The sequence below is a fragment of the Flavobacterium sp. TR2 genome, from assembly GCF_025252405.1.
In the GTDB taxonomy this organism is placed as follows: Bacteria; Bacteroidota; Bacteroidia; order Flavobacteriales; family Flavobacteriaceae; genus Flavobacterium.
This window is the reverse complement of the sequence record NZ_CP104307.1, coordinates 633,459-748,801: the sequence shown is the minus strand read 5'-3', so window position 1 is coordinate 748,801 and position 115,343 is coordinate 633,459. Positions and strand designations below refer to the sequence as shown.

108 protein-coding genes and 2 tRNA genes (2 of these 110 cut by a window edge) are annotated in these 115,343 nt (G+C 34.9%); 59 read left to right on the top strand and 51 right to left on the bottom strand.

The window, feature by feature from the left end; translation table 11 throughout:
- From N4T20_RS03705 to N4T20_RS03645, 13 genes are all read right to left on the bottom strand, one after another.
- Positions 1-823 carry the start of a TonB-dependent receptor gene (locus tag N4T20_RS03705; protein WP_260671760.1) on the bottom strand. It extends 2,006 nt beyond the left edge of the window, so 823 of the gene's 2,829 nt are visible here — the first part of the coding sequence; it begins with the start codon at positions 821-823; its stop codon lies off the left edge, out of view.
- A gap of 324 nt (positions 824-1,147) precedes the next feature.
- Positions 1,148-2,803 carry a glucose-6-phosphate isomerase gene (gene pgi, locus N4T20_RS03700; protein ID WP_260671759.1) on the bottom strand — a complete coding sequence of 552 codons (1,656 nt, stop codon included), beginning with the start codon at positions 2,801-2,803 and terminating at the stop codon, positions 1,148-1,150.
- Positions 2,804-2,929: 126 nt separating this feature from the next.
- The gene (locus tag N4T20_RS03695) at positions 2,930-3,682 is read right to left on the bottom strand and encodes a YARHG domain-containing protein (RefSeq protein ID WP_260671758.1); all 753 of its coding nucleotides are present in this window, start codon (positions 3,680-3,682) and stop codon (positions 2,930-2,932) included.
- 61 nt (positions 3,683-3,743) lie between these two features.
- The gene (locus tag N4T20_RS03690) at positions 3,744-4,364 is read right to left on the bottom strand and encodes a hypothetical protein (RefSeq protein WP_260671757.1); all 621 of its coding nucleotides are present in this window, start codon (positions 4,362-4,364) and stop codon (positions 3,744-3,746) included.
- A gap of 9 nt (positions 4,365-4,373) precedes the next feature.
- Positions 4,374-4,988 (bottom strand): hypothetical protein, encoded by a 615-nt coding sequence (locus N4T20_RS03685; RefSeq protein ID WP_260671756.1) that lies wholly within the window; start codon positions 4,986-4,988, stop codon positions 4,374-4,376.
- 55 nt (positions 4,989-5,043) lie between these two features.
- Positions 5,044-6,264, bottom strand: coding sequence for a peptidoglycan DD-metalloendopeptidase family protein (locus tag N4T20_RS03680; protein ID WP_260671755.1), 1,221 nt, complete (start codon positions 6,262-6,264; stop codon positions 5,044-5,046).
- Between the two features lie 25 nt (positions 6,265-6,289).
- Positions 6,290-7,231: a tryptophan 2,3-dioxygenase family protein gene (locus N4T20_RS03675; protein WP_111377527.1), complete on the bottom strand. Its 942-nt coding sequence runs from the start codon at positions 7,229-7,231 to the stop codon at positions 6,290-6,292.
- Complete coding sequence (locus tag N4T20_RS03670; protein WP_260671754.1) at positions 7,231-8,001, bottom strand: DUF3108 domain-containing protein; 771 nt, start codon at positions 7,999-8,001, stop codon at positions 7,231-7,233. The genes N4T20_RS03675 and N4T20_RS03670 overlap by 1 nt, the downstream gene beginning before the upstream one ends.
- A 298-nt stretch (positions 8,002-8,299) precedes the next feature.
- The gene (gene hppD, locus N4T20_RS03665; protein ID WP_260671753.1) at positions 8,300-9,460 is read right to left on the bottom strand and encodes a 4-hydroxyphenylpyruvate dioxygenase; all 1,161 of its coding nucleotides are present in this window, start codon (positions 9,458-9,460) and stop codon (positions 8,300-8,302) included.
- A 219-nt stretch (positions 9,461-9,679) separates the two neighbouring features.
- The gene (locus N4T20_RS03660) at positions 9,680-10,837 is read right to left on the bottom strand and encodes a homogentisate 1,2-dioxygenase (RefSeq protein ID WP_260671752.1); all 1,158 of its coding nucleotides are present in this window, start codon (positions 10,835-10,837) and stop codon (positions 9,680-9,682) included.
- Positions 10,838-11,156: 319 nt separating this feature from the next.
- Positions 11,157-13,514 (bottom strand): patatin-like phospholipase family protein, encoded by a 2,358-nt coding sequence (locus tag N4T20_RS03655; RefSeq protein ID WP_260671751.1) that lies wholly within the window; start codon positions 13,512-13,514, stop codon positions 11,157-11,159.
- Positions 13,515-13,523: 9 nt separating this feature from the next.
- Positions 13,524-15,314, bottom strand: a complete 1,791-nt coding sequence (gene uvrC, locus N4T20_RS03650; RefSeq protein ID WP_260671750.1) for an excinuclease ABC subunit UvrC — start codon at positions 15,312-15,314, stop codon at positions 13,524-13,526.
- Between the two features lie 107 nt (positions 15,315-15,421).
- Entirely contained in the window at positions 15,422-15,949 is a 528-nt protein-coding gene (locus tag N4T20_RS03645; protein ID WP_260671749.1) for a hypothetical protein, read from the bottom strand.
- A 104-nt stretch (positions 15,950-16,053) separates the two neighbouring features.
- On the opposite strand from N4T20_RS03645, the gene N4T20_RS03640 reads away from it, so the two are divergent.
- The 3 genes from N4T20_RS03640 (at position 16,054) to N4T20_RS03630 (ending at position 19,496) form a co-directional block, all read left to right on the top strand.
- Positions 16,054-17,031: a succinylglutamate desuccinylase/aspartoacylase family protein gene (locus N4T20_RS03640; protein ID WP_260671748.1), complete on the top strand. Its 978-nt coding sequence runs from the start codon at positions 16,054-16,056 to the stop codon at positions 17,029-17,031.
- Positions 17,018-17,587, top strand: a complete 570-nt coding sequence (locus tag N4T20_RS03635; protein WP_260671747.1) for a 5-formyltetrahydrofolate cyclo-ligase — start codon at positions 17,018-17,020, stop codon at positions 17,585-17,587. The genes N4T20_RS03640 and N4T20_RS03635 overlap by 14 nt, the downstream gene beginning before the upstream one ends.
- A 358-nt stretch (positions 17,588-17,945) precedes the next feature.
- Positions 17,946-19,496 (top strand): VWA domain-containing protein, encoded by a 1,551-nt coding sequence (locus N4T20_RS03630; RefSeq protein ID WP_313771884.1) that lies wholly within the window; start codon positions 17,946-17,948, stop codon positions 19,494-19,496.
- An 85-nt stretch (positions 19,497-19,581) separates the two neighbouring features.
- On the opposite strand, the gene N4T20_RS03625 is transcribed toward N4T20_RS03630, so the two are convergent.
- The 8 genes from N4T20_RS03625 to N4T20_RS03590 all read right to left on the bottom strand — a co-directional run bounded on the left by N4T20_RS03625 (position 19,582) and on the right by N4T20_RS03590 (position 28,946).
- The gene (locus N4T20_RS03625; protein ID WP_260671746.1) at positions 19,582-20,328 is read right to left on the bottom strand and encodes a tetratricopeptide repeat protein; all 747 of its coding nucleotides are present in this window, start codon (positions 20,326-20,328) and stop codon (positions 19,582-19,584) included.
- 91 nt (positions 20,329-20,419) lie between these two features.
- Complete coding sequence (locus N4T20_RS03620; protein ID WP_260671745.1) at positions 20,420-22,168, bottom strand: BatD family protein; 1,749 nt, start codon at positions 22,166-22,168, stop codon at positions 20,420-20,422.
- A gap of 108 nt (positions 22,169-22,276) precedes the next feature.
- A complete protein-coding gene (locus N4T20_RS03615) occupies positions 22,277-23,047 on the bottom strand; it encodes a tetratricopeptide repeat protein (protein ID WP_260671744.1) in 771 nt (256 codons plus the stop codon).
- A gap of 39 nt (positions 23,048-23,086) precedes the next feature.
- Positions 23,087-24,121, bottom strand: a complete 1,035-nt coding sequence (locus tag N4T20_RS03610; RefSeq protein ID WP_260671743.1) for a VWA domain-containing protein — start codon at positions 24,119-24,121, stop codon at positions 23,087-23,089.
- Positions 24,122-24,283: 162 nt separating this feature from the next.
- A complete protein-coding gene (locus tag N4T20_RS03605) occupies positions 24,284-25,285 on the bottom strand; it encodes a vWA domain-containing protein (protein ID WP_260671742.1) in 1,002 nt (333 codons plus the stop codon).
- The gene (locus N4T20_RS03600) at positions 25,285-26,919 is read right to left on the bottom strand and encodes a hypothetical protein (RefSeq protein WP_260671741.1); all 1,635 of its coding nucleotides are present in this window, start codon (positions 26,917-26,919) and stop codon (positions 25,285-25,287) included. The genes N4T20_RS03605 and N4T20_RS03600 overlap by 1 nt, the downstream gene beginning before the upstream one ends.
- A gap of 64 nt (positions 26,920-26,983) precedes the next feature.
- Positions 26,984-27,847 carry a DUF58 domain-containing protein gene (locus N4T20_RS03595; RefSeq protein ID WP_260671740.1) on the bottom strand — a complete coding sequence of 288 codons (864 nt, stop codon included), beginning with the start codon at positions 27,845-27,847 and terminating at the stop codon, positions 26,984-26,986.
- Positions 27,848-27,941: 94 nt separating this feature from the next.
- Positions 27,942-28,946, bottom strand: coding sequence for an AAA family ATPase (locus N4T20_RS03590; protein ID WP_111425207.1), 1,005 nt, complete (start codon positions 28,944-28,946; stop codon positions 27,942-27,944).
- 212 nt (positions 28,947-29,158) lie between these two features.
- Here N4T20_RS03590 and N4T20_RS03585 point away from each other — a divergent pair, with 212 nt between their 5' ends.
- From N4T20_RS03585 to N4T20_RS03570, 4 genes are all read left to right on the top strand, one after another.
- On the top strand, positions 29,159-30,034 hold the full coding sequence (locus N4T20_RS03585) for an aldo/keto reductase family oxidoreductase (protein WP_260671739.1): 876 nt from the start codon (positions 29,159-29,161) through the stop codon (positions 30,032-30,034).
- 18 nt (positions 30,035-30,052) lie between these two features.
- A complete protein-coding gene (locus N4T20_RS03580) occupies positions 30,053-30,559 on the top strand; it encodes a GNAT family N-acetyltransferase (protein ID WP_260671738.1) in 507 nt (168 codons plus the stop codon).
- An 85-nt stretch (positions 30,560-30,644) separates the two neighbouring features.
- Complete coding sequence (locus tag N4T20_RS03575) at positions 30,645-31,400, top strand: SDR family NAD(P)-dependent oxidoreductase (RefSeq protein ID WP_260671737.1); 756 nt, start codon at positions 30,645-30,647, stop codon at positions 31,398-31,400.
- A 115-nt stretch (positions 31,401-31,515) separates the two neighbouring features.
- A complete protein-coding gene (locus N4T20_RS03570) occupies positions 31,516-32,661 on the top strand; it encodes an ATP-binding protein (RefSeq protein ID WP_260671736.1) in 1,146 nt (381 codons plus the stop codon).
- An 89-nt stretch (positions 32,662-32,750) separates the two neighbouring features.
- On the opposite strand, the gene N4T20_RS03565 is transcribed toward N4T20_RS03570, so the two are convergent.
- Positions 32,751-33,494, bottom strand: a complete 744-nt coding sequence (locus N4T20_RS03565; RefSeq protein ID WP_260671735.1) for a DUF3298 and DUF4163 domain-containing protein — start codon at positions 33,492-33,494, stop codon at positions 32,751-32,753.
- Positions 33,495-33,598: 104 nt separating this feature from the next.
- On the opposite strand from N4T20_RS03565, the gene N4T20_RS03560 reads away from it, so the two are divergent.
- Positions 33,599-34,741, top strand: a complete 1,143-nt coding sequence (locus N4T20_RS03560; protein ID WP_260671734.1) for a cystathionine gamma-synthase — start codon at positions 33,599-33,601, stop codon at positions 34,739-34,741.
- An 82-nt stretch (positions 34,742-34,823) separates the two neighbouring features.
- Here the strand turns inward: N4T20_RS03560 and N4T20_RS03555 are convergent, their stop codons facing one another.
- Positions 34,824-35,615 carry a THC0290_0291 family protein gene (locus tag N4T20_RS03555; protein ID WP_260671733.1) on the bottom strand — a complete coding sequence of 264 codons (792 nt, stop codon included), beginning with the start codon at positions 35,613-35,615 and terminating at the stop codon, positions 34,824-34,826.
- A gap of 327 nt (positions 35,616-35,942) precedes the next feature.
- On the opposite strand from N4T20_RS03555, the gene gdhA reads away from it, so the two are divergent.
- The 5 genes from gdhA to N4T20_RS03530 all read left to right on the top strand — a co-directional run bounded on the left by gdhA (position 35,943) and on the right by N4T20_RS03530 (position 44,746).
- Entirely contained in the window at positions 35,943-37,286 is a 1,344-nt protein-coding gene (gene gdhA, locus N4T20_RS03550) for an NADP-specific glutamate dehydrogenase (protein WP_260671732.1), read from the top strand.
- 128 nt (positions 37,287-37,414) lie between these two features.
- Entirely contained in the window at positions 37,415-39,697 is a 2,283-nt protein-coding gene (locus N4T20_RS03545; RefSeq protein WP_260673093.1) for a T9SS type A sorting domain-containing protein, read from the top strand.
- A 72-nt stretch (positions 39,698-39,769) separates the two neighbouring features.
- Entirely contained in the window at positions 39,770-40,483 is a 714-nt protein-coding gene (gene recO / locus N4T20_RS03540) for a DNA repair protein RecO (protein ID WP_260671731.1), read from the top strand.
- A gap of 472 nt (positions 40,484-40,955) precedes the next feature.
- Positions 40,956-44,357: an isoleucine--tRNA ligase gene (ileS, locus tag N4T20_RS03535; protein WP_260671730.1), complete on the top strand. Its 3,402-nt coding sequence runs from the start codon at positions 40,956-40,958 to the stop codon at positions 44,355-44,357.
- 8 nt (positions 44,358-44,365) lie between these two features.
- Positions 44,366-44,746, top strand: a complete 381-nt coding sequence (locus tag N4T20_RS03530; protein WP_012022792.1) for a TraR/DksA family transcriptional regulator — start codon at positions 44,366-44,368, stop codon at positions 44,744-44,746.
- A gap of 260 nt (positions 44,747-45,006) precedes the next feature.
- Here the strand turns inward: N4T20_RS03530 and N4T20_RS03525 are convergent, their stop codons facing one another.
- Together N4T20_RS03525 and N4T20_RS03520 are read right to left on the bottom strand one after the other, a co-directional pair.
- Complete coding sequence (locus N4T20_RS03525; RefSeq protein WP_111425195.1) at positions 45,007-45,387, bottom strand: hypothetical protein; 381 nt, start codon at positions 45,385-45,387, stop codon at positions 45,007-45,009.
- A 35-nt stretch (positions 45,388-45,422) separates the two neighbouring features.
- Complete coding sequence (locus tag N4T20_RS03520) at positions 45,423-45,779, bottom strand: roadblock/LC7 domain-containing protein (protein ID WP_223710525.1); 357 nt, start codon at positions 45,777-45,779, stop codon at positions 45,423-45,425.
- Positions 45,780-45,960: 181 nt separating this feature from the next.
- On the opposite strand from N4T20_RS03520, the gene N4T20_RS03515 reads away from it, so the two are divergent.
- The 6 genes from N4T20_RS03515 to N4T20_RS03490 all read left to right on the top strand — a co-directional run bounded on the left by N4T20_RS03515 (position 45,961) and on the right by N4T20_RS03490 (position 55,877).
- Complete coding sequence (locus tag N4T20_RS03515; protein ID WP_129746639.1) at positions 45,961-46,176, top strand: hypothetical protein; 216 nt, start codon at positions 45,961-45,963, stop codon at positions 46,174-46,176.
- Between the two features lie 120 nt (positions 46,177-46,296).
- Entirely contained in the window at positions 46,297-46,896 is a 600-nt protein-coding gene (locus N4T20_RS03510; RefSeq protein ID WP_260671729.1) for a lipoprotein signal peptidase, read from the top strand.
- Between the two features lie 140 nt (positions 46,897-47,036).
- Positions 47,037-50,195, top strand: coding sequence for a UvrD-helicase domain-containing protein (locus N4T20_RS03505; protein WP_260671728.1), 3,159 nt, complete (start codon positions 47,037-47,039; stop codon positions 50,193-50,195).
- 82 nt (positions 50,196-50,277) lie between these two features.
- Positions 50,278-51,471, top strand: coding sequence for a glycine C-acetyltransferase (gene kbl / locus N4T20_RS03500; RefSeq protein ID WP_260671727.1), 1,194 nt, complete (start codon positions 50,278-50,280; stop codon positions 51,469-51,471).
- A 113-nt stretch (positions 51,472-51,584) separates the two neighbouring features.
- Positions 51,585-53,048: an OmpA family protein gene (locus N4T20_RS03495; RefSeq protein WP_260671726.1), complete on the top strand. Its 1,464-nt coding sequence runs from the start codon at positions 51,585-51,587 to the stop codon at positions 53,046-53,048.
- A gap of 63 nt (positions 53,049-53,111) precedes the next feature.
- Entirely contained in the window at positions 53,112-55,877 is a 2,766-nt protein-coding gene (locus tag N4T20_RS03490) for a PD-(D/E)XK nuclease family protein (protein ID WP_260671725.1), read from the top strand.
- A gap of 164 nt (positions 55,878-56,041) precedes the next feature.
- Here the strand turns inward: N4T20_RS03490 and N4T20_RS03485 are convergent, their stop codons facing one another.
- On the bottom strand, positions 56,042-56,185 hold the full coding sequence (locus tag N4T20_RS03485) for a hypothetical protein (RefSeq protein ID WP_198855343.1): 144 nt from the start codon (positions 56,183-56,185) through the stop codon (positions 56,042-56,044).
- Between the two features lie 285 nt (positions 56,186-56,470).
- Between N4T20_RS03485 and N4T20_RS03480 the strand changes: the two genes are divergently transcribed.
- Positions 56,471-56,791, top strand: coding sequence for a hypothetical protein (locus tag N4T20_RS03480; RefSeq protein ID WP_260671724.1), 321 nt, complete (start codon positions 56,471-56,473; stop codon positions 56,789-56,791).
- A 25-nt stretch (positions 56,792-56,816) separates the two neighbouring features.
- Positions 56,817-57,191, top strand: coding sequence for a hypothetical protein (locus N4T20_RS03475; protein WP_260671723.1), 375 nt, complete (start codon positions 56,817-56,819; stop codon positions 57,189-57,191).
- Between the two features lie 83 nt (positions 57,192-57,274).
- Here the strand turns inward: N4T20_RS03475 and N4T20_RS03470 are convergent, their stop codons facing one another.
- Positions 57,275-58,051, bottom strand: coding sequence for an alpha/beta fold hydrolase (locus tag N4T20_RS03470; protein WP_260671722.1), 777 nt, complete (start codon positions 58,049-58,051; stop codon positions 57,275-57,277).
- A 164-nt stretch (positions 58,052-58,215) separates the two neighbouring features.
- Positions 58,216-59,019, bottom strand: a complete 804-nt coding sequence (locus N4T20_RS03465) for a TIGR00266 family protein (RefSeq protein WP_260671721.1) — start codon at positions 59,017-59,019, stop codon at positions 58,216-58,218.
- A 178-nt stretch (positions 59,020-59,197) separates the two neighbouring features.
- Here N4T20_RS03465 and N4T20_RS03460 point away from each other — a divergent pair, with 178 nt between their 5' ends.
- Together N4T20_RS03460 and N4T20_RS03455 are read left to right on the top strand one after the other, a co-directional pair.
- Positions 59,198-59,554, top strand: coding sequence for a hypothetical protein (locus N4T20_RS03460; protein WP_008465274.1), 357 nt, complete (start codon positions 59,198-59,200; stop codon positions 59,552-59,554).
- An 89-nt stretch (positions 59,555-59,643) separates the two neighbouring features.
- Entirely contained in the window at positions 59,644-60,162 is a 519-nt protein-coding gene (locus N4T20_RS03455; protein ID WP_260671720.1) for a ferritin, read from the top strand.
- A gap of 55 nt (positions 60,163-60,217) precedes the next feature.
- Here the strand turns inward: N4T20_RS03455 and N4T20_RS03450 are convergent, their stop codons facing one another.
- Together N4T20_RS03450 and N4T20_RS03445 are read right to left on the bottom strand one after the other, a co-directional pair.
- Positions 60,218-61,132: an alpha/beta hydrolase gene (locus N4T20_RS03450; protein WP_260671719.1), complete on the bottom strand. Its 915-nt coding sequence runs from the start codon at positions 61,130-61,132 to the stop codon at positions 60,218-60,220.
- Entirely contained in the window at positions 61,125-62,417 is a 1,293-nt protein-coding gene (locus N4T20_RS03445) for an aminopeptidase P family protein (protein WP_260671718.1), read from the bottom strand. Before N4T20_RS03445 ends, N4T20_RS03450 begins: the two co-directional genes overlap by 8 nt.
- 272 nt (positions 62,418-62,689) lie before the next feature.
- Between N4T20_RS03445 and N4T20_RS03440 the strand changes: the two genes are divergently transcribed.
- The 3 genes from N4T20_RS03440 to N4T20_RS03430 all read left to right on the top strand — a co-directional run bounded on the left by N4T20_RS03440 (position 62,690) and on the right by N4T20_RS03430 (position 64,816).
- Positions 62,690-63,865: a DUF5018 domain-containing protein gene (locus N4T20_RS03440; RefSeq protein ID WP_260671717.1), complete on the top strand. Its 1,176-nt coding sequence runs from the start codon at positions 62,690-62,692 to the stop codon at positions 63,863-63,865.
- Positions 63,866-63,929: 64 nt separating this feature from the next.
- Positions 63,930-64,367: a GNAT family N-acetyltransferase gene (locus N4T20_RS03435; RefSeq protein WP_260671716.1), complete on the top strand. Its 438-nt coding sequence runs from the start codon at positions 63,930-63,932 to the stop codon at positions 64,365-64,367.
- Positions 64,367-64,816: a GNAT family N-acetyltransferase gene (locus N4T20_RS03430; RefSeq protein ID WP_260671715.1), complete on the top strand. Its 450-nt coding sequence runs from the start codon at positions 64,367-64,369 to the stop codon at positions 64,814-64,816. Before N4T20_RS03435 ends, N4T20_RS03430 begins: the two co-directional genes overlap by 1 nt.
- 237 nt (positions 64,817-65,053) lie before the next feature.
- On the opposite strand, the gene N4T20_RS03425 is transcribed toward N4T20_RS03430, so the two are convergent.
- Positions 65,054-66,415 carry a hydroxymethylglutaryl-CoA synthase family protein gene (locus N4T20_RS03425; protein WP_260671714.1) on the bottom strand — a complete coding sequence of 454 codons (1,362 nt, stop codon included), beginning with the start codon at positions 66,413-66,415 and terminating at the stop codon, positions 65,054-65,056.
- Positions 66,416-66,771: 356 nt separating this feature from the next.
- Here N4T20_RS03425 and N4T20_RS03420 point away from each other — a divergent pair, with 356 nt between their 5' ends.
- The 3 genes from N4T20_RS03420 (at position 66,772) to N4T20_RS03410 (ending at position 70,291) form a co-directional block, all read left to right on the top strand.
- Entirely contained in the window at positions 66,772-67,437 is a 666-nt protein-coding gene (locus N4T20_RS03420) for a succinate dehydrogenase cytochrome b subunit (RefSeq protein WP_008465261.1), read from the top strand.
- An 11-nt stretch (positions 67,438-67,448) separates the two neighbouring features.
- On the top strand, positions 67,449-69,449 hold the full coding sequence (locus N4T20_RS03415; RefSeq protein ID WP_260671713.1) for a fumarate reductase/succinate dehydrogenase flavoprotein subunit: 2,001 nt from the start codon (positions 67,449-67,451) through the stop codon (positions 69,447-69,449).
- Between the two features lie 95 nt (positions 69,450-69,544).
- On the top strand, positions 69,545-70,291 hold the full coding sequence (locus N4T20_RS03410) for a succinate dehydrogenase/fumarate reductase iron-sulfur subunit (RefSeq protein WP_260671712.1): 747 nt from the start codon (positions 69,545-69,547) through the stop codon (positions 70,289-70,291).
- 60 nt (positions 70,292-70,351) lie between these two features.
- Here the strand turns inward: N4T20_RS03410 and N4T20_RS03405 are convergent, their stop codons facing one another.
- On the bottom strand, positions 70,352-72,646 hold the full coding sequence (locus N4T20_RS03405) for a family 20 glycosylhydrolase (RefSeq protein ID WP_260671711.1): 2,295 nt from the start codon (positions 72,644-72,646) through the stop codon (positions 70,352-70,354).
- Positions 72,647-72,808: 162 nt separating this feature from the next.
- Here N4T20_RS03405 and N4T20_RS03400 point away from each other — a divergent pair, with 162 nt between their 5' ends.
- Together N4T20_RS03400 and N4T20_RS03395 are read left to right on the top strand one after the other, a co-directional pair.
- Positions 72,809-73,585, top strand: coding sequence for a DeoR/GlpR family DNA-binding transcription regulator (locus N4T20_RS03400; RefSeq protein ID WP_260671710.1), 777 nt, complete (start codon positions 72,809-72,811; stop codon positions 73,583-73,585).
- A gap of 36 nt (positions 73,586-73,621) precedes the next feature.
- Complete coding sequence (locus N4T20_RS03395; protein WP_260671709.1) at positions 73,622-74,389, top strand: nitrilase family protein; 768 nt, start codon at positions 73,622-73,624, stop codon at positions 74,387-74,389.
- Here the strand turns inward: N4T20_RS03395 and N4T20_RS03390 are convergent.
- Positions 74,386-76,074, bottom strand: a complete 1,689-nt coding sequence (locus tag N4T20_RS03390; protein ID WP_260671708.1) for an Ig-like domain-containing protein — start codon at positions 76,072-76,074, stop codon at positions 74,386-74,388. The two genes, N4T20_RS03395 and N4T20_RS03390, sit on opposite strands and share 4 nt — an antisense overlap.
- Before the next feature lie 271 nt (positions 76,075-76,345).
- Here N4T20_RS03390 and N4T20_RS03385 point away from each other — a divergent pair, with 271 nt between their 5' ends.
- The 5 genes from N4T20_RS03385 (at position 76,346) to N4T20_RS03365 (ending at position 80,788) form a co-directional block, all read left to right on the top strand.
- On the top strand, positions 76,346-77,254 hold the full coding sequence (locus tag N4T20_RS03385) for a hypothetical protein (protein ID WP_260671707.1): 909 nt from the start codon (positions 76,346-76,348) through the stop codon (positions 77,252-77,254).
- Positions 77,214-79,574, top strand: coding sequence for a hypothetical protein (locus tag N4T20_RS03380; protein WP_260671706.1), 2,361 nt, complete (start codon positions 77,214-77,216; stop codon positions 79,572-79,574). Before N4T20_RS03385 ends, N4T20_RS03380 begins: the two co-directional genes overlap by 41 nt.
- Before the next feature lie 8 nt (positions 79,575-79,582).
- Positions 79,583-79,987, top strand: coding sequence for a methylmalonyl-CoA epimerase (gene mce, locus N4T20_RS03375; protein ID WP_260671705.1), 405 nt, complete (start codon positions 79,583-79,585; stop codon positions 79,985-79,987).
- Between the two features lie 148 nt (positions 79,988-80,135).
- Positions 80,136-80,209, top strand: a tRNA-Ile gene (locus tag N4T20_RS03370).
- Between the two features lie 159 nt (positions 80,210-80,368).
- Positions 80,369-80,788, top strand: coding sequence for a very short patch repair endonuclease (locus N4T20_RS03365; RefSeq protein ID WP_260671704.1), 420 nt, complete (start codon positions 80,369-80,371; stop codon positions 80,786-80,788).
- On the opposite strand, the gene N4T20_RS03360 is transcribed toward N4T20_RS03365, so the two are convergent.
- Positions 80,785-81,771, bottom strand: coding sequence for a DNA cytosine methyltransferase (locus N4T20_RS03360; protein WP_260671703.1), 987 nt, complete (start codon positions 81,769-81,771; stop codon positions 80,785-80,787). The genes N4T20_RS03365 and N4T20_RS03360 overlap by 4 nt on opposite strands.
- Positions 81,772-82,186: 415 nt before the next feature.
- Here N4T20_RS03360 and N4T20_RS03355 point away from each other — a divergent pair, with 415 nt between their 5' ends.
- Positions 82,187-82,438 carry a hypothetical protein gene (locus tag N4T20_RS03355; protein WP_260671702.1) on the top strand — a complete coding sequence of 84 codons (252 nt, stop codon included), beginning with the start codon at positions 82,187-82,189 and terminating at the stop codon, positions 82,436-82,438.
- Positions 82,439-82,472: 34 nt separating this feature from the next.
- On the opposite strand, the gene N4T20_RS03350 is transcribed toward N4T20_RS03355, so the two are convergent.
- Complete coding sequence (locus tag N4T20_RS03350) at positions 82,473-83,063, bottom strand: riboflavin synthase (protein ID WP_260671701.1); 591 nt, start codon at positions 83,061-83,063, stop codon at positions 82,473-82,475.
- A 57-nt stretch (positions 83,064-83,120) separates the two neighbouring features.
- Between N4T20_RS03350 and pdxA the strand changes: the two genes are divergently transcribed.
- From pdxA to N4T20_RS03290, 12 genes are all read left to right on the top strand, one after another.
- Positions 83,121-84,170, top strand: a complete 1,050-nt coding sequence (gene pdxA / locus N4T20_RS03345; protein WP_260671700.1) for a 4-hydroxythreonine-4-phosphate dehydrogenase PdxA — start codon at positions 83,121-83,123, stop codon at positions 84,168-84,170.
- 105 nt (positions 84,171-84,275) lie between these two features.
- The gene (locus tag N4T20_RS03340) at positions 84,276-84,818 is read left to right on the top strand and encodes a YceD family protein (RefSeq protein WP_260671699.1); all 543 of its coding nucleotides are present in this window, start codon (positions 84,276-84,278) and stop codon (positions 84,816-84,818) included.
- A 9-nt stretch (positions 84,819-84,827) separates the two neighbouring features.
- Complete coding sequence (gene rpmF, locus N4T20_RS03335) at positions 84,828-85,022, top strand: 50S ribosomal protein L32 (RefSeq protein ID WP_260671698.1); 195 nt, start codon at positions 84,828-84,830, stop codon at positions 85,020-85,022.
- Positions 85,023-85,196: 174 nt separating this feature from the next.
- Positions 85,197-86,195 (top strand): beta-ketoacyl-ACP synthase III, encoded by a 999-nt coding sequence (locus N4T20_RS03330; protein WP_260671697.1) that lies wholly within the window; start codon positions 85,197-85,199, stop codon positions 86,193-86,195.
- Positions 86,196-86,217: 22 nt separating this feature from the next.
- A complete protein-coding gene (gene accB, locus N4T20_RS03325) occupies positions 86,218-86,703 on the top strand; it encodes an acetyl-CoA carboxylase biotin carboxyl carrier protein (RefSeq protein ID WP_260671696.1) in 486 nt (161 codons plus the stop codon).
- 109 nt (positions 86,704-86,812) lie between these two features.
- Positions 86,813-88,159 carry an acetyl-CoA carboxylase biotin carboxylase subunit gene (gene accC, locus N4T20_RS03320; protein WP_260671695.1) on the top strand — a complete coding sequence of 449 codons (1,347 nt, stop codon included), beginning with the start codon at positions 86,813-86,815 and terminating at the stop codon, positions 88,157-88,159.
- 341 nt (positions 88,160-88,500) lie between these two features.
- Entirely contained in the window at positions 88,501-88,797 is a 297-nt protein-coding gene (locus tag N4T20_RS03315; RefSeq protein WP_260671694.1) for a hypothetical protein, read from the top strand.
- Between the two features lie 74 nt (positions 88,798-88,871).
- Positions 88,872-89,168, top strand: coding sequence for a hypothetical protein (locus tag N4T20_RS03310; RefSeq protein ID WP_260671693.1), 297 nt, complete (start codon positions 88,872-88,874; stop codon positions 89,166-89,168).
- Positions 89,169-89,194: 26 nt separating this feature from the next.
- Positions 89,195-89,485 (top strand): hypothetical protein, encoded by a 291-nt coding sequence (locus N4T20_RS03305; RefSeq protein ID WP_260671692.1) that lies wholly within the window; start codon positions 89,195-89,197, stop codon positions 89,483-89,485.
- 17 nt (positions 89,486-89,502) lie between these two features.
- Positions 89,503-89,796: a PepSY-like domain-containing protein gene (locus tag N4T20_RS03300; RefSeq protein ID WP_260671691.1), complete on the top strand. Its 294-nt coding sequence runs from the start codon at positions 89,503-89,505 to the stop codon at positions 89,794-89,796.
- Between the two features lie 15 nt (positions 89,797-89,811).
- On the top strand, positions 89,812-90,108 hold the full coding sequence (locus N4T20_RS03295; protein WP_260671690.1) for a PepSY-like domain-containing protein: 297 nt from the start codon (positions 89,812-89,814) through the stop codon (positions 90,106-90,108).
- Positions 90,109-90,244: 136 nt separating this feature from the next.
- Positions 90,245-91,600, top strand: coding sequence for a sigma-54-dependent transcriptional regulator (locus tag N4T20_RS03290; RefSeq protein ID WP_260671689.1), 1,356 nt, complete (start codon positions 90,245-90,247; stop codon positions 91,598-91,600).
- A 286-nt stretch (positions 91,601-91,886) separates the two neighbouring features.
- Here the strand turns inward: N4T20_RS03290 and N4T20_RS03285 are convergent, their stop codons facing one another.
- Together N4T20_RS03285 and N4T20_RS03280 are read right to left on the bottom strand one after the other, a co-directional pair.
- The gene (locus N4T20_RS03285; RefSeq protein WP_260671688.1) at positions 91,887-94,328 is read right to left on the bottom strand and encodes an ATP-binding protein; all 2,442 of its coding nucleotides are present in this window, start codon (positions 94,326-94,328) and stop codon (positions 91,887-91,889) included.
- Between the two features lie 195 nt (positions 94,329-94,523).
- Positions 94,524-96,425, bottom strand: coding sequence for a S9 family peptidase (locus N4T20_RS03280; RefSeq protein ID WP_260671687.1), 1,902 nt, complete (start codon positions 96,423-96,425; stop codon positions 94,524-94,526).
- 715 nt (positions 96,426-97,140) lie between these two features.
- Here N4T20_RS03280 and N4T20_RS03275 point away from each other — a divergent pair.
- From N4T20_RS03275 to N4T20_RS03265, 3 genes are read left to right on the top strand one after another with little or no spacing between them, the layout of a single operon-like run.
- Positions 97,141-98,256 (top strand): NAD(P)/FAD-dependent oxidoreductase, encoded by a 1,116-nt coding sequence (locus N4T20_RS03275; RefSeq protein WP_260671686.1) that lies wholly within the window; start codon positions 97,141-97,143, stop codon positions 98,254-98,256.
- A complete protein-coding gene (mtgA, locus tag N4T20_RS03270; RefSeq protein ID WP_260671685.1) occupies positions 98,256-99,047 on the top strand; it encodes a monofunctional biosynthetic peptidoglycan transglycosylase in 792 nt (263 codons plus the stop codon). The genes N4T20_RS03275 and mtgA overlap by 1 nt, the downstream gene beginning before the upstream one ends.
- The gene (locus tag N4T20_RS03265; protein ID WP_409559633.1) at positions 99,022-99,993 is read left to right on the top strand and encodes a lipid A deacylase LpxR family protein; all 972 of its coding nucleotides are present in this window, start codon (positions 99,022-99,024) and stop codon (positions 99,991-99,993) included. Before mtgA ends, N4T20_RS03265 begins: the two co-directional genes overlap by 26 nt.
- Positions 99,994-100,020: 27 nt before the next feature.
- Here the strand turns inward: N4T20_RS03265 and N4T20_RS03260 are convergent, their stop codons facing one another.
- Positions 100,021-100,401: a DUF1016 N-terminal domain-containing protein gene (locus tag N4T20_RS03260; RefSeq protein WP_260671683.1), complete on the bottom strand. Its 381-nt coding sequence runs from the start codon at positions 100,399-100,401 to the stop codon at positions 100,021-100,023.
- A 153-nt stretch (positions 100,402-100,554) separates the two neighbouring features.
- Complete coding sequence (locus N4T20_RS03255) at positions 100,555-101,145, bottom strand: hypothetical protein (RefSeq protein ID WP_260671682.1); 591 nt, start codon at positions 101,143-101,145, stop codon at positions 100,555-100,557.
- Positions 101,146-101,786: 641 nt separating this feature from the next.
- On the opposite strand from N4T20_RS03255, the gene N4T20_RS03250 reads away from it, so the two are divergent.
- Positions 101,787-101,963 (top strand): hypothetical protein, encoded by a 177-nt coding sequence (locus N4T20_RS03250; protein ID WP_260671681.1) that lies wholly within the window; start codon positions 101,787-101,789, stop codon positions 101,961-101,963.
- A gap of 189 nt (positions 101,964-102,152) precedes the next feature.
- On the opposite strand, the gene N4T20_RS03245 is transcribed toward N4T20_RS03250, so the two are convergent.
- The 3 genes from N4T20_RS03245 to N4T20_RS03235 all read right to left on the bottom strand — a co-directional run bounded on the left by N4T20_RS03245 (position 102,153) and on the right by N4T20_RS03235 (position 102,905).
- Positions 102,153-102,401, bottom strand: a complete 249-nt coding sequence (locus N4T20_RS03245; protein WP_260671680.1) for a GIY-YIG nuclease family protein — start codon at positions 102,399-102,401, stop codon at positions 102,153-102,155.
- A 115-nt stretch (positions 102,402-102,516) separates the two neighbouring features.
- The gene (locus tag N4T20_RS03240; protein WP_260671680.1) at positions 102,517-102,765 is read right to left on the bottom strand and encodes a GIY-YIG nuclease family protein; all 249 of its coding nucleotides are present in this window, start codon (positions 102,763-102,765) and stop codon (positions 102,517-102,519) included.
- 66 nt (positions 102,766-102,831) lie between these two features.
- Positions 102,832-102,905 (bottom strand) — tRNA-Ala (locus N4T20_RS03235).
- A 361-nt stretch (positions 102,906-103,266) separates the two neighbouring features.
- Here N4T20_RS03235 and N4T20_RS03230 point away from each other — a divergent pair.
- The 4 genes from N4T20_RS03230 to N4T20_RS03215 all read left to right on the top strand — a co-directional run bounded on the left by N4T20_RS03230 (position 103,267) and on the right by N4T20_RS03215 (position 105,657).
- Positions 103,267-104,031 carry an enoyl-CoA hydratase/isomerase family protein gene (locus N4T20_RS03230; RefSeq protein WP_260671679.1) on the top strand — a complete coding sequence of 255 codons (765 nt, stop codon included), beginning with the start codon at positions 103,267-103,269 and terminating at the stop codon, positions 104,029-104,031.
- A gap of 121 nt (positions 104,032-104,152) precedes the next feature.
- A complete protein-coding gene (locus N4T20_RS03225; RefSeq protein ID WP_260671678.1) occupies positions 104,153-104,329 on the top strand; it encodes a hypothetical protein in 177 nt (58 codons plus the stop codon).
- Positions 104,330-104,362: 33 nt separating this feature from the next.
- Complete coding sequence (locus tag N4T20_RS03220; protein WP_091494652.1) at positions 104,363-104,815, top strand: 6-pyruvoyl trahydropterin synthase family protein; 453 nt, start codon at positions 104,363-104,365, stop codon at positions 104,813-104,815.
- Positions 104,816-104,913: 98 nt separating this feature from the next.
- Positions 104,914-105,657, top strand: coding sequence for a UDP-2,3-diacylglucosamine diphosphatase (locus N4T20_RS03215; protein WP_095928326.1), 744 nt, complete (start codon positions 104,914-104,916; stop codon positions 105,655-105,657).
- 90 nt (positions 105,658-105,747) lie between these two features.
- Here the strand turns inward: N4T20_RS03215 and N4T20_RS03210 are convergent, their stop codons facing one another.
- From N4T20_RS03210 to N4T20_RS03170, 9 genes are all read right to left on the bottom strand, one after another.
- Positions 105,748-106,959, bottom strand: a complete 1,212-nt coding sequence (locus N4T20_RS03210; RefSeq protein WP_260671677.1) for a cytochrome c3 family protein — start codon at positions 106,957-106,959, stop codon at positions 105,748-105,750.
- Positions 106,960-107,042: 83 nt separating this feature from the next.
- Entirely contained in the window at positions 107,043-107,399 is a 357-nt protein-coding gene (locus N4T20_RS03205) for a hypothetical protein (protein WP_260671676.1), read from the bottom strand.
- A gap of 98 nt (positions 107,400-107,497) precedes the next feature.
- Positions 107,498-107,851: a hypothetical protein gene (locus tag N4T20_RS03200; protein WP_260671675.1), complete on the bottom strand. Its 354-nt coding sequence runs from the start codon at positions 107,849-107,851 to the stop codon at positions 107,498-107,500.
- 160 nt (positions 107,852-108,011) lie between these two features.
- Complete coding sequence (locus N4T20_RS03195; protein ID WP_260671674.1) at positions 108,012-108,926, bottom strand: alpha/beta fold hydrolase; 915 nt, start codon at positions 108,924-108,926, stop codon at positions 108,012-108,014.
- Entirely contained in the window at positions 108,927-110,210 is a 1,284-nt protein-coding gene (locus N4T20_RS03190; protein WP_260671673.1) for an MFS transporter, read from the bottom strand.
- Positions 110,197-111,909: a single-stranded-DNA-specific exonuclease RecJ gene (gene recJ / locus N4T20_RS03185; RefSeq protein ID WP_260671672.1), complete on the bottom strand. Its 1,713-nt coding sequence runs from the start codon at positions 111,907-111,909 to the stop codon at positions 110,197-110,199. The genes N4T20_RS03190 and recJ overlap by 14 nt, the downstream gene beginning before the upstream one ends.
- Before the next feature lie 298 nt (positions 111,910-112,207).
- Complete coding sequence (locus N4T20_RS03180) at positions 112,208-112,552, bottom strand: HopJ type III effector protein (protein ID WP_260671671.1); 345 nt, start codon at positions 112,550-112,552, stop codon at positions 112,208-112,210.
- Between the two features lie 86 nt (positions 112,553-112,638).
- Positions 112,639-113,355, bottom strand: a complete 717-nt coding sequence (gene rsmI, locus N4T20_RS03175; RefSeq protein ID WP_129023746.1) for a 16S rRNA (cytidine(1402)-2'-O)-methyltransferase — start codon at positions 113,353-113,355, stop codon at positions 112,639-112,641.
- 46 nt (positions 113,356-113,401) lie between these two features.
- On the bottom strand, positions 113,402-114,433 hold the full coding sequence (locus N4T20_RS03170; protein WP_260671670.1) for a hypothetical protein: 1,032 nt from the start codon (positions 114,431-114,433) through the stop codon (positions 113,402-113,404).
- A gap of 236 nt (positions 114,434-114,669) precedes the next feature.
- Here N4T20_RS03170 and N4T20_RS03165 point away from each other — a divergent pair, with 236 nt between their 5' ends.
- Positions 114,670-115,260 (top strand): thymidine kinase, encoded by a 591-nt coding sequence (locus tag N4T20_RS03165; protein WP_260673092.1) that lies wholly within the window; start codon positions 114,670-114,672, stop codon positions 115,258-115,260.
- A gap of 43 nt (positions 115,261-115,303) precedes the next feature.
- Positions 115,304-115,343: the beginning of a hypothetical protein gene (locus N4T20_RS03160; protein ID WP_260671669.1), read on the top strand. It continues 380 nt past the right edge of the window; only the first 40 of its 420 coding nucleotides appear in the window; it begins with the start codon at positions 115,304-115,306; its stop codon lies off the right edge, out of view.

Sequence of the window (115,343 nt, the reverse complement as noted above, 5' to 3'; positions counted from 1 at the left end):
CAGATGCAGAAAGTCCGTTTGATAATTTTCCTGTATTGTAAGAACCTTGAATTTTAAAGTTTCTTGCATTACCAAATCCAGAAGAGAAAGATCCTCCTTCTTTTTTGTCTGAAGATCTAGTTACAATGTTAATTGTTCCTCCTACAGATGGAGTAGCCAATTTAGAAGAACCTAAACCTCTTTGAACCTGCATAGCAGATGTTACATCTGATAAACCTGCCCAGTTGCTCCAGTAAACAGAACCATTTTCCATATCGTTAACTGGCATACCGTTAATCATAACAGCGATGTTATTTTGGTTGAAACCACGAATGTTAATTCTAGCGTCTCCAAAACCACCACCTGATTTAGTAACGTAAACAGAAGGCGTGTTTCTTAAAATCTCTGGAAACTCTTGAGTTCCAAGTTTTTCTTGAATTTCAGCAGCTTTAATTGTAGAAACCGCTACTGGTGTTTTTCTGTCTTTTGCAATATCTACAACTGTACTTTTTACAACAATCTCGCTCAATTCGTTTGAATTAGAAGCCAAAGTGATTGTTCCTAAGTTGGTAGTTGCACCATTTGCTACTGTAAATTTTACAGTTTGGTTGTCATAACCTAAAAAAGAGATTACAATCTCTCCTGTGCTTGATGGCGATGTAAGTGTAAATTTACCATCAAAATCTGTTGAAGTTGCTATAGTAGATCCTTTGATCACTACATTTGCTCCTGGTAATCCGCCTGTTCCGTCGGTAATTTTACCAGTAACTTTTCCTTGAGAAAATACGGTCGAAACTATCATAAAAAATAGTCCAGTCAGTAACCAATTTTTCATTTTCTTCATGTTGTTATTGAGTTTATTGTTTTTGGCAAAATTATAACAAATAACTCAGATAATGTTATCGAAATGTTAAGAAAAATAAGTTTTGTCTTTTGTGCTGCGTATTAAAATGAATTTTTCTTTTTTGTGTAAAAAAAATATCGTTTTATTGAGTTTTGAATAGCTTTTTTTGTTAAAAATGCAATAATTTGAACGAGGCTGTAAGCGAAAACGTGCAAATTGACCCCTTTTTGGTGTTTTTTGGCGGTTCTTTGTATGAAAAAACGTCTTAATTTCGATTAAATTAAGACGTTTTCAATATGTTACAAAATTTCAGATTTTGATCTGCTATTTGTTTTTTAAGAAATGATTCAGCAAAAACGATGTTGAGCTGTCGTGGCTTTTAACAGTTTTAGAATTGATTTCGTCTAAAATCGAATTAGCTAATTGTTTGCCCAATTCAACTCCCCATTGATCAAAGCTGAAAATGTTCCAGATAACTCCTTGAACAAAAATCTTGTGCTCATACAATGCAATCAAAGAACCTAAGCTTTTTGGTGTGAGCTTTTGAATCAAAATTGTATTGGTCGGTTTGTTTCCGGTGAAAACTTTAAAAGGCAATAAATAAGATGCTTTTTCAGCAGCTAATCCTTGCTTGTCAAATTCTGCCTGAACCTGCGCTTCTGTTTTTCCGTTCATTAAGGCTTCAGTTTGAGCAAAAAAGTTAGACATCAATTTATTATGATGATCTTCGTTTCCGTAAAGAGGCTTCACGAATCCAATAAAATCAGTTGGGATTCTTTTTGTTCCTTGATGAATTAATTGAAAGAAAGCATGCTGTGAGTTGGTTCCTGGTTCTCCCCAAATAATTGTTCCAGTTTGATAGTTAACAGGTTTGCCGTCGCGTCCAACACTTTTTCCGTTACTTTCCATAGTTGCTTGCTGCAAATAAGGAGCTAATTTTGATAAGTATTGTGTGTACGGAATTAAAGCTTCGCTTTCGGCACCATAAAAATTATTGTACCAAACACTTAATAAAGCTAAAATAACAGGAATGTTTTTGTCAAACTCAGCCGATTTGAAATGCTCATCCATTTCATTAGCTCCGACTAATAATTGGTTGTAATTGTCAAAGCCAATTGCCAAGGCAATACTTAAGCCAACTGCGCTCCAAAGAGAAAATCTTCCTCCAACCCAATCCCACATCGGGAAAATATTGTCTGGGTTAATTCCGAATTCTGTTACTTTTTGGATGTTTGTAGAAACAGCCACAAAGTGTTTTGCAATATCTTCTTGAGTAGCCGTCCCGAATTCTTGGGACAAGAACCATTCTTTAATAGTTTCTGAATTTGAAAGTGTTTCCTGAGTAGTAAAAGTTTTAGAAACAATTAAAAATAAAGTGGTTTCAGGATTCAATTTTTTAATCACCTCATTTACGTGATCGCCATCAACGTTTGAAACAAAATGTGTATTCAAATGATTTTTATAGAATTGCAATGCTTCAACAGCCATAACTGGACCAAGGTCAGAACCGCCAATTCCGATGTTTACGATATCTGTAAAAGCTTTACCTGTATATCCTTTTCTTTGTCCAGAGATTACTTCTTCAGTAAAATTTTTGATTTTATTTTTTACTTCAAAAACTTCAGGAATTACATTTTCTCCGTCTACTTTAATAACTGCTGACTCTGGAGCACGTAATGCTGTGTGTAAAACCGCACGGTTTTCGGTCTGATTGATTAATTCTCCTCCAAAATATTGTGCGATTGCATCTTTCAATCCAATCGAGTTTGCTAGTTCTAATAAAAGAGAAACAGTTTCCTGACTAATATTGTTTTTTGAGTAATCTACTAAAAAATCATTCCATTGCAAATTGAATTTTTCAGCACGGGCACTATCTTGTTGAAACAATTCTTGTATGGTGGTTTCGTGAATTGCGTTATAGTGGTTTTGTAGATTTTTCCACGCTTCAGTCCCAGTTGGGTTTGTTGTGTTTAAAGCCATTTTTATCTATAATTGAGTTTGTTTTCTGAAACACAAAAATACTGAAATAACTTTTAAAAGGGGAACGGTTTGCGATTATATAACAATTAGTTGCGAAAACGTTTTAAGTGTATTTGGCTTGGTAAATTATCCTGCAACTGCAAGCCTTATATAATTGAGTTTGTTTTTGGAAAATTTAAATTGCCAGTTATAGCTGAACTCATTTTCAGAGTGATAATCGGTATATTCATCAAAATTGTCAATGATTTTTGAATGAGTCATATAATTATATGAAATAGTTATTTCGTCATTTTCAATATAAACCATATATTCAATTTGGACAAAACCATTATCCTCAGTCGTTTTAAACATTCCTTTGTTCTTATAATAATTTATATCGTCAAGGTTTATTTTGCTGAAAACTTCTTTTAGCAATTTCTTTTCCTCAGAATTATTTTTTTCGTAGCCAAAATTGAAAGCGCCTTTCAATTCGTTGGTCTTATCTTGGTTAACAAGCTCTTTAAAATTTTTAAGCTGCGAAGTCAGCTCCTTTTTCTGATCTTCTAAAGTCTTTGTGATCTCTTTTAAAAAAGCGATATTTTTCTTTTCAGTATCATTTAAGACTATTTTCTTATTGTCTCCAATTGATTTGTACCAAGCTTTGTTCTCAAAATATTCTTGAAATCTAGAGTTCTCAAACATATAGCCATTTCTTGCAAAGATTTCGTTGGTTAAAAGTCTAATGTTGTCTGCATTTAGATCTTTAACTTGTTCTTTTTTAATTAGCTGTGTTTTGCATATGGAGCAGTCATTGAGCGTTTGCCCAAATGAAGTTTGCAGAAATAGAAAAATTGCTAGTCTTGTGACTGTTTTGATTGGTTTATTGATAGTAGGTGTCATTTTATCAAAGTAAAAAATGAACTGTAAATATAAAAGTGTTAACTCGTTTTGTTTTTGCGTTTTACCAAAACTTCCACCAAGGCTTCTTATTGATTTCGATAACTTTTTTATCAATGTCAACATCAATTCTTTTTGGAGATTCAGTTTTAATTTTAGAATCATCAAAAAAGAATTGGCCGTTTTCATCCATTCCAAGCGGAAATTTGGTTCTTTCTTTCCATTCTTCGGTTTGTAATTCTGGAATTAGAGGTAAATCGATTTTTTCGCGAAAGCGTTTTTGAGCTTTTTCTGTAATTTCTTCTTCTAGGTTTGATGATGAGTTTTTGAAAAGCGAAATTGAATTGTCTGGAATATTCAAAAGAAAGACTTGTGTTTTATCATCAATTTTTTGAATGTCTAATACTTTGAAATACGAGATTGAGTCTAAAAGATAATGGCCAATTTTTGCCGAATCAGGATTAAATTTCGACAAATCTTTGGCGTGAGCACTGGCAATTAAATATCTCAAATTTCCAGAAAGTCCTCCGCCAATTGAACTCATATCAGTAAAACCTCTTTCTTGAATGATTCGTCCAACTTTATAGTTTAAAATTAAATTTTCAGTAAGATTTGTGTCTCTGTAAAATAATTTTAGGCCAGAAAAAGTTTCATGATACAGGGTTTTAAGACGTTCATTTTTCATGATTGCTTCTTATTTGAACTGAATTGTTACTAAAAAGTAATGCGGAATATTAAAATGTGTTCCAAGATTTTCCGGTTTAACATCTGATTGTACAACGTCACAATAAGAACTGAAGCCGTCGGCGTACCTTGTTGGAGTTATAATTGCAAGAATAGGTGTTTCTTGATTGGCATTTATGTTCAATTCTGTTTCTTTTCCGAAAAAATCTTTCATCACGTAATTTTCGGAATCATCTTTTAAGTCAAAATAAGATTTTTTACTTTTGGCTTCTCGGCAAATTATGTATGTTTTTAACTTTCCATCTGCCAGTTTAAATAAAAAACGTACTGATTCTTTTGTTGATTTTATTGTAAAATGATCGCTTTTTTCTCCAAACCCGTCAAAAAGTTTAGATTTGTTTGCTAGTTTCCCGTCTATGAATTCCTGTAGATTTATGGTGTATACTTTTCCTTTGAGGTTTTCGCCTTCAAAATTGAGCTGCTCCATATAAATTTTTTCAAATTCAATAAGAGCTTGAATGTCTTTATTAGAACTTCCGTAATCACGAGTGACTATAGTGTTGTTTTGGGCAAAAGAAAAATTTACTGCTAAAGTAAGAAGCAGAAATAAGTTTTTAAATTTCATATAGACCTGATTGTTGGCTTTGTTTTTTTTTTTTTGCTAAAATAAGGTTTTATTCTTACAAATTGCCAATACTGTCCAATTCTCTTTTCAGAGGTTCGATCTGTGTCATAAAACGAGTTCTGTCATTTCCTGTTAGAGATTCTCCTGTTGGAAGATTCAATCGAAGTGCATCTACTTGTACGCCATTTTTCCAGAAACGATAGCAAACGTGAGGACCAGAAGCTAAGCCTGTGCTTCCAACCAAACCAATGGTCTGACCTTGTGTAACGCGCTGTCCGCGACGAACCAAGATTTTAGACATATGCAAATATTGAGTAGAGTAGGTTCCGTTGTGTTTTACTTTTACAAAGTTTCCGTTACCTGCTGTATATCCAGTAGTTTCCACAACTCCTGATGCCGTCGTTGAAATTGGTGTTCCGGTTGGAGCCGCATAATCGGTTCCTTTATGCGCTTTCCAAGTGTGCTGCACGGGATGAAATCTATTCATGGTGAATCTTGAAGTGATTCGGCTGAATTTGATCGGAGTTTTGAGGAAGAAATTTTTAAGTGTTTTCCCTTGGTCGTCATAATATTCGATTTTCCCAGAAGTCGTGTCTCTTTCAAAAGGAAAAGCATAAATTATTTTTCCTTTATATTCAAAAAATGCGGCTTCGAGATCTTCAACTCCGTCATACGTTTTTCCGTTAATAAATCGTTCTGTGAAAATTAACCCGTAACGATCACCTTTTTTTAATTTGAAGAAGTCAATAGACCAAGAAAAGACTTTTGTAATTCTGCTTGCCAAAGCGGTTTCGACACTTTCGTTTCCTAAAGTTTCAGATAATGAGCTTTTTAAAACGCCTCCAATAATTTTTCGTTTTAAAGTGACAGGTTTTATTTTTTTGTATGCTTTGGCAATGCTGTCTCTCAGATCTATCACATAATAACTTAAAGCATCTGGCTGATAAATAAAAACCTGAAGATTGTTGGTTTTGTTTTTGGCGCGAAGCAAAGTAAAAGGTTTTCCGTAACGAATGTTTCTCACATTGAAAGAATCTTTTACCTGTTCAACAATTTCATTTACTTTTTTGTCTCCAATATTTTGGCTTTGCATGATTGAGCCAAAAGAATCTCCTTTTGAAATAGTGTCATTAACAACATTAAAGTCTGCGTAATTAAAACCGAATTCTATTTTTTTGGTTGTTGGTTTAGTAATTTTTGCTTCTACTTTTTCTTCTTCTTTTTTACATGAAAAAATAGAAAACAAGACAATTAAAATTACGACTGCTTTTTTCAAACTTTATAAATTTTTTGTGGTGAAATTAAACTTCGGTTTCATTTCCCCAATTGGACAATTCTTCTTCGGTCCACAATTTAGGAAAAAAGATGCGTCTTTGGTATTTTGGGTGCATATATTTTTGCCAGTCGCTTCCTCCGGTTGCTTCGCCATTGCCTTTTCCGCTTTCCAAAATATATTTTCTGGCAGTATTAAGGTGCTGCATTACCCAAGTGATATTTACAGTTTTGTCGTAATGGCGCATTGCCGCAATCAGTTCTGTATTTTGCTGGTCTTCAACTGGTAATTGAGTAAATTTTTGCCAAATGTTTTTTGTCTTAAACGAAGCCATTTGTCTTAAAAATTGCTCTTTGTATTTTTTCTCAAATTCATTCAGCAAATATGATTTTTCGCCAGTGTGATAATCTTTTCCGGCAGCTTGCCAATAAAGGTGTTCAAAACTGGTTTCCAAATCGGTATTTTCATCAAAGTTTGCTTTGTATCTGCGGTCTGTCAAATTGATGACATCAGTAGAAGCAAATTCGATCATTCTATATTGTGCACTCTGGAATCCGCTTGCAGGTGTAAGAGTGTTTCTGAACTTCATATATTGGTCTACTTCCATTCCGTTTTCCATAATGCTGAACGAATTGGTAAGCATATCAAAATACCTTGTGATTCTTGATAATCTTTCGCTGAAAAAATCGACCTGAATGTTTTCCGTTTCGGCAATCTGGTCAATTTCCCACAAAATCATTTTAAAGATCAATTCGTTTACCTGATGATACATGATAAAAACCATTTCGTCAGGAAGAGTGGTGCGTTGTATCTGTAAATTTAAAAGTGCATCAGTCTGAATATAATCCCAGTAGGTAATAGGTTTGGCCCAAAGCAATCCTTCTAATTGAACATCAGTTTTTTGATTTATGGCTTGAAATTTTAGGTCAATTTCTTTTAAAATTGCTTCAGAATGATCTGTAGGGTTCATTATTTTTTTGCTTTAAGTGGACTTTTTAATCCTTTATATTCATCGAGATCGGCTTTAAGAGATCCTACGGCCAAATCTGCTTTAATTCTAATTGGAACTTTGTTTACGTCGTCTGTTATCCAGAGTGTTAAGCTTTCTTTTTCTTTAAACACTCGTCCTGTTTGTACCAATGGTTTGAAGACCATTGTAGAAACCGTCCCAAATTTAGTCGTAATATCTTGACGACCTACATATTTTAACTTAAATTTTGTGATTTCCTCATCAAAAAACATATCAATTGTGATGGCCTCGCCCGATTTAAGTTTGTCAATGTTTGGATGGTTTCTCAAAAAGTAAAAGGCAGATACAATATCTTGCACATCTTCTGTTACGATAATCGTTTTTTCTGTTTTGCGCTTGTAGTCTTTTACCAGAACTCTATTTTCGGTTTGATTAAAAAAACCTTCTTGATTTTTGGTGTAGCCGCCTTCATCGATTTTTCTGACATAGCGGTATGGTTTTCCAGTTTCTTTATCAAAATAGCTTTCATATAAGTCTTCTACTTTAAAGAAAAATTTGGACATTCCGGTTGTGTAACCTTTTCCAACAGAGTGAAATACCTTTTTGTTGTTGATGGTCGCATCTTTGACTTCAAGGGTTGCGTATCCAGCATTTACAATTCCGTAATGTATTCTAAATTTAAAATATTCTCCAGTATCGAAAGCGTCTTCTTTTTCAGGCGCGAAAGATAATATTGTTAGTGCTAATATAGTGAGGATGAGCTTTTTCATAGTACATTCTTTACGTTTTATTATAAAGGTAGATAAATGCAAATTCTATTCCAAATGTATCAAAACAAAAAAACTCAGTCAAAGATGACTGAGTTTTTATGCTATTAACTAACCAAAAAACTATAAATTATGAAATTTATATCAATTCGGAAGGAAACCACCCCTTCCTGATTTGCGAGTGCAAAGATAGATAGAAAGTTCAAAAATCAAATAGCAAAAGTCAAGTTTAACATAACATTTGCAAAAAAAGCATTGTTTTTTGGAGAATTATACGGTTTTCTATATGAAAATTAACGTTTTATAGCGTTCCTCTCAATTCTTGCTCTCTTTCGATAGATTCAAAAAGGGCTTTAAAGTTACCTGCGCCAAACCCTTTTGCACCCATTCTTTGAATAATTTCGAAGAAAAGGGTAGGTCTGTCCTGAACTGGCTTGGTAAAAATTTGCAATAAGTACCCATCTTCATCGGCATCTACCATGATCGCCAATTTTTCTATTTCGTTCAAATCTTCTTTCATCATATCCATATGAACACCCAATCTTTCCGGAATTGCTTCATAATACGTATGAGGAGGAGGTGACAAAAATTCAACACCGCGCGCTCTCAATTGCGATACTGTTTTGATAATATCGTCTGTAGCAATGGCAATATGCTGAATTCCAGGTCCGTCATAGAAATCTAAATATTCCTCGATTTGAGATTTTTTCTTTCCTTCAGCCGGTTCATTGATTGGAAATTTAATTCTTCCGTTTCCGTTTGACATTACTTTACTCATCAAAGCAGAATATTCTGTGGTAATTTGCTTGTCGTCAAATGATAAGAAGTTTACAAATCCCATAACTTCTTCATAGAATTTTACCCAAGTGTTCATTTCGTTCCAACCCACATTTCCAACCATATGATCAATGTATTTTAATCCGGTTGGTTCTGGGTTAAAGTCAGATTTCCATTCTCTGTAGCCTGGCAAGAAAACACCATTGTAGTTTTTTCTTTCCACGAAAATGTGAACTGTTTCTCCATAAGTGTAAATTCCAGAACGAACCACTTGGCCAAACTCATCTTCCTCAATCGTCGGTTCCATAAAAGAGCGAGCGCCGCGTTTCATGGTTTCTTCGTAAGATTTTGTAGCATCTTCAACCCAAAGAGCAGCAACTTTTACTCCATCACCATGTTTTTTCAAATGTTCGTTGATTGGAGAATCAGCCGTTAAAGGTGTTGTTAAAACAATTCTGATTTTGTCTTGTTTTAAAACATAAGATGCTCTGTCTCGCACTCCAGTTTCTAATCCGGCATAAGCCAATGACTGGTATCCGAAAGCAGATTTGTAATAATGTGCAGCCTGTTTTGCATTACCTACATAAAATTCTACATAATCTGTTCCTAATAATGGAAGGAAGTCTTGTGCTCCTTCAAATATTTTCTCTAATCCGTATTCTACTGATTTTATTTCTTTTGACATGATGTTTATTTGTTTAATCGGTCAACCGTTTAATTGGAAAAACCGAAGTGTTGTGTTTATTTTTTCTTAACGCAAAGTGTGCAAAGATTTTTTTGAGAATGATTTTGTAAAATCGCTAAGAACGCAAAGCTTTGCGAACTCATATGAGTAAAACGTCATTAAAATCTTTGTGAACTTTGCGAAAAATGCTTTGCGAACTTTGCGGTTAAATTCGATTAGTTACTCCGTCCAGGATTTGTAGTACTGGCCATCGTCAAGTCCCATGGCTTCCTCAGTAACCATTAACGGACGGAAAGTATCCACCATAACGGCTAATTCTAAAGTTTCTTTATGGCCAATACTGCGTTCCATCGCGCCAGGCGCTGGTCCGTGTGGAATTCCTTTTGGATGTAAAGTGATATGGCCTTGCTCAATATTATTACGGCTCATAAAGTCTCCGTCAACATAATATAGCACTTCGTCAGAATCTATATTGCTGTGATTGTACGGTGCCGGAATTGCTTTTGGGTGATAATCGTAAAGTCTAGGGCAGAATGAACAAACAACAAAAGCTGCTGTTTCAAAAGTTTGGTGTACTGGAGGCGGTTGGTGAACACGCCCAGTTATAGGTTCAAAATTGTGAATAGAAAATCCGTAGGGAAAATTGTATCCATCCCAGCCCACAACGTCAAACGGATGCGTGGCATAAACCACTTCGTGAATCATTCCTTCTTTTTTGATTTTAATTAAAAAATCGCCTTTTTCGTCATGTGTTTCCAATTCGTTTGGCAGAATAAAATCGCGCTCACAAAATGGAGAGTGCTCTAAATGCTGGCCAGATTGGTTTTTATAACGTTTTGGAGTATAAAAAGGAGAGTACGATTCTACGTAAAATAGTCGGTTGTCTTCTGTTTCGAAATCAATCTGATAAATGATGCCGCGTGGAATAATTAAATAATCGCCATATTCAAACGGAATATTTCCTAACATGGTTCTTAATTTTCCTTTTCCTCTGTGAATGAAAAGCATTTCATCTGCATCGGCATTTTTGTAGAAATAATTTCGAAGCGATTCTTTTGGAGCGGCCAAACCAATAATGCAGTCTTTGTTGACTAGCATAGCTTTTCGGCTGTCTAGAAAATCATTTTCAGGTTTCAATTCAAAACCTTTAAAAAGAAGTGATTTTATGTTTTTTCCGATTGCAATTTTTGGTTCAACCGAATATGAGTTTAAAATTTCTTTAACCTGCGTTGGTCTGTGTACGTGATAGGATAGCGACGAATGTCCGTGAAAACCTTCGGTTCCAAACAATTGTTCGTAATAAAAACCTCCATTTGGTTTTTCAAATTGGGTGTGTCGCTTTTGAGGAAAATCCCCAAGTTTATGATATAGTGGCATGGCTTTTTCAATTAGATAATTAGTAAATTAGATAATTCGAAAATTTGAATTGCAGAGATAAATAACCAGTTCAATTTTTGCCATTGACTGATCATTTCAATTCGATAGAGCCATTACTCAGGATTTCTCTTGATGAGGAATTGAAGATACTCTAATAAACCTGTCCAATTTGTTTTCATTATAACAAATGTCGTAATTTTTTCGGAGTAAAAATAAAAATTATATTATTTATAACTATAAAAAAACTTATTTTTTTTGATTTAATTTTTATGATGTAAAAAAATAGGCAGATTTTATTGAAGTATTCTCGGTTATAATACTAAAATTGAAACCCTATACTAAACCATGTAAAGCTTTTTGACATTTCTGGAGACCAAGATTGCTTTACTTCGATAGGGCCAATAATGGTTTCTAAGCCATAACCAACGGCGTATCCTGTATACTTTGGCATAGAAATCCAATCAACAGAAGAAAAAATATCATCTCCTAAGTTGGCAAAATTAGCCGATATGTTGATGTGGTTTTTCTTGAAGATTTCATAATCAATATTAATATCAGTTTTAATATAGCTGTTGCCGGCAATGCTCAGAAAATCATATCCGTAGAAATAATTGAAGTTGTTTATTTTGTTGTAGCCATAACCTCCAAATATAAAATCAAAAAACGGAACGCTGTCGCTGCCAATATTAAACCCAGCATCGGTTCCAAATTTTATGGTAGCTTTTGGAAATAGCGGTCTCACAATTGACACTTCCGCTTTTGCAATCGAAAAAGGCTTAAATTTATTGGTGTAATCTGACGATGCCATATACGTCTGCAGATCTGTAGAAAAATAGAGTCCCGAATTTGGGTAATATTTTTCGTCCAGCGAATCGTATTTTAAATAGGCAAAGGCGCTAAAATAACTGCTTTTCTCAATTATATTGTCTTCATTGGCAAGCGTAGGCGAATTGATTTTTAAATATTTGTATTCTAAACCGCCGCCCATTAAAAATTTCTGCACAAAAATCGTCTGAAAATAAGCCTGATTATTGATGTCCATAAAGTCAACATTAATAAGATTGACATTTGGAGTCTCTTTAAGAACACCGCTCAAACTTGTAGTTACATTTCGGTTAAATTGATTCAATCTGGAACGGAAGCCAAAACTGATATTAAAACCATTTTCGACATAATAGTTAAAATCATATCTGAAATTGTCTCCTAAAATAACATCCAAAGAAGTGACATCGTTTTTTAAGAAAGTTTTTTTGTGCGTGAGGTTCAATAAAACGGCACTTTTGTAAAGGCCATCATAATGCAAGCCAAGTTTTAGATAAGTTTGAGTTGGATTTTCTCTTAAAACTAAATCCAAGTCGTCTTTATCGCCATTTGGCTGAAGGCAATAAGAGATTGTGCTAAAGTTTTGCGTTGCGTTTAAGTTGTTTATGCCAGCCTTAAGCCCGTCATAACTTATGGTGCTTCCAGGTTTGAAACGAAGCTTTCCTCGAATATATTCTTTGGTGTAATTTTCTAATTTGTCGGTGTTTATTTCTTGAATATGAAGCGTATCGGTTGCAATTTTTAATTTTGGCTTTTTATAAAAGTTGTTTTCGTCTGTCAATGTTTTGAGTTTTTCGTAAACAGCAAAAGCGGCTTCTTCTCCTTTTCGGATGATTTCTTCCCCTCTGTCAAAAGAAATAACACCAAAGTCGCGAATGTCTGGTTTGATGTAAACATCTGTATCTTTTACTTTGCTTTTCATTTTTTCGATCGACTGCAGATTGGTAATCTGAACCAAAATTCTGGTAGCATTTTTCAGGTTTTTTCTTTTCAGCAAATCGTCCTGAACATCTACGCCAATAATAATATCTGCGCCAAGATTGCGAACTTCTTGTATGGGGTAATTGTTTACAACGCCGCCATCAACTAGAAGATTTCCGTCAATTTCTACTGGCGTAAAAAGGGAAGGAAAGGCCGCACTTGCCATCATGGCCTGAACGAGATTTCCTTTGTTTAATAAAACTTCCTGGCCAGTTTCAATATTGGTTCCAATGCATAAAAAGGGAGTTGGCAGTTTATTGAAGTCGCGAACGTGGCGTACGTTTCTAGTCAGACTGCTCAGTAAATTATAATTGTACATTCCTTTTGAAAGCGCTTCTGGAATGCCTATTCTGAAATTGCTGAATGGTAAAACGATTGCATACAGCTCATCATTTTTTTTACCGTAAAAGTTTTTGGATGAACGCGGAATATAATCGTTTATTAATTCGTCAAAATTTGTTTTTTTGAAAATCGAATCAATTTGCGAGGCGTTATAGCCAGAAGCATAAAGTCCGCCAATTACAGACCCCATACTGGTTCCGCCAATGTAATCAATTTTGATTCCTGCTTCTTCCAGAACTTTCAAAACTCCAATGTGGGCAAAACCTTTTGCTCCGCCGCCGCTTAGAACCAAACCGATTTTTGGTCTTTTGATGCTGTCTTTTTTGGTTTCCTGAGAAAATGTTTCTTGTGAAAATAAAAATGTGATTATGAAAATGAGTGTTGTTACGCCCCAGATGGAAATGGAAAACTGCGAGAGACAAAAGGATATTTTTTCTTGCCAAAAAAGAGCGACCCAAGAAGCTCCTTTTTTGGATTTAGAAAAAAATCCTTTTGACCGAGTATTTGAAATGTACAGCTGGATTGGGCGCATAAAAATTTGCTAGTTGGTTTTGTAAAAGTCGACAATTTTTTTGGCTTTAGAAACCCCTATAACATCTGAAATTTCTTTTTCCGTAGCTAATTTTAATCTTTTAACACTTTTGAAATGTTGTATTAACGCTGTCATGGTTTTTTCGCCGATTCCCGGAATACTTTCTACTGAAGAATTAAGTGCCGATTTGCTTCTTTTGTCTCTGTGAAAAGTGATTCCGAATCTATGCGCCTCGTTTCTTAAATGCTGAATGACTTTTAAAGTTTCTGATTTTTTGTCGAGGTACAGCGGTATTGAATCGCCAGGATAGAAAAGTTCTTCCAGACGTTTTGCGATTCCGATAATGGCCACTTTTCCGCGTAAGCCCAAATCATCAATGCTTTTGAGAGCTGCTGAAAGCTGTCCTTTTCCGCCATCAATAATAATTAATTGTGGCAAAGGCTCGTTTTCATCTAACAATCTTTTGTAGCGGCGGTACACAATTTCGGTCATCGAAGCAAAGTCGTTCGGGCCTTCGACAGTTTTGACGTTAAAATGGCGATAATCTTTTTTGCTTGGTTTTCCGTCTTTAAAAACCACGCAGGCCGCAACGGGATTTGTTCCCTGAATGTTCGAGTTATCAAAGCATTCTATATGTCTTGGTTCAGATGGGAGACGTAAATCTTTCTGCATCTGAGCCATGATTCTGTTTACGTGGCGGTCGGGATCTATAATCTGCAATTGTTTTAATTGTTCGATTCGGTAGAATTTAGCATTTCGGATTGACAAATCCAGAATCTGTTTTTTGTCTCCGAGCTGCGGAACGGTTGTCTTAATGTTTTCGCCCAAATCTATCTCAAAAGGAACGATAATTTCTTTTGATAGCAGCTGAAAACGCTCGCGAAGTTCGATAATCGCCAATTCCAGCAATTCTTCATCAGATTCGTCCAGTTTTTTCTTCATTTCTAAAGTATGCGAACGAATGATCGAACCATGAGAAATCTGAAGAAAGTTGACATAAGCGGCACTTTCGTCAGAAACAATCGAAAAGACGTCAATATTGGTAATCTTAGGATTGATGATAGTTGATTTAGATTGATAGTTTTCTAAAACTTCAATCTTTTCTTTTATTTTCTGCGCTTCTTCAAATTGTAAATTCTGCGCATAATTGTTCATCAGTTTCTTGAAATCCTTTAAGCTTTCTTTAAAATTTCCTTTCAGGATTTCGCGAATAGCGTTGACTTGCCTTTGGTATTCTTCTAGAGGTTCCAGACCTTCACAAGGACCTTTGCAGTTTCCGATATGATATTCCAGACAAACTTTAAATTTTCCGGAATTGATATTCGATTCGCTCAAATCGTAATTGCAGGTTCGAAGCGGATACAATTCCTTAATCAAGTCTAAAATCGTATGTACAGTTTTGAAACTGGTGTATGGGCCAAAATATTCAGAACCGTCTTTGATCATGTTTCGTGTAGAAAATATTCTCGAAAAAGGTTCTTTTTTGATGCAGATCCAAGGATAGGTTTTATCATCGCGAAGCAAAACGTTGTATCTCGGCTGAAGTGTTTTAATTAAATTATTCTCCAATAAAAGCGCATCTGTTTCGGTTGGGACTACGATGTGTTTTATGGTCACGATTTTTTTTACCAATACATTGGTTTTAGCAGTATCGTGAATTTTATTGAAATAGGAGGAAACCCTTTTTTTTAAATTTTTGGCTTTTCCTACATACAAAATTTTCCCGTCTTTATCATAATACTGATAAACGCCAGGATTATCGGGTAAGGTTATAATTTGAAGTTCAAGAGGACTTTGCATAAATACAAAATTAAACTATTGAGCTTAAAGTTTAAAATTCTTTTGAGTTTCTTCTCTCAAAAAAAAAGCCCTTTACGATGTAAAAGGCTCTTTTGTTAAAGATATTTTTATTTGATCGAAAAATATTCTGTTTGCAGTAAATGTGTTCTTTCGTCAAAAGGAAAATCTACATATTTGGCATCCTCTTTTTTAATGTCAACTTTTACTCGGCTTCTTCCTATTTCTTTTTTATCAGAATCGAAAGCTTTTAAAATTAGATCGCCTTTAAAATCATTTTTAGCAATTAAATAAATAGTGACTTTTTTTACTTTGTCTTCACTGGAAGCGTAAATTTTTTCGGCTTTGCAATCTTCAAAATTTGTTTTGAAAGACGCCTCAGAAATTACTTTAGATTGATTTATGCTTTTGCTTATTCCAGAGTTTATTCCTTTTATCACATCTCCAACACCTTTAGAAGCGCTTTCTGCGGCAGATTTTCCTTCTTCTTGCAGCGCTTTTCCAGCACCTTCGATCAATTTAGATTTTACAGCAATTGCTTCATTTCCATCATCTTCTGCTTCTTTCATTTTTTCTTCTTTGCTCATGCACGAAGCCATAAGCGTCAATGCGCTAAGTAATAGTAAAGTCTTTTTCATTCTTTTGGTAAATTGGTTTAATTTTGTTTATATAGGAATTTGTGTATTAAATTCAAAATTATGAATTTAAAATATAATTTCTATATTTAGATTTTATAATTTACATGAAAAATAGTACTCCATTGGTTATTTTTGGCGAATCTATTTTGCCAGGGGAACACAGAACCATAAATGTCGAAATTGCTCGGCTTCACACCACAACTAAGTTGAATATTCCTGTAATTGTGCGCCGTTCCAAGCATGAAGGCCCGACAATTTTATTTTCGGCAGGAATACATGGCGACGAGATTAACGGCGTCGAAATTGTCCGCCAGATTATCAGTAAAAAAATAAACAGACCTGCCTGTGGTACAATAATTTGTATTCCGGTAATCAATATGTATGGTTTTGTAAACAAATCACGAGAGTTTCCCGACGGCCGCGATTTGAATCGTGTTTTTCCCGGAAGCAAAAAGGGCTCGCTGGCCAGTAGATTTGCCTATCATATTGTCGAAGAAATTCTGCCAATTCTAGATTATGCTGTCGATTTTCATGCTGGAGGAGCAAGCCGCTTTAATGCGCCTCAAATTAGAATCACAGAAAATAATCCCGAATTGAAAGTCCTGGCCGATATTTTTAATGCGCCTTTTACTTTGTATTCCAAAAACATAAACGGTTCTTTTAGAAAAACTTCTGAAAGCGCCAATGTAAAAATGCTTCTTTTTGAAGGCGGAAAATCATTAGACATTAACAACGAAATTGCAAATCAAGGTGTTTTGGGAACCAAACGTTTGCTGCATTATTTAGGAATGCTGGATTCTAAACAAATTGCTGAACCGGCATTAACGCCTTCTATTTATATTAAACAGTCGGTTTGGCTTCGAGCAAAATGTTCAGGTCTGCTGCATGATTTTAATCTGATTGGAAAATTTGTAACCAAAGGCACTATTTTAGCGATTATTACAGATCCGTTTGGTAAGTTTGAACAGAAAGTCAAAGCGCCTCATGATGGTTATATAATTAATGCCAACCATTCGCCAATTGTTTACGAAGGCGACGCTATTTATCATATATCTAAAACCCCAGACAATGCCGACGAGTAAAAAAGAACTCCGAATAGAATATAAAAATTTCCGTAAAGCACTTTCTTTTGATGAAATAGAAGAGAAAAGTCTGGCAATCGCAAACCTATTGATTCAAATGCCAATTTGGGATAAAACGTATTATCATGTTTTTCTCCCGATTGAAGAGCACAAAGAAGTCAATACCGAATATATTCTGCATTTGCTTTCTGGAAAAGACAAAGAAATCCTAATCTCTAAGAGTGATTTTGAAACCAGAAAAATGACTCATTTTCTTTTGACAGATAATACTAAAATCAAGAAAAACGAATACAATATTCCTGAGCCAGTTGACGGAATTGAAGTTCCTTCGTCTAAAGTTGAAGTAGTTTTTGTGCCGCTTTTGGCTTTTGACATTTTTGGAAACCGAATTGGCTACGGAAAAGGCTTTTACGATAAATTCTTGGCAGAATGCAAACCCGAAACTATCAAAATTGGGCTTTCTTTTTTTGAATCGGTAAGTCAGATTGATGACGTTTTTGAATCGGATATCAAATTGGATTATTGCGTTACGCCTGATAAAATTTATCAGTTTTAAATTTAACTGAAAAACACATTTAATTTTTACACCCCATTTTATTGTAGAGACGCACCGCAGTGCGTCTCTACGATTTTTGTGTACAAAAAAAATTTCACTCTTTGTTCTCGATATGCTGGATTCAGACGCACCGCAGTGCGTCTCTACAAATCTACATGGAAAATCAAAAAAACTTTTTCAGCTAAAATCCTTTAAAAATAAGGGTTTCTCATTTTATTCTTAGGTAGGAAAAATATTTGTAAAAAATTTGGCACGATTTTGATACTCGAAAAATTGCAAATAATCGCCTCTAGTAAATCCGGAATGCTAGTCTTTATTTGAAGCCTATAACTTTTATTAATTTTTAAAAACTTACTTTATGAGAAATCTTAATTTCTTTATGATGGCATTCCTCGTACTTACTGTTTTCGGCTGTAAGAAAGCTGATTACGCTACAGCGGAAACTGTAGATTCTACTGCAGTTGCAGCAACAACCGATTTAATCGAAGAGGAAAATTATATTCCTGAGACCAATACAGAAAGTTATGCAGCGATGGAAGAAAATCCGTTTGAATCTCCGCTGAAAGAACCTCTTTCTACGTTTTCTATCGATGTTGATAATGCATCGTATACCAATATCCGCAGATTTATAAACGAAGGGCAGAAAGTTCCAAAAGATGCAGTTCGTGTGGAGGAAATGATCAACTTTTTTAAATACAAATATCCGCAGCCAGATGGCCAGCATCCGTTTTCTATAAATACAGAATACAGCGATTGCCCGTGGAATAAAAATAGCCGACTGCTAAAGATTGGTTTACAGGGAAAGAACGTTCCAATGGTAAATTTGCCGGCTTCTAATCTGGTTTTTTTAGTTGACGTTTCAGGTTCGATGGATGAGCCAAACAAACTGCCATTGCTAAAAGAATCGATGAAAATTTTAGTGAAGGAGCTTAGAAGCATCGATAAAGTTTCGATTGTAGTTTATGCAGGATCTGCGGGAGTGGTTTTAGAACCAACTTCGGGCGATAATAAAGATGAAATTATGGATGCTTTTGACGATTTGCACGCAGGCGGAAGCACAGCGGGAGGAGAAGGAATCGAATTGGCGTACAAACTTGCCCAGCAGAATTTCATCAAAGAAGGAAACAATAGAGTAGTGATAGCGACTGATGGAGATTTTAATGTTGGAGCTTCTTCTGATGATGATATGCTGAAATTGATTGAGCAAAAAAGGGAGTCTGGAGTTTTCTTGACCGTTTTAGGATTTGGAATGGGCAATTACAAAGACAGTAAAATGGAAATTCTTGCCGATAAAGGAAATGGCAATTACGCTTACATTGATAACATTCAGGAAGCGAATCGTTTTCTTGGAAAAGAATTTAAAGGATCTATGTTCGCTATTGCGAAAGATGTAAAAATCCAAATTGAGTTCAATCCAAATCATGTTCAAGCATATCGATTGATTGGCTATGAAAACCGAAAACTGAATGCTGAGGATTTTAAAAATGATAAAATTGATGCAGGCGAATTAGGAAGCGGACATTCAGTAACAGCGCTATATGAAATTGTTCCGACGGGTGTAGAAAGCGATTATATTCCGTCTGATTTAAAATACACTAAAACAGAGAAATCGGCTGAAAATCATAGTGATGAATTGGCTACAGTAAAATTTAGATATAAAAAACCTGATGGCAACAAAAGCATTGAAATCGTAAATGTAATTGCAGATAGGAAAACAGATCTGGAAAACAGTTCTCCAGATTTTAAATTTACAACTGCCGTTTCTTGGTTTGGACTAAAATTGCGTGACTCAAAATATATCGCGAACAGTTCAAGTTCGGATATTAAACGATTGGCAAAATCAGGTTTGTCAAATGACGAAGATGGTTATAGATCGGAGTTTGTTAGATTGGTTGATGCTGTGAATTAATCATTAAATTCCAAAAAATAAAAAATCCCAAATTCCAATTACTGTTTTGGAATTTGGGATTTTTATATTTGAATGTTTCTAAACTTTATTTTACTTCTTTGATAGTTGAAGAATCAATCCAGCCTTGAGTTCCATCTGTCAATTCGATTTTTTTCCAGCCTGCAACACTTTCTAAGACATAAACTTTTGCTCCTTCGTGCAATAGAATAATGCCATTTGAAGATTTTTGAGGTTCGTGTCGAACTTGGCTTAATTCAGAAAAAACAATGGCAACGCGATCATTTTCAAAATGGCTTTTTTCAGACATTCCTGCCGAAATGCTCAAAGCAAATGCAACCAAAATAATAAACATTCCCACAAAATAAATCCTTTTTGCAAGTGTACCGTTTGAAAAGTAATAGCCAATAAAACTCAATAAGAACACAAAACCAAGCGCAACAGAAATTTTGGCCCAAGCATTATAATCAAAAATAGAAATAAAGTTCTGGATCAGTTTTGCAAAACCTACTTTTGGAACTTCCTTGATTTCGTCAATAGTTAGTTTTTTGGCAAATTTTAGATTATTTAAAGTCTCAGGGTCGTTTGGCTTAAGAACCAGAGCTTTTTCATAATTGTAAATCGAAGGCGCAACTTGATTTAGTTTGTAATAACAGTTTCCGAGATTAAAATACAATTCGGCAGACTGCAATTTGTCTTCTTTGAGAATGTTTTCATAAACCTGTGCAGCTTCTTTATATTGCCCTTTTTGGTACAATGCATTGGCCGATTCAAAGCGCCCTTGCGCAAAGAAAACCTGCGAGATGAATAAAAAGAGATATAGTATGTTTTTCATTTTCTTTTTTAATAAGATTTTCAACTTTGCGAACTTAAATTCGACTCAATCTAAAATCAATTTTCTTAGCGAACTTTGCGTTAAAAAAAAATTAAACAATCTGTTTTTCTAATTCAGAAATAATCACAACAGCTTTATCATAATCCTGCTGAATCGAAGCGCTCGACGCTGGTGCATAACGCGCAAATTCGCAGTTTTCAGTCAAAGCAATAAAATTCTGAACCGTTTCTGGATTTGCATTTCTAGACAATAGCAATTCTCTGATATTGTCTTTACTCATTTCTGAAGTCTCAATATGCAGTTTTGCTTTCAAGAAATTATGCATTGCTTTTTCCAATGCGATATAGAAAGGCTCTTTGTTGTTAAGATGTTTCTTCGCTTGCGATAAATATTTTTTCGCCAGCTTATTGTTCATTCTAATTCTATTTCCGGCAACATCACTATCCATAGCCTCTTTTTTCTTTCTAGCAAGAATGATGATCGGAATAATGATGAATGGGGCAAACAGTAATCCTAAATACAGATTTGAGTCATAAAAATCCTTTTTCTCAATAGGAATTAAGGCTGTTTTAGATTTAATATTTTTGAATTCATCTGCTTTGGCCACAACATTTTTAGCCGCCGATGCGCCTGTATTTGCTTCAGCTGGCGTTGGCCCGTCCAAAACATCAATCATAATTTCTTTTGAAGTGATTGTTTTGTAAGTGCCAGTGCTCAAATCAAAATACGAAAACTGCATTGGTTTAATTGCGTATTTTCCTCTGTATTGCGGTACAATAGTATACTTGTCTGTGATTCTTCCAGACATACCTGTCAGCGAAGTGGTCACTTGTTCGTCGTGAACAGGATCATACATTTCTAATGCATTAGGCACAACTGGTTTTGGAAGAGTAAATAGCTTCATATTTCCAGTCCCCTGCGCACTTACAATTAAATCCAGACCTTCGCCGTTTTTAAGCGTTGTTTTTGATGGTGTGACAGTAAAATTCAATCTTCCCACCGCACCAGTAAATCCTTCTGGTTTGCTGCTTTCAGGAAGAGGTTTTACATTGATTGTTTTTGCTCCTGCAGATACTACTTTGTTGTCTTCTGTAATGATCATTTGGCCAAACATATCGCGACGATTTGTTGGCAATTGCACTCCAATATCCAGCGAAAGTGGCTCAATAGTTAGTTTTCCTGATTTTTGTGGATATAAAATCACTTTTTTCAAGATTACATAATAAGCCTGCTGGCCTTGATAAGATCCTTGCTGTACAGAAAGCTGTTTGACATCAATGTTCTGATTCCAGAAATCATTGTATTTAGGTTTCGCCAGTTCTTTAAAGCCGGTAACGCCAATGTTGTTAAAATACAGCTTGTAAACAACCGTAATAGGTTCGTTTAAGTACGGATTTGTTTTTGAGATTTCGGCAACTAGATTCAGCAATTCATTTCCAGATCCTTGCGGTCTGTCATTTGGATCTCTTTCTTGAGCAACGGCATTGGTTACTGTAACCTTTATCGGGTTTGTTTTGTAAACCTGACCGTTAAATTCTATCGCCGCCTGTTTAATTGTAATGGCACCTTTTCGCTCAGGCTGTAGGATATAAGAATATATTTTTTGAAAAGAGCTTCGTCCATTAATCCAAGACTGACTAATCTGCTGGCTTGGTCCGGCAACCATTTTAAATCCATCAAAAGAAGGCTGTTCGAAATTATCTCCGTCAACATTCATAATAAAATCAATGCGAAGCCTTTCGTTTAGTCCAAGTGTATTCTTGCTGACTCTGGCTTCAAATTGCACCTGAGCCATCAGTCCTTGAAAAGTGAGTAGAAATAGAATTAAATATCTTTTCATTTAATGTTTAATCGTTTTTTGTTTAGCTGTTAAACCGTTTAACTGTTTAATCGTTTAACTGAAGATTGGATGAAACAAATAAACAGTTAAACGATTAAACTCAAAATCCTACCAGTCTTTTTCTGTTTTCTTAGGATTTGCTTTTACTTTTTGAGCATTTACTTTGTCCTGAATTTTCTTTTCTTCATTATTCACCGCATCTAATAAATTCTGAACACGCTCTTTTGATATTCCTCCAGGCTGTGGTTTTGGCTGTCCTTGATTGTCAGACTTGTCATCTTTCTTAGGATCGTTTTTACCGTCTTTTTTGTCTTTGTCCTGGTCGCCTTTATCGTCTTTTTTATCTTTATCCTTGTCTTTATCTTTATTGTTGTCCTTGTTCTTGTCTTTATTTTTATCCTTATCCTTGTCTTTGTCCTTGTTTTTATCTTTGTTCTGATCGTTTTTAGGAGGATTCTCTTTTAGTTTTTGTTTGGCGTACGCATAATTGTAACGCGTTTCCTCATCGGTTGGGTCGTTACGGAGTGCCTGTTTATAAGCTTCGACTGCCTGCGTATAATCTTTCTCTTTCATGAAAGTATTTCCAAGATTATGATAAGCTTTATGTTTTTCAGGTCTTGTTTTGGCATTTTTTATGGCTTTCGCGTAAGCAAATTTAGCTTCCGAAATCTGATTTTGCCTGTAAATGGTATTTCCTAAATTATAAGGCGCTGCTGATTTTTTAGGAAATTTTGATTCCGAAATTCTATAGTTTGCCTCAGCATCAGTAAATTTATTCTGTTTATATTCTTCATTCCCAGCAGGCAATGTTTTGTCTTTTTCTTGAGCAGAAACTGCAAAAGAAACTGTTAGTAAAATATAAAGGAGTAAATTTTTCATTCTAATTTTGTTTTCTGTTCTGAATTTCACTCTGAACATTTATTTCTTTTCATTAAATAAATCCAACTCTTTGATCCAGCTTGTTTTTCTTTCCAATAAGAAAATGTCTAGGAAAAGCAATAAAAATGCAAATCCGATAAACCATTGAAACTGCGATTGAAATTCGGCCATTTGTGTAGCTTCAAATTCTGTTTTTTGAATATTGTTTAAAGCATTTTTTACGTATTCTAAAACTTCTTTTGTGCTTCCGCCGTAAACATAACCGCCTTTTGTTGCTTTTGCAATTGTTTTTAAACCTTCCTGATTTAATTTGGTGATTACTGTTTCTCCGTTTTGATCTTTCTGATAGCCTCTTACAACGCCATTTTCTTTTAACGGAATTGTTCCTCCTCTTTCTGTTCCGACACCAATGGTGATGATTTTCATTCCCAATTTATTAGCTTCTTCTGCCGCAGCAGCTGCGCCTTCAGAATGATCTTCACCGTCAGAAATAAGGATTAATAGTTTGCTGGTTTTGCTTTTTTCATCAAAATAAGTCGATGACAATTTAATGGCTTCATCCAAAGATGTGCCTTGAGAAGAAACCATTCCTGGACTCATGCTTTGTAAAAACATTTTTGCAACGCTATAGTCTGATGTAATTGGCAAAACTGGGAAAGCACTTCCTGCGTAAGCTACAATTCCGATTCTATCGCTTCCTAAATTGTTAATAATCTGAGAAACCAGCTGTTTGCTTTTTTCCAGACGGCTAGGAACAACGTCTTCTGCCAGCATACTTTTAGAAACGTCGACCGCAAAAACAATATCGATACCTTCTCGTTTTACGGTTTCCATTTTGGTTCCAATCTTCGGATTTACCAAACCGATAATCAAACAGGTAAGCGCCAAAAGAATCACTGTGATTTTTAAAACAGGTTTGAAAACCGATTTCTCTGGGCTCAGCCTTTTTACCATTTCCAGATCACCAAATTCACGCTGTGTTCTTCTTTTCCAATACATATTGAAAAGGAAAATACATACCACAATCGGGATCAGTATTAATAGATATAAATATTTTTTTTCGTCTAATTCCATAAATGTTTTTAAATTCCAATATTGAAATTGCTTCGCCTGTTCGCTAGCGCTCGAGTCAAAATTTTAAATTCCAAATCTTCTTTCTGATTTTTAATCTTTAAATTCCAAATTCCAATTTGTTATTTGGAATTTTATTATTGGAATTTTTTGATTTTGAATAAATCAAATGAAGCTTCTGTAAACCGTATTTCTTAATCCAACTTCTAGCAACAGCAAAAAGCCTGCAAATAAAACAAAAAACCTGTATTTTTCGTCATAATCATAGAATTTCAATTCCTGAATTTCTGTCGTTTCCAATTTATTGATCGAGTTGTATATTTCGGCTAATTTATCGTTGCTTGTTGCTCTAAAATAAGTTCCATCGGTTTTTTTGGCAATGTTTCGCATCAGCTTTTCATCGATTTCAACTTTTTGCATTTTGAATAAGAAACCGCCATTTGGAGCATATGCATATGGAGATTCTGCCATTCCGTTTGTTCCAAGTCCAATCGTATAAACTTTAATTCCGTATTGCTTTGCAATATCCGATGCTGTTTCTGGCTCAATAAAACCAGCGTTGTTTACACCATCGGTAAGCAAAATGATAACGCGGCTTTTTGCTTTGCTGTCTTTCAGACGATTTACGGCCGTTGCCAATCCCATTCCGATTCCTGTTCCGTCTTGTAAAACATTATCATATTTAATGCCTTTTATGGCTTCCAGAATAATAGCTTTATCGCTTGTAACAGGGGTTTTTGTATACGCTTCAGAAGCATACAAAACCAATCCGATTCTGTCATTTGGCCTTTCTTCAACGAAATCTGCAGCAACTCTTTTCAAAGCTTCCATTCGGTTTGGCTTTAAATCTTTTGCAAGCATAGAACCAGAAACGTCAATTGCCATTACAATATCAATTCCTTTTGTAGTTTTAGTCTGGTTGCTAATGTCTACTGTTCTTGGTCGTGCCAATGCTATAATTAGCGAACTTAAAGCTAAAATTCTAAAAACGTATAAACAAGGTTTTAGCTTTGTGAGTAAAGATTCGCTGTTTCGAAATCCTGCTGTCGAACTCATTTTTAAGGTAGCCGACTGCTGGTTGCGTTTCCAGAAAAACCAGATTATCGCAATCGGAATTAGTAGGAACAACCAAAGAAATTCTGGATTTAAAAAAGTGATCTTACTCATTAGTTGTTTGCTCTTTGAAGTTCAACAGAATTTAAGATACGAGTTGTAATCTCGTTTGCATAAGTATCGCCTTCTTCATGCAAAATCATGATTTGCTGTAATCCTTGATCTTGTTTGAATAGTAGCAATTCATAGTATGCTTTTGTACTCGTTTTGGTCGCAGGATTCAATACAGTCATTGTTCCATAGCCTTTTATTCCCTGAATGCCTTCGTTTGTTTGAAAATCTTCTTGTTTCACAATAATATTTTGTCCGCCTTGAGCCTCAATGATTTTTAGAGTGCCTTCAAGGGTTTTGCTTAAATCAATATCAGTTGGCTGTTTGAATTTAGATGTAGAAACTGTTACATAGAAATTATCAATTATGCTTCCGTATGTAAAAAGCTGCATTTCCTTGATAAGTGCCATTGCTTCTTTTGGAAGCACCTTTTGAGCGTCCATTCTTTTTAAAACCTTTGGAGTTTCGATAAGAACAGCTGGACTTCCATAAGCACTTTTTACCCATTCGCCTTCCAATAATTCTTTAGAAGGATGGCCAATAATATTGTCTTTTACGTAATTGAATCCTTTGGTAACTACAAAGAAAGTTGTTGTGGCAAATAATAAAAGTATGATAGCTGCTACTGCATAACCAATTCTTGCATTACGCTGTTTTTTAAGCTGCGCCTGAATTTGTTTTTGTCGTTGCGCTTCGTTCAACAACTGATCTTCTATATCCTCAGGAACTTCTGTCGGAATAGCGTTGTCAAGTGTTAAAATTACTTTTTGAATTTTATTTCGATCTTCTGTAATTTCAAAATCAAGTGGTTTTGATTTAGCAAATTTCACCAAATCGGCCTGACGCAGAACACGTTCCAGATTTTCAACCGTTTCTGGCGTAAGCGTCATTTTCTTTTGAGTCGATGCTATTCTGATGGCCTGAATCAATTCAGAAGTTGTGCTTTCCATAGCTGGAATATGAATGGCTTCTTCGATATAATTTCTAGCAATATCAGTTAGTTCGCTATAGTATTCTTTAATCTCGCCTTTTTGAACCAGTTCTTTTTGCTCTAGGTTGTTTAATAAGCTAGTCGCTTTTTCGATAGGCGTTTTATAAACTTCTTCTTCGATTTTTTTCAGCTGGCGTTTTTTAACGTACCAATAGACAAAAGCTCCGATTCCGATAATAGCTAAAACAATTAAAACGTAAATCCACCAACTTCCCATTCCCTCATTAGCAGGAGCTATATCTTTGATATCGTACATTTTCTGCTGTAAAGTGTCTACTTTTACATTGGCCACTTCAACTTTAATCGAATCTGAAAAGAAAGGTTTTTTATCAATTAAAATTTTGACGCTCGGAATGGTATAACGACCAGAATCAAACTGTGTTAATCCGTATTTTTTGATTAGCTCATAAGTGTCGTCTTTCTTAACCGTATCAATTGGATAAGATTGAATTACTTCTAATGGCCCAATGTTTTTAAGCTTCGGAAATTCAACTTTCGATTTTGAGCTTACAACAGTTTTAAGCGTCAGTTTAAACTCTGCGCCAATTTTGTTTTTTGTAGTATCAATGCTCGTTTCTACTGGTTTCTGCTGTGCAAAAATCAGGGTAGAAAAAAGCAATAAAAATATATAAAGTTTAAATTTCATTTGATTAACGATTGTTGATTTTAGATTAACGATTTTTGATTTGTTAATCAAAATTGCCAGATTTTTATCGTGATTTGAAATAGCCTAATAGTTTAGTAACGTAATTTTCGTCTACTCTTGTATTTACAATTCCTGCTCCAGATTTACGGAATGTATCTTTAAAGTAATTTAACTTTTCCTGATAATGCTTCTCATAATTCATTCGTACGGTTTTTGAACCTGTATCAACCAATTGTATATTGCCTGTTTCGGCATCCAGCATATGCACCATTCCTAAATTTGGAATTTTTTCTTCGCGGATATCGTACACGCGTACACCTGTGATGTCGTGTTTTTTAGAAGCAATTTTTAAAGTATGCTCGTAAGAATCAGACATAAAATCGGAAATCATAAAAATGATGGCTTTCTTTTTCTGGGTTCCAGATAAAAATTTCAAAGCTTGTGCAATGTCAGTTTTATGGCTTTTTGGTTCAAATTCGATCAATTCACGGATTATGCGCAATACGTGCGAACGTCCTTTTTTGGGCGGAATATATAATTCTATTGCATCAGAAAATAGGATTAAACCAATTTTGTCATTATTCTGCGTAGCCGAAAAAGCCATCGTTGCCGCAATTTCGGTTACAATGTCTTTTTTAAATTGATTTTTAGAACCAAAAGATTCAGAACCCGAAATATCGACCATCAAAACCATAGTCAGTTCGCGTTCTTCTTCAAATACTTTAACGTGAGCTTCGTTGTAGCGTGCGGTTACGTTCCAATCGATGTTACGAATATCATCTCCGTATTGGTATTGACGCACCTCGCTAAACGTCATTCCTCGTCCTTTAAATGAAGAGTGGTATTCTCCAGAAAAGATATGATTGCTCAGTCTCTTCGTTTTGATTTCTATTTTCCGTACTTTTTTTAAAAGCTCTTTTGTATCCATTTTTTTGGATTGCAGATTTTAGATATTAGATTTTAGATTGTTTTCTAGACCGCAGATTTAAATCTAAAATCTGCAATCTAAAATCTAAAATTTTTTAAGGTACCTCAATCTCGTTAACGATTTTGTTGATAATGTCTACAGAAGTAATGTTTTCTGCTTCTGCTTCGTAAGTGATTCCAACTCTGTGGCGTAACACATCGTGAACAACTGCACGAACGTCTTCTGGAATTACATAACCGCGACGTTTGATGAAAGCATAACATTTAGCAGCATTAGCCAAGTTGATACTTCCACGAGGAGAAGCTCCAAAACTGATAAGCGGTTTTAAATCGGCTAATTTGTATTTTTCTGGGTAGCGCGTAGCGAAAATAATATCTAAGATGTATTTCTCAATTTTTTCGTCCATGTAAACTTCACGAACGGCTTCTTGCGCGCGTAAAATCTGATCTACAGAAACTACAGGATTTACTTTTTCGAAAGTTCCTTTTAAGTTTTGGCGGATTACAAAACGCTCTTCGTCAATTTTTGGGTAATCAATAACGGTTTTCAGCATAAAACGGTCAACCTGCGCTTCAGGAAGTGCATAAGTACCTTCTTGCTCAACAGGGTTTTGCGTTGCCAATACTAAGAAAGGACGATCTAATTTGAATGTAGAGTCACCAATAGTAACTTGTTTTTCCTGCATTGCCTCCAAAAGCGCTGACTGAACCTTTGCAGGAGCACGGTTAATCTCATCGGCAAGTACGAAATTGGCGAAAATAGGCCCTTTTTTAATTGAGAACTCGTTTGCTTTAATGTTGTAAATCATGGTTCCGATAACATCGGCAGGCAATAAATCTGGCGTAAACTGGATACGGCTGAAAGAACCCTGAACCGCTTGAGAAAGCGTATTGATGGCTAAAGTTTTTGCCAGACCAGGAACTCCTTCCAATAAAATATGCCCTTGTCCAAGTAATCCGATCAATAGACGCTCGACCATATGTTTCTGACCCACAATAACTTTGTTCATTTCCATTGTAAGAAGGTCTATAAAAGCACTTTCTCTTTCAATTTTTTCATTTATCGCTCTAATGTCTAAAGTCGTTGTATTTTCTTCCATATAAATATTTTTAAAACCTTGATTTTTACGCCTAATTTTTGAGAGTGCAAATTGAATATTTTTTGAGAAGTAAGATGTTAAAGAATGGTTAAAACTTCGACCAATGACCTAATTTTAAGGACTAATTGTGAATCTATTTTTATATTTTTAAGAACTTTGATGATTATGTTTTATTAAAGCATAATTATTACCAAAAATAACGCATAATTATTATGAGCAAAACAGTCCTATCGCCTATAATTTCGGGCACTATGAATTGGGGAGTTTGGGATAAAAACCTTACAACCAAAGAAATGGAAAACATGATACAAGTGAGTATCGAAAACAAAATTACGACTTTTGATCACGCGGATATTTACGGTTCGTATACGACCGAAGCCGATTTTGGAAAAGCCTTTCACGCAAGTAAAATTGATCGTGAAAAATTACAATTAATTACCAAGTGCGGTATTCAGATGATTGCTGATAAACGCCCTGAAAACAAAATCAAACATTATGATTATTCTAAAGACTATATTATTAAGTCTGTCGAAACATCTTTGAAAAATTTAAAAACAGATTATGTAGATGTTTTTCTGCTTCACAGACCAAGTCCATTAATGCAGGCTGACGAAATCGCAGAAGCAGTTGAGAAATTAAAAGGAGAAGGAAAAATCATTGATTTTGGTCTTTCCAATTTTACAAGCTCTCAAACAGAATTAATTCGCCAAAAAACAGAAGTGAGTTACAATCAAGTGCAGTTTTCTGCAACGCATTATGAGCCAATGCTTGACGGCAGTTTGGATTATATGCAGACGAACGGAATTAGACCATTGTCATGGAATCCGCTTGGAACTGTTTTTAGAGAAGATACCAAGAAAACACGCCGTTTAAAAAAACTGTTCTCTACTTTGGTAGAAAAATATCATTTAGGTTCGGATACGCTTCTATTGGCTTGGATTTTAAAACACCCTGCAAAAGTAATTCCGATTGCAGGAACAGTAAACATTGCTAGAATTCAATCTTTAATGAAAGCAGTTGAATTGGAAATGGACAAAGAAGACTGGTTTGCAATTTGGACAGAAAGTATGGGCGACGATGTGCCTTAATTTTTACTATTCTGAAAAATGATATGCCTAGAAAAATTTGAGAAAAAAGATTATTCTGAATTGATCAATTCGGTCAAAAATGCAAAAGATTTGATGCAATTTGGCGGACCCGAATTCACTTTTCCCTTAACGGAGAGTCAAATAGATAAAACGCTTTCTGATGAAAATAGAGTTGCTTTTAGAGTTGCCGATAGTTCTAATGGAAATACGTTAGGACATTGCGAAATTTACTTTAAAGATGATAGTGCAAAATTGGGTCGAATCCTGATTATTGACGAAAATCAGAGAGGAAAGGGAATTGGTGAAAAAATGGTGGTTTTGTTGCTGCAATTTATTTTTGAAAACAGGAAAGAAAGAAACATCGAATTGAATGTTTTCGATTTTAATATTGGAGCTCAAAAATGCTATGAAAAAGTTGGGTTTGCCATTAATCCCGATAAAAAACTCATAAGAGAAGTAGACGGAGAAATTTGGACTGCACTTAATATGGTGTTGAATTTAGAGGAATGGATGAATAAGAATTAAAAATATTTGCCGCAGATTAAAAGAATTTTTACAGATTGAAAAATCATTAAATTCTTTTAATCTGTAGCAAAATGAAAAAAATAAAATGAAAAAAACAGTTTTAATTACTGGCGCTACGAGCGGAATAGGAAAAGCGACCGCTCAGATTTTAGCAAAAAATAATTTCAAGGTTGTGCTTTGCGGCAGACGTATAGACCGTTTGGAAGAACTTCAAAAAGAACTTTCTGCTTTTACCGAAGTGCATTCTTTAGCATTTGATGTCCGAAACAAAAAAGAGGTTCTTGAAAAAATAGGTGCTTTGCCAAACGATTTTTCGACAATCGACGTTTTAATTAATAATGCAGGAAATGCGCATGGTTTAGATCCTATCCAAAATGGAGATTTAGACGATTGGGATGCGATGATTGATATTAATGTAAAAGGACTTTTGTACGTTTCTAAAGCGATAATTCCTCAGATGGTTGAGAGACAATCTGGGCATATTATTAATATTGGTTCAACAGCTGCCAAAGAAGTGTATCCTAACGGAAATGTATACTGCGGTTCTAAACACGCGGTTGATGCCATTACAGCTGGAATGCGAATCGATTTAAACCCGTTTGGAATTAGAGTTGGTGGCATTCACCCAGGAATGGTTGCGACTGAATTCAGCGAAGTCCGTTTTAAAGGAGATGTCGAAAGAGCGGCAAATGTCTACAAAGGATTTGATCCGTTGCAGGCTGAAGATATTGCTGATATTATCCATTTTGTGGTTTCAAGACCATATCATGTTAATATTGCGGATTTGGTTGTCATGAGCACGGCGCAGGCCTCTTCGACAATTGTTAAGAAGAATATTTAGATTTTTAGACTAACTTAGACTTCTTAGATTTCAATAATTTAAATTTAAGAAGTCTAAAATCTAAAGTTCGGTAGCCTAGGAAGTCTAATGTCTAAAATATAAGAAGTCTAAAACAATGATTAATAAACGCCTTTTAATTAAAAATCTCCTCGCTCATAATGACGAAAGCAGTTTTTATGATAAGAAAAGGCAATTGAATCTTCATTCGAGAGAAGGGAAAGGCAAGTTTCTAAAGCATATTTGCGCCTTGTCCAATTCCAACCCAAATAATAATTCTTATATCGTAGTTGGAGTAGAAGATCAGGACAACGAAATTGTCGGCGACGATTTCTTCGATGACAGCCGAATTCAGAATCTAGTCAATGCTTTTTTAGAAAATCCTCCAAAAATTCAATACGAAAACGTCCCATTTCCAAATCTTCCAAAAGACAAAGTAATCGGTCTGGTTACCATAAAACCTAAAAGTAAAATTTCGTACTTCAAAAAAGGAATTCATACGATTCTTGCCAACAGTGTTTTTGTGAGGCGGGGCAGTAATTCGATTCCGCTAGAAGAACATGAAGAAATCGAGAAAAACAATCAGAATACAGAAACGGTAATTGGAATTGAAAACAGTTCTAGAAACAGCATTCAGTATACTTTAGACGGCGTTATCGATTTCATGAATTTTAGGCACAAGGATATGTCGCCAAAATATCGCGTTTTTAAAGAATTGTTTGTAATCTGTTGGGCGGGAGTTCCGAAGAAACTTCGTGAAAAAACCTATTTGTCCCGTGTTGATATCGAATTGATCAACGAACAGATTAAGCTTTTTTATTCTGCGCAGGATGTGGTTACGATAGATTATAATGATGATACTTTTACCATTACAGAATATGTTCCTCTAGGGCTGAATGACAAAACGAGCTATTATCCGTTAGAGGAGCAAACAATTCATTTTTTTGACAACGGATACTATAAAATAGACCGTCAGATGCTTTTTCAGCCGCCAGAATTTAACCGTAAAATGCTGTATCATATCTACAATTCGAATATGGCTTTATTGGCCAAACTCCAAAAAGAAATTACCCTGTCTGAACGGGAAATGAAAGATTTAGAAAATCTGCCTTCTACTTTTATGATCTGCTATTTGAATGGTTTCGAAGATGCGCGACAAAAACTAATTGATGCAAAATTGCTTCTCAAACCTTACAGGCAAGTTTATACTTCGTTTAAAGAAGCTTTGAGGGTTTTGCGTAAAATGAAGTATGATGTGCAGTAAAGGTTCAAAGGTTTAGAGATAGAAAGTAACAAAGGTTTTTCTGTAGAGACGCACTGCAGTGCGTCTAACATTTTGATAAATTGTTTCTTTTATTGAAAATTCAAATACTTTTTTACTTCTTCATAAGGAAATAAAAGCTCTTTTGGGCCATCTGCATAAGATGCGGCTTCGTATGAGTTGTAATATAAAAGCAAACCTGCAGAAGTGTAGAAAATGTTTTGAGGCAGTTGGAATTTATCATTTTCAAACATTAATCCGGTTGCATTAATATTCGATTTTTTTGGGATTTTATATTTTGTTCTAAAAGTTTTTTCAGCGAAAGCCTTAAACTCATTTTCGTTTTTAAATAATTGTCTGTTGAAAATTGTTTTTCCTGTTTTTTTATCGAATAGCAATGATCGGTAGCCCTGATATCCATGAGCACCGCCAGTAAAAGTATAGTGGTCGATTTTAAGATTTAAAACCTGATCAGATTCAAATTCGACATTGCCAATAATCTTTGCTTCCCAACCAAAAGTATCATTTGGAAATTTTTGATGCATTTCTTCGTATGAAGCAATAAACGATTTTGCCAACGATTTGTAGTCATCGACTTTTACGGAATCTTCTTCAAAAAAGACAATCTCTTTTATGACAGCAAAGACTTTTTTATTAATGCTGTCTGATGCTGTTTTATTATTTTTAGCTATTGGAACTTCTATCGTGATTTTTGGACAGTCATTGGTGCACGGGACAGTAGATTTCTCTTCAAACGTTTCATTTTCAAATGAAAGCTCTTTTTTGCAACTTGTAAAAATCAAACACAAAAAGATTATAAATATGTAATTTTTCATATCAAAAAGTGTTAATTATCTACAAAGGTAAGAAGTTGTGTCGCGATAAAATAAATTAAGCGGTAAATTTGTAAAAGAATTAAGGAATTTAAATTTATAACTATATGAAATTCAATACAAAAGTAATACACGGAGGACAGCATCATGATCCAAGCACAGGTGCAGTTATGCCGCCAGTGTACCAGACTTCAACATTTGTGCAAACAAGCCCAGGAAAACCTTTGGCGGATTACGAATACAGTAGGGCGTCTAATCCTACGCGTACTGCTTTAGAAGACGCTTTAGCAAGTATTGAAAACGGAACGCGCGGATTGGCATTTTCGTCTGGTCTTGCTGCTACAGATTGTGTTTTAAGATCTTTTAAAGCTGGAGACGAAATCATTGCAATGGATGATTTATATGGAGGAACGTACAGAATGTTCTCGCGCGTATATAAAGATTCGGGTATTAAATTTCATTTTGTTGATATGACGAATATCGAAAAACTGAAAAGTCTAATCAACGAAAACACTAAACTGATTTGGGTAGAAACGCCAACCAATCCATTAATGAAATTGGCGGATATTCAGGAAATAGCAAAAATTACACAAGAGAAAAAAATTCTTCTTGCTGTAGATAATACTTTTGCAACGCCATATTTGCAGAAACCTTTAGATTTAGGAGCTGATATTGTAATGCACTCTGCAACAAAATATTTAGGAGGACACTCTGATGTTATTGCGGGTGCTTTAATTGTAAAAGACGCAGCCCTTGGAGATCAATTGCATTTTCAGCAGTTTGCTACAGGAGCAACACTTGGGCCAATGGATAGCTTTTTGGTTTTAAGAGGAATCAAGACTTTGGCTTTAAGAGTTCAGAGACATTGCGAAAATGGAGAAAAAGTGGTGGAGTTTTTAAGCAGTCACCCCAAGATTAAAACGGTGTATTATCCAGGTTTAAAGAATCACCCGTTTCATGAAATTGCAAAGAAACAAATGAAGGCTTTTGGAGGAATGGTTTCTTTCGATTTCAAATCGGGAAAAAAAGAAGATTCTATCGCGTTTTTAGAAAAGCTGAAAGTATTTACTCTTGCTGAATCTTTAGGCGGAGTAGAATCATTGGCTAATCATCCGGCATTAATGACACACGCCTCAATTCCTGCAGATAAGAGAGCAGAAGTTGGTATAACTGATGATTTGGTTAGATTAAGCGTTGGTATTGAAGATGCAGAAGATTTAATAGCCGATTTGGAGCAGGCTTTAGCTTAATTAAATCCCAAAAAATAAAAAACCCAAATTCCAATTTTAGTTATTTTGGAATTTGGGATTTTTTATGTTGAATTATTGAGATTTAAAACTCTAAATAGTAAATGTATCCGAAGTTAAACCAAACCTGCCAGTCGTTAGATTTGTTTTCTTTGTAAATATCTTTATTTGGGTTTAATCCGTCGATCCAATCCGAGTTATACATTTGGAAACGAGTTTCAAACATTAAATCGCTCATGTCAGTCAATTTGTAATGAACCCCGACTGCGGCTGTTGCAGATAAAACCACACCGGTTTCGGTAGAAAAACCATGCGGACGCCCATCAGATGGAGTTAGGTATTTTCCTGGAGTCACATCAGGCAGATTAATATCTCCTAAATGAGATCCAATTTTAGTTGAATAATAGTTCACCTGAAACCCTAAAGCTCCATACGGACTAAAGCTACCAACTGAGTTTTCGAAGTCGTGAATTTTCATAAAAGGAGAAAATTCTACTTGAGCACCTAAGCCTACAATACTAGAGCTTGCGTGCATATTTTTCAGCTGCTGAGCAAAGATTCCGTTCGGTTTTCTTTCAACCCACTGTCCAAAATGTTTTAAAGTAGTTCTGCTGTACGACAGATCAGATCTTACTTTAAAATGTTCTGTAAAATAATTTTCTCTATTATTATTGGCAGAAAAGTTGATGAAGTGCATAATTCCGATGCCGTAACCTGTGTTTCCAACATTCGTATCAAAGTTATTTCTTTCGCCAAAATCGGACTGTAAAGTTACTGGGCCAGCATAGATTCCGATCTCTTGTGCGAGTCCTTGCGCTGATACAGCAGTTGTGATGCCGAACAAGGCAAATAATGTGATAAATAGGGGTTTAGACATACTTGAGGGCTTACAAATCACGGCAAATATATAAAAAACATAATCGATTCAAAATATTAAATCGCTGTATTGAAAAATAAGTAACAAAATACTTAATTTACTAACTTTTAAAAGGTGTTTTATATGTAAACACCTACATGAAAAATGTGTTTTTTTTGGAATGTTTGAAAAAAACACAAATCGCTTTAAAAAAGTGAAAAATATAACTTCGAATCATTATTTGCTATATCTTTGTCGGTTAAAACGAAAACGTTTTCTTAAACGTGATTTCTTATTTTATAAGAGTAAAAATTTAAGTCTAAAATTATCTGAAAATTTATTTCAAAGATGGAACAAAAAATAAATGAATTTATGGCTCTTGTTGAGTCAAAAAATCCAAATGAGCCAGAATTTCTTCAAGCTGTTAGAGAATTTGCAGAAACTGTAATTCCGTTTATATCTGAACGTAAAAAATACGATGGAAAGAATATTCTTTTAAGAATCGCTGAACCGGAAAGATCAATAATATTTAGAGTTCCGTGGGTAGACGATAAAGGAGAAATTATTGTAAATAGAGGTTTTAGAATTCAGATGAACTCTGCAATTGGACCTTACAAAGGAGGAATCAGATTTCACCATACCGTAAATTTATCAGTTTTAAAATTCTTGGCTTTCGAACAAGTTTTCAAAAACAGTTTGACAACGCTTCCAATGGGTGGAGGTAAAGGAGGATCTGATTTTGACCCAGAAGGAAAATCTGACGGAGAAATTATGCGTTTCTGCCAGTCGTTTATGACAGAATTATGCCGTCATATTGGGCCAGACCTTGACGTTCCTGCTGGAGATATTGGTGTGGGAGCAAGAGAAATTGGTTATTTGTTTGGACAGTACAAAAGAATTAGAAATGAATTTACTGGAGTTTTAACTGGTAAAGGTTTGGCTTACGGAGGTTCATTAATCAGACCAGAAGCTACAGGATATGGAGTAGTTTATTTTACAGATCAAATGCTTCGTACTATTGGTCATGAGATTAAAGGAAAAAGAGTGGCAATTTCTGGATTCGGAAATGTGGCTTGGGGAGTAGCTTTAAAAGTAAATGAATTAGGAGGTAAAGTAGTTACAATTTCTGGACCTGACGGATACATTTATGATGAAGAAGGAATTTCTGGAGAAAAAATCGACCATATGGTTGAGATGAGAGCTACAGGAGATAACAGAGCAGAAAGATATTTAGAGAAATATCCAAATGCTATTTTCCATAAAGGAAAAAGCCCTTGGGAAGTAAAAGTAGATATCGCAATTCCATGTGCTACTCAAAACGAATTAAACGGAGATGATGCTAAGAAATTAATTGATAATGGCGTTTTATGCGTAACAGAAGCTGCAAATATGCCTTCTACTTTAGATGCTATTAAACTTTTCTTAGACAACAAAGTGTTATTTGCACCAGGAAAAGCTGCAAACGCTGGAGGTGTTGCTGCTTCTGGATTAGAAATGACTCAAAACTCAATCCGTTTGAATTGGACTAGTGAAGAGGTAGATTTGAGATTGAAAGATATCATGGTTGGAATTCATAACCAATGTAAAAAATACGGTGCTGAAGAAGACGGATATGTTAACTACGTAAAAGGAGCAAACATTGCGGGATTTGTAAAAGTAGCCGATGCGATGCTTGCGCAAGGTGTCGTTTAAGATTTACTTACAACTATAAAAAAATGCCCTCGATTATCTGCATAAGATATCGGGGGTATTTTATTTGTGCTAAAAATTAAATAAAATCTTGTTTGTAGTATATTTGCCCTAATCGAATATATTAAATGATGAAAAAAGTATTTTGCTGCGGTTTGTTTTTACTTCTCATTCAGTTTTGCGGAGCGCAGGGCAAACTGTCTTGGCAGGGATATTTCTCATTTAATGAAATAAAAGATATTTCTGAGTCGGCTACAAGTGTATTTGCGGCTTCAGAAAATGCCTTGTTTTCAAAAAACGTGTCCACAAATATTCTTAAGTCAACAACTACCGTTGATGGACTATCAGGTCAGACAATTTCTGCAGTTTATTATAGTGAAGCATTCAAAAAAACAATAATCGGTTACGAAAATGGCTTGATGATTTTAGTCAATGAAGGTGATGGAAGTATTCTGAAAAAAGTTGACATAATTAACAAACAACTGCCGGCAAACACAAAAAAGATCAATCATTTTATGGAAGATAATGGAATGGTCTATGTTTCTTGCGATTTCGGAATTGTGCAATTCAATTTGAAGACTTCTCAGTTTGGCGACACTTATTTTATTGGCGACAATGGAGCAGAAATAAGCGTGAAGCAAACCACCTTATTTAACGGATTCATTTTTGCGGCAACATCAAGCGGCATTAGAAAAGCAGATAAGACAAATGCAAATCTTATAGACTATAATCAGTGGTCGGTTGTAACAGGAGGAAGTTGGTCAAGCGTCGAGACTTTGGATGCTGAACTTATTGCGATAAATGATTCTGGATATATTCACAGATTCAATTCGAATACCTTTGTCGGTTTTTTCCAGCTACCCCAAACAGCCGTTGATACAAGAGCAAAAAATCATAATCTATTTGTCACAACTGCCAATACTGTTTATGTGTATAATAATCAGATGGTGCTGAATCGACAAATTTCAAATTCTCAGGTGCTGGATAATACGTTGAATTTTAGCTGTGCAACGGCAGTTGGAAACCAAATTTTTATTGGAACAAAAGAAAAAGGGCTCTTTGCTTCTTCACTTACAAATGTCGCCGCTTTTGAAAATAATACTCCAGCTGGGCCAGTTCGCAACAATATTTTTGCTATCGACGCGGGTTCAAGCGTTTTGTGGGCAGTTTACGGTGATTATGATGCTTCATATAACCCATATCCTTTAGATAATTATGGAGTCAGCAGGTATAATGCTTCAGGATGGCTAAACATTCCATACTCTGAAGTGTATGATGCAAAATCTATTACAAAAGTTCTCGTTAATCCGAACAACGAAAAACAAGTTTATGCAAGCTCTTTCTTTTCGGGTCTGGTGAAAATTGAAAATGACGTGCCGAATTTTTTATATAATGAAAAAAATAGCGGTTTGGAATCTATAGCTACAGAAGGTCCAGACTATATTGATGTCCGAATCAATGCAGCAGCATTTGATAAAGCTGCAAATCTTTGGGTAACAAATAGCCGAATTAAAAATGGTCTGAAAGTTTTAAAAACAAATGGACAATGGGGGAGTTATGCCATGACTTCTATTTTGGATAATGCCGAAGAAAGCAATTATTCCAGTCTGGTTATTGATCGCAATAACGTAAAATGGATTGGAACCAGTAAAGATGGAGTTGTTGGTTTTAATGAAAGTGCCAATACATTCAAAAAAATGACTTTTGGGGTCGATGCCGGAAATTTACCTATAGCCGATGTTAGAGCATTAGCAATAGATACAAAAAATCAGCTTTGGATAGGAACAACAAAAGGGCTTAGAGTTTTGTCCAATGTCAGCAATTTTCAGTCGGAAAGTCAGTTAAAAGCAAATCCTATTATTATAAACGAAGATGATTTGGCGCAAGAATTATTATACGAGCAATTCATTACTTCTATTGCTGTTGACGGAGCGAATAATAAATGGATCGGGACTGCAGATTCTGGTGTTTTTATGGTTTCGCCAAACGGCCAGGAAACCAAATATCATTTTACAATAAACAATTCTCCATTGCCAAGCAATGATGTCACTGATGTTAAGATAAATGCTAAAACAGGAGAAGTTTTTATTGCCACCAATAAAGGGCTGGTTTCGTTTAATGGAATTGCAACAGGAGCAAGCGACGATTTGAGCAATGTATATGTGTATCCAAATCCAGTGCGCCCAACCTATACGGGAACTGTGAAAGTTGCTGGATTAATTGATAAAGCCAATGTTAAAATCACAGATATCGAAGGAAATTTAGTTTACGAAGTAACAGCTTCTGGCGGAACTATTGAATGGGATACTACTGCTTTTGGCAAATACAAAGTGGCCTCTGGCGTTTATATGGTTTTTATTTCTGCCGAAGACGGAGGAGAAACGAAAGTTAAAAAAGTGATGATTATTCGTTAATCGAAAAGGCGAAAGTCTGAAAGTTAAAAATGTCTAAGAAGTCTAGTATCTAAGAAGTCTAAAAATCAAAAATTGTTAGTCAAAACAAAAGCCATAGTAATTTCATCTTTAAAATTTCAAGAAAAAAGCTTGATCGTAAAATGTTTTACGCTTTCTAGCGGATTGAAATCTTATTTTGTGCGCGATGCTTTTTCAAGCCGAAAAGCAAGCCAGAAGATTGCCTATTTTCAGCCATTTTCTATTTTGGAAATTGAAGCGGTCCATAAAAATAAAGGTACGCTTGAGAATTTTAAAGAAATTAAAACTGCCGTACCGTTTCAGAGCATTCACACCGATATCGTGAAAAGCACAATGGTGATGTTTCTTTCTGAGATGCTTCACCATTCTATTCAAGAAGAAGAAAAAAACGAACCGCTTTTTGTCTTTCTAGAAACAGCGCTGACTTGGCTGGATCATCACGACGAAATTTCAAATTTTCATTTGATTCTCCTTCTGGAAATTACAAAATATCTCGGATTTTATCCTGACCTATCCGATATTGATCTTCCTTTCTTTGAAATAAATGAAGGAATTTTTACGGTTTTCCACAATTCAACAGCGCTTTCTGAGCATGAAACCAGTTTGTTAAAAAAACTTATCGATTTAAAGTTTGATAACAGTCAAAAAGTCTTCAATGTAGTTGAAAGACAAATATTATTAAAGGTTTTAATTGATTTTTATTCTTCTCATTTAGAAGGTTTTAAACGACCAAAATCATTGAATGTTTTGAAAGAAATTTTTTCATAATCACATTTCTATTTTTAGATACTTGCTCAGTAAATTTTTACTTAAAAATTCCCATTTTTAGTAAGGGAGCAAATTCTCATAAATATCTAACACCAATCATTAAAAAAAAATCTACCAATGAAGAAAATTACGTTTTCAGATTAACTACGAAATTGAAGATTTTAATGGCGAAACTTTTTATCAGGAAATACGTGAAAAAGTAGAGATAAATCCCGTTTTTGGAAATAGAATTTTTATGAAAGAAGTTTATTTCGGCGGTTTTAAATAAGAAGTAAAGCCTTGTAGAAAGCTGTTTTTAGAATTGGTTATTTTTTGATCCATTAGCTCAGAAAAATGAGAATAATGGCAGAAAGTAACCAATTCTTATGTTTTTGTATCTAATATCTCAACAAAAGTTTGTGAAATTTAGGTAAATTGGTGGTCAATAGTTCAAAATTTCTTACTTTCGCACCTCGTTTAAGAAAAGGATAAAATGAGTACAAAATTTACTGAATACAAAGGACTTGACTTGCCTACTGTAGCGTCTGAAGTTCTTGATTTTTGGAAGAAAGAAAATATATTTGAAAAGAGTGTGACAACTCGGGAAGGTGCAGAACCTTTCGTATTTTTTGAAGGCCCGCCTTCAGCAAACGGATTACCTGGAATTCACCACGTAATGGCGCGTGCGATTAAAGATATTTTTTGCAGATATAAAACTCAAAAAGGTTTTCAGGTAAAAAGAAAAGCCGGATGGGATACTCACGGTCTGCCTGTTGAATTGGGCACCGAAAAAGAATTAGGAATTACAAAAGAAGATATTGGCAAGACAATTTCTATTGAAGAATATAACGAAGCGTGTAAAAAAACCGTTATGCGTTATACAGACGTATGGAATGACTTGACCGAAAAAATGGGGTATTGGGTTGATATGGATGATCCATATGTGACTTATAAACCAAAATATATGGAATCTGTTTGGTGGCTTTTGAAACAAATCTACAATAAAGGTCTGTTATACAAAGGATACACAATTCAGCCATACTCTCCAAAAGCAGGGACAGGGTTGTCTTCTCATGAAGTAAACCAGCCTGGAGCTTACAGAGATGTTACGGATACTACAATCGTAGCGCAATTCAAAACAGTGCCAGAAACGCTTCCAAGCTTCTTGCAAGGTTATGGAGACATTCACATTTTAGCTTGGACGACTACTCCTTGGACACTTCCGTCAAATACAGCTTTGACAGTTGGTCCAAAAATCGATTATGTTTTAGTAAAAACTTTCAATCAATATACTTTTGAGCCAATCAATGTTGTTTTGGCTAAAAACCTAGTTGGAAAACAATTCGCAAAAGGATATTTCTTAAGCGAGGACGATGCTGATTTTGACAATGTGAAAAGCGGCGACAAAAAATTGCCTTACCAAATCTTAGCCGAAGCAAAAGGAGCAGATTTAGTAGAAATCCGTTACGAGCAATTATTGCCTTACGTATTGCCATATCAAAATGCTGAAAATGCCTTTAGAGTAATTTCTGGCGATTTCGTTACAACAGAAGACGGAACAGGAATTGTGCATACAGCTCCAACTTTTGGTGCAGATGATGCTAAAGTGGCAAAAGAAGCAAAACCAGAAGTGCCGCCAATGTTGGTTTTAGACGAAAACGGAACCGCAGTTCCTCTAGTTGACTTACAGGGAAAATTTACTTCTCATGTAGGTGATTTGGCTGGTAAATACGTTAAAAACGAATATTACGATGCCGGGCAAGCTCCAGAGAAATCTGTGGATGTCGAAATCGCTATTCGCCTGAAAGAAGAAAACAAAGCTTTTAAAGTTGAAAAATACGTGCACAGTTACCCGCATAGCTGGAGAACAGACGAGCCGTTATTATACTATCCCCTAGATTCATGGTTCATCAAAGTAACCGATGTAAAAGATAGAATGTTCGACCTGAACGAAACTATCAATTGGAAGCCTAAATCTACTGGTGAAGGACGTTTTGGAAATTGGCTTAAAAATGCTAATGATTGGAACTTATCTCGTTCTAGATATTGGGGAATTCCGTTGCCAATTTGGAGAACAGAAGATAAAACAGAAGAAGTTATTATCGGTTCTGTTGAAGAATTGTACAATGCAATCGAAAAATCAATCGAAGCAGGTTTCCAAAAAGAAAACCCGTTTAAAGGTTTTGAAATCGGAAATATGTCTGAGTCAAACTATGATTTAATCGATTTGCACAAGAATGTTGTTGACGCCATCACTTTAGTTTCTGCTTCAGGAAAATCTATGAAGCGTGAAAGTGACCTAATCGACGTTTGGTTCGATTCTGGGGCAATGCCTTATGCGCAATGGCACTATCCTTTTGAAAACAAAGACAAAATTGATGGAAACAAAGATTTTCCTGCAAATTTCATTGCTGAAGGAGTAGATCAGACACGTGGATGGTTTTATACCTTACACGCTATCGGAACTTTGGTTTTTGATAAAATAGCATACAAAAATGTAGTTTCAAACGGACTTGTTTTGGATAAAAATGGAATTAAAATGTCTAAGAGTAAAGGAAATACCATAGACCCATTTAAAACCATTGCAGAAAACGGCCCAGACGCTACACGCTGGTATATGATTATGAATGCAAATCCGTGGGATAACTTGAAGTTTGACCTTGAAGGAATTACTGAGGTTAAACGTAAATTCTTCGGAACGCTTTACAATACCTATTCATTCTTCTCGTTATATGCGAACATCGACGGATTTAAATATGCTGAAGCTGAAATTCCATTAAACGAAAGGCCAGAAATAGATCAATGGATTATTTCTGAATTGCATACGCTAATCAAATTTGTTGACGAATGCTATGAAGATTATGAACCAACAAAAGCGACAAGAGCAATTTCTGATTTCGTTCAAGAGAATTTAAGTAACTGGTACGTTCGTTTATGCCGTCGCCGTTTCTGGAAAGGAGAATACGCAAAAGATAAAATTGCGGCTTACCAAACGCTTTACACTTGTTTGCTTACGATCAGTAAATTGAGCGCTCCAGTGGCACCATTTTTTATGGATAAATTATACAGAGATTTGACAGTTTCTACGGGAACCGAGGATTTTGCTAGTGTTCACTTGGCAGAATTTCCAAAATTTGTCGAAAACTTTGTTAATAAAACGTTGGAAAGCAAAATGCAGAAGGCGCAAACCATCTCATCTTTGGTTTTATCACTGCGTAAAAAAGAGATGATAAAAGTTCGCCAACCTTTGCAAAAGGTAATGATTCCAGTACTTGACGAGAATCAGCGTACTGAAATTGAAGCAATTTCAGACCTTGTAAAAGCTGAGGTAAACGTTAAAGAAATCGAACTTTTAGACGATGCTTCTGGTATTTTGGTGAAACAGATTAAGCCTAATTTTAAGGCTCTTGGACCACGTTTTGGAAAAGATATGGGTCTGATTTCCAAAGAAATACAAGGTTTTTCTGCTGAGCAGATCAATCAGCTGGACAAGCAGGGAACGCTAGATATTGTTATTGCAGGAAATAGTGTAACTTTATCATTAGAAGATGTAGAAATTACATCACAAGATATCGAAGGATGGTTAGTTGCCAATTCAAACGGAATAACAGTTGCGCTTGACATTACACTTACCGAAGAATTAAAAAATGAAGGTATCGCCAGAGAATTAGTAAATAGAATACAAAACATCCGTAAAGATTCTGGATTTGAGGTTACGGATAAGATTAAAGTTCAAATAAAACGAGACGGCATTTTAGAAGGTGCAGTTTCAAAAAATGAAGACTATATTAAGTCTGAAACATTAACAGACGAACTCGTTTTTGTTGACGCTTTAGAAAACGGCACAGAAATTGAGTTTGATGATATTAGAACCATTATATTAATTTCAAAATAGCGTAGAAAATGATAGATGAAATTACAAGATACTCTGATGCAGATTTAGCAGAGTTCAAAGAAATAATACAAGCAAAAATTAAAAAAGCACAAGAAGATCTTGATTTGATTAAAAGTGCGTATATGAACGATTTGAATAACGGAACTGACGATACTTCTCCAACTTTTAAAGCTTTTGAAGAAGGAAGTGAGACCATGTCAAAAGAAGCGAACTCACAGTTGGCTATCAGACAAGAGAAATTCATTCGTGACTTAAAAAATGCTTTATTCCGTGTAGAAAATAAAACATACGGTATCTGCAAAGTAACAGGTAAATTAATTAGCAAGGAAAGGCTTAAAATCGTTCCTCATGCAACAATGAGTATCGAAGCTAAAAACTTGCAGAGATAAATTATAAAATATCTTCTAAATAGAAAAAAAACGCTCCTTTTTAGGGGCGTTTTTTTTGTTTAATGTTTGATAAACTTATGGTTTATTGATAAAATGACATATTGAAAGAAATTATTTATAATTAATCAAAATAAAATAATTTATAAAATGTTTTTTTTGTAAGAATTAAATAGGTGGAATTAGCTAAGAGTTTCTAAATAAGTCCAAAAAAAAACCGCCAATATCATGGCGGTTTTTTAAAAAGTAAAATTGTTGCATTCTTATGCTAGGTTTTTTTCAACGTCTGCTTTGTGTTTTCTTAAAATAGCTCTAGTCATACCTAAATTCGCTTTTGAAGCATCAGCAGCAAGATAAATCATGAATTTTTTGTTTGGAGAAATATCGATAATGTGAATTTGATTCGATAAGGTAATCAAAATATCTTCGATGTCTTGGTTTAAGTTAAGTGCTTTTACAGCGCTTAATTTAGCTTTTACAACTTCCAGATTGTATGCTGCCGCAAGTTCAGGGTCAAAACTAGGATCGATAGTTAGGTTTCCAAAACTTAATCCAGATTCAATTTCTGTTACAGCAACAGCGATAAAACCATTTACGTTGGTTTTCATTTCATTTAAAAACACGTTTAAAAAATCATTGCTCATAGTACATTAGGGTTAATTTGTTAATAGAATTTATGTTATTTCAATAGGGAATTTTTGCTTAATTCTGCAGAAACTTCTTCTGTAGAGCGCATCAATAATGCTAAGTTGCTCCCTTCTCTAGAAAAAGCAACAATAAAGTTAGAGCCGCTTATTTTGTTTCCGACAATTACGCCTTCGGCACTTTTTAGATATAATTGTTTTAAAGAGCCTTTTTCTAAATCAATTAAGAATTTTTCGCTCATAGATAAAATGGCAGCGCTCATGGCGGCAATACTGTCGCCGTAGTCTAGATTTAAGGAGGTGATAAGTTTTCCTTTTCCGTTTAATATTAAAGCTGCTGTAGATTTGGTGCTGACAAGAAAGTCATTTAGAGTAGTTGTGATTTCATTCATAATTTTGTAGGATTTAGGAGGGAATGTTAAATTCTGTTCGTTTGGTATTTGGTTTGGAAAAATAATTCTCGTTTATCCTAAACAAGTGTTAATTTTCATTAACAAATATAAATTAAATTACGTATCATTGTAGTACCAAATCAGTAATAATTTAAATTATTTATTACTAAAAACTTACATTATGGCTAAAGTATTGAAATTCAAGGAAGTAAACTCTGATGTAGAACGCAGAATGAAAGAATTTGAAAAACTGCGCGTTAAGTTTAAAGCTGATGTAAAAAAGGGAGAAGCTAAGAAGTTGGCGGCCGGAAAAGAAAGCAAAGGGATATTCAAATCCATTTCAGATTTTTTTTCCGACAGTCCAAAGACACCAGCAAAAGCTGCCGTAAAAAAGTAAACTTTACTACGTTTAGATTAGCAGATAAACTCGTTCGGTTTATTAGAAAAACAATTAACGCTCCTTTGGGAGCGTTTTTTTTGATTAAATTGTTATTTTTGCCCATCAAAAAATCATAAAATGTCATTACGAAAAGCGTATTTCCTTATATTTCTAGTTTTAATTGTTGATCAGCTTTCTAAAATTTATGTCAAAACAAATTTTGTTCTTGGTGAAGAAGTTGTAATTGCCGACTGGTTTAGAATTCATTTTATAGAAAATGAAGGAATGGCGTGGGGAACAAAAATACCAGGAGAGTACGGGAAATTAATTTTGACAGTATTCAGAATCTTTGCTGTATTCGGAATCGGATGGTGGCTTTCTGATTCGATAAAAAAACGCCATTCTACTTATTTGATAGTTGCTATTGCATTAATCTTTGCGGGAGCAGCAGGAAATATTATCGATTCTGTTTTCTACGGAGTCATTTTTGATGACAGCACACATAATCTTGCAACAATTTTTTCTCCAGCTCCCTACGGAACTTGGTTTCATGGTCTAGTTGTAGATATGTTCTATTTTCCTATTTGGGAAGGCAATCTTCCAGAATGGCTGCCATTATTTGGCGGAAAACATTTTGCCTTTTTTAATGCTATTTTTAACGTAGCCGATGTAGCAATTTCTACAGGTGTAGGTATACTTTTGGTTTTCAATAGAAGAGCTTTTCCAAAACACGGATAAATTTAAAAATTCCAAAATTTTCAAAATTCCAAATTCCAATATTTGAGGCATTCGCAACAAATAGATATTGGAATTTGGAATTTTTCATTATTGAGGGTTAAATATTTTGTTTTATTTTTACAATATAAAAAATCAAAACTATGCAAAGTCCGTCTTTTTCCATTTATGATGCTTCTGCAGGATCAGGAAAGACGTATACGTTGGTAAAAGAATATTTGAAAATTATTCTTTCTTCTCCAAAAAATGATGCATATCGAAATATTTTAGCTATAACTTTTACCAATAAAGCGGTTCACGAAATGAAGAGCCGTATTGTTGGCAACCTCTCTGAATTTGCTAAAGATGAGCCGTCTCCAAAAGCGGTTGATTTGATGGAAGATCTTTCGCGGGAAACTGGGCTCTCGGTCATTAAAATTAAAACCAAATCGCAGCAGATCATTAAGCACTTAATTCATAATTATGCTGCTTTTGATATTTCTACCATTGATAAATTTACCCATAAAGTTATTCGTGCTTTTGCACACGACCTAAATCTCCCGATGACTTTTGAAGTCACTTTGGATACCGAAAACTTATTGGTTGAAGCTGTTGATGCGATTATTGCGCAAGCGGGTGAAGACGAAACATTGACTAAACTGCTCATTGATTTTACAATGGAAAAAACCGATGATGACAAAAGTTGGGATGTTTCACGAGAAATTCTCGATACCGGAAGATTGGTTTTAAATGAAAACAATAGAAATGAAATTCTGCATTTTCAAAACAAAACGATTGAGGAGTTTGTAGAAATTAAAAAGAAAATGCAATCGCTTTGCAAAGAGCTGGAAGATGTTAACGAAGGGCTTGCAGCCAAAGCGATTGAATTGATTGATAAAAACGGAATTGACCCAAAATCATTTTCAAGAGGAACTTTTCCGAATCATTTGCAGAGTATTCGAGACGGAAAGTTTAATCCGAAGAACAAAACCTTTCATGAGTTTGATGATATTGCAATCAATAAAACGGCAAAAGATCGAGATTTAATAGAAAGCATCATTCCAGAACTTCTGCAAATATTGAAAGAGGTCTATCAGAATTTTGAAAAAAGAGATTTTTATAAAGCCTTTCTAAAAAATATAACACCGCTTTCTTTGCTAAATACGGTAAGTAACGAGCTTGCCAAAATTCAGTCGGAACAAAATATCTTGTCGATTTCAGAATTTAATGCGATTATCCACCGTGAAATTCAAAATCAGCCAGCGCCATTTATTTATGAACGTTTGGGCGAACGCTATCGCAATTTTTTTATTGATGAATTTCAAGATACATCAGAAATGCAATGGCAAAACCTGATTCCGCTGATTGATAATTCGCTTTCTGGCTTGGATGATTTAGGAAATAAAGGTACGCTCATGATTGTTGGCGATCCTAAACAATCGATCTATCGCTGGCGCGGAGGGAAAGCGGAACAATTTATTGAATTGAGTAAAGAAGAGGTCGCTTTTTTTCATCACGAAAAAAAAGTAAAGCACTTAGATACGAACTATAGAAGTTATAGCGAGGTTATTGAGTTTAATAATGCTTTTTTTAAACTGATTTCTGGCGAATTTTCTAATGCAGATTATAAAAACCTGTACGAGAATCATAGTTTTCAGAATAGTAATTCTAAAAAAGGCGGTTATGTAAACATTTCATTTCTTCCAATTATTGATAAAAATGAATTTGCAGATGAAGATGATGTTGTGGAGAAATCAGATTTGTATGTTTTAGAGACTTTAAATACAATTCGAGACGTAGTTAAGCAAGGTTTTGAATATAAGGATATTGTAATTTTAACCCGAAAAAGAGATCAGGGAATTGCGATTGCAAACTATTTGACGGAGCAAGGAGTTCCTTTGCTGTCTTCAGAAACTTTGATGATTCAGAATGCATCAGAAGTTCGTTTGATAATTCATCTTCTGAGATATTTGAACAATAGCTCAGATTTAGAATCAAAAGCTAATTTTTTGCATTTCTTGGCTTCAACCAAAGATTTGTCTATGCCTGTACATGATTTTATTGCGATGGGAATGAATCATAGATTTGAAAAAGAATTTGAAGAATGGCTTTTGACATTTGATGTTTCTTTTTCTTTTGAAGATGTTCGAAAAAAATCTTTGTACGAAGCGGTTGAAATCATCATTTCTAAATTTATTCTTCTATCAGAAGGAAATGCCTATGTTCAGTTTTTCTTAGATATTGTATTAGAAAGAGATATTAGAAATCAAGCAGGGGTTGCGGATTTTTTGGTTTTCTGGGATAAAAATTCAGACAAATTTAGCATACCGTCTCCAGAAGGAAATAATGCAGTTCGCATTATGACCATTCATAAATCAAAAGGATTGGAGTTTCCCGTTGTAATTATGCCTTTTGCGGATGAAGATTACAATAGAAAACCAAAAGACAAATTGTGGTTGGATACAGAAGAAATTGATTTAGGAGTTCCGAAAGCTTTGGTTGATAATAGCAGTGCTGTAGAAAGTTTCGGAGAAAGCGCGTCGGCGGTTTTCAATTTAAAAAAACAAGAAGAGCTTTTGGATAATATAAATGTATTGTACGTTGCTCTGACTCGCGCCGAAGAACAGCTGTATGTTATTTCTCAGTCGTTAAAAGCTAAAAGCGATGGAGAATACCCAAATAATATGGCATCTTTCTTTATTAAATTTTTAATAAACGAAAAGGTTTATGATGAGGAAAAATTGAATTACGAATTTGGAAATAAAGCCAGGCTCTCAAAAGCTGTAAAAACAGTCGACACAGTGAAATCAATTCCTGTTGTGAGGGAAGTTTTAAATCCAAAAAACATCAAAATTGCGCAACGTGAAGCTTTAATGTGGGGAACGCATCAGCAGGAAGCTATTTCGTACGGAAATATCGTTCATGAGATTTTGGCTTTTGTTAAAGATAAATCAGATATTGATTTGGCTGTAACAAAATCGCTTGAAAACGGTTTGATAACTTTTGACCAAGTAGATCAAGTGCTGCTGACTTTAAAAGAAATTGTAAATCATGCCGAACTTAATGTCTGTTTTGATGGAAAACATACTGTTTTAAATGAGCAAACTATCGTTCAAAAAGAAGGGAGGGTTTTAAAGCCTGACAGGGTGGTGTTTTTGGAGGATAAACAAGCATATTTGTTAGATTATAAAACAGGTGCTGTCAATGCTAAGTATAGTCAGCAAATTCAGGAATATCAAGATGCTATTGAAGATTTAGGCTACACAGTGTTAAAAAAAGCTCTCGTTTATATTGGGACAGAAATCGAAGTAGTAAATTTGTGAAAAAATTAATCAGATGTTAAAGAAAAAACGAAGCTTTATTTTGGTTAAGTTGTTAATTTTTAACGTTTTAAATAAATAAAAAATGTACGGTAAAATAAAAGAACATCTGCAAAAAGAATTGCAGACGATTGAAGAAAATGGAATTTTTAAAAAAGAGAGAATTATTACTTCTCCTCAAGGTGCTGAAATCACAATTTCGACGGGAGAAACAGTGCTGAACTTTTGTGCTAATAATTATTTAGGACTTTCTTCGCATCCAGAAGTGGTTCAGGCAGCAAAAGATGCAATGGATACTCACGGTTTCGGAATGTCGTCTGTGCGTTTCATTTGCGGAACGCAGGATATTCATAAAACATTAGAGAAAAAGATTGCTGATTTCTACGGAACAGAAGATACTATTTTATATGCAGCGGCTTTTGATGCTAATGGGGGTGTGTTTGAACCTTTATTAGGAGAAAATGATGCAATTATTTCGGATAGTTTAAACCATGCTTCTATTATTGATGGAGTTCGTTTATGTAAAGCGGCTCGCTACCGTTATGAGAATAATAATATGGAAGACCTAGAGCAGCAATTGATCAAAGCAAATGAAGCCGGAGCTCGTTTTAAATTGATCGTAACTGACGGAGTCTTTTCTATGGATGGTTTGGTGGCGCCATTAGATAAAATTTGTGATTTAGCTGATAAGTACGATGCGATGGTGATGGTAGATGAATGTCATGCCGCAGGTTTTATTGGGGCTACAGGAAAAGGAACTCTTGAAGCAAAAGGTGTAATGGGAAGAGTGGATATCATTACAGGGACTCTTGGTAAAGCACTAGGAGGAGCTATGGGAGGATATACTACGGCTAAAAAAGAAATTATAGAATTGCTGCGTCAAAGATCTAGGCCATATTTGTTTTCAAATTCTTTGGCTCCTGCTATTGTTGGAGCTTCAATAAAGGTGTTTGAATTGCTTGAAAAAGACACAACGCTTCGTGACAAACTGGAATGGAATACCAACTATTTTAAGGAAGGTATGAAAAAAGCAGGTTTTGATATTATTGATGGAGATTCTGCAATTGTTCCTGTTATGTTATATGATGCTAAATTGTCGCAGATTATGGCAAATGAACTTTTGAAGCAAGGAATTTATGTTATTGGATTTTTCTTTCCAGTAGTTCCAAAAGACAAAGCTAGAATACGAGTGCAACTATCTGCAGCGCATGAAAAAGAACATTTGGATAAAGCTATAAATGCCTTTACAGTTGTCGGTAAAATGTTAAAAGTTATATAATTACCACATCCGTTAAATTTTTGTAGGTTTTTTTTAACATTTCATTTTGTATTTAAAAAATTTGGTGTTACTTTTGCTTGTAATTAACTAAATTGTAATTAAAAAAATTAAGTATGAAACATCTTAACAAACTTTTAGTTGCTGTATTGATGGCGATGGGTTTAAGTTCTCACGCGCAAGACAGTAACAATCCATGGGCGATCTCTTTCGGGGTTAATGCTGTGGATACTAGAACAAGTTCAGGTTCAGGAAGTGGATTTTTTGATCAACACTTCTCTCAGCCATTCGCTGTAAAAGACAACTGGAATATTCTTCCTTCTCTATCTTACATTGGAGTAAATAGATATGTAGGTAGCGGTTTCTCAGTTGGTTTACAAGGATCTGTAAACAAAATTGATAAGTATGTTACTTTTGACCCAAAAGCTCCAGGGCATGATGGAAGAGGTAACGTTGTATCTAATCCAGGGGATTTAATGTACTACGGAATTGATGCTACTATCAAATACAGCTTCCAAGAATTAATCAAATCTAAAGTGGTTGATCCTTCGTTATCTGTTGGTGGTGGTTATACTTTCTTTGGAGATAGCAGCTACGGAACTGTTAACCCAGGTGCTGGTGTTACTTTCTGGTTTACAGATGCTATTGGTCTTGAGCTTGCTACAAGATACAAATGGGCTGTTAGTGGAGACAGACAAGATGCTAATGGTACGCCAGATGCTCCATCTCACTTTCAACACACAGCTGGTTTAGTTTTCAAATTCGGAGGTAAAGATACTGACGGAGACGGAATCTATGACAAAGATGATGCTTGTCCAGATGTTGCTGGTTTAAAACAATTCAACGGATGTCCTGATACTGACGGTGATGGAATCGTTGATGCTTCTGACGCTTGTCCAGATGTATTTGGTTTAGCTGCATTAAACGGATGTCCTGATACTGACGGTGACGGAATTGCTGATAAAGATGACGCTTGTCCAGATGTTGCTGGTTTAGCTGCTTTAAAAGGTTGTCCTGATACTGACGGTGACGGAATCGCTGATAAAGACGATAAATGTCCTACAGTTGCTGGTCCTAAAGAAAATGGTGGTTGTCCTTTCTTAGACGCTGACAAAGACGGTGTTGCTGATAAAGATGACGATTGTCCTACAGTTGCAGGTCCTGCTAGTAACAGAGGATGTCCAGAAGTAACTTCTGAGGCTTTAGAAGATCTTAAAGTTCAAGCAAGAGCGGTATACTTCAACTCTGGTAAAGCTACTTTCAAAACTGGTGACAAAGAAACTCCAGCTAGATTAGATGCTATTAAAGAAATCCTTAAAAACTATCCAAATGCGAAATTCTCTATTGAAGGACACACTGATAGTACAGGTTCTGCTAAATTAAATCAAAAACTTTCTGAGGACAGAGCAAAAGCTGTAATGGATGCTTTAGTACAAAGAGGTGTTAATCCAGAGAACTTAGAGTACAAAGGATTTGGTTCTAGCCAACCAGTTGCAAGTAACAAAACTGCTGCAGGTAAAGCACAAAACAGAAGAACTGAAATTAGACACATTGGTTCTAAATACCAAGGTAAACTATAATTTAGTTTCTAAATAAACAGGAAAAGCCATTCTTAATTGAATGGCTTTTTTTATTTTTATACTATGGTAAATGATTCTTTTCTTCAAAAAATTGCCTCTGTCGTAATTCAAGATTATGTAGAGAAACTTTCGGAAACAACGATAATTCTTCCTAATAAAAGAGCTAAAGTTTTCCTGATAGAAGCTCTTAAAAATGCAACTTCAAAGACTATAATTGCACCTCAGATTACAAGTATAGAAGATTTTGTTCAAGACGTTGCGTCAATTCGTTCTATAGATTCGATTGAGCTTTTGTTTGAATTTTATGAAGTGTATTTGTCTATTACAGAAAAGAAACATCAGCAGTCTTTTGAGCTGTTTGCAAATTGGGCTAAAACCCTCCTGCAGGATTTTAATGAAATTGACCGCTATCTTTTAGATCCTTCGCATATATTATCGTATTTAAAAGATATTGAAGATATAAAGCGATGGGGGCTCGAGGTGGATCAAAAAACAAAACTTTTAGAAAATTATATTGATTTCTGGAAATTGCTTCCTCTTTATTATGAATCGCTGTACAATCATTTATTGTTTAAATCGATTGGTTATCAGGGTTTGATCTATAGGGAAGCAGTAAATAATCTGAATCATTTTTCAAATACTATTGGAAATCGCACCTTTATTTTTGCTGGATTTAATGCTTTGAATGCTGCGGAAGAAAAAATTGTGCAGCATTTGCTCGCACTAGATCAGGCGAAAATTTATTGGGATGCCGATCAAGCTTTTCTAAATGATCCATACCATGATGCAGGACTTTTTTTAAGACGATTTAAAGAAAGCTGGAAACATTATAAGTCAAATGCTTTTGAGTGGATTGTGGATGATTTTTCGCAATCTAAAAATATTCAAGTTATTGGAACGCCAAAAACAATTGGACAAGCTAAATTGGCAGGAAGCATCATCGAAAACTTGATTGATCAAAATCCTGATGCATCATTAGATAAAGTTGCAGTTGTACTTGGTGAAGAGAATCTGTTGGTTCCTATTTTGTATTCGCTTCCTTCTTCTGTAGGGGCGCTGAATATTACGATGGGATATTCGGGTAAAAATAATCCGTCGCAGATATTTGTCGCTAAATTATTTAAAATGCATACCAATGCGCTTTCTCGAAAGGGAGGGAGTTATGTTTTTTATTATAAAGATGTGCTTGATATTTTGACGCATCCCTTAGTTGAGCCCTATGCTAATGCGCAGAGATTGGTAAGGATTATAAAAGAGAATAATTATACCTTTATCACGCATCAGAAAGTTTTAGAGCTTCACCCTGAGCCATCAATTTTTTTCAATTTGTTGTTTGAAAAATGGGAAAATGGTTCTGTTGCGGTTTTAAAAAATATTTCGGCATTGCTAATTGCAATTAAAGAGCATTTCAGTAATGATAATGAAGAAGAAAAGATTGCTAAAGCTTTTGTTTATGGTGTTTTTAAGGTGATTAATAAGCTTATAAATTATTATTCGAAACATCATCATATTGATAATATTGATACTCTTCATTCGATTTATAAACAAATTATAGATTTGGCAGAAGTGTCTTTTGAAGGTGAGCCTTTACGTGGTTTGCAGATCATGGGGGTTTTGGAAAGCCGTGTCTTGGATTTTGAAACTGTAATTATTACGTCTATGAACGAAGGGAAATTTCCGGCAGGAAAATCGCAGAATTCATTTATTCCATACGATGTAAAACGTGAGCTTGGACTTCCCACTTTCAAGGAAAAAGATGCAATTTATACCTATCATTTCTATCATTTACTTCAAAGGGCTAAAAACATATATCTGATTTATAATACGGAAAATGATGGATTGGATGCTGGAGAACGAAGCCGCTTTATTACGCAATTGGAGGTAGAAAAAAAAGCAAAGCATAATATTACTTTCGATATTTACAATCCAGAGCTGCCAAATATGGCTTATGAACCTATTTCTGTTCCGAAATCAGAATTAGTAATGGAACGATTGAAGGAAATTGCTATTAATGGTTTTTCTCCATCGGCATTGACCAGTTATATTCGAAATCCAATTGAGTTTTATTTTCAGAAAATATTGAGAATTCGTGAAGTGGAAGAGGTTGAGGAAAATATTGCTCTGAATACATTGGGGACAATTATTCATGAAACATTAAAGGCGCTTTATGAACCTTTTATAGGCAAATTTATTTCCGAAACAGATCTTCTCAATTGCTTTAAGTTATTGGATGATGAAGTTCTTAAACAGTTTAAACTGGTTTACAAAGAAGGCGAAATTAAGAAAGGAAGAAATCTTCTAGCTTTTGAAGTTGCAAAACGAAATGTATCTAATTTCTTGAGAATGGAATTAGAGTCGGTGAAAAACAATGAAGCGATTCAGATTATTGCTTTAGAGCAGACTTTTGAACGTGAGTTTGTTCATCCAAAATTGCCCTTTCCTGTTTTAATTAAAGGAAATGTCGATCGTATTGAACGCAGAGATGGAAAAATTAGAATTATCGATTATAAGACGGGAAAAGTAGAAAAGTCTAATGTTATCCTGAAAACTTGGAATGGATTGACTCAGGAGCTTAAAAATGATAAAATTATTCAGGTATTGGCATATGCGTTCATGTTTGAAAAAGAGGCGGGAGAGCTTCCAATAGAAGTTGGAATTATTTCGTTCAAAAACCTAAAATCTGGATTTTTGCCTTTCGGCTTTAAAGAAGAAAAGGATCTGGATGTGATAGTGTCTCCTCAGATATTAAACTCTTATTTGGAAGAAATTGCTAATTTGCTCGGAGAGATTTTTGATGTTAATATTCCTTTTGAAGAAAAGATTTTATGAGGTAAATGCTTATCGCTTAAATGTTGTTGATTTGTTCTAAATGATTTGATCTTTTAAAAAGATGTTTTTTTTATCTATGGCTAAACAAAATTAAAATCAACAATCAATAAAAAGCCGAACTTTTTAAAGATTTATTTTAGAAGTTCGGCTTTTTTTAAATGCTTTTAGCTAAATATTTTTTTGAAAAAACCTTTTTTAGATTTTTCTTCAGAAGTCGTGTTGTTAATGTGTCCGTTTTCAATACGAAATCTTCTAAACTTCTCCAGTTTTACATTTAAGTCAAAGCGTAATTCGTCAACAGTTTTCATTTCTATAAATTTTTTTGCAAAGCTAGAGAAAAACTTTTTCGAAAAGCGAAATCTTCAAATGTTAATTTTAGAAATGAATTTTATCAAGCAAAATGTTACGTTTTTGATATTAAATGCTTTTTATGTTAATTTTTTTTGCATTTTTTTTGTAAAAAAATAGGATTGATTAAGTGATAAATAAAAGTGTCTCAGTGCGTTATACTGCAACTTTTTTTAACAAGTGTTTATCGCACAATTACCAATATTAAAATATCTTTGACGCTTCCAAAAACATGACAAAAAGAAATGATTGATTTACAAACACTAGTAGAAGAGACTGGCGCAGAGTCTGGACTAAGTTTTAATATTGATGGAATTTTAAACGAGTCTGTTAATTTAGAATACGATGGCAACGTAGCGGCAATGATTGGAATGATCTTGAAGATGTGCCTTGAAATGTCGGAAGATGTTAACAATGGCGATCTTAAACAAGTAATGATCAAGAATAACGATGGAATTGTTGTGGCAAACAAAAGCCAAGATGATAATTGCATCGCATTGCTTTCTAAAGATTTAAGTAAAATGGGATTATTGCTGAGAAGAATGGATTCTATTTTTAACAACTAATTTGAAACCAAATATTTTAATAAATATGTCAGATTTTTTACAAAATTTCCAAAACGATTTAAAAGAAAATATTAACGGATTTATCGCTGTTTCTGTTACAGAAGTTGAAACAGGGATGTCTTATTGTTCGTTAACAGTAAAACCTGATTTTGATCCAGAATTGGCTTCGGCTTATAATTTAGAAGTTGTAAAAGCTAAATTAAATGCACTTAAGGCTTTAGGATTGAATCAAAAAATTAATGATATTCTAATTACCCTAACAGATCAGATTCATATTATTGATGTTTCTGAAAATGGAAGATACTTTATTTACTTAGCGGTAGATTCTACTAAAGCAAATCTTGGTTTGACAAGAGCGACTTTATCTAAATATAAAAAAGACATCACATCAAAGTTATAACGATATTTTGCCCCCAAGAATGAGAAAAAGGCTGTTTCAACCCTCGGTTAGAAATGGCCTTTTTCGATTTTAATATTTTGTTTTTATTCAAAGAAATGAAGCAAGACGGTTTTTAATTCTTCTTTATTTTCGATCTGGCTCATGTGTCCGTCTTCAAAAGAAACTAATTCTGCAGTAGTATCTTCAATTTGAGAGAGGCTTTCTTCGTAGTTTAAAACAGGATCTTTTTTGCCTAAAATCAATAAAACAGGAAAACGGTTTTCTTTTAAAAGCCATTCTCTATCTTTCCTGATTTTCATTCCTTCCTGAGAAGCTATAATTCCTTGTAAAGGTGTTTTTAAAGCTTCTGTTTTTACATTTTCAATTTCTTCAGCTAATCGTGTTCTATTGTTTTCGCTGAATAAATTGGCAATTGCTAAACTTACAAAACTCACATAATTCTGTTTTACCGCTTTTATGGCTCGAGTTCTATTGGTTTTTCTTTCTGGGCTGTCTTCTTTGGAAGTTGAATTCAATAAAACTAATTTTTGAATTTTATCTGGGTATAATTCGGCGAAAGCCAAACCAACATAACCACCCATGGAATGCCCTACAATTGTGGCTTTTTCAATTTTTAAATTTTTTAAAACTTCATTCACGGCATTAGCATTCTCTTCCATTTCGTGAACGTAGCCTAACGGTTCGGATTGGCCATGGCCTAATAAATCGATGGTTACAATACGGTATTTTTCTGAAAACAGATCGACATATTCTGTCCACATTTTTTTGTTTTCAAGAAAGCCGTGAAGTAAGACAATTGCATTTCCGGTTCCCGAATCTGAGTATGATATTTTGGTGTTCTTATATAAAATGGTTTTCAAGATGAGAATTTTTTGTATTGGAAGTGCAAAGTTAAGAAAGCTAAGTTAAAATATCGTGATGCCTTGATTTAATTGGGAAATCTTTAAAACAGGTAAAAGTTTATTTATGGCACAACTGTTTGTGAAATAAAAAAAAGGCTTTCAGAAACGAAAGCCATTCTAAATTAAAATCGGTTATCACCATCCAAAAGATTTCCTAATCCGCCGAGAAGGCTACCTTCTTCACGGCTGTTTCCGCCAGATCTTGGAGCTGAAGCAATGATGCGGTCAGCTAATCTAGAGAAAGGCAATGATTGTATAAAAACCGTTCCGGGACCTTTTAATGTGGCATAAAATAGGCCCTCGCCTCCAAAAATAGAATTCTTGATTCCGCCAATAAATTCAATATCATAATCTACATCTTTGGTAAAACCGATAATGCATCCCGTATCTACTTTTAAAATTTCACCGTGAGCCAGTTCTTTTTTGGCCATTGTTCCGCCAGAGTGTACAAATGCCATTCCGTCTCCTTCGATTTTCTGCATGATAAAACCTTCTCCGCCGAATAATCCGCGGCCTAGTTTCTGAGAAAATTCTATTCCGACCGATACGCCTTTTGCAGCGCATAGAAAAGAACTCTTCTGGCAGATAAATTTGCCTTGAAACTGAGTTAAATCAATGGGAAGGATTTTGCCAGGATATGGCGATGCAAATGAAACTTTACTTTTGCTATTGCCTTGGTTCAAAAATGCAGTCATAAACAAGCTCTCGCCGGTAAGCACTCGTTTGCCTGCGTTTAAAAGTTTGCCAAACAAACCTGAGCCTTGCTGCTGAGAACCATCGCCAAATATGGTTTCCATCTGGATATTGTTTTCCATCATCATAAAGCTGCCAGCTTCAGCAATTACAATCTCCTGTGGATCCAGCTCTATTTCGACATATTGCATTTCTTCTCCAAAAATCTGATAATCTATTTCGTGCGCTTGCATAATTTTTTAATTTTTTTGTTTTAGAATTAGACTCATGATGCTTTAGAATGTTACAATTTTTGATGCACTTCGGTGGTTTTTAAAAAGATAAAAGCATTTTGTTATTTTAAATTAGTCTTAATTATATGTTTAATTGCTTTAAATTCTATATTTTTGCTGCGTTATTATATTTATCAGAATGGCATTAGTTAGTGATTTGACCACCAAAGTATTATTTGAAACCGAAAAAGGATATAGTTATCAATGTGATTTGACCAATAGCATAATTATCAATTTTATTGATACAGTGTCAAGTTATAAAATTCATGATTTTTTGATTTTTCAAAGAAAGGTTAATAGTGTTGACATTCTTAATATGCTTTACGACTTGTCTGATCAGTCGGATGCACAGTTAATTGAAACGACCAAAAGAAACTTCTCCAGAAATCTTACGATCTGCGAAATAGTGCAGTTAAGAGACTTATTGAACGGAACTAAATTTACGCTCACCTTGCATTCCATGCTTTGCAGTGTGGCTAATGTTGAACTTATTTAGATTCTTACTTAGATTAAATCCAAATTTTCAAGCAGTTAGAGCTGCCTCCTTTAATTTTTGTAATTTTACACGTATAAAAATTTAAGGTTATGAAAGATTTACTAAGAACACGTACTTCATTAGTTGAAGGTGTAGAAAATATATTGAATTTACAGGCAAAATTAGAAAGTGACGCTTCAAACAAATATTTGGCTATGGCAGCATGGCTGGATAGAAACGGTTATGCCAATACAGCATCTTACTTGTACAAGCAAGCTGAAGAAGAAAGAGAACATTTTCTGAAAATTTTCAAATTCATTACGGATATGGGAGGGATTGCAATTACGCCATCTGTTCCAGAAGTGCAGCAAGAATTTGCTTCTTTTAGAGAAGTATTTGAAATTGCTTTGCAGAACGAAATTGCAGTTACTCAGGCAATCAATAAAGTAATCGCAAAATGTAGAGCCGAAAATGACTATGCTACTGAAGATTTTATGATGTGGTATGTGGCTGAACAAAGAGAAGAAGAGAAAAACGCTAGAAGAGCTTTAGAGCTTTTTGACTTAATTAACGGAAACGAAGCTGACGGTAAATTTCAATTGGATCTTCAGATTTCGAAAATCGAATAATTAATTGTTTATAAAAATTAAAAGCCCTTAATGTTTATTAAGGGCTTTTTGATTTTTATGATCTTAAAAATGAATTGATATCCGAGAAATATTTGTCTCTTGCATCGAGCCATCCGTAATGTTTGGAATGCTCCAATAAAATCAGTTTCGAATTTGGAAAAGTCTGATGCGCCAATTCTCCAATTTCATTGCTGATGATGTCTTCTTTTCCTTGAATGATTAAAACAGGATTTTTGAAGCTCTTCAGTTTAGATTTGCAGTCAAAATTCATTTTCTGCATATCTGACCATAATAAGCCATTTATTGTCGAATTTCCCTGTGTCAGTCTTTCAGCAATTATCGGGATAAACTTCTGGTCGTAGACATATGCAGGTGCCATCGCGCGACCGCGCCCTAGACGTGCCTTATGAGAAGTGTCGCCTTTTTCGATTTTGTCGTTCCAATAATTCATAGAATCTTTTTCAACTGGAGAAAGATTAGATTCGATCAAATTCGGACCTTTTAATAGAGATAAATCAACTCCACCAGACGAAGATAAAATCAATTTATTGATACTGTTCGGATAAATTGTAGCATAATACGAAGCTAGCATTCCTCCAAAAGAATGCCCTAGAATATTCCATTTTTTAATTTTAAGATGTTTTCTTAACGACTCCATGTCATCGGCCATTAATTTCATCGAAATAGTCTTAGCGTCTAATTTTGAGAGTTTCGATTTTCCAGTTCCTCTTTGGTCATAAAGAATGGTTTGCTGATTTTCGCCCAAAACTTTCGCCATATCTTCAAAACCATTGCTGTTCATTCCAGGGCCGCCGTTTATTATTAAAAGCGGTTCTCCCTTTCCGAATGTTTTGTAATAGGTTTTGCTTCCGTCAGTATTTACGGCAAAGCCTTCATTCTGAGCGAAAATATTTCCCAGAAACAATATAAAACCAATGAGGAAAATCTTTTTCATCGTGAAATTACTCATTCATTAAGCTTTCAATCTCGTCTGCTTCAACAGGAATGTTGCGCATTAAGTTAAAAGGCTCTCCTTTTTCCTGAACCACAACGTTGTCTTCTAAACGGATTCCGAATTTTTCTGCAGGAATGTAGATTCCTGGCTCAACCGTGAAAACCATATTTGCTTTCATTGGTTCGTGAAGCAATCCGTAATCGTGCGTGTCAAGCCCCATGTGGTGAGAAGTTCCGTGCATGAAGTATTTTTTGTAAGCAGGCCATTCTGGATTTTCGTTCTGAACATCGGCTTTATCTAATAAGCCTAAACCTAATAATTCAGAAGTCATAATTTTACCAACTTCAACATGATATTGCTTCCAAAGCGTTCCAGGCGTAAGCATTTTTGTCGCTTCGTTTTTAACTCTCAAAACAGCATTGTAAACTGCTTTCTGACGCTCAGAAAAACGTCCAGAAACTGGAATTGTTCTTGTCATGTCGCTTGAATAGTTCGCATATTCGGCAGCGACATCCAATAATAGCAAATCGCCTTCTTTGCATTGCTGGTTGTTTTCGATATAATGCAAAACATTCGCGTTGTTTCCAGAAGCGATAATTGGCGTATAAGCAAAACCTTTAGAACGATTACGGATAAATTCGTGAGCCAGCTCAGCTTCAACTTCGTATTCGGTAACATTTGGTTTTACAAATCCTAATAATCTGCGGAAACCTTTTTCTGTAATATCACAAGCGTGCTGAATCAAATCGATTTCTTCGCTTTCTTTTACAGAACGCAGTCTTTGTAAAATTGGGTTGCTTTTTGCAACATTATGAGCTGGGTAGCGCTCTTTCCACCATTTTACAAAACGAGCTTCACGAGTTTCTGTTTCAACAGTTGCGCGGTAATGCTCGTTAGTATTAATGTACATCGTTTCGGCGTATGTCATCATTTCGTTCAAAATTTTATGAAAATCTTGCAGCCAATAAACGGTTCTGATTCCTGAAACCTGAAAAGCACGTTCTTTAGTAAGTTTTTCGCCTTCCCAAACAGCAATGTGCTCATTGGTTTCTCTTAAGAAAAGCATTTCTCTTTGGTGCTCATAAGGTGCATCTGGAAACAAAAGCAAAACACTTTCTTCCTGATCTACTCCGCTCAGGTAAAAAATATCTCTATGCTGAGCAAATGGCAGCGTACTGTCTGCACTAACTGGATAAATGTCATTTGAATTGAACACGGCAACTGAATTAGGTTTCATTTCTGCCATGAATTTTTTGCGGTTTTTTACAAAAAGAGCGCTGTTTATTTGATGATATTTCATAATAACTTAGTTTTTGAACTTCGAATTTCAAAATTACGTTTTTTCATCAAACAGCATGAAATTGATTTCTTAAAGTTTTATTATTTGTTTTGAATTTGCCGTGAAGATTCTAAGGCGTAAATTCTTTTTAAAAATAATTGAGGAGCCGAGGCTTGTGAGTCTATAACTGTTAGGGGTCGGAAAGTCTATTGCGGTGAATGTGGTTTTCCGTAAAGAAATTACATTTTAAATAATAATATTTGCTGCCAAATAAACTAAACCATAAATAATTCATGAAAAATACAATTAAACTATTTTCGATTTTCTTTTTTGCCTCCCTTTTAATGGCATCTTGTGTGGCTGAAGCAGGTTTAAGTGCTGATAATACAATTCAATCTTTTACTATAACAAAAGGAAATGTTACCAAAGAGTTTCCGATTGAAGGCAACTCAATAAACGGTATCGTAGAAAGTACATTCGAGCTAGAAGATATAAGTTTAGCAATTTCAATTCCTAAAGGAGCACATATAAATCCAGATCCAGCAACAGTTAAGTCTATTAATGGGCCATTGACCTTTGAAGTTACGGCAGAAAATGGAGATGTAAAAAGTTATCTAGCTGATATAAAAAGAGAGGCAAGCACTGGCAATTTTATCTTAGAGGTGAATGTCAAAACTCCAAATTTAGTATTGAGTGCAGATATTAATAATGAAAGAGGATTAGTGACAAAAAGAATCCCTGAAATTAATGATCTTAAAAATTTAGATGTAGAATTAAAGTTTTCGAAATATGCAACAATAACGCCAGATCCTAAAACGATAAAAGACTATTCTGAGCCAGTAAATTTTACTGTTAAATCAGAATCTGGAGCAGAGAAGATTTACCAAGTAAGATTGGAGCATATGAATAATTACATAGCTAGATCATGTTCTGAAGCAAATGCTACGAAATGGTTTGGAGGAGATAACAGAACCAATGCTCCAGATATTTTACCTTACGATAGAAATATTGGAACAGGACAAACTGTAATAGTTGATAAAAATTTAGTTCCTTCTACTTTTAGCATTCATCTTAGCGAAGGGTTTTCTTATATGGAAGATAGAGAAATTTATGATAAGCCAGTAACGCTGAAATTGATTATTAGAGACGCAAATCTTAATGTTGTGGCAACTACAAGCACAGAAGTTCCAGCATACTTCAATGGAGGTTTTGTTCCGTTTGATTTGCGAGCGCTAAATCTTTATTTGGAGGCAAATAAAACGTATAGCTTTTATTGGTATTTAGTTGACGGAGAAAAACTAGGAATTACCGCAGGAAGTTCAGGTAATACTAAAGCTGGTGAGGGCTTCTGTTTTAATAGCGGTTATTCGGGAGAATCTCGAATAAGCAGAAATAACAGCCTTGAAAATTCAGGTGTTTGGTATAAACATTCATGGCATTTTAATATAGAATTAGAAGGTAAAGAATAATGATAAAGGCCGAAGCTTATTTAAGTTTCGGTTTTTTTTATAAATTACATTTTAATTTAAGGTTATGAATTCAGGAATAAACATCAGAAAAATAGAATCCAAAGACCTAGACTTTGTCTACAAATCAATATGCGAACTAGAAAATGAAGTTTTAGATTTTAAAGTTTTCGAAGTGATATTCAATGAAAATATTTCAAATCCTAGAAATCTCTATCTAATTGCAGAAAACGAAACAGACAGATTAGGTTTTATCAGCTTCCATACCCAAAATCTTTTGCATCATTGCGGATTGGTAGGAGAAATTCAAGAGTTTTTTATTTGTCAAAAATATCGCGGTCAAGGCGTTGGAAGATTATTGGTAAATGAAATTCTAGATTTTGCTGAGCAAAATACTTTGAAAAGTATTGAAGTAACTACAAATAAAAAACGAGTAGAAAATGTAGCGATTTATGAAAATCTTGGCTTTACTTTGAGTCATAATAAATTTACGATTTATAAGTAATGACAGTAGAAAAAGCCAAAATAAGCGACAGCGAAATTCTTACCGAAATAACCAAAAAATCAAAAGCGTATTGGGGATATTCTGATGAGCAAATTCAGAAATGGGATAAAAAACTAACCATTTCTAAGGATTACATAAGTGAACATAACGTTTTTAAATTGGTTGATAATGATTTGATTATTGGTTACTATTCTTATGTCTTTAAAGATGAAAAAGTAATCGAACTCGATAATTTATTTGTTTTGCCAGATTATATTGGAAAAGGATTTGGGAAATATTTAGTTGTCGATTTCTTAAACCGAATTAAAGAAATCGGAATAGAAAAAATAACGCTCGATTCAGAGCCCAACGCTGAGAAATTTTACTTGAAAATGGGATTTGTAAAAGTTGGAGAATTCGAATCATCAATAAAAAACCGTTTCATGCCTATTATGGAAATGAAATTGTAATAGTAAACAGATTTGAAAAAATATAACGGAAGTTTTGTTCAGACGGAACAGCAATTGATTTTTTTGTTATTTAACCGCAAAGAGCACAAAACTTTGTGTTCATAGAAAAGCAAAAAACTTTGCGTAATCCTTTGCGAACTTTGCGGTTAAATTTAAAAGCATAAAAAAACCGAAGCAATTTTCACTTCGGTTTTCAATTTATCGGAATTTAGAATTTTCTATATTGGAATTAAAAATTTAATCCACCCATTTATAATATCTCGCTCCAATCAAAACAGGAATTTCTTTTTCGATTCGGTCCAAAACCCATTCGTTTTTCGGGGTTTTTACACTTTGTTTTTGTTCTTTTTTATGAAGGCTTTCATAAGTGTTGAAGTCAATTTCTGTGCTTCCAGCTAAATTTTCGAAAAGTTTCACATTCGCTAAAGCTGATTTCCATTCTGGTTGAATCGTTCCTTCAAAAACTTTTGATTTCGATCCGCTACCGTAAGCTAAGAAACCAAATTTAGTTCCAGAAATTTCTTTGCTTGTGTCGTTAAAATGAGCCAAAGTCGACAATAAGCCCATGAAAATAGAACCCGTGTAAAGGTTTCCAATTAAAGAAGAAGCCAATTCAGCAGGCTGTAATTTCTCAGTTACAAAACTTCTATAATCTTCCGATTTTGCAACTTCCTTAATTTTAGACTGATAATCTGCAGACGCAATATCGTCAGCAATAATTTTTTTGGCACTGTCTAAAGCGTAAATTTCAGATAACATTCGTCGCCCTTGGAAAGAATAAGGCAAGTGCATCACGATACTGTGCCAAGTGCTGTATAAAGTTTCGGTTGTGTTTTTTAATTTTTTGAATGAAAAGTAAGCATTTCGCGTACGATCCATGTAGCATTGGTTAGAATATTGTCCGTCAAAAACCGGCTGATCTTTGTGGATTTCGATTTCGGCTTCTAAATTATCAAACCAAGAATCGTTGTTTGCGTTTTTGGTTATTTCTTCTTTGGATATAGTTCTGTACGGTTTAAAGAAATCGAAAACACCTTTTGTACTCGTTGCCCAATTATCGTCAAAAGCAATAATTTTTGGGTTTGCAGCAATCAGCATCGCAACAGCTCCAGCACCTTGAGTGTATTCTCCGCCAGAATTTAAATCGTATTTTGCAAAATCAGATGTAACCACAATTGCTTTTTTCGTCGGATTCAGTTTTACAAAATCAAGACAATTTTGTAAAGCGTCAACTCCGCCAATGCAAGCAAAAGTAAAGTCCACCACATCGCATTCTGCTAATGAATCTTCGCCAAATTTCTGCTCCATTAAGCTAATTAAGTAAGAAGCAATTGGTTTTGAGCTGTCGACACCGCTTTCTGTACCGACATAGATTCGACTGATTTCTTTTAAGTCAATTTTATTCTCAATGATAAGTTTTGTCAAGGCATTTGCTCCAAAAACTACAGCGTCTTGATGAACGTCTGGGAAGGTCATTTTTAGTAATCCAAGACCTTTTTCTAGTTTTTCTGGCTCAATATTTCTGGCAATTGCCAAAGTTTTTATGGGTAAATGTATGTTTGCTACATCAAATGAAATAGCATCAATTCCTGTTTTCATTATTAATTTTTTGAGCCGCTAAAGGTAAAACTATGTTGTGGAATGACAATTTTTTACTCAGACAAAATTTGAGACGGTGAACACTTTTGAAGAAAATAAATTAAAAGTTTGAATAAAATAACAATATGATAAATTTTCGGTAATCTACTTAGTGCGTAAAATTTTCTTTAAGGCTTAAAAAGCAATGTTTTGAGGTTTTCTATAGTGAATTATTTTTTATCAGCTTCATTTGTGTACGTAAAAGTACGTAGGGAAGAGCTATTTTAAAATCATTATAAATAACAGCGAAATGGTTGTAGTTCTTTTGTAATTGAATTATTTTTGTCTAATTTTTTAAAATAAACTACTTAACACTTATGGCACAATCTGCACTATTGAATGCTTCCATTTTAAAGAAAGTAGCTATGGCTCTTTCGGGAATATTCTTAATCACGTTTTTAGCGCTGCATGTTTCCTTAAATTTTATCTCTATTATTAGTGAAGACGTTTTTAACGAGGCTTCTCACTTTATGGGATACAATCCGCTGATTCAGTATGTAATGCAGCCAATTTTGGCATTCGGAGTAATTTTCCACTTCGTAATGGGATTTATTCTGACGGCTCAAAACAGCGCGGCAAGACCAATTGCATACGCAAAATACAATGGAGCAGCAAACGCTTCTTGGAGTTCTAGAAATATGATTATTTCTGGATTGGTTATTTTGGCTTTCTTAGGATTGCATTTTTATGATTTCTGGTTTCCTGAAGTTACCTACAAATATATTGCAGGTACAGCACCAGATGCTACAAGGTATTATGGTGAGTTAGTTCACAAATTCCACGATCCAATTCGTACGGCATTGTACTGTGTGTCATTTATCCTTTTAGGATTCCACTTATGGCACGGGTTTGCATCTTCTCTTCAATCTGTAGGGATGTATAACAAATACTCTAGATTTTTAGCGAAAGTAGGTTACTGGTTTGCAGTTGTAGTTCCAGCACTTTTCGTAATTATCGCTTTATTTCATCATTTCAATAATTAATATCAATTATAATGGCATTAGATTCAAAAATTCCAAATGGTCCTATTGCGGACAAATGGACAAATTATAAAGATCATATTAATTTAGTAAATCCGGCTAACAAACGTAACTTAGATATTATTGTTGTTGGTACAGGTTTGGCTGGAGGTTCGGCTGCGGCTACTTTGGCTGAGTTAGGATATAACGTAAAAGCATTCTGCTTCCAAGATTCTCCACGTCGTGCGCACTCGATCGCTGCACAAGGAGGTATCAACGCGGCAAAAAACTATAAAGGTGACGGTGACTCAACTTACAGATTGTTTTATGATACTGTAAAAGGAGGCGATTACCGTGCACGTGAGGCAAACGTATATCGTTTGGCTGAAGTTTCTGCTAACATTATTGACCAATGTGTGGCTCAAGGGGTGCCATTGGCTCGTGAATACGGCGGACTTTTAGATAACCGTTCTTTTGGAGGAACTTTAGTTTCTCGTACATTCTACGCACAAGGACAAACTGGACAGCAATTGTTGTTAGGAGCTTATTCTGCAATGAACCGTCAGATTGGCCGTGGAAAAATTAAAATGTACAACCGTCACGAAATGCTTGACATTGTAATCGTGAATGGAAAAGCGAGAGGGATTATCGCTCGTAACTTAATCACTGGAGAAATAGAAAGACATTCTGCTCACGCGGTAGTAATTGGTTCTGGAGGATACGGAAACGTATTTTTCCTTTCAACAAATGCTATGGGAAGTAACGCAACAGCAGCTTGGAAAATTCATAAAAAAGGAGCATTTTTCGCAAATCCTTGTTACACGCAAATTCACCCAACTTGTATTCCAGTTTCAGGAGATCACCAGTCTAAATTGACTTTGATGTCTGAATCTTTACGTAATGACGGTCGTATTTGGGTACCAAAGAAAATTGAAGATGCTCAGGCAATCCGTGAAGGAAAGAAAAAAGCAATTGATTTATCTGAAGAAGAAAGAGATTATTTCTTGGAAAGAAGATATCCTGCTTTTGGTAACTTGGTTCCTCGTGACGTTGCGTCTCGTGCGGCTAAAGAAAGATGTGATGCTGGTTTTGGTGTTAACAAAACTGGAGAAGCAGTTTATCTTGATTTTGCGGCGGCTATCGAACGTTACGGAAAAGAAGCTGCTCACGTAAAAGGATTGAATGAAAATGACAAAGCTTTAGTTACTAAATTAGGAACTGATATCGTGAAAAGTAAATATGGAAACTTATTCCAAATGTACTTGAAAATCGTTGACGAAGATCCGTATGTAACGCCAATGATGATTTACCCGGCAGTTCACTACACAATGGGTGGAACATGGGTTGATTATAACTTAATGACTACAATTCCTGGATGTTTCTCAATTGGAGAATCTAACTTCTCTGACCACGGAGCAAACAGACTTGGAGCTTCTGCTTTAATGCAAGGTTTAGCTGATGGATACTTCGTATTGCCATACACTATCGGAGATTATTTAGCTCCAGATATTAAAATGGGACCAATTTCTACAGACTTGCCAGAATTCGTTGAAGCTGAGAAAGCAGTTGTAGATCAAATCAATAAATTTATCAATAACAACGGTAAACATTCTGTAGATTATTTCCACAAAAAACTTGGAAAGATCATGTGGAATAAAGTAGGTATGGCTCGTAATGCTAAAGGTTTAACTGAGGCTATCGAAGAAATTGCTGCTTTACGTGAAGAGTTTTATAGAGATGTAAAAGTTCCTGGAAACGCTAACGAATTTAATCAGGAATTGGAAAAAGCGACTCGTGTTGCCGATTTCTTAGAATTAGGAGAATTGTTTGCAAAAGATGCTTTACACCGTAACGAATCTTGTGGTGGTCACTTCCGTGAGGAGTATCAGACAGAAGAAGGAGAAGCACTTCGTGACGACGAAAACTTTGCATACGTTGCAGCTTGGGAATACAAAGGAAAACCAAGTGATGCAGTGTTGCACAAAGAACCTCTTAATTACGAAAACATTAAATTAGTTCAAAGAAGTTATAAATAAGAATTTGGTCGAAAGCCCAAAGTCTTAAAGTCAAAAGGCAAAATGCGCCAAGCGACTTTCGACTTTCGACTTTATGACTTTCAAACGAAAAAGGTATGAAACTTACATTAAAAATATGGCGTCAGAAAAACGCCCAAGATAAAGGAGGGATTGTAGAATATCCTATCGATGGAATCGAACCAGATATGTCTTTCCTTGAAATGTTAGACGTTCTTAACGAAGATCTAATCAACAAAGGACAAGAGCCTGTAGCATTTGACCACGATTGCCGCGAGGGAATCTGCGGAATGTGTTCTTTATTCATCAACGGTGAAGCGCACGGACCAGATAGAGGTGTTACGACTTGTCAGTTGCATATGCGTATGTTTAAAGATGGCGATACAATTTTTATCGAGCCATTTAGAGCAAAAGCTTTCCCAGTAATTAAAGATTTAGTAGTTGACAGAAGTTCTTTTGATAGAATCCAGCACGCTGGAGGATTTATTTCTGTAAACACTTCAGGAAACACAATCGATGCGAATACTATTCCAGTTCCAAAAGCTGATGCAGATAAGTCATTTGATGCTGCTGCTTGTATTGGTTGCGGAGCTTGTGTTGCAACTTGTAAAAACTCTTCAGCAATGTTATTCGTTTCTGCAAAAGTTTCTCAATATACATTATTGCCACAAGGTAAAGTGGAAGCAACTGATCGTGTATTAAACATGGTTCACCAAATGGATTTAGAAGGTTTCGGTAACTGTACAAACACGGGAGCTTGTGAAATCGAATGTCCAAAAGGAATTTCGCTTGAAAATATCGCACGTATGAACCGTGAGTATTTAGCAGCAAGCTTGAAAGGATAATACACAATTTAGTATATTTAAAAAAAACGCATCAGCCACGGTTGATGCGTTTTTTGTTTTCTATTCATAGAACAATTGTGAAGCGCTAATTTCTTCTTTCTTCTGTCCTTCTTTTTGAATAAAGCATTTTAAAGCTGTACCGCCAGTTAAATCAAAATAGCTGATGTTGAGTTTGTGAACCCCCTTTTCTAGTTTAACAGCGCCATAAGCTTCGTTCATCCAATGAAGGCCATCGTTGTCCCCAATTAATTCATCGTCTATAAAAAGCTTTGATCCGTCATCTGAAAGTGTCGAAAAAGTATAATTTCCCGTTTCTGGTATAAAGACATATCCGCTAAATTTTAAGCCGATATAGCGCTCTAATTTCGTTTTCCATTTTTCTGCACTGATTTTGCCTTCTAAAATTCCCGAATTGACAGGTTTTGAAAGTTCTAGATCTTGTGTTTGTTTAAACGTTCCTGTAAAATACTCGTATTTCAAACCCTTTTTCTTTGGCTGGATCGCAAGTGAAGGTTTTTGATCCGAATTTCTAACAATGATTTTGTTGATGGAACTTCTTTTTCCGCTTTCGCTAATTTGAATCGTTTTGATAACTCGATATTCTCCCTTTGGGATATTTACTGTCACGGGATTTTGGTAAAGGTTTGCCGTTTCATCAGGATTGTAACCGTCAATCGTGTAAAAGATCTTTCCGTTTTTAATGGTCGGTTTTACCTCCAAAATATATTTTGATGCAATTAAAGCTGTTTCATCTGCACCAAAAGGCGTTGGAACTTTGTATAATCTGCTTGCTGCTTCTAATTTTTCTAAATGATAAGGCAGCTGGTTTTGAATGAAATGATTGTAGTTTTTGTTTTGAGGTTCGGTCCAAGCAATTTCAGCCAAGGCAAAAACTCGAGGATAAAGCATATAATTTAATTTCGCCGCATTTGTTAAATATTCTGACCAAAGATTAGCTTGAACTCCAAGAATATATTTTTGTTCTTCGACATTTAAACTGTCAACGGGAGTCGGGTTGTAATGATAGACTTTTTCTAAAGTGCTTAATCTGCCAACAGTAAGCGGTTCGTTTGGCGAATAGCCTTGGTTATAATCAAAATAGACCGTTGCTTCTGGAGTCATTACGACTGGATGTTTTAATTTTGCCGCATGAATCCCGCCCGATTCTCCGCGCCAAGACATCACAGCTGCGTTTGGCGCCAATCCGCCTTCTAAGATTTCATCCCAGCCAAAAATCTGTCTTCCATTCGCATTCAGAAATTTTTCAATTCTTTTAATAAAATAGCTTTGCAGTTCGTGTTCGTCTTTTAGACCGAGATCTTTAATTCGCTTTTGGCAATTCGGACAAGCTTTCCATCTGGTTTTTGGACATTCGTCTCCGCCAACATGAATGTTTTTACTCGGAAAAAGAACCATCACTTCTGTCAAAACATCTTCTAAAAAAGTAAAAGTTTCGTCTTTTCCTGCGCAGAAAACATCTTCAAAAACACCCCATGATGTTGCAACTTTATAATTTCGGTCCGGAAAACAAGCCAAATTCGGATAAGCTGTAACAGCTGCCGAGGCGTGACCTGGCATTTCGATTTCTGGAATAATATTTACATAATGATCTTCGGCAAATTTCACTACGTCTTTAATTTCTTCCTGAGTATAAAATCCGCCGTATGGATTTCCGTCAAAAAAGAATGGCGATCTTTCAAATTTATTGCCGACTAAAGTCTCTGCTCTTTTTGAACCGATTTCTGTAAGTTTTGGGTATTTTTTAATCTCAATTCTCCATCCTTGATCGTCTGTTAAGTGCCAATGAAAGTTGTTTAGCTTATAACAAGACATTTGTCTGATAAAATCTTTTATGACATCAACAGAGAAAAAATGGCGGCAAACGTCTAAATGCAAGCCTCGGTAAGAATATCGGGGCGAATCTTCGATGATTAGGCACGGAATTTTAATTTCTGTCCCCGAAGGCCTGTTTGGAAGAAGCTGCAATAAAGATTGGATAGCATAAAAAAGCCCTTCTTCTTTTCCTGAAACTGAAATTTTGTTCGAGGCAATTTCAATTTTATAGCTCTCTTTTGATTTGAAATTTACATCTGAATTAAGTTCAATTTTGATATTTGATTTTTTGGGATTGGATTTTGAGTTGAATGCCGATTCTAAAATTTCAGCCGATTTTAATTCCTTTTCGCTATAATTTTTGTTTTTAAAAAGAACCTCAATTTTTCCATTTATCCGAATGCTGTCGCCCGTCAGCTGATACAAATTCGGAGCGGGAATTATGGTTGTATTCTGCTGGGAATTTTGAGCATTTCCGTTCAAAAAAGAAAGGGTGAAAAATAAAAAGAGGAATTTTTTCATAAGTGAAAAACTTTAAATTTTTATTAAAAAGGAATTTTTAAAGATATGCAAATGGTTTTAAAACTAATGTATTGGAATTTTTTATTGCCAAATACAATTTTTGATTTGAACGAATTATGTGCTGAAATGTTTATTTTTGTAAGTAGAAAAAAATAATTGGGCATGAGCACTGAAAATGAAGTTTTAAATTACAGTAAAGAAGAACGTAAAAATCATATTCTAAAAGAGATCAACCTGCATACGCGTGTTAGTTTTGAAACTCTTTCGGCTAAACTTGGTGTTTCTGAAGATACTGTGCGACGTGATATAAACGAACTTGACGCCGAATCGCTTATCATCAAAGTAAAAGGCGGCGCGATGACCAAAGGATATCACTACTCTTCGTTGAATCAGACTTATGCTGTAGAAGCCAAACAGGTTATTGCCCAAAAAGCAGTCGATCTTCTTCATGATGGTATGGTTTTAATTGTTGATGGAGGAACAACCATCCGCGAGTTTATCCGATTAATACCAAATGATCTTAATCTGACCGTTTTTACGATCACCGCTTTGACTGCAGTGCAGCTTTTAGATAAGCCAAACATCAAAACCATTATGATTGGCGGAAGCATTTCTTCTTACAGCCAGATGTGTGTGAGCGGGGAAGCTTTTCATCAATTAGCCAGCATAAAAGCCGATCTCTTGGTTTTAGGAACAAATGCGCTTGATATAGATGGAGGCTATTCTGATTCTGATTGGGAAACGGTTCAGGTAAAAAAAGCCATGATTAATGCTTCTAAAAAAACAGCGGTCCTGACTATTACAGAGAAATTGAATACCGTTCTTAAAATGAAAATTGCCAATTTGTCTGATATAAATTATGTAATTACAGAGGTAGAGCCGACTCATGCAAAACTAAAATCTTATAAAACCGCTGTTCCGAGTCTTGTTGTTGTCTAATTTCAAAGTGTTTTTGACTTTCATACCATTATAAAAATGAGAATTGCTTTAATTCAAACCGATCTTTTTTGGCAGAATGCCGGTAAAAACAGAGAAAACTTTGATTCCAAAATCAATGAAATTAGTTCGCAAGTAGATTTGATCGTGCTTCCAGAAATGTTTTCTACAGGATTTACTATGGATGCTTCGGAAGTTGCCGAAACCATGCAGGGCGAAACGATCGAATGGATGAAGCTGAAAGCAAAGCAAAAAAATGCAGCGATTACAGGAAGTGTTGTCATTACAGAAAATGGAAAATATTACAATAGAATGTTTTTTGTTTTTCCTTCTGGCGAAATTCAATATTACGATAAAAGACATTCTTTTTCTCTCGCAGGCGAAGACAAGGTGTATACGCGTGGAGATCAAAAAGTAATTGTAAATTATCTGGATTGGAAAATATGCCTTCAGATTTGCTACGATTTGAGATTTCCGGTTTTTGTTCGAAATGCAGAAAATTACGACCTGATTTTGTATGTGGCTAATTGGCCAAAAGTGCGTACCAATGCTTGGGATGCTTTGCTAAAAGCTCGAGCAATAGAAAATCTTTCTTATGTAATTGGAGTTAACAGAATAGGGAACGATGCTCACGATTATGAACATATCGGCCATTCGCAGGCGATAGATTTCTTAGGTAATTATATTTTAGAGCCACAAGAAAAAAATGGTGTCTTTGTCGTAGAATTGGACAAAAACACCATGTATGAAACGCGTAAAAAATTAGACTTTTTAAGCGATAGAGATCAGTTTGAAATCAAGTTTTAGAAAGCTTTCCGTTTCTTTTCTGCGTCTTTTCTCTTTTTATCGTCTTGTTTTTTCTCCACTTCTGGATTAAACGGAATACTCAAGTCGATGGTTTCGTTTCGATCCCAATTGGCGCGAACATCAAATTCTTCCTGATTGTAAAACACTTCTTCAGAATATTTTTTCTCTAAGAAATTACCAGTATCGTACTGTTTGTTTTTGTTGTCGTCGTAGATAATTCGGACTGTAAAAACGTCGGGCTGCAGCAAATTGAATTCTAGTGTTGTTGCGCCTTCAGAATATCCTTCGGCTAAAACAACATCTCCTTTTTTGTTGGTCAATTCTACAATGATAGGAAAACGCTTTACATTTTTCAGATTCAGTATAATATTTCCGTAATCGGCATATTCTTTAGTGCTGAGTTTGTACGATAAAGTGTCGTTTGTTTTTTCGTAAAAATCGGTCAAAGCGCCAGGCAAGAAAGTGAAGCTATACTTGTCTAGAGGCTCTTTTTTGAAATCAACATAAAGTTTCTGCTCAAACTCGTCATATTCTGTGGTATAAGGCACAGCAACAGAATCCTTGTTAACCAATCTGATTTTAGATTTGTCAAATTTTACCAATGGCGTTTCGGTTTCCAATGTAAAACGCTCTCTAAAATTAATCACGCCGTTTTGTATCGCTTTGATATTTAAAGTGTCTTTTTTTAAGGCTTTAATTTTGAACGAAAACTTTTTATTATAGCTTCCTTTCTCAACCTCCATCGATAATGAGTCTGCTTTTATTGGCTTATACCAAACTTGAAGCGAATCTTTTTTAGGAAATTGAGTTACAATGGTTTCCAAAACTTCGCTGCCGTTTTTAAGCGTAATTTTTGGTTTTGAATTTTTGAAATTCTGTTTCCCTTCATACGGAAGATACAAACGGTTTCCAGAAGCCTGAATAGGTTTGAAGGCCTTTAGCGGAAGCGTTTCCTTAAACAATTCCAACTCATAGACAGTATCTGACGGAACTGTAATGTAGTTTTTTAAAAAACCGATTTTATCATCTTTCGGATTAAATTTATTGTTTGATCCTTTGTCTTTTAAAGCAACCAAAAGATATTTTCCTTCTTTTAGATTTTCAAACTGAAAAGTTCTCATACTATCCAAAGTGTTGGTAATGTAACGCGGAAATTCTTTGTAAATGGTAGAATCTTTAAACTTGTCATTTACTTCGTAAAGCATCACAGAAACAAAATTGTCAACATACTTTCCGTAAGCATCTTTGATTCTTCCGTTTAATTTGAGCGAATCAATATGCGGTCCTGTTGAGAAGATGTATTTGAACTGATTTAAAGCATTTCCTTCATTATTATCTTGAATTGCTTGTCCGAAATTTAAACTATAAGTAGTGTTTGGCAGCAAAGTGTCTCGAAGTTCAATTTTTACAAATTTACTGACAGTCGAAGGCGTGATTTGCGGCTCGTTTTTTAAAGGGGGCGAAATAATCAGCTGTTTATTGGTGTTTTTAAGTTTGATGTATTCGTCAAAATTTAAAGTGATCGTGTTTCCTTTAAAATCGGTTGTAAAATTTTTAGGAACGCTAGATACTAAAACAGGAGGCAAAGTATCTTTTAAACCGCCGGTAATGCTGCCTCTTTTGGCGCAGCTTATCATTGATATTAAAATTATAAATGCAATGTATTTTAGAGTGTTTTTCAACATAACGGTTTTTCAATTTGATTGCACAAAATAACAATTATATTTGCTTTAATTGAAATTTTTTATCCATTTATTAGGATTTGGAACTTTTACGAATCTTCTGAAAAAATTAATGTTTCGGACATTTTTGAAATGATATAATTTCTTACTTTTGATCTAAAATGTAATTTCCTAAGTTTTGTTCAAGCGATTTTTTCCAGTTTTGTTTCTCTTTTTGATGTTATCATGCACTAAAAGCGAAAAACCTGCAATCTCCTTTTATTACTGGAAAACGATGTTGAAATTTTCAAAAGCCGAAAAGGAAGTTTTGAATGAGAATAATGTTCAAAAACTTTATGTGAGGTATTTTGATATTGGGCTCCATCCAGAATCAGATTTTCCAATTCCCATCAGCCCCATTCGATTTCAAGAAAAACCAAAAGGATATACTGTCGTTCCTGTAGTTTTTATTCAGAATAAAGTTATGCTGCAGGCCAATTTGGATATAGAGAATCTGGCTCAAAAAACTTTTGATTTTATAGAACAGATCAATTTCAAAAACAAAATTTCTTGTCAGGAAATTCAAATTGATTGCGATTGGACATTAAAAAGCAAGGAGAATTATTTGAAGTTTATAGAGGTTTTTAAAAAACTGTCGAAAAAGAAACTTTCAGCGACCATTCGATTGCATCAGGTGAAATATTTCAAAAAAACAAAAATTCCAAATGTAGATTCTGGTGTTCTGATGTATTATAATATGGGGTCGATTGCTCCAGACTCGCTCAATTCTATTTACGACCAGAAAGTGGCAGAGCGCTACCTTAAAAGCTTAAAGAGGTATCCGCTGCATCTCGATTTTGCATTTCCAATTTATTCTTGGGGAGTTCACATCAGAGAAAATAAAGTGATTGGGCTTCGTGCTAAAATCAATAGCGCAATGCTAGGGAAAGATCCTAATTTTGAAAAAGTAAGTTCGATTTTTTTTAGGGCAAAACATTCCAATTATAAAAATGGTGTTTTTTATGAAAAAAATGATCTCTTGAAAATAGAAGAAATTAAAGCTGAAGATTTAAAAGAAATGGCAGAAGATTTGCAGGATAATCTTGTCGAAAAGCCAAACGAAATTATATTTTACGATTTAGACGAATTCAATTTAAACAATTATGAAAAGAATATTTTTGAGCAAGTTATTTCTTGTTTCTAGTGCCGTTTTGCTTTCTGCATTCGGTATTGCATACGCCTGCGCGGATGGAGATTGGGATTATTTCGGGTCTTATAACTCAAATTTTACACCAGAAACTTTTGCAGACAAGTCATACTCGCCTCTGTTTTTATCAGGCGGTATTTTTTATGGAATTGGTTTTGACACCCAGCATAATTCGCGTTTTAACAAAAATATAAAATCAGATTGGGCAGACTATCTTAAAGGAAAAGCAGATACGACAACAGTAAATTACTTTTTGATTGGAGATGAAAAGCCAAGATATTATTCGGATGAAAAAGAGGCTATCAAAAACAAACAAGAAGTAGCCGATCTGCACGTTTTTTACAAAACAAAAAAAGAAAACAAAAGCTCTCAAAAATGGGGTAAAAAGCTGAATCTGAAAGATGAGAAAGTAAAAAACTTTATTGAATTTTTGTACTTGGCTCAAAAAATAGAAACAGTTTCTATTGGAGACGATTATTGGAGCTATGATCCTGTTGTGGCAAAAACTTTCAATGATGCCAAAATGATTCAGTCAATAGAAAATGTATACAATACTCTGTCTGACCCATTTTTGAAAAACAGGTATTGGTTCCTGACTATGAAAGCACGTTTTTATAGCAATAACAAACAGAAAGCAATTGACTTTTTTAATAAAACCGAAAGTTCTGTCCCAAAGAATACTTTGTATTATCGTGCTTTGGCGTATGTTGCCGGAATTAATTATAAGCAGAATAAATTTGCTACTTCGAACTATTTATATGCTCAGGTTTTTGACAAATGTCCAGAATTGAGAGTTGTTACAGCTTATAGTTTTAAACCAAAAAATGAGTCGGACTGGACAAAAGCGCTGGCAATGGCAAAAAATAATAAAGAAAGAGCAGCGCTTTGGGCCATACATGGATATTACAAAGATGAAAAACAGGCGATTGAGAAAATCTACGAGTTAGATCCAAAAAGCGAGCATTTAAATTATCTTGGAACGAGATTGGTTAATTCGCTGGAGCAAAAAATAAACAACTCATTTCAGGTGAGCAGCTCAGATTACAGCAAGCCGCCGACACCTCAAACTGTTGCAGAGAATAAAACGGAGAACAAATCAAAAGTTGACAACAGCGCAGTTGATTTGATTGCAAAAATTTCTGCTGCCGGAAATACCGAAAAACCATATTTATGGGATATGGCAATTGGGTATCTTCAAACGCTAAAAGGCGATTATGCCAATGCAGATAAGAATTATAATAAAGCAGAAAAGACGCTTCCAAAAACGGAATTGGCTAAGTACCAAATAAGATTATTGCGTTTTGTGAATAATTTGAGCAAAATAGATAAGCTGACAGACAAAAATGAAAAAACACTTCTAGCCGATTTGAATTGGCTTTATAATGAACTTCCAAAAAATTATAAGGGGCAAGAATTTCGTTATCAAAATGCTTCGTCATGGAGCAGAAGCTATTTGTCAAATCTTTATAAAGAAAAAGGGGATTTGGTTATGGCTGAAATTTTTGGCGAATCACGTTATAGTTATTGGAACGATGGAAATGCATTTTATGATGATGAAAAAAAGCTGCTAGGCATTAAATCGTTTTTGGCTAAGCCAAATAAATCTGAAATAGAGAATATTGGCGCTGGAATTTATAGCCTAAAACTGAAAGACATTAATAATTTTCAGGCAGTTCAGTCGACGTTTAAGAATAAAATCCCGGAAGCGATCGAATTTATGAAACAAACAGATTCGGTTCAATATTATAAGTTTTTAGGGAATCCGTTTAACGGAAACATAAAAGACTGTCACGATTGCGAACACGCAGCGTATCAGAAAAGAAAATATACTTTCATGGATTTCTTAACTACAGTAAAAGAAATGCAGGATAAATTGGCTCAGAAAGAAGATGTTTACACAAACAGTCTTTTGTTAGGAAATGCGTTTTATAATATTTCTCATTTTGGAAACGGAAGAACTTTTTATGAAAACAATATTGTAGGTTATGGTTCTAGCCCATATTCATTTAGAGATGCAATGAAAGAAATGATTACAAACAATTCTGTTTCTAAAATGTATTATCAAAAAGCTTTTGAAGCAGCTTCAAACAAAGAGCAAAAAGCAAAATGTCTGTATCTGATTTCGAAATGTGAAAGAAATGAGTATTACAATAAAAAATATAATAATGTAAACAGCTATTGGGAAATTCAAGACGATAAAGTTAATTTTATTGCTTGGAACTCATTCAAAGCTTTAAGAAAAGACTATTCTGATACCAAATATTATCAGGATGTAATTGCAGAATGCGGTTATTTTAAGACCTATATAAATCAATAATTGAAGCAATGGTAAACAAAATAGAACATATCGGAATTGCAGTAAAAAATATGGACGATGCCAATGTTTTGTTCGAAAAAATGCTTGGCGTTCCGTCTTATAAAATGGAAGCTGTAGAAAGCGAAGGCGTCTTAACGTCTTTTTTTCAAACGGGAAATAATAAAATCGAACTTTTGGTGGCGACCAATCCAGAAAGTCCAATTGCTAAATTTTTGGAGAAAAAAGGCGAAGGAATCCATCACATTGCTTTTGATGTTGATGATATCGAGGCTGAAATTGCCAGATTAAAAAACGAAGGTTTTGTCTTGATTAACGAAACTCCAAAGAAAGGAGCCGATAATAAATTGGTCGTTTTTCTGCATCCAAAGAACACAAATGGCGTTTTGGTAGAGCTTTGCCAAGAAATTAAATAAAAAAAAAGTCATTTTAATTTTTGAATAAGATGTTGAAAATCAATTTTGTCCTTTGAGATTCGGCAAAAGTTTTAAAATTAAATTAAAATGATGTCTTAAAATATTTGGAGTGAATGAAAAATAGTAGTAATATTGCATCCTCTAAACCGGTCCTATAGCTCAGCTGGTTAGAGCACCTGACTCATAATCAGGTGGTCCCTGGTTCGAGCCCAGGTGGGACCACTCTTTTAGAAACACAAAGCCTTTACAGAAATGTAGAGGCTTTTTTTGTTTTTGATGCTTTTTAAAATCTGAAAATTGAAATTTTGGAACTTCTTAATTGAATCTTTAATCCTTTAAAATGTTTTAACTTTATCCATCCGAAACAAATTTAATCTTCAGATGGATAGATTAACTCCCGAACAGAGGAGGAAAACTATGCAGGCGATAAAAAGCACTGCTACAAAAGGTGAAGTAAGGCTTGCTAAAGCTTTATGGAAATTAGGTCACAGATACCGAAAAAACAATAAAAAGGTATTTGGCAGGCCTGATCTTACTTTTGCCAAATATAAAATTGCCATTTTTGTTGACAGCGAATTTTTTCATGGGAAAAATTGGGATACAGAACAGCTCAGAATTAAAACAAATCGGGAATACTGGATTCCGAAAATAGAGAGAAATATACAGCGGGATGAGGAGGTCAACGCTTTCTTAATTGCTGAAAATTGGACCGTTTTGAGGTTTTGGAGCAAAGATATTGAGAAACACCTTGAGGTTTGTCTGGCAAAAATTGAAGGAGCAATTATGCTTTTGAGTATTTAAGCCTTTTCTGTTTTGAGTTGTTTGGCTTCGATTTTTTCAATGCATTTGAATATTTCAGATGCAAGTCTCTCAATAACTGGCATACTTACCGAATTTCCAGCTTGTTTGTAAAGGCTGGAATTAGAAATTTTAGGCAGCTTGTAATGGTCCGGAAAACCTTGAAAGCGAAAACATTCTCTAGGTGTCAATTTTCTAAAACCGAATTCTGTTGTGATAATTGGAACATTGTGTCCGCCAGTTCCCATATTGGCTGTAAGGGTAGGGCAGACTTCTCTTTTGTTTTCTCGTACATACTGCCTCCTGAACTGATAAATTCTGTCTTCTCTCACAACTGCTTCCTTCAGCATATTGTACATATATTTGTCTTCGGTGTAATAGAATTTTTTATCGACTTTTTCTTGCGTGATTAAATCGGTGACTTTTTTGGTTAACTCTTCTTTTTTAGGAAAATTAAACTTAAAGCTTTTTTTTACGAAATTTTTATCAAAAGCAACCATGAAAATTCGCTCGCGATTATGAGGAATGTTTCCGAAATCTTTAGTGTTTAAAATGGCGCTGTCAAAAGTATAGTTGCGTTTTTTAATTTCGCGCTGAATAACTTTCATGGTATTTCCTTTGTCATGGTTTTTTAGGTTTTTAACATTTTCAAGAAATACCACCTTCGGTCTCATTTCATCAATAAAATCTAATATTTTAAAAAAATGATTTCCTCTGCTGTCTTTAAAACCTTTTCTGTGTCCGGCAAGAGAAAACGGCTGGCAAGGAAATCCGGCAGTAAGGATATCTATTTTATTGAGTTTTTTTACATCAAGCTGCATTACGTCGCCTTCAATTAGAGTATGCGCAAAATTGTTCTTATAAGTAACGCAGGCTTTTTTGTCAAATTCATTTGCCCATTCCAATTTGAATCCCGCATTTTCAAAACCTAAACAGATACCGCCTACGCCTGCATATAAACTTCCGACTGTATATTTGTTTTTCATTTGTTTTGTTGTGGTTGAAAGGGGTTTGGATTTTACAAATATATTAATTTGAAGATATTCTATTCTTGGTTTGGAAATGAATTGAGACTTTTTTGGAGTAAATTTGATGTTACTGTTTTTATTGCTGAAAAGGCATCTTTGTTAAAATCAGTAAATTCTGACAAACCGATAATCTTTGCGATAATAGTAGAAAAGCAAGATTTTCTTCTAGGACGTTTTCTGAAAAGGATTGGTGAAATTCTAAAAATAAAATGTTAAAATTTGTTTCTCCTTTTTTAATTTAAAAGTTGCTTTTCTGCGAAAAACTTATACTTTTGTCCAAGATTTTGGAGGTAGAAATGCTTTGTGAGAAATTTCTATTAAAGAATATTTATCAATAATTATCTAGACTTGCATTTTGCAATAGCTTGAATTTATGAAAAATCTAAAAGCCCCATTTTTAGTAATTGCCTTATTTTTATTAAATGTTTCATTAGTTGCGGCAAAAGAAGAACTTCCTGAGCCTGGTAATGCAACAAATACTATGGATGCCAGTGCAGATGACGATTGTCCCGCCTGTCCTCCTAAATTCCCAATAGATCAAAATATTAGTTTTCTCCTTGTGGGCGGTTTAGCTTTAGGAGGAGTTGCGATATATAGAAATTATACAAAAAAAGCTTCAGTTTAAACTGAAGCTTTTTTTTGTGAAAAATTGAAAATATTTATTTGTTGATCGAATAAAGTCTAGAAATATATTTTCCAACCACATCAAATTCAAGGTTGATTTTTGTTCCGACTTTGAAATCTTTAAAATTAGTGTGTTCGTAAGTGTATGGAATAATTGAAACGCTAAATTCATTTGTTTTAGAATTTACGACTGTTAAGCTTACTCCATTTACAGTAATCGAACCTTTTTCGATTGTAATGTTGCTGAGGCTTTTGTCATACTCAAAAGTATAATTCCAGCTTCCGTTTGCTTCTTCAATCTTAATGCAGGTTCCAGTTTGGTCTACGTGTCCCTGTACGATATGTCCGTCCAAACGGTCTCCAAGCTTCATTCCTCTTTCCAGATTTACAATGTCGCCAGTTTTCCAATCGCCAATATTGGTTTTTAAAATCGTTTCGTCAATAGCGGTTACGGTATAAAGAGAGTCTTTAATGGCGACTACTGTAAGGCATATTCCGTTGTGAGAAACACTCTGGTCTATTTTTAATTCATTGGTTATTGAGGAGTCAACTGTTATGTGAAGATTGTTTTGGTCTTTTTGAATTTCATGAATCCTGCCGAGTGTTTCTATAATTCCTGTAAACATTGTGGTTTTATTTTACTAAATTTGCACATCAAAATTAGTAATAAATAAACTGAGCTCATGAATAAAAAAGCAGAAAATATAATTGTTGGAATTTCGGTAGGAGATTTAAACGGTATTGGAAGCGAAGTTATACTGAAAACATTCGAAGATTCGCGTATGTTGGAATTGTGTACGCCGGTTATTTTTGCAAATGCTAAAATTCTTTCATTCGTTAGAAAAAGCTTCACATCAACAGTTCAATTTCATGGGGTTGATAAATTGGAGCAGGTTATTCCGGGAAAAGTAAATGTTTTGAACCTTTGGAGAGAAGGAGTTGACATAAACTTTGGAGTAAATGATCCTAAAATAGGAGAATATGCCATAAAATCTTTTACAGCAGCCACAAAGGCGTTGAAAGATGGCGAAATAGATGTTTTGGTAACAGCTCCTATTAATAAATACAATATACAGTCTGAGGATTTTAAATTTCCTGGGCATACAGATTATTTAGGCCAGGAATTAGAAGGCGATGCCCTTATGATGATGGTTCAGGATAATTTAAGAGTAGGATTGATTACCGATCATGTGCCTTTAAATGAAGTCGCCTCTCATTTAACAGAAGAGTTGATTGCTAAAAAAATAGAAACTATTAGAAAATCTTTAATTCAAGATTTTAGCATAGTAAAACCAAAAATAGCAGTTTTAGGATTAAATCCGCACGCTGGTGACGGTGGGGTAATTGGAAAAGAAGACGATTTAATTTTGAAGCCTGTTCTGAAAAAAATATTTGACTCAGGAACAATGGTTTTTGGTCCATTTCCTGCCGATGGCTTTTTCGGAAGCAGCCAATATGAAAAATATGATGCGATCGTGGCAATGTATCATGATCAAGGATTAATTCCGTTTAAAACATTGTCTTTTGGAAAAGGAGTCAATTATACAGCAGGTCTAGATAAAGTTAGAACCTCTCCAGATCACGGTACAGCCTATGATATTGCTGGAAAAGACATGGCAGATTACAATTCGTTTAAAGAGGCAGTCTATCTTGCGATCGATATTTTTCGCTCGCGTAATCAGTATGAGGAGATTAGCCAAAAACCTCTTAAAATAAAAGAAAAACAGTTATAAACAAAAAAAGGTGAATAAGATTATTAGTTTTATAATAATTTTATATCTTTGCACCCCAATTCAGATATCTAGTTTTAGAACTGAATTGTTCAAATTGATGTTGAAATGAGCAAAACAAAAGAATTTTTAATTCCTTTCGTAGGATTAAAACTAGGAAAACACCATTTTGAGTATCAGATAAATAACGAGTTCTTTAAGAATTTTGAATACGAAGAGTTTCAAAGTTCGGATATTAAAGTCAATTTGCTTTTCGAAAAGAAAAGTACTATGTTAGAATTAGAATTCAAACACAAAGGGACAGTAAATGTGCCTTGTGATCTAACAGGCGAAGATTTTGATTTACCTATAAAAGGGAAAATGAAGTTGATAGTTCGCTTTGGAGAAGAATTTAATGATGATAATGAAGAGCTATTGATTTTGCCGCATGGTGAACATGAGATAAATGTTGCGCAGTATATTTATGAAATGATTGCGCTTTCAGTGCCTCAAAAAAGAATTCATCCAGGTGTTAAAGACGGAAGCCTTCAGACAGAAGCTTTGACAAAACTGAACGAATTAAGTGTTAAAGAACAAAAGGAAGAGAGTAACAAAGAAGAAGATATTGACCCGCGTTGGGAAAAATTAAAGAAACTATTAACGGATAAATAATATAGTAAAATGGCACATCCTAAGAGAAAAACCTCGAAAACAAGAAGAGGTAAGAGAAGAACACATTACAAAGCTACTGTAGCTCAAATCGCTACATGTCCTATTACAGGTGAGGCGCATTTATACCACAGAGCTTACTGGCATGAAGGTAAAATGTACTACAGAGGGCAAGTTGTTATCGATAAATCTGAAGCGGTTGCTTAATACGTTTTTGTAAATTATACTAGAACTCTCACATAGTGAGAGTTTTTTTTGTTGGTTATAATTTTCGTTTTTTAGGAAAATATACACAAATTCGTTACGTTTTTTTTTGTAATTTTCGGGTCTTTTAAAAATTTTTCAAATTATCATAATTTGAAAGGAAAATAATAGAATATAATGAATACAATCACAGCCGCAATTACCGCTGTTGGAGCTTATGTTCCTGACTTCGTTCTTTCGAACCAAGTACTAGAAACAATGGTTGATACCAATGATGAGTGGATTACCGCTCGAACAGGAATTAAAGAAAGAAGAATTCTTAAAGATGCTGATAAAGGTACATCGTATCTTGCTATACAGGCAGCAAAGGATTTGATTGCAAAAGCAAATATTGATCCGCTTGAGATTGATATGATTATAATGGCAACTGCAACACCAGATATGATGGTGGCTTCTACAGGAGTATTTGTTGCAACAGAAATTGGCGCAACAAATGCATTCGCATATGATTTGCAGGCTGCTTGTTCAAGTTTCTTATACGGAATGTCAACGGCTGCTGCTTATGTACAGTCAGGACGTTACAAAAAAGTGCTTTTAATTGGTGCCGATAAAATGTCATCAATTGTAGATTATACAGACAGAGCAACTTGTATTATTTTTGGAGATGGGGCTGGAGCAGTTCTTTTCGAACCAAATTATGAAGGCTTAGGTCTGCAGGATGAGTATTTAAGAAGTGATGGCGTAGGACGCGATTTTCTTAAAATTCCTGCAGGAGGTTCTTTGATTCCGCCTTCAGAAGACACTGTAAAAAATAGACAGCATAATATTGTGCAAGACGGTAAAACTGTTTTCAAATATGCTGTGACTAATATGGCAGATGCCAGCGAATTGATTTTGCATAGAAATAATTTGACAAATCAAGATGTTGACTGGCTGGTGCCGCACCAAGCTAATAAACGTATTATTGATGCTACTGCTGGAAGATTAGAATTGGACGATTCTAAAGTTTTGGTAAACATCGAAAGATATGGTAATACTACTTCTGGAACTTTACCATTAGTATTGGCTGATTTTGAAGATAAGCTTAAAAAAGGAGATAATATTATCTTTGCTGCTTTTGGTGGAGGATTCACTTGGGGATCTATCTATTTAAAATGGGCTTACGATAAGAAATAATTAAAACTAAAAACGAATCATTATGGATTTAAAAGAAATTCAAAACCTAATTAAATTTGTTGCAAATTCGGGCGTTGCAGAAGTGAAGTTAGAAATGGATGATGTAAAAATCACGATCAGAACAACTTTAGAAACAAATGTAACTGAAGCAACTTATGTGCAGCAATTGCCAACTCAGGCAGCTTTACCTCAAGCGGCAGTTCCGCAAGTAACAGCTCCAACAGTTGTAAATGTGACTCCAGAAAAACCTGCTACTGACGATTCTAAATACATTACTATAAAATCTCCAATTATTGGAACATTCTATAGAAAACCTTCTCCAGACAAACCAGTGTTTACTGAAGTAGGAAGCACTGTATCTAAAGGAGATGTTCTTTGTGTAATTGAAGCAATGAAATTATTCAACGAAATCGAATCTGAAGTTTCTGGTAAAATTGTAAAAATTCTTGTAGACGATATGTCTCCAGTAGAATTTGATCAACCTTTATTCTTAGTAGATCCATCATAAATAAATTTAGATTTTAGATTTTAGATTTTAGATTGATCTGCAAATTAATTATGTCAGACATCTAAAATTATCTAATTATCAAATTGTCTAATTATCTAATTAAAATAAGATGTTTAAAAAAATATTAATTGCGAATAGAGGAGAAATTGCACTACGTGTAATTCGTACATGTAAGGAAATGGGAATCAAAACTGTTGCAGTTTACTCTACAGCCGACGCAGAAAGTTTGCACGTTAAATTTGCTGATGAAGCGGTTTGTATTGGCCCTCCTCCGAGTAACTTATCGTATTTGAAAATGTCAAATATTATTGCAGCTGCAGAAATTACAAATGCAGATGCAATTCATCCAGGTTATGGATTTCTTTCTGAGAATGCTAAATTCTCAAAAATCTGTCAAGAGCACGGAATCAAATTTATTGGGGCTGCTCCAGAAATGATCGACCGAATGGGAGATAAAGCTACTGCAAAAGAAACAATGAAAGCTGCAGGAGTTCCTTGTGTGCCAGGTTCAGACGGATTATTAGAATCTTACGAACACGCACAAAAAGTAGCTAAAGAAATTGGTTACCCAGTAATGATGAAAGCTACTGCCGGTGGCGGTGGAAAAGGAATGCGTGCCATCTGGAAAGAGGAAGACCTTTTAAAAGCTTGGGAAAGCGCACGTCAGGAAGCTGCCGCAGCGTTTGGAAATGACGGAATGTACATGGAGAAACTTATTGAAGAACCGCGTCATATCGAAATTCAAGTTGTTGGAGATTCTTACGGAAAAGCTTGTCACCTTTCTGAAAGAGACTGTTCTGTACAGCGTCGTCACCAAAAACTTACTGAAGAAACACCTTCGCCTTTCATGACAGACGAACTTCGTACTAGAATGGGAGAGGCCGCTGTAAAAGCTGCTGAATTCATTAAATATGAAGGAGCTGGAACTGTAGAGTTTTTAGTAGACAAACACAGAAACTTCTACTTCATGGAAATGAATACTCGTATTCAGGTGGAGCATCCAATCACAGAACAAGTTATTGATTACGATTTGATTCGTGAGCAGATTATGGTTGCTGCCGGAATTCCAATTTCTGGTAAAAACTATCTGCCGCAATTGCACGCTATTGAAGTTCGTATTAATGCTGAAGATCCTTATAACGATTTTCGCCCTTCGCCAGGAAAAATTACTACGCTTCATATGCCAGGAGGACACGGAGTGCGTTTAGATACTCACGTGTATTCAGGATATAGCATTCCGCCAAACTACGACTCTATGATTGCTAAGTTGATTACAACGGCACAATCTCGTGAAGAAGCTATCAGCAAAATGCGTAGAGCTTTGGATGAGTTCGTAATTGAAGGTGTGAAAACTACAATCCCTTTCCATAGACAATTAATGGATGATCCGAATTATATTGCAGGAGATTATACAACTGCATTTATGGATACATTTAAAATGAATAATCCACAATAATTATAAAGGCTGTCAATTTTGACAGCCTTTTTTCTTTATAGGCTCTTTATAAATTCCAATTTGGAAATTGCTTCGCCTATTCGCTGCCTCTCGAGTTCAAACTTTAGATTAAGGTTTGATTTTAGAATTTGAAATTTCGCTCAGGTTACACTTTGTGTGTTTACTTATTACACACTTTTTTTCTCTTTTACACACCTTCTTAGTTTTCTCTTTTTTTATTATATTTGATGTAAAGTGTTTAAATACAGCTTTTTATGATCTTTGGCATGGTGCTTTTCTTTTACGGCATAATAATTTCATTACTCTAAGCGTAAACAACTATTAATTTAAATATATACGTTATGAAAAAATTATTTTTATCAGCCGCAATTGTTTTAGGAAGTTTAACTTCATTCGCTTCAACTTCACCAGTTACCAATACAAATGTAAAAGTGATTTCTATTGAAGACGAATACACAGAAATCAAATTGGAAGAATTACCAGCTGCTATCACGGACGCTTTGAAAAAAGCATATCCAGAAGCGGTAATTACTAAAGCATACAAAAATGAAAAAGCACAGTATAAACTTGACGTAACTGTTGGCGATAAGGTTGGAAATCTTTTTGCTAATGCAGACGGAACATGGATTAAACAATAATCTAATCTAAGATTTTGTGAAAATCCAGATCAAGAATACTAAGATCAAATTAACTATATTAAAATACAACTATCATGAAAAAAATATTTTTATCAGCCGCAATCGTTTTGGGAGGTTTAACATCATTTGCTTCAACTTCGCCAATTTCAAATACAATCGTAAAAACAATTTTTATCCAAGATGATTATACAGAAATCAAATTGGAAGAAGTTCCAGCAGCCGTAACAGATGCTCTTAAAAAAGCATATCCAGATGCTGTGCTTTCTAAAGCATTTAAAAACACAAAATCTGAGTATAAGCTTGAAGTGACTGTTGGAGATAAAACAGGAAATCTTTTTGCTAACGCAGATGGAACTTGGATTAAAAAATAATTAAGTCTAACCCTTAAACTATAACTATGAAAAAGTTAATCTTATCGGCAGCAATTGTCTTAGGCAGTCTGTCGATGTATGCAGAAACCACTGCTGCAGCCAGTCCAATGGTGCAGACAGTCAATGATCAGGATGGATATAAAGAAGTAGATGGAGTTCCGGCAGCCGTAAAAAAAGGCCTAGATGAAGCTTATCCTGGTGTAGTGCTTGAAAAAGCATGGGTAAATGATAAAAAGGAGTACAAAATTGAGATAACCGTTCGAGGGGAAAAATCGATCGTTTATACAGATGCTTCTGGTAATATTCTTAAAAAATAATTTAAACCACAAATATTATGAAAAAGTTAGTTTTATCAGCAGCGATTGTTTTAGGAAGCCTTTCAGTAAATGCTACAGTTCTTCCAGCAATCTCAATTATTCAATCAGTAATTTTTCAAGATGCTTTTACTGAAGTAGCCGCAGACCAAGTGCCGGCAGCAGTGAAGTCTACCGTTGAAAAATCTTTTCCGAATACTAAGCTTGAGAAAGCTTATAAAAACGATAAGAACGAGTATAAACTTGAAATTTCAAGCGGAGACAAGAAGTATACGATTTTTACCGATGCTTCTGGTAATATCATCAAGAAATAATTAAAAATCAGCATCATGAAAAAATTAATCTTATCAGCGATAGTTGTTTTTGGGACAATGTCAATTCATGCAAGTGTATTGCCAGTCTCGAGTGACACTAAAGCAACTGTAACAATTCAGACTGAATATACAGAAGTTACAGTAGATGCTGTGCCTGCAGCTGTAAAAACAGCCTTGCAGACTGCTTATCCAGGAGCAAAACTGGAGAAAGCTTTTGTAAATGACAAAAAAGAGTACAAACTCGAAATATCAGTTGGAGACCAGAAGGCTACTGTATACTCAGATGTCAATGGTAACTGGTTGAAAATATAATTAGGTGAATTTAGATTTATGTTTTTGGTGAAAAAGAGATTGCGTCGTGCAATCTCTTTTTTTTTACATATTTTACATAATTTTATGAAATAACAAGTTTAATAATATTATTTTAGCAAAAAGTCCCTCAAAGCAAATGCCGAAGATATTACTGATAGAAGATGATATTGCGTTTTGTAAATTATTAGAAAAGTTTCTAATCAAAAAAACGTACGATGTAACGATAGCTTTCTCTGCAGCAGAAGCACGCGAAGCGGTTAAAAAAGAATCTTTCGATTTGATTTTAACAGACCTTCGTTTGCCTGATTCTGACGGTATCGGACTTATGTCTGAATTTAAAAATTCGCATCCCCATATTCCGGTTATTTTAATGACGGGTTACTCGGATGTAAACACTGCTGTTAAAGCCATTAAAAATGGGGCCGCAGATTATATCTCGAAACCCTTTAATCCAGATGAAGTTCTTCTGGTTATTACCAATGCATTGCAGACTCCAAAAGCTGAAGAAGAGCAATCTGAAACTTCAGAAAAAAAGAAAAAAGCAGTTAAAAAAACGGCTACAGCAGAAAATGAATTTGTGAAAGGAATTTCTGTTGCATCAAAAAAACTTTTAGATCATATTCAGCTGGTGAGCCCGACCGATATGTCTGTCCTTATTATTGGCGAAAGCGGAACAGGAAAAGAAATCATAGCCAAAAGCATTCATCAGCAAAGCAGAAGAAAAGACAATAATTTTATTGCGGTAGATTGTGGAGCAATTCCGAAAGAATTGGCGGCAAGCGAATTTTTTGGGCATTTGAAAGGTTCTTTCACTGGAGCAATCAGCGACAAAAAAGGGTATTTTGAAGCTGCAAATGGCGGCACTTTGTTTTTGGACGAAATTGGAAATCTTTCGTATGAAAATCAGATTCAGTTATTAAGAGCGCTTCAGGAAAGAAAAATCAAACCTGTTGGCAGCAATAAAGAAATAAACGTCGATATACGCATTATTACGGCTACGAATGAAGATTTGCGCGAGGCAGTAAAAAACGGCGATTTTAGAGAAGATTTATATCATAGAATCAATGAATTTTCTATTCAGTCGCCATCTTTAAAAGACCGCGGAGAAGATTTAATGGTTTTTGCCGATTATTTTCTAGAAAAAGCCAATCAGCAGCTGGACAAAGATGTCATCGGATTTTCTCCAGAAGTGGTTTCCATTTTTCAAAATTACAGCTGGCCAGGAAATCTACGCGAATTGCAGAATTGCGTAAAACGCGCCACTCTTTTAACGCGCGGCGATTTTATAGAAAGCGATGTGCTTCCGGCAGAATTTTTTCAGATTCAAAAGCAGCAGCCTTCAAACGAAGTTTTCTCATTGTCTGAAAACGAAAAAGAAACCATCATTCATGCTTTGTCAAAAACACAGAATAATAAATCGGAGGCAGCAAAATTGCTCAAAATTACCAGAAAAACACTTTACAATAAATTGAAGCAATACAATATCGAATAAAAAAACCTTTTTTTATTCATGTTATTGGAGTCTATAAATATTTTTGTCCCTACTGGATTTTAACGCACAGCTTGCAATATAAAGTTATCCATAAGCTTCGGAGAAGCGCAATATTTATAGCAAATATTCGACATCTACAATAAAAAGCTCCGTAGGTGCGACATATATTGAGAATGGAGAAAAAATATGTCGCACCTACGGAGCTCTTATGCTGTATTATTTATTCTTTACTATAAATATTTAGCTTCTCTGAAGTTTTCAGACTGCTTTATTTTTATAGATTTTATTAAAGCTCGTGTTTTAATTCCTTAAAAAGAGCGTTTACTTTTTCATTCAAATACGCATAGGTCGCTTTTATATCTATTGTATTTAAATCTTCTTTTTCTAGATTTTTTAAGAGTTCGCCAATTTCATTTGCCTGAATTTGTTTGAACATTGGAGCAATTCGATGCGCAATAGATTTTATTTCATCATAATTTTTATCTTGAACAGCAGCTTCCAAAAAGCCTAAATTTTCTATTGTGGTTTCTATAAAAGATTTTAAAACTTCTTTCAAAGCCACTCCGTCCTGACCTAGAAAATCTTTCAAAGTTTCTAAAGAATATAGCTGAGACGCATTTCTATCTGCATTTTCGGTGTCTTCGGCGACAGGAATTTCTTCGTGGTCCAAAATATGCTGAATGGTTTCCAAGAGAATTTTGGGAGAGTAAGGTTTCTTTATTACTGTAGTGAAACCAGCATTTTTGTAAACGGCAAGATCCAAATCTGTGCGCCCCGTAAGTGCAATTACAGGCTGATTTTTAAAAATGGTTTCCGGAAGTTCGCGCAGTTTTTCCAGAAAAAGAAATCCGTCTATTTCTGGCATTTGAATGTCGGTAATAACAAAATCGAAAGGCGTGCTCTTGATTGTTTCCAAAGCTTTGGCAGGATTGGTAAACGAAAGTACTTGATGCTGCTCCTGTTTTAAAACACCGCTTGTTAAATTCAGAAGATTTATATCATCGTCTACAACAATAAAAGTCTGTTTTTTGGTGTTTTTTGAAGGTTTGCTTTTAACATCATTTAAAGCCATATTTCCTTCGCTGCTATCAAACAATAGCGGCAATTGAATAATAAATGTGCTGCCTTTTCCAAAAATGCTTTCCAAGCTTAAACTTCCGCCCAAAATTGAAATAATTTTTTGGCAGATTGACAAGCCTAAACCTGTTCCGCCATATTTCTTTTCGATGTTTTCATTGGCTTGGGCAAATTCTTCAAAAACCAATTTCTGATTCGCCTTCTCAATTCCGATTCCGGTATCTTGAATTGAAATCGTAAAAGACTGGTCGTCATTCGCGTAGGCGGCAATTCGAATATGGCCTTGTTCGGTAAACTTATAAGCATTTCCGATAATATTTGTCAGAATCTGTTTCAAACGAAATGGATCGCCAACAATACGTTTCTGAAATTGTTCATCAACATTGATAATGAGGTCAATATCCTTTTGTTTATAAACGGTTTGAATATTTCTGGCAACATCTTCGATAATTTCCGGCAATGAAAACGGAACTTTTTCGATTGAAATTTTCCCTGCTTCAATCTGAGAGAAATCTAATAAATCCTGAACGAGCTGGGTGATGTATTCAGACGAATTTTTAATGTTTTTAATGAAATAGGATTGTTTGGTATTGACATCTGAATTGCCTAAAAGTTCAGAATACCCCACAATTGTGCTCAAAGGCGTTTTCAAATCGTGGCTTACTGTTGAAATTAGTTGCTCGCGGCTTTTGAGCAGATTCTTTGTTTTGAAGTTGGCGATTTCAAGCTGTTTTTTATACAATTGTGATTTTGAATAATCGCTTACAATTAAGATCGAAAAAAAGACAGTCAGCAATAAACCGATAACAGCAGAAGCCGTTACAATTTCGTTGACTCTTTTTAATGATTTTTCTTTTAATGAATTGTTTTTTATCGAATTGATGATAATTTCTCTCTCAATAATTCGGAGTATCTTTCTAAGCTGATCGGAGATGGCAATTTCGTTCTGAAGCAGTTTGTTTTCTTCAAAATTCAAAGATTCTTTCTTTTTTTCGGCTTTTATTTTTACAGAGCTCAAAAGCTTTTTCGAATTGGCCAAAATAGAATCTGAAGCTTTTTTGCTCAGCGTATTGGTGCTGTCGTCAGGAATATTCGAATTCAAATAGTCAACATATTGTTGCAGAACACTTCGCTGGTAACTCCCAAGCTGATTTGGATTTTTGGTAAAATCCTGAAGCTCAAGTTTTCTGAGGTTGAACTCCATTTTTGTGATTTCGTCAATGGCATTATTTACAGAAGTTTCATCGTCAGCTTTATTTTTGATTTCTCTTAATTGTTTGATGTTTTCTGTCTTTTCGGCCAAGAAATAAGTAACGCTGTCCAAAAGTTTTTTCTGGTATTCTGTAGTGACAATTTGTTTTAAAGTGTCAATGCGTTTGCGAAGCGAATCGGTTTCGATTAAATAACTTTTAAAATCTTTTTCAGAATTATTTTGGATTGTCTGTCTGGCCAGACTTTCTGTTTTATAAACATTAGAGTACAATCTGCTGACTCTTATAATTTTTGTTTTTTCTAAAGCAATCTTATCTTCCAGCTTATTGTAAACCACATTTTCAGAATATAGAAACCATCCGACTGTGACAACCAAAGCTAATAATGCAACATAGCTGAATAAAACTTTTATTGCGGTGTAACTTTTTTTGGTCTCCATATTTTGCTGAAAGATTTAGTAATTCGGGCTCGATCCCGAAACTTCGGGACGGGATTAAAACATTGCAATTTATCCAAAAAAATCTGTTTTATGAAGAGTAAATCTACCGAATATGTTATATAATTGTAAGGTGCAGAAAGAAAAACAGCCGCAGATTATGTAAATCTGCGACTGTAAAATATTTTTTTTAAATGGTTACAAAGTCTCGTCTAACCATTTGAAAAATTCGCCTTGCCAAACTTGAGCATTTTGCGGTTTTAAAACCCAGTGATTTTCGTCTGGGAAATACACAAATCTACTTTTGATTCCTCTCAATTGAGCGGCTTGAAAAGCTTCTTGCCCTTGTCCGATTGGCACACGGAAATCTTTTCCGCCTTGGAAAATTAAAATTGGCTTATTCCAGTTCTGCACCAAAGTGGCAGGGTTAAAAGTAGTGTAGGCTTTTTGAGCTACAGCATTATCTTTTTCCCAGTAAGGCCCGCCAAAATCCCAATTGTTAAAGAAAACTTCTTCTGTAGTTCCTAACATAGAAATGGTATTGAAAACTCCATCGTGAGCAATGAAAGTTTTGAAACGGTTTTTGTGGATTCCTGCTAAATAAAATACAGAATATCCTCCGTAACTTGCCCCGACACATCCTAAACGGCTTTTGTCAACATAGCTTTCTTTTGCCACATCATCAATTGCAGAAAGGTAATCGTCCATAACTTGTCCGCCCCAGTCTTTACTGATCTGCTCATTCCATTCAACACCATGTCCAGGCATACCGCGACGGTTTGGCGCTACAACCACATAACCTTTAGCCGCCATTAGAGAGAAATTCCAACGGAAAGAGTACGATTGTGTCAATGCACTTTGAGGTCCTCCTTGACAGAACAATAAAGTTGGGTATTTTTTAGTAGCATCAAAGTTTGGAGGCAAAATTACCCAAACCAGCATTTTTTTACCGTCAGTTGTCGTAACATAGCGTTTTTCGGTTTTGCTTAATGCTAAAGTTTTATAAGTTTCTGTATTTACGTTTGATAATTGTTTCCAAGTATTTTTCTTCAAATTGAAAGAATAAATTTCGCCTGCATGATTCATGTCAGTTCTTGTAACGATAATATCATCTCCAGCAAAACCAATTAAATCGTTCACATCAAAATCGCCGTTTGTCAATTGTCGAACGTTGATTGCGATTTTAGTCAAACCTGGAAAATTAACCGAGAAAAGTTGTTTTGTTCCGTCGATTGGAGCCACAAAAAATACTGTTTTCCCATCTTTGCTCCAGATAAAATTATCTACAGTTCCGTCCCAGTTTGCAGTTAAGTTGGTTTTGATTCCTTTAAACTCAACAATAATATCATTTTTATCAGACTCGTAACCGTCACGCTTCATTTGCAGCCAAGATAAATTTCCAGTTGGCGAAAATTGCGGTGCAGTATCGTAACCTAAGTTGCCTTCGGTTTTATTAGTTGTTTTTTGAGTTTCTAAATTGTACTCATAAATGTCTGTGTTGGTAGAAATAGCGTAAGCAGTTCCTGCTTTTTTCTTGCAAACATAAAAAATGCTTTTGCTGTCTGGCGACCAGATGTAATCTTCATCGCCGCCAAAAGGTTTTTGAGGAGAATCGAAAGTTTCATCTTTCAAAATGTCAATTCCTTTTGCTCCGTCTTTGTTTTCTTTATAAAAAACGTGATTAAACTTTCCTTCGTTCCAAGTATCCCAGTGACGGTAATCTAACCCATCATAAATTTGAGCATCAGATTTATCAAGACTTGGGTAGAAATCTTTGCCTAAAACTTTATCAATTTTTACTTCTTCATTGTAAACGACAAATTTTCCGTCAGGCGAAATGTTTTTATCGGCCAAAATAGTTGCCGTTTCTTTAATCTCAACTGCATTTCCTCCAGTTACAGGAATTGTGTAAATTTTTGAAGTCGATTTATTGTCGGCTACAGAAGGTGTTGAAACTTTAAAAACTACATTTTTCGCATCTTTAGAAATGCCAAGAGGAGTTACTCTCCCTAATTTCCATAACAATTCTGGCGACATTACATTTTGTCCGATAGCATTTAAACTCATCATTATTAAGGTTGTTAATACTACTTTTTTCATAATTAAATTATTCTATTTTTTGTGCGCTAAAAATACGAATTAAAAATTCCAAACTTTTAAAATCCAAATCCCAAATATTGTTAAAATTTCAAAAAGACTGTCGTAAAATTTTTATTCGCCACGAATTCACGAATTTTTATTCTTAAACGTTATTAAAAAAACAATTTATGAGTTTCGTCTTGTCCCCCTGAGCGGATTCGAAGGGCGCAACGTAAGAGGCTTCGACTCCGCTCAGCCTGACAGTTAAGAAAAATTTAATTGATTAAGTCTTGGAATTTGGATATTAGAATTTTCAGATTATCATTTTGTCCCCCTGAGCGAAGTCGGAGGGCGCAACGTAGGAGGCTTCGACTCCGCTCAGCCTGACAGTTAAGAAAAATTTTATTGATAAAGTCTTGGAATTTGGATATTAGAATTTTCAGATTATCATTTTGTCCCCCTGAGCGAAGTCGGAGGGCGCAATGTAAGAGGCTTCGACTCCGCTCAGCCTGACAGTTAAGAAAAATTTAATTGATTAAATCTTGGAATTTGGATATTAGAATTTTCAGATTACCATTTTGTCCCCTGAGCGAAGTCGAAGGGCGCAAAGAGACTTTGATTTGGTTCGGCGGAGCAAAGTGTTTAAATGAACTTACATTTTTTATATGGTTTGAAAAAATTTGTAATTTAACCCAAGATTGGAATTTTGAATTTTACTAATTGGAATTTTTAAAATATGGAACTAAGCTATTGGGAACTTAAAAATTGGTTTGCAAATATTGATTATACAATTGTAGGCAGCGGAATTGTTGGCCTTCATACGGCATTACGCTTACGCGAAAGATTTCCTGCGGCTAAAATTCTGGTATTAGAACGCGGAATGCTGCCGCAAGGAGCCAGCACAAAAAATGCTGGTTTTGCCTGTTTCGGGAGTCTTTCTGAAATTATGGATGACTTAAAAACACACGCTGAAGATGATGTTGTCGCACTTATTGAAAAACGTTGGAAAGGTCTGCAATTGCTTCGAAAAAGATTGGGAGATCAGGCCATTGATTTTAAGCCTCACGGCGGATATGAATTGTTTTTGAAAGAAGATGAATCTGGATTTAATGAATACATTTCTAAAATTCCATTTATCAATGAAGTTCTGAAACCTCTTTTTAAAACCGATGTTTTTTCGAAAGAAGTCGATCGATTTGGGTTTCAAAATACGCAGGAGTATTTAATTTTTAATCCGTTTGAAGGGCAGATTGATACCGGGAATATGATGCAGGAATTGTTGAAACAAGCCGTTTCGGCAGATATTCTGATCTTAAACCAACAGACGGTAAAATCGTATCTCGATACAGGAAATCAGGTTGAAGTTGCAGTAAACGATTTTAGTTTTAAAACCCAAAAACTGCTTTTTGCAACCAATGGTTTTGCTGGCGAATTGACCAATGGTGCCGTAAAACCTGCAAGAGCACAAGTGCTTATTACAGAACCCATTCATAATTTAGACATCAAAGGAACGTTTCATTTGGATCGAGGGTATTACTATTTCAGAAATATTAATGACCGCATTTTATTGGGCGGAGGCCGAAACCTTGATTTTGAAGGAGAAACAACTGTTGAATTTGGACAGACGAAAATTATTCAAAATAAATTGGAAGATTTGCTGAAAAATGTAATTTTACCAAATCAGGATTTCCAGATTGCGCACCGATGGAGCGGTATTATGGGAGTCGGAAATAGTAAGAATCCTGTCGTGACCCGGCTTTCGGAAAATGTATTCTGCGGAGTGCGTTTAGGCGGAATGGGAGTGGCAATAGGAAGTTTAATAGGAACAGAATTAGCAGATTTAATACAATAATGGCAGCAACCAAAAAACCAGCACCAAAAAAACCAGCAGCAAGCAAACCAAAACCTAAAACATCTTCTAAAAAAGGGAATCGCACTTTTGGAGAAAAAGTAAAATGGTTTTTTATTAAAGCAGCCCTTTGGTTTTTTGGATTATCAATTGGCTCGGTTATCTTTTTTAAATATGTTCCAGTGCCGTTTACGCCATTAATGCTCATTCGTGCCATCGAAAATAAAATGGCTGGAAAAGAAGTTTATTTTGATCACGATTGGGAACCGATTGATAAAATCTCAATGAATTTGCAGAAAGCCGTAATCGCAAGTGAAGACGGAACTTTCCTAACGCACAATGGTTTCGATTTTAAAGCACTGCAAAAGGCATATAAAAGCAATGAACGCGGCCGCCGAATTAGAGGAGGAAGCACCATTTCGCAGCAAACGGCTAAAAATGTCTTTTTATGGCAGGGGAAAAGTTATTTCCGTAAAGGTCTCGAAGCGTACTTTACCGTTTTAATTGAAATTATTTGGGGCAAAGAACGCATCATGGAAGTATATTTGAACAGTATCGAAATGGGAGACGGAGTTTATGGTGCCTACGCAGCTACAGAACACTGGTACCGTAGAGATGCTTCGAGTTTAACGCCTATGCAGGCTGCCGGAATTGCGGCGATTTTGCCAAATCCTAGAAAATTTAAGGCTACAGGTTCGTCAAGTTATATTAACAGAAGAAAAGAACGAATTGTGCGCGAGATGCGTTACGTCGGAAAAATCAATTATGATGGCAAAGAAGACAAGAAGAAGTAAAAAAACGCTTTTTGCTTTTCTGATACTGACCGCAACGCTCACTTTTGGACAAGGAAAAACAGCAGAAATAGGTTTTATATCTGATAATGATTTATACACCTCGTCTAAGTATGATATGTACTATACCAATGGTCTTGAACTTTTTTATCGGTTTTTATCAAAAAATGATAATCCTAAAATCAATAAAGAAATTACTGAATTTAGAATTGGACAATATCTTTATAATCCGCGTTTTCTAAACAAAGAAGCAGTTACGGTAAACGACCGCCCTTTTGCCGGTTATCTTTTTGCCGAAGCAGGAAAAAGTTTTTTTTACCAAAGCGAATCGGTTTTGAAGACCGATTTTCAAATTGGTTTGCTTGGTCCGAATGCATTAGGCGAAGAATTGCAGGAAGGCTTTCATAATCTGATTGGCTACAAAAAAGTATATGGTTGGGAAAATCAGATTCATAATGCTTTTGGAGTGCAGGTTCATGCGATGTATTCAAAAAAAATGTTTCCGTCAAAACACAATGATTTTGTAGACTTTCATTGGCAGTCAGAAGGAAATTTAGGAACGATCTTCTCGGGTTTTTCAACAGGATTTATGGCGAGATTCGGATTTAAAAAACTCCTTCCAATTTACGATTCCAATATGTATCATGCTTCTGTAAGTGCGCAGGCTCAGCCGAATATTAGAGAGTTTTACTTTTACGCGGCGCCAAGTGTCAATTATCAGTTTTATGACGCCACAATTGAAGGCAGTATGTTTAATGACACAAGCCCCGTTACTTTCGATTTAGAACCGCTGCGATTCAACGCCGAAGCGGGTTTAAAATACCGGCACAATAACTTCAATATATCTTATTCTTTCCTTTATCGCGGAAGAGAATTAAAAGATCCAGGAATCGATACCAATTCTGGATATTTTTATGGGTCTATAAGAATGGGGTTTTTGCTTAAGTAATCTTTTTGAACAAAAAAAGACGTCCATTTATTTTTTCTCTGTTTCGGCAATGCAGAACGTTCTTTTGTCTTGATTGTCAATTCGTATAAGAATTCGGTAATGAGTCCAGCAAAATTGCGAACGCAGTGCGTTCGCAATTGGAAAAGTTCTGTAAAATTGACGACACATTTCTAGTTGACGAATAGAAAACCCGTTGCCAAACTGTGGTTGCAGTTCATTTGAAAGCGATTTTATGATAAATTCACCATATGCGGCTCTTTCTTTATCCTTTTGTTCTTCTTCAAAAATTACTTTGTCCATTTGCCAATACATCAGGACTCGTTCCATATCGACAGAACGAATTGCTTTGTTTTTTGCATTAGCAATAATATCACGTATTTGTTTTATAAACTCTTTTTTTAGTTGCATTTGCTAAATGAATTTTTAAGCCTATAGGTTGAGTCAAATAATGATCGATTTGAAATGCAAATATTGAATGCATAAATAAAGAATTTAGTGGCAAAAAGTTTTATTTAAGGAATAATAAGCCATAGTGATGTGTGTCAATAGTTTCTCTAAGGATTAATTATTTTTTATTGCAATACTATTTCCTGAGGCTTTATTGAAAGTGATGGTTTTGTTTGGTCCGCCGTAAAAGAGTGTCAAAGTCAGCGTGCTGCCAGTTTCGCTTTTAAAAAGAATGTCTTTTGCCGTTCCGATTCTTATATCCTGATTTTCATCCATAAGTTGTAGATCAGTACATTTAAATATCCTTTTTTCGATTATGCCATTTGTTTCAATTACTTCAAGCCAAGGAGATGCCATCGCATTGTAACGCACAATTTGCGCTCGATATTTCTCATTTAAGCTTTTATCTTTAATTAATCCTAATGATGTTGTAGAAAGTAATAAAGCAAAAAAAGGCATCATCATAGCCAAAATGCTTATTGAAAATGTTACAATTATCGCTGTCAAAAGAAGTTTTGCTAAAAGTTTTTTCCAAAAAACGATGATGATAACAAAACTGCTTATCAGCCAAAGCCATGATAAAGCCACATCGCTGTAATAACCGCGTAGACTGATTTCTTTATAATAATAAAAAAGGCAGTCCAGAACAGAAAGAGTGCAGATGATAAAATAAACGAATAATATTAGTTTTTTATTCTTACTCATAATTTTCTTAAGATATAACGTAAAGCAAATACCATAACAGTCGATAAAACTAGGATAGGGAAGAAGGAAAACGAAAGAGTATATGTAATTTCTTCATTCAAAAGATAAGTGCTCCATGAAGATTCGCGATCAACAAAAATGCCATAATCCCAAAGAAACCAAACAAAAATTAAGAAGATGAATTCAAGTCCGATTTGGAGATATTTGTTTTTTATGAGAGTAAACAGCAAAAAAACAATTGTTAGAAAAACGGTTGTGAATACTGACATTAAATAAGCATCATCAAAAAAAGAACAGTTTAAACACCCACTTGACATTCTTTCAGAAAAACTTCCCATTGCCCAATAGATTTGTGCGAAAGTGAAAACGAAAAGAAATCCTGCAATTATAATGAGTCTTTTCAAAAGTGGAAATATTTTATTCTTTAAGCTTTGATTCATTTTGAAACGTTTGATGAACTATTAAAACTGTTCTGTTTGGAATTTTATGTCACGCAAAAATAGAAAACAGTTTCTAAAGAAATATCTTTCAAAAAAAAAGACGATGCGTCAAAATATGTTTTACTCAAAACTCAAACACTTAACTGTTTGATAACATGAAAGATGTTTTTAATTAGTTACTTTTAATTAAAAATTTTAATCATGGATATCAATTGGAATATAATAGCGATTGTAGCAATATTAGTAATTATTCTTGTTGTGCTAACAATCAGAAAAAATCAGCGGGAGAAAAAGAAATTGGAAAATCTGCTGAACAACGATTTTAAAAAAACTGAGAAAGATAGAGTCGATGCAGATGATGCTGCTAATGAGAAATAAATGACAAGATTGGAAAATTTATAACAAACCCGACAGGTTTTTGTCTAAGGTTTCTGAGCATATGCTATAAAACATAGAATGTGTAAAAAAAAATACCCAAGCAGAATTACTATCTGTTTGGGTATTTTTGAATTATTTGTGGAGAATATCGGATTCGAACCGATCACCTTCCCGATGCATCGGGATACTCTAGCCTTTTGTTTGTATTAGGTTTTCAATATATTTTCGGCTTTTCATTTTTTTTATCTGTAATTCTCTTTGATAAGCTTCACTTCTTGTAGTAAAGGTTTCAGAGTATTTTAACACCCAATCTTTCGCAGCTTTTGTGAATTTGCTTCTGCTATTTAAATGATCTTCTAAACGTTGTTTGATATTTTGAGATGAACCGACATAGTATTTGTCTAATGTTTCTGAATATATGATGTAGATATAAAACATAAAATGGATACTAAAAAAAATACCCAAGCAGAATTACTATCTGTTTGGGTATTTTTAATTATTTGTGGAGAATACCGGATTCGAACCGGTCACCTTCCCGATGCATCGGGATACTCTAGCCTTTTGTTTGTATTAGGTTTTCAATATATTTTCGGCTTTTCATTTTTTTTATCTGTAATTCTCTTTGATAAGCTTCACTTCTTGTAGTAAAGGTTTCAGAGTATTTTAACACCCAATCTTTCGCAGCTTTTGTGAATTTGCTTCTGCTATTTAAATGATCTTCTAAACGTTGTTTGATATTTTGAGATGAACCGACATAGTATTTGTCTAATGTTTCTGAATATATGATGTAGATATAAAACATAAAATGGATACTAAAAAAAATACCCAAGCAGAATTACTATCTGTTTGGGTATTTTTGAATTATTTGTGGAGAATACCGGATTCGAACCGGTCACCCCTTGCCTGCCAGGCAAGTACTCTAGCCAAATGAGCTAATCCCCCTTTGTTTTTTGTTGAGCAAAGAAAATTCGAACTGTCGCCTTCCCGATTTTTCATCGGGACGCTCTAGCCAAATGAGCTAATCCCCCTTTATTTTTGTTGAGCAAAGAAAATTCGAACTGTCGCCTTCCCGATTTTTTATCGGGATACTCTAGCCAAATGAGCTAATCCCCCTTTATTTTTGTTGAGCAAAGAAAATTCGAACTGTCGCCTTCCCGATTTTTCATCGGGACGCTCTAGCCAAATGAGCTAATCCCCCTAAGCGTTAACAAATAAAGTCAATTAATTCTCAAAAAACAAATTTCTAGAAGTTTCAGAGGAATTATTTTCAAAAGCGTAACTTTACCTTAAATCTGATTTTTTTATGAGTTTAGAAAATGCAAATGGAAGTTTACAGACATTTTTCCAAAATACGATTGCCACTGTGCAATTTGGCCATCGGGCAAGTAATTCTTTTCCGCGTGAATTGTTAAATAGGCTTACAGCTGAAATTAATTCCTTAAGCAGAAATGAAAATGTTTCGGTTATTATTTTGAAAAGCGACGGAGAAAAAACATTTTGTTCCGGAGCTTCTTTTGATGAACTTTTGAAAGTTGAAAATGAAGAACAAGGAATAGAATTCTTTTCTGGTTTTGCGCATCTATTGAATGCTATGCGAAATTGCAGTAAAATTATAATTGGCAGAGTGCAAGGAAAGGCAGTAGGGGGCGGTGTCGGAATTATTTCGGCCTGCGATTATGTTTTTGCAACTCCGCAAAGCGATATTAAATTATCTGAACTAGCAATCGGAATCGGGCCTTTTGTGATAGAACCGGCTGTTTCTAGAAAAATCGGAAAAACAGCTATGACAGAAATGACGCTGGCAGCGCACGAATGGAAATCGGCAGATTGGGCTTTTCAAAAAGGTCTTTATTCGGTTATGAGTGATGCTGAAAATTTAGACAAAGGGGTCGTAAATTTTGCTCAAAAATTAAGCTCGTACAATCCCGAAGCGCTTTACGAAATGAAAAAAATTATTTGGGAAGGAACAGAACAATGGGAATCGCTTTTATTTGAACGTGCTGCCATTACAGGAAAATTGGTCTTGTCTGATTTTACAAAGTCGGCGTTATTACAGTTTAAGAAATAATTGCGCATAAGATCCTGCAAGGTTTTTAAAACCTTTTAGGTTTGATTAATAAAATAGAAAAAGAATATTTCATAAATACCTAAAGGTTTCAAGAAGCTTGCAGGATTAAAACATTTTTAAAATGAAACTTATTTCGTTAATGCAAAAAGTTGACATTGCAGAGAAAATTAAAGATGCTCCAGATAGCGGTTATCAAATTGGCGTTGTCATTGGATCTTTCATTCCGTTTCTGGTTTTGGGCGGAATTGCTTTGTGGATGTATACTCGTGCTAAAAAAAGAGCTAAAAACGGCAATTAATTTGTAAATTTGCAAGCTTAAAATTAAAAATCGATGAGTAATATCAGAATTACAAAACAATTTAGCTTCGAAACCGGCCATGCTTTGTACGGTTACGACGGAAAATGCAAGAACGTTCACGGACACAGTTATAAATTATCGGTAACGGTTATTGGTTCGCCAATTACAGACCGATCGAATGTAAAGTTCGGAATGGTAATTGACTTTTCTGATCTAAAGAAAATTGTAAAAGAAGAAATCGTCGATCAGTTTGATCATGCTACTGTTTTCAATCAGACAACACCGCATATCGAATTGGCAAATGAATTGAAAAATCGTGGACATCACGTTATTTTGGTAGATTATCAGCCAACAAGCGAAAATATGGTAGTTGATTTTGCTGAAAGAATCAAAAATCGCTTGCCTGCAGGAATTACTCTTTTCTCACTAAAACTTCAGGAAACAGAATCGTCTTTTGCCGAATGGTACGCTTCTGATAATCTTTAATATTCCTAAAAAAGAAATTCTAAATTCCAACTCTCCGACTTCGCTCAGAGTGACAAAAGTCTAAAAATTCTGAGAAGTCTAGTAATCTAAAACTCTAAATGAAAAAAATATATTTTGCTTCAGATCAGCATTTTGGTGCGCCGACTCCAGAGTTGAGTTTACCGCGTGAAAAAAAATTCGTGGCTTGGCTTGATGAGGTGAAAGAAGATGCTGAAGCCATTTTTTTATTGGGAGATTTATTTGATTTTTGGTTTGAATATAAAACAGTTGTTCCGAAAGGTTTTGTGCGCATTTTAGGTAAGTTGGCAGAAATTCGCGATAGCGGAATACCGATTTACTTTTTTGTCGGAAACCATGATCTTTGGATGAATGATTATTTTGAAACCGAATTGAATATTCCGGTTTATCACGATAACAAAGAATTTACTTTTAACGGAAAAACGTTCCTAATTGGCCACGGAGACGGAAAAGGCCCTGGAGACAAAGGCTATAAAAGAATGAAAAAGGTATTTACAAATCCGTTTTCAAAATGGCTTTTCCGCTGGCTGCATCCAGATGTAGGCGTAAGTCTGGCTCAATATTTATCAGTCAAAAATAAACTGATTTCTGGCGATGAAGACGTGAAGTTTTTAGGAGAAGAAAACGAATGGCTGGTTTTATATGCCAAACGAAAACTGGAAACCAAACATTACAATTATTTCATTTTCGGACATCGCCACTTACCCATGATTATTCCAGTTGGAGAAAACTCCGAATATGTAAATCTAGGCGACTGGATTGGCTACTTTACTTATGGCGTTTTTGACGGTGAAAAATTCGAACTTAAAAAGTTTGAGAAATAAGTTAAGAAGTCGAAAGCGAAAAGTCGAAAGCTGAAAGTTAAAGCCAAAAAGTTGAGGTTTAATTCCTAAATCCAAAAACTGAAAAATGTCCTATTTTGCGCTTATTGGGTAAATGCCAATTTTATGCGTTCGCAGAATATATTCTGAAAGCTGTTTACTGCTTGAAAGCTGAAATTTAATGGCTCCTGATGCTTTTTTAGGCATATGGCATTCTACACAGTTGCTCACTACTAACTTCTCAGGCATTGTTTTCAAAGTGGTCTCCTTGTGTTTTAAGCCCTGATGGCAACTCATACAGATTTTAGAGTACGAAGCCATATTTTTAGAAGCATTTTCATGAGGATTATGGCAGGTAATGCAATCCATTTTATCGCTTTTCATAAAACATTTGCTTTGCGCCATCAAACGATATTGATTGCCGTGAACATCAAAATTTGCTGTATCGGTAATACTTTTGGTCTCACGAAAGAATTCGGATAGATTATTTCCGGGTTTAAATTCAAAACGGGATTTTAGTTTCATACCATCATTTCCTGCATGGCATAAAGCGCAGGCATCCAATTTTTGCTGTCTGTTTAATGTTTTAAAGCTTGTAATGCTATTGGCAACTTTTACGTTTGGGTTTTTTAAATGAAAGTCAACGTGTTTTTTGGCAGGACCGTGGCAGCGTTCGCAGTCAATTCCGTAAACAATTGTTTCCTTTCTAATGATATCTTCAACGTCCATAGACATCATATTTCTTTCTTCTGAATTCTGATTTACGCTGCGGCTGCTGGCATTTGAGGCATGACAAGAATAGCAGTCTTTTACCACCATACGGTCAAAATATGGTTTATCTGCAGGAAAACCTGGACTTGTTGCCCAGTTGTTTATAGAATGGTAAAAAGAGATTGGCAGTTCATAAGTGTTGTTGTCTTTCCAGTAAACAGAAGTTTGCGCGTGCTTGGTTCCAAATACGATTTCAAATTTATATTTGGCAGTTTCTTTGCCGTTTTTATAAACAACTTGGTACAAACTGTCGCCACGTTTTTCCATGACCAGTTTGGTTTCTTTATCGTAAATGAAAGTATGGTTTTTAGAATCGAAATCGCCAGAGACATTTCCTAAAATTGCTGGAGCAGTTGCTTTAAAATGCGAACTTTTGAATGCCATATCTGATTGCACTTTATGGCATTGCACACAGCTTTCAGAACCCGCATAATCAGTTCCGCGCGGATCAATATATTCCTCTGATTTGTTATTGCAACTGGCAAAGAGAATTTCCAGAAGCGTTAGGGTAAGTAGAAATGCAGCTTTTTTCATTGCTGTAAATATACTTTTTTTTGAATTGAATCAAAATATATTTCAATAATGAAAAAATGCTGTTAAAATGTTTAGAATGCTTCTTAATTCATGCCAACTCCGTAAACATATTCATCCAGTTCAATTTTGAATAAAGAGCCTTCGACCAAATCTTTAATCGATTTTAATTCGGTCATATTTACGGCCAGATCTATAGAATTGCATGGTGTTTTCAATAAAAACTTATGGCAGGAATATTTCATTTCGCACGCTTCGCAACATGAGTTTTCGATCATGCTATCTTCAATTAGATCGCAAAAATGATTTAATTCCTGAACCGTAAAGTAAAAACCAGTTTCCTTAAAAACCAATTGCACTTTGTCTGAAAGTGTAGTGTTGTGATCTTTCCAGTAAAAAGCTATTCCAAAGTTATTATGATATATTTGTTCAATTTCTCTCATCGTAAATCCTTTTATTTCAACAAATATAAATATTATTTATATTAATTCTAAATAAAAAAATCATAAAAGTTTGAAAAAATAATCTTTCCCAGTTGGCTTTAGTTCATTCCAAAACCGTAGATGTATTCATTAAGATTAAGTCGAAATAAAGAGCCGTCAACTAAGTCTTTTATAGAATTTAGTTCAATCGGTGATATTTCTAAATCTATAGCAACATATGGTGTTTTCAATAAAAATTTATCGAAGGCACGTTTTGCGCCACGTGTATTATCATTGTGGTCTGTTACGCAGTCTTCAATTAAATCGTGAAATTCATTTAATTCCTGAACTGAAAAGTAAAATCCCATTTGTTTAAAAAGCAGCTGGATTTTATCTGATACAATTTCGTTGCCTTCTTTCCAATAAAATGAAATTCCAAAATCGTTTCGGTATATCTGTTCGATGTCATTCATGGCAATTTTTTTAGGCTACAAAGATACGGAGTCTTTGTACTAATACTTGATTAATAAAAACATAAAAAAAAGCTAAAAACCAATATTACTATTTGATTTTTAGCTATTTATAAAGTTTTTGTGATTTTGATCTTTTATGAAATTCTATCTCATTATAAGATTATTTCAGCCAATTTTTTAGCTTAGAAATAAATGCCGACTGTTGGTCAACAAATAAATAATGAGAGCAATTGTCTAGAAAAGCAAAGTGTTTTTCGCCAGTTATTGCCTTAAGAGAATTAATTTGTGCCGATGAAAAAATACCGTCATCTTTTCCGTAAATTCCATAAATAGGAACGCCAGCGTTTTTAATTTTCTTTAATATAGTGCGCGTATCAATATTATTTTGCTTTTCGTTTTGATAAAAAAGAAGTGGCGCATTTTTGTTTCGAATATTGGTTTTGAAAAATTCACCTGTTTCGTAATCAGCGTATAATTTTTTAGATTCTGCTGTTGGTTTTGGCATTTTAAAAAAGCCATTTTCACCTGCAAGTTCGTAACATCCTTTTCTATATTCGGCTGAATTTTTATTTAGATTCTCTACAATACTGATTTTCTTTAGTTGTTCAGAATCATTATTGTATTTTCTTTTCAATGTATTTAAAATATGATCGTACGTTTCCTGTTGGGAGAATAATGCTCCAGCTAAAACCAAAGCGCTCACATTCTGCGGATATTTATTAGTATAAAGCGTTGCTACTAAACCGCCAAAACTATGGCCTAGAATAATGGCTTTCTTTAAATGGTAGGTTGCATAAATAGAATTTAAATCTTGAAAAGCTTCTTCAAAAGTGAATTTTGCATTAGAATCTTGAGATCTTCCTTCACCTCTTCGATCATAAGCAATAACATAAAAACCTTGATCAGCTAGTTTTTGAGCTGTTGTTCCTTCAAATAATGTTGCGTTGCCACTTGGTCCGCCATGAATAAAAATTATGGTTTTATCCTTTTTGTTACCGTAGGTTTTGATGTAAAGATTTTGACCTTTAGCCAAAAAGGAAAACGCGAGAAAAAAAGAAAGGAGAAATGACTTCATCTATTCCAATTTATGATGTTCTTCCATATCTCTTTTCAGGTCTAAATTTCTAAAAGTAGGAGATATAAATCCGAAGCCTAAAACGGTCAAAAGTGTAACGCTTCCTCCAAAAACAACCGAAGTGACGGTTCCCATCAATTTAGCCGTTGCGCCGCTTTCAAAAGCGCCTAATTCGTTTGAAGATCCAACAAAAATCGAATTTACTGCGCCAACGCGCCCGCGCATATGATCGGGAGTTTTAAGCTGTAAAATGGTTTGGCGAATTACCACAGAAATTCCGTCAGCCAATCCGCTTAAAAATAAAGCAAAAACAGAGAGCCAGAAATAAGTTGAAACACCAAATAAAATAATTGATAGTCCAAAAACAAAAATGGCAACTAAGAGTTTCTTTCCTGCATTTTTATACAAAGGCACATAGGCAGAAATGAGCATGGTAATAAAAGATCCAACGGCAGGCGCTGCTCTTAATATTCCGAACCCTTCGGAACCGACTTTTAAGATATCTTGAGCAAAAACGGGCAATAATGCTACCGCGCCTCCAAAAAGCACAGCAATCATATCAAGCGATAAGGCGCCTAGAACAATTTGGTTTTTGAATACAAAAGTCAATCCTTCGGTAAGACTGTCTTTTATTGATTCTCCAATCTTCGGATTTACAATTGGTTTTTTACTGATTTGTGATAAGGCAATTAAGGCAAGAACTGAAAATCCGAAAACCAGGCACATTGACCAGTGAACTCCAATCCAGTTAATTGAAAAACCAGCCAATGCCGGACCCATAACGGCTCCAATTTGCCAAACCGAACTGCTCCAAGTAGAAGCATTTGGATATACTTTTTTAGGAATGATCAACGATTGAAGAGAGAATGTGGTTGGGCCAAGAAAGGCGCGAACTAAACCGCCAAGAAAAACCAAAAAATAAATTGAATATAGAATTGAATTGGTTGGCCAGCCACTGACAACCTTTGGCCAAGTCAATAAAAACAATCCAAAACTAATAACAGAAAATCCCAGAATACATTTTACCAATAATCCTTTCTTTTCGCTTTGATCAACAATATGTCCTGCAAATAATGCCATTCCAACTGCTGGAATTACTTCCATCAAACCGATAATTCCTAATGAAAGCGGATTTTTAGTTAAACTATAAACTTCCCATTCGATTACGATAAACTGCATTGCCCAGGCAAAAACCATGCAGAAGCGCAGTAATAAATATACATTGAATTCTCTATAACGAAGAGCTTGATACGGATCTGGTTTGCTTGATTTAATTTCTTCCATCTGTTCTAATGTCTTTCAGCATAAGCTGAGTTGAAATAGTTCCGTTCCATTCATTTTCTGCAATGGTATATGCCAGCTGAAACGGATTTTGATTTTGTGCTATATTTAATTTTTTTCCGAGTCCAAAGCCAATTGCGGCAATTCCATCGGTTCCGAGACTTCGGGGTTGTTTGACAAAAAGTCTTAAATGCTCTTCTTCTGCGCCCAGAGTTTTGGCATAACCAGTGTCTTTAATGCCTTTTGACATAAAAACAGGCGTCATATTCTGTGGGCCAAAAGGTTCAAATTGTTTTAAAATGCGAATAAGTTTTGGCGTGATGTCCGAAAAATCAATTTCAGCATCAATTTCGATTTCTGGAGTTCGCATTTCAGGCTGAATGGTTTCTTGTACGCATTTTTCAAAAGCTTCTTTAAAAGGCTGATAATTTTCGGCTTTTAAAGTCATTCCCGCCGCGTACATATGTCCTCCAAATTGCTCCAAATGTTCTGAACAGGCATCGAGAGCGTTGTAAACGTCAAAACCTTTTACAGATCGCGCAGAAGCAGCGTATTTGTCACCGCTTTTGGTAAAAACCAAAGTTGGACGGTAATACGTTTCAATCAATCTTGAAGCTACAATCCCAATTACGCCTTTGTGCCAGTCTTCCTGAAAGACAACAGTCGAAAAACGTTCTTCTTCGTTATTTTGTAAAATCTGCTGGAAAGCTTCTTTCGTGATTTTTTTATCTAAATCTTTTCGGTCGGCATTATATTGTTCGATTTCTGATGCAAATTGCTGCGCTTGTTCCAAATCAAATTCGGTTAACAGTTCGACTGCATGATTTCCGTGTTTGATTCTGCCTGCGGCATTAATTCTTGGCGAAATGATAAAGACAACATCTGTAATATCCAGAACTTTCTTTTTTACCTGGTGCACCAAAGCCTTAATTCCAGGTCTTGGCTCGCTATTGATTACCTTCAAGCCGAAGTAAGCCAAAACACGATTTTCTCCAGTAATTGGAACAATATCGGCTGCAATTGCGGTAGCAACCAAATCCAGATACGGAACCAAATCTTCTATAGTTTCATTTCGGTTTTGGCCCAAAGCCTGAATCAATTTAAAACCGACTCCGCAACCGCACAATTCATCGTAAGGGTAGGAGCAGTCTTCTCTTTTCGGATCCAAAACGGCAACAGCATCTGGAAGAAATTCGCCGGGGCGGTGGTGATCGCAGACAATGAAGTCTATATTTTTTGCTTTCGCATAAGCGATATGATCAATCGATTTAATCCCGCAGTCGAGAGCGATAATTAAAGAAATTCCGTTATCGTCTGCGTAATCAATTCCTTTATATGAAATTCCGTAACCTTCATCATAACGATCCGGAATATAAGTGGCAATATGAGGATAATGTGATTTTAAGTATGATGAAACCAAAGAAACAGCAGTTGTTCCGTCGACATCATAATCGCCAAAAACCAGAATGTTTTCTTCATTTTGAATAGCTTTTTCGATTCGGGCAACAGCTTTGTCCATATCTTTCATCAAGTACGGATCATGAAGATGTTCTAAAGACGGACGAAAGAAGTTTTTCGCCTCATCAAAAGTTTCAATGCCACGCTGAATCAAAAGTGTCGCTACAAAATCTTCTACATTTAAAGCTTGCGCTAAATGTTTGATTTTTTCTTCAGAAGGTTTTGGTTTTAAAGTCCAACGCATTTTTAATTGTAGATATTTGATTTTAGATTTCAGATTTGTGAAATCGTTTAATCCGATAGGTGATTTCTTTTAAACACATAGAATCATAGCTCATTGATACTTAATAAAAAGGCGTTTCACTTGCATAAATTCACATAGTTTTCTATGTGTTAGAAACGAGTTTCTTTCTATTTTCTTTTATTCACAAACAAAAACTATGTTTCTATGTGTTTAATTTTTTTACACATTTCCGAAGGTCGGGTATGGTCAGGATATTTTATGTTAGAAAGGGCTTTGATTTCGCTCAGCCTGACAAATGTTATTTTAATTCTAATGCGTTTCCTTCAAACTCAATTCCGTCCCAGCCTAAATTGATGAAATTTCTAATATTTTGATGGTTTGTTCCGTTTGGATCTCCCAAAACTTCTTCAAAATAAAAAGCTCCGAAACACGTCAAAGTTTCTTCTTTGCTTAAGTTTTGCAGTTTTGCGAAAGAAAATAATTTGCAAGAACCTGAATTTTCTCCGGCAGCGTTATGTTGAGTTCCATTTTGGAAAGCAGTTGGAGTAAAGTTGTAATTTTCCTCAATTACTGCAATAGTTTCAGGAAATGTGATTTGAGTTGGAGTTTGTTTTACTTTTTCTAAAAAGGCTTGTATGCTCATGTTATTTTGGATTAGTTTTTTTGCCACGAATTGCACCAATTTCCGCTAATTAAATTCGTGCTAATTCGTGAAATTCGTGGCGAATATTATTCTTCGTCTTTCGAAAATTTACTTTTCTTAGGTTCTTTTGTTATTGTTTTTCCGGCAACTACAACGACGATTTCGCCACGTGGTGCGGTTTTTTCAAAATGGGCGAGAACTTCTTTTGCGGTTCCGCGTACATTTTCTTCATGCAATTTTGACAATTCTCTCGAAACGCAAACTTGTCGGTCTTCTCCAAAATACTGGATAAATTCGCTAAGAGTTTTAACGAGTTTGTGTGGAGAAACGTATAAAATCATCGTTCGGGTTTCTTCGGCTAAAGCCAAAAATCGCGTCTGGCGCCCTTTTTTATCAGGCAAAAAACCTTCAAAAACAAATTTGTCGTTTGGAAGTCCGCTGTTTACCAATGCGGGAACAAAAGCCGTTGCGCCTGGAAGGCACTCTACTTCGATTTTATTTTCAACGCAAGCACGAGTCAATAGAAATCCCGGATCTGAAATGGCTGGAGTTCCTGCATCTGAAATTAAAGCGATGGTTTCGCCGGCTTTCAAACGTGCAATTAAGTTTTCGGTAGTTTTATGCTCGTTGTGCATATGATGGCTGTGCATATGCGTGCCAATTTCAAAATGCTTCAACAGTTTTCCGCTTGTGCGGGTATCTTCCGCCAAAATCAAATCGACTTCTTTCAAAACCCGAATGGCTCTGAAAGTCATGTCTTCAAGATTGCCAATTGGCGTTGGAACGATATATAATTTTGACATAGTTGTTTATTCGTGAAATGTAAAATGTGAGATGTGAAAATTTTCTTTACGAGAATTTCTTTTCAATAATTCCTAGAAAACGCTCTGCGTAATCGTCTTTTCCTTCCCAGTTGTTATAATCTGGTTTTACCATATCTTCGATAAAATCTTTGGCTTCGCTATAAGAATCGAAAGTCATCAATTGGTTTAAAACACGGCTGTAATCTTCCGTACTGTTTCCAAACAGATTTTTGGTAAAAGCAATTCTGTCATTCAAATCGATATGAAAACCTCTTGCCAGTTTTTCGTTTAAACTAACTGCTTTTGGCTGTACAGGAGTTTCTAGAATAGCTGTTTCTGCTTTTATCTCTTGCTTTTTTTCTTCTTTAAAATCATTTATTGATGGAGTCTGAACAGGTGGAACAGCTTCAAAACTATCTACTTTTACAAATTCTGCTTCTGCATAGTTGATTCCGAAATCTTCAAATTGAATAGTTGGCTGTGCAGGAGTTTCTTTCTTCGGCTCTTCTTTAACTTCTTCAATAATGGGTTCAGTTTCCAATTCAAAAGCTGGTACGAAATCTGGAATAGGTTTCAGTTCATTTATAGTTGTGAATGAAAGATCATCAATAGCTTTTTCTGTTTCTTCCGCTTTTTCAGCAATTGGCTCGACAATTTCTTCAATGGCTGGCTCTTCAATTTCTGCAGCGATTGGTTCAGTGATTTCTTCGATTCCAGGTTCAACTTCCACAATTGGTTCAGCAGTTTCAACAATTTCTGCTGGTTTTTCTTCTGAAATTTCAGGTTCATAAGATTCTTCAAGCGCAATAACTTTTTCTTCGGCTGGCGCTTCAAGTTCAATTACGGCAGGAATCGGATTTTCTTCTTTTTCAAAAATGGTTTCCAATTCAGCCACAATATTATTTTGCCCAATGGTTGGTTTTGCAGCGTCGAAATTCTCTTCTACAAATTTTAATACCGCTAATTTCTCGTATAATTTCTGAGTTTCAAGGTACAATTGATTGATATCGGATTTATTTTTAAGTTTTAAAATTCGATGTGCAATGCTAATTAAATCAGCTTCCAATTTTTTTTTCATAACTGTTGAAAATTATAGTGAATAAGGTATTTTATTGTATTTAATGTCTGAATGTCTCTATTCTCAAGGAAATTCAAAAGATAATTTTTTATTTCTGTTAATACGCTGTTGCGAATTTAAGGTTTGGTAAAAATTTTCTACTTTTGAAAAAATGTAAAACAGTACATTTTTACATCAATTTATTGCCAGTACAAAGTAATAAAAACTATTCATTTTTAAAGGTAGAAAAATACAAAATGTTTCTCGAAAATACAGTAAATCACAAAGAACAATTTGGTTGGATTGAAGTTATTTGTGGATCAATGTTTTCGGGTAAAACCGAAGAGCTGATCCGAAGATTAAAGCGCGCCCAATTTGCCAAACAAAGAGTCGAAATCTTTAAACCTGCTATTGATACCCGTTATCATGACGAAATGGTGGTGTCTCACGATGCCAACGAAATTCGTTCTACACCTGTTCCTGCAGCAGCTAACATATTGATTTTAGCTCAAGGATGCGATGTGATCGGCATTGATGAAGCTCAGTTTTTTGATGATGAAATTATTACGGTTTGCAATGATTTGGCAAATCAGGGAATTCGAGTAATTGTGGCAGGATTGGATATGGATTTTAAAGGAAATCCGTTTGGGCCAATGCCAGGACTTATGGCAACCGCTGAATATGTAACGAAGGTTCATGCCGTTTGCACCAGAACAGGAAATTTAGCCAATTATAGTTTTAGAAAAACGGATAATGATAAATTGGTTATGCTTGGAGAAACAGAAGAATATGAACCGCTCAGCCGTGCGGCGTATTTTAAAGCGATGAAAAAGAACCAGGAAAAATAGATTGTTTTATTAAATATTTGCCTTAACAAAAACATTAAAAAATATGAGAAAATCGACTGCTTTATTGTTGTTATTAATTGGAA

What these genes read in the sequence shown, in the direction of transcription:
- N4T20_RS03260 (WP_260671683.1), bottom strand. Translation starts at nt 100,401, where the DNA reads ATGCAACTAAAAAAAGAGTTTATAAAACAAATACGTGATATTATTGCT.
- N4T20_RS03245 (WP_260671680.1), bottom strand. Translation starts at nt 102,401, where the DNA reads ATGTTTTATATCTACATCATATATTCAGAAACATTAGACAAATACTAT.
- gdhA (WP_260671732.1), top strand. Translation starts at nt 35,943, where the DNA reads ATGGAACAAAAAATAAATGAATTTATGGCTCTTGTTGAGTCAAAAAAT.
- N4T20_RS03165 (WP_260673092.1), top strand. Translation starts at nt 114,670, where the DNA reads ATGTTTCTCGAAAATACAGTAAATCACAAAGAACAATTTGGTTGGATT.
- N4T20_RS03485 (WP_198855343.1), bottom strand. Translation starts at nt 56,185, where the DNA reads ATGAAAACTGTTGACGAATTACGCTTTGACTTAAATGTAAAACTGGAG.
- kbl (WP_260671727.1), top strand. Translation starts at nt 50,278, where the DNA reads ATGTACGGTAAAATAAAAGAACATCTGCAAAAAGAATTGCAGACGATT.
- N4T20_RS03435 (WP_260671716.1), top strand. Translation starts at nt 63,930, where the DNA reads ATGAATTCAGGAATAAACATCAGAAAAATAGAATCCAAAGACCTAGAC.
- N4T20_RS03300 (WP_260671691.1), top strand. Translation starts at nt 89,503, where the DNA reads ATGAAAAAGTTAGTTTTATCAGCAGCGATTGTTTTAGGAAGCCTTTCA.
- rpmF (WP_260671698.1), top strand. Translation starts at nt 84,828, where the DNA reads ATGGCACATCCTAAGAGAAAAACCTCGAAAACAAGAAGAGGTAAGAGA.
- N4T20_RS03555 (WP_260671733.1), bottom strand. Translation starts at nt 35,615, where the DNA reads ATGTCTAAACCCCTATTTATCACATTATTTGCCTTGTTCGGCATCACA.
- N4T20_RS03670 (WP_260671754.1), bottom strand. Translation starts at nt 8,001, where the DNA reads ATGAAAAAGCTCATCCTCACTATATTAGCACTAACAATATTATCTTTC.
- N4T20_RS03445 (WP_260671718.1), bottom strand. Translation starts at nt 62,417, where the DNA reads ATGAAATATCATCAAATAAACAGCGCTCTTTTTGTAAAAAACCGCAAA.
- N4T20_RS03405 (WP_260671711.1), bottom strand. Translation starts at nt 72,646, where the DNA reads ATGAAAAAATTCCTCTTTTTATTTTTCACCCTTTCTTTTTTGAACGGA.
- N4T20_RS03635 (WP_260671747.1), top strand. Translation starts at nt 17,018, where the DNA reads ATGCCGACGAGTAAAAAAGAACTCCGAATAGAATATAAAAATTTCCGT.
- N4T20_RS03575 (WP_260671737.1), top strand. Translation starts at nt 30,645, where the DNA reads ATGAAAAAAACAGTTTTAATTACTGGCGCTACGAGCGGAATAGGAAAA.
- N4T20_RS03520 (WP_223710525.1), bottom strand. Translation starts at nt 45,779, where the DNA reads ATGAATGAAATCACAACTACTCTAAATGACTTTCTTGTCAGCACCAAA.
- N4T20_RS03600 (WP_260671741.1), bottom strand. Translation starts at nt 26,919, where the DNA reads ATGAAATTTAAACTTTATATATTTTTATTGCTTTTTTCTACCCTGATT.
- N4T20_RS03285 (WP_260671688.1), bottom strand. Translation starts at nt 94,328, where the DNA reads ATGGAGACCAAAAAAAGTTACACCGCAATAAAAGTTTTATTCAGCTAT.
- N4T20_RS03525 (WP_111425195.1), bottom strand. Translation starts at nt 45,387, where the DNA reads ATGAGCAATGATTTTTTAAACGTGTTTTTAAATGAAATGAAAACCAAC.
- N4T20_RS03220 (WP_091494652.1), top strand. Translation starts at nt 104,363, where the DNA reads ATGAGTAATATCAGAATTACAAAACAATTTAGCTTCGAAACCGGCCAT.
- N4T20_RS03480 (WP_260671724.1), top strand. Translation starts at nt 56,471, where the DNA reads ATGATTGATTTACAAACACTAGTAGAAGAGACTGGCGCAGAGTCTGGA.
- N4T20_RS03640 (WP_260671748.1), top strand. Translation starts at nt 16,054, where the DNA reads ATGAAAAATAGTACTCCATTGGTTATTTTTGGCGAATCTATTTTGCCA.
- N4T20_RS03675 (WP_111377527.1), bottom strand. Translation starts at nt 7,231, where the DNA reads ATGAACCCTACAGATCATTCTGAAGCAATTTTAAAAGAAATTGACCTA.
- N4T20_RS03495 (WP_260671726.1), top strand. Translation starts at nt 51,585, where the DNA reads ATGAAACATCTTAACAAACTTTTAGTTGCTGTATTGATGGCGATGGGT.
- accC (WP_260671695.1), top strand. Translation starts at nt 86,813, where the DNA reads ATGTTTAAAAAAATATTAATTGCGAATAGAGGAGAAATTGCACTACGT.
- N4T20_RS03330 (WP_260671697.1), top strand. Translation starts at nt 85,197, where the DNA reads ATGAATACAATCACAGCCGCAATTACCGCTGTTGGAGCTTATGTTCCT.
- N4T20_RS03615 (WP_260671744.1), bottom strand. Translation starts at nt 23,047, where the DNA reads ATGAAAAATTTACTCCTTTATATTTTACTAACAGTTTCTTTTGCAGTT.
- N4T20_RS03685 (WP_260671756.1), bottom strand. Translation starts at nt 4,988, where the DNA reads ATGAAATTTAAAAACTTATTTCTGCTTCTTACTTTAGCAGTAAATTTT.
- N4T20_RS03275 (WP_260671686.1), top strand. Translation starts at nt 97,141, where the DNA reads ATGGAACTAAGCTATTGGGAACTTAAAAATTGGTTTGCAAATATTGAT.
- N4T20_RS03605 (WP_260671742.1), bottom strand. Translation starts at nt 25,285, where the DNA reads ATGAGTAAGATCACTTTTTTAAATCCAGAATTTCTTTGGTTGTTCCTA.
- N4T20_RS03625 (WP_260671746.1), bottom strand. Translation starts at nt 20,328, where the DNA reads ATGAAAAACATACTATATCTCTTTTTATTCATCTCGCAGGTTTTCTTT.
- mtgA (WP_260671685.1), top strand. Translation starts at nt 98,256, where the DNA reads ATGGCAGCAACCAAAAAACCAGCACCAAAAAAACCAGCAGCAAGCAAA.
- N4T20_RS03280 (WP_260671687.1), bottom strand. Translation starts at nt 96,425, where the DNA reads ATGAAAAAAGTAGTATTAACAACCTTAATAATGATGAGTTTAAATGCT.
- N4T20_RS03390 (WP_260671708.1), bottom strand. Translation starts at nt 76,074, where the DNA reads ATGTTGAAAAACACTCTAAAATACATTGCATTTATAATTTTAATATCA.
- N4T20_RS03690 (WP_260671757.1), bottom strand. Translation starts at nt 4,364, where the DNA reads ATGAAAAATGAACGTCTTAAAACCCTGTATCATGAAACTTTTTCTGGC.
- N4T20_RS03200 (WP_260671675.1), bottom strand. Translation starts at nt 107,851, where the DNA reads ATGAATGACATCGAACAGATATACCGAAACGATTTTGGAATTTCATTT.
- N4T20_RS03230 (WP_260671679.1), top strand. Translation starts at nt 103,267, where the DNA reads ATGAGTTTAGAAAATGCAAATGGAAGTTTACAGACATTTTTCCAAAAT.
- N4T20_RS03660 (WP_260671752.1), bottom strand. Translation starts at nt 10,837, where the DNA reads ATGCCACTATATCATAAACTTGGGGATTTTCCTCAAAAGCGACACACC.
- pdxA (WP_260671700.1), top strand. Translation starts at nt 83,121, where the DNA reads ATGAATAAAAAAGCAGAAAATATAATTGTTGGAATTTCGGTAGGAGAT.
- N4T20_RS03355 (WP_260671702.1), top strand. Translation starts at nt 82,187, where the DNA reads ATGAAAAATCTAAAAGCCCCATTTTTAGTAATTGCCTTATTTTTATTA.
- N4T20_RS03210 (WP_260671677.1), bottom strand. Translation starts at nt 106,959, where the DNA reads ATGAAAAAAGCTGCATTTCTACTTACCCTAACGCTTCTGGAAATTCTC.
- N4T20_RS03695 (WP_260671758.1), bottom strand. Translation starts at nt 3,682, where the DNA reads ATGACACCTACTATCAATAAACCAATCAAAACAGTCACAAGACTAGCA.
- N4T20_RS03530 (WP_012022792.1), top strand. Translation starts at nt 44,366, where the DNA reads ATGATAGATGAAATTACAAGATACTCTGATGCAGATTTAGCAGAGTTC.
- N4T20_RS03620 (WP_260671745.1), bottom strand. Translation starts at nt 22,168, where the DNA reads ATGAAAAGATATTTAATTCTATTTCTACTCACTTTTCAAGGACTGATG.
- N4T20_RS03290 (WP_260671689.1), top strand. Translation starts at nt 90,245, where the DNA reads ATGCCGAAGATATTACTGATAGAAGATGATATTGCGTTTTGTAAATTA.
- N4T20_RS03205 (WP_260671676.1), bottom strand. Translation starts at nt 107,399, where the DNA reads ATGAGAGAAATTGAACAAATATATCATAATAACTTTGGAATAGCTTTT.
- N4T20_RS03295 (WP_260671690.1), top strand. Translation starts at nt 89,812, where the DNA reads ATGAAAAAATTAATCTTATCAGCGATAGTTGTTTTTGGGACAATGTCA.
- N4T20_RS03560 (WP_260671734.1), top strand. Translation starts at nt 33,599, where the DNA reads ATGAAATTCAATACAAAAGTAATACACGGAGGACAGCATCATGATCCA.
- N4T20_RS03395 (WP_260671709.1), top strand. Translation starts at nt 73,622, where the DNA reads ATGAGAATTGCTTTAATTCAAACCGATCTTTTTTGGCAGAATGCCGGT.
- N4T20_RS03190 (WP_260671673.1), bottom strand. Translation starts at nt 110,210, where the DNA reads ATGGAAGAAATTAAATCAAGCAAACCAGATCCGTATCAAGCTCTTCGT.
- N4T20_RS03400 (WP_260671710.1), top strand. Translation starts at nt 72,809, where the DNA reads ATGAGCACTGAAAATGAAGTTTTAAATTACAGTAAAGAAGAACGTAAA.
- mce (WP_260671705.1), top strand. Translation starts at nt 79,583, where the DNA reads ATGGTAAACAAAATAGAACATATCGGAATTGCAGTAAAAAATATGGAC.
- N4T20_RS03305 (WP_260671692.1), top strand. Translation starts at nt 89,195, where the DNA reads ATGAAAAAGTTAATCTTATCGGCAGCAATTGTCTTAGGCAGTCTGTCG.
- N4T20_RS03565 (WP_260671735.1), bottom strand. Translation starts at nt 33,494, where the DNA reads ATGAAAAATTACATATTTATAATCTTTTTGTGTTTGATTTTTACAAGT.
- N4T20_RS03430 (WP_260671715.1), top strand. Translation starts at nt 64,367, where the DNA reads ATGACAGTAGAAAAAGCCAAAATAAGCGACAGCGAAATTCTTACCGAA.
- uvrC (WP_260671750.1), bottom strand. Translation starts at nt 15,314, where the DNA reads ATGCAAAGTCCTCTTGAACTTCAAATTATAACCTTACCCGATAATCCT.
- N4T20_RS03590 (WP_111425207.1), bottom strand. Translation starts at nt 28,946, where the DNA reads ATGGAAGAAAATACAACGACTTTAGACATTAGAGCGATAAATGAAAAA.
- N4T20_RS03570 (WP_260671736.1), top strand. Translation starts at nt 31,516, where the DNA reads ATGATTAATAAACGCCTTTTAATTAAAAATCTCCTCGCTCATAATGAC.
- N4T20_RS03170 (WP_260671670.1), bottom strand. Translation starts at nt 114,433, where the DNA reads ATGAAAAAAAAATTGGAAGCTGATTTAATTAGCATTGCACATCGAATT.
- N4T20_RS03415 (WP_260671713.1), top strand. Translation starts at nt 67,449, where the DNA reads ATGGCATTAGATTCAAAAATTCCAAATGGTCCTATTGCGGACAAATGG.
- N4T20_RS03545 (WP_260673093.1), top strand. Translation starts at nt 37,415, where the DNA reads ATGAAAAAAGTATTTTGCTGCGGTTTGTTTTTACTTCTCATTCAGTTT.
- N4T20_RS03225 (WP_260671678.1), top strand. Translation starts at nt 104,153, where the DNA reads ATGAAACTTATTTCGTTAATGCAAAAAGTTGACATTGCAGAGAAAATT.
- N4T20_RS03645 (WP_260671749.1), bottom strand. Translation starts at nt 15,949, where the DNA reads ATGAAAAAGACTTTACTATTACTTAGCGCATTGACGCTTATGGCTTCG.
- N4T20_RS03180 (WP_260671671.1), bottom strand. Translation starts at nt 112,552, where the DNA reads ATGAGCATACAAGCCTTTTTAGAAAAAGTAAAACAAACTCCAACTCAA.
- N4T20_RS03380 (WP_260671706.1), top strand. Translation starts at nt 77,214, where the DNA reads ATGAAAAGAATATTTTTGAGCAAGTTATTTCTTGTTTCTAGTGCCGTT.
- N4T20_RS03580 (WP_260671738.1), top strand. Translation starts at nt 30,053, where the DNA reads ATGATATGCCTAGAAAAATTTGAGAAAAAAGATTATTCTGAATTGATC.
- N4T20_RS03250 (WP_260671681.1), top strand. Translation starts at nt 101,787, where the DNA reads ATGGATATCAATTGGAATATAATAGCGATTGTAGCAATATTAGTAATT.
- hppD (WP_260671753.1), bottom strand. Translation starts at nt 9,460, where the DNA reads ATGTCAAAAGAAATAAAATCAGTAGAATACGGATTAGAGAAAATATTT.
- N4T20_RS03655 (WP_260671751.1), bottom strand. Translation starts at nt 13,514, where the DNA reads ATGCGCCCAATCCAGCTGTACATTTCAAATACTCGGTCAAAAGGATTT.
- N4T20_RS03440 (WP_260671717.1), top strand. Translation starts at nt 62,690, where the DNA reads ATGAAAAATACAATTAAACTATTTTCGATTTTCTTTTTTGCCTCCCTT.
- N4T20_RS03360 (WP_260671703.1), bottom strand. Translation starts at nt 81,771, where the DNA reads ATGAAAAACAAATATACAGTCGGAAGTTTATATGCAGGCGTAGGCGGT.
- N4T20_RS03595 (WP_260671740.1), bottom strand. Translation starts at nt 27,847, where the DNA reads ATGGATACAAAAGAGCTTTTAAAAAAAGTACGGAAAATAGAAATCAAA.
- N4T20_RS03215 (WP_095928326.1), top strand. Translation starts at nt 104,914, where the DNA reads ATGAAAAAAATATATTTTGCTTCAGATCAGCATTTTGGTGCGCCGACT.
- ileS (WP_260671730.1), top strand. Translation starts at nt 40,956, where the DNA reads ATGAGTACAAAATTTACTGAATACAAAGGACTTGACTTGCCTACTGTA.
- N4T20_RS03420 (WP_008465261.1), top strand. Translation starts at nt 66,772, where the DNA reads ATGGCACAATCTGCACTATTGAATGCTTCCATTTTAAAGAAAGTAGCT.
- N4T20_RS03410 (WP_260671712.1), top strand. Translation starts at nt 69,545, where the DNA reads ATGAAACTTACATTAAAAATATGGCGTCAGAAAAACGCCCAAGATAAA.
- N4T20_RS03450 (WP_260671719.1), bottom strand. Translation starts at nt 61,132, where the DNA reads ATGAGTAATTTCACGATGAAAAAGATTTTCCTCATTGGTTTTATATTG.
- N4T20_RS03340 (WP_260671699.1), top strand. Translation starts at nt 84,276, where the DNA reads ATGAGCAAAACAAAAGAATTTTTAATTCCTTTCGTAGGATTAAAACTA.
- N4T20_RS03490 (WP_260671725.1), top strand. Translation starts at nt 53,112, where the DNA reads ATGGTAAATGATTCTTTTCTTCAAAAAATTGCCTCTGTCGTAATTCAA.
- N4T20_RS03385 (WP_260671707.1), top strand. Translation starts at nt 76,346, where the DNA reads ATGTTGAAATTTTCAAAAGCCGAAAAGGAAGTTTTGAATGAGAATAAT.
- N4T20_RS03510 (WP_260671729.1), top strand. Translation starts at nt 46,297, where the DNA reads ATGTCATTACGAAAAGCGTATTTCCTTATATTTCTAGTTTTAATTGTT.
- rsmI (WP_129023746.1), bottom strand. Translation starts at nt 113,355, where the DNA reads ATGTCAAAATTATATATCGTTCCAACGCCAATTGGCAATCTTGAAGAC.
- N4T20_RS03240 (WP_260671680.1), bottom strand. Translation starts at nt 102,765, where the DNA reads ATGTTTTATATCTACATCATATATTCAGAAACATTAGACAAATACTAT.
- N4T20_RS03475 (WP_260671723.1), top strand. Translation starts at nt 56,817, where the DNA reads ATGTCAGATTTTTTACAAAATTTCCAAAACGATTTAAAAGAAAATATT.
- N4T20_RS03460 (WP_008465274.1), top strand. Translation starts at nt 59,198, where the DNA reads ATGGCATTAGTTAGTGATTTGACCACCAAAGTATTATTTGAAACCGAA.
- pgi (WP_260671759.1), bottom strand. Translation starts at nt 2,803, where the DNA reads ATGGCTTTAAACACAACAAACCCAACTGGGACTGAAGCGTGGAAAAAT.
- N4T20_RS03265 (WP_409559633.1), top strand. Translation starts at nt 99,022, where the DNA reads ATGGCAAAGAAGACAAGAAGAAGTAAAAAAACGCTTTTTGCTTTTCTG.
- accB (WP_260671696.1), top strand. Translation starts at nt 86,218, where the DNA reads ATGGATTTAAAAGAAATTCAAAACCTAATTAAATTTGTTGCAAATTCG.
- N4T20_RS03365 (WP_260671704.1), top strand. Translation starts at nt 80,369, where the DNA reads ATGGATAGATTAACTCCCGAACAGAGGAGGAAAACTATGCAGGCGATA.
- N4T20_RS03195 (WP_260671674.1), bottom strand. Translation starts at nt 108,926, where the DNA reads ATGAAGTCATTTCTCCTTTCTTTTTTTCTCGCGTTTTCCTTTTTGGCT.
- recJ (WP_260671672.1), bottom strand. Translation starts at nt 111,909, where the DNA reads ATGCGTTGGACTTTAAAACCAAAACCTTCTGAAGAAAAAATCAAACAT.
- N4T20_RS03585 (WP_260671739.1), top strand. Translation starts at nt 29,159, where the DNA reads ATGAGCAAAACAGTCCTATCGCCTATAATTTCGGGCACTATGAATTGG.
- N4T20_RS03630 (WP_313771884.1), top strand. Translation starts at nt 17,946, where the DNA reads ATGAGAAATCTTAATTTCTTTATGATGGCATTCCTCGTACTTACTGTT.
- N4T20_RS03425 (WP_260671714.1), bottom strand. Translation starts at nt 66,415, where the DNA reads ATGAAAACAGGAATTGATGCTATTTCATTTGATGTAGCAAACATACAT.
- N4T20_RS03505 (WP_260671728.1), top strand. Translation starts at nt 47,037, where the DNA reads ATGCAAAGTCCGTCTTTTTCCATTTATGATGCTTCTGCAGGATCAGGA.
- N4T20_RS03515 (WP_129746639.1), top strand. Translation starts at nt 45,961, where the DNA reads ATGGCTAAAGTATTGAAATTCAAGGAAGTAAACTCTGATGTAGAACGC.
- N4T20_RS03310 (WP_260671693.1), top strand. Translation starts at nt 88,872, where the DNA reads ATGAAAAAAATATTTTTATCAGCCGCAATCGTTTTGGGAGGTTTAACA.
- N4T20_RS03315 (WP_260671694.1), top strand. Translation starts at nt 88,501, where the DNA reads ATGAAAAAATTATTTTTATCAGCCGCAATTGTTTTAGGAAGTTTAACT.
- N4T20_RS03350 (WP_260671701.1), bottom strand. Translation starts at nt 83,063, where the DNA reads ATGTTTACAGGAATTATAGAAACACTCGGCAGGATTCATGAAATTCAA.
- N4T20_RS03255 (WP_260671682.1), bottom strand. Translation starts at nt 101,145, where the DNA reads ATGAGTAAGAATAAAAAACTAATATTATTCGTTTATTTTATCATCTGC.
- N4T20_RS03610 (WP_260671743.1), bottom strand. Translation starts at nt 24,121, where the DNA reads ATGGAATTAGACGAAAAAAAATATTTATATCTATTAATACTGATCCCG.
- N4T20_RS03455 (WP_260671720.1), top strand. Translation starts at nt 59,644, where the DNA reads ATGAAAGATTTACTAAGAACACGTACTTCATTAGTTGAAGGTGTAGAA.
- N4T20_RS03465 (WP_260671721.1), bottom strand. Translation starts at nt 59,019, where the DNA reads ATGCAAGCGCACGAAATAGATTATCAGATTTTTGGAGAAGAAATGCAA.